The sequence below is a fragment of the Paenibacillus sp. J31P190 genome (assembly GCF_059692075.1).
This window is the reverse complement of sequence record NZ_JCAUAS010000001.1, coordinates 634385-749727: the sequence shown is the minus strand read 5'-3', so window position 1 is coordinate 749727 and position 115343 is coordinate 634385. Positions and strand designations below refer to the sequence as shown.

Genomic DNA, 115343 nt, shown 5'->3' with positions numbered 1-115343 from the left:
AAGAACTTGCGCGTTACTGGGCAGATGAATACGACTGGCGCAAAGTCGAGTCGAGAATTAACTCCTTCCCACATTTCCTTACCGAGATCGATGGTCTGGATATTCACTTCATCCACGTTCGTTCGAAGCATGAGAACGCGATGCCGATCCTCATTGCGCACGGATGGCCGGGTTCGATTATCGAGCAACTGAAGCTGATCGAGCCGCTGACTAATCCGACGGAACACGGCGGAAGCGAGTCTGATGCCTTCCACGTCATCATTCCATCGATGCCTGGTTACGGCTACTCGGGCAAGCCGACCACGAAGGGGTGGGGTCCTAAACGCATCGCACGCGCTTATGGCGAACTGATGACTCGTCTCGGCTATGAGAAGTATGTAGCTCAGGGCGGCGACTGGGGAGCGGTTGTCGTTGACATGATGGGTGTTCAGGAACCTAAGGGATTGATTGCCCTTCACACCAACATGCCTGGCGTGATTCCGGCCGACGCTGATGCGGCGATTTGGTCCGGTAACCCGTTGCCATCCGGCCTTTCTGACGAAGAAAAGAAAACGTGCGAGCAAGTTACCGAAAATAAATTCTATTACGCCTTCATCATGGGAACGCGCCCGCAGACGCTTACCGGACTGGTGGATTCGCCTGTCGGTTTAGCAGCTTTTATGATTGACCACGACTGGAAGAGCCTTGCCCTGATCTCAAGATCTTTTGCCGGAGTCAAAGAAGGCCTAACGCGCGATGACATTCTAGACAACATTTCGCACTTCTGGTTTACGAACTCAGCGATTTCTGCGGCTCGTCTCTACGGGGAGAACGATCTCTCATTCTTTGGCGTCAAAGGCGTCAAACTCCCGGTTGCCGTTAGCGTCTTCCCGGACGAGCTCTATGAAGCACCGAAGAGTTGGACAGAGAAAGCATATCCGAACCTTTTCCACTACAACAGACTTCCTAAAGGCGGACACTTCGCAGCTTGGGAGCAACCGGAGTTCATGACTTCCGAACTTCGTACGGCATTCAAGAAACTGCGCTAATTGGAACAGATACAATGAAGGAGTTTGCCGTGAGGCAGCTCCTTTTTTGACTGTTTGGTAACGCCACACCACTAACGAATACCCGAGAAAGCAACTGTCGTGCCATGTATAAAAGGTGTACATGACACGATTCTAACCAAGAAAGGTGAAAAAAATGGAACAAGCAGAAATTGAGCTTATGGAATTACGACTAACCAAATTTATTAAAAAGTACCCAGGAATTACAACAGAAATGGAAGCTATGTTCTATTGGGCCTATACACGCGGCTTTATTGACGCCAGGTGGATTTACGACAACGAAAAGATTGTAGTGTGAGGTGAATACAAATGATTAACGGTGAGCTTATTTCACTAAATATCAGTAAACCACTCAAAGTTCTTTATAACAACAAAGAGATTTCTACAGGAATTTTCAAGTTACCTGTGCATGAATCATTATATTTATCCTGGGACAATTTCGAACGTGATGGACAGGCGGATCTTGTTCATCACGGTGGGCGAGAGAAGGCAGTATGTGTGTATTCTTATGAACATTATCCCTTTTGGGAGAGAGAATTGCAGACAACATTGGATTATGGAGCTTTTGGAGAAAATCTAACGGTTAGCGGACTTGTAGAAACGGATGTTTGTATCGGTGATATTTTTACATTGGGAGAAGCTATCTTACAAGTTAGTCAGCCACGACAACCTTGCTTTAAACTATCAATTCGATACCAAAACTCTGAAATGCCTCTAAAAGTTCAAGTGTCCGGTTACTCTGGCTTTTATTTCCGTGTTATGAAGGAAGGTAATGTCACCATTAACGACAAGTTGGAACAAATTTTAGCTCACCCGAAATCCATTACAGTTGCCTTTGCAAATCGCATCATGCATGATGATAAGAATAATTGGGAAGCAATAAGACGCATTCTTGAAGTCGACGAGCTTTCGGTGAACTGGAGACAGACTTTTGCTAATCGTTTATTAGGATATGAGACGGATATACGCGATCGATTGCAAGGTCATAACTAATTTTCAAATTATTTGAAACTAACGGAGACGTTTGCTCAATAAAAACTAGGACGAGGCTGCCGGCATCAATCGGCAGCCTCGTTGAAGTATCGGGCAGGTTAATACGTGTGTTTGCATACATTAAGTGCACTCATCAAAAAATACGAAGACGTGGATCAAGATTTTTCAATTGAAGTAGATGTTATAATTGATGATTAAATTGATGATTAAATTGAAGAATCTAATTGAATCTCCCGAAGAGTATTTGATTTCTCTTATACTTCCTTATAGGTCGTAATAAGAAACAAAGAGCGTACTGCTCAAACAATGAGGAGAATTATTCAAAACGCTAAATGTGGAATTTTATTAATACATTAATAGGACTCCGCGCTATGGTTAAGACTATATCAGACAGGGGGAAATTAAGCCCGAATTTTTGAAATGAATATGTCTGTATGGGAATGAATGGTTCACGCGGAGCAGAGGATGCCGACATAAAGGTGACCCGCCTGCAGACACTGGATTACAGCCGCGCAATTACTTGAAGCAGATTTGACATGTTAGTTAAAGAATTACTATCCTCTTTAACATAAAAGGACGGCGGCTAAATATATATCCTTAGAGCCGAAACTTGACCTTCCGATAGTCCCGTTCAAGCTTCGGTATTTTCAACTTTAGTTAACATGGAGTTGCATGATAAGGGAGTAATGGACGATGCTGAAAGTAACTGAAAGCATATGGAAAAATCCTTTTTCATTGAGATGGCTTTTCGGGCTGAAGCTCGTTTTTGATTTAGTCTTGGCCGGGGAGTTTTATTTTGAACATTCGCTTGCGATCTTTAGGACACTAAGTATTGTTGTACTTTCATTGATGGTTTTTCTTTTTGTTAATCTATATTACTCCAGCATGAAAAAGCATTGGCTATTACACTTGCTGATCATCGATTTCTTGGTATCCGCTTCCTATGGCTATGTTTACATCGGCGGCAAATTCCCGAATGATCTATTTAATGGAATTACGGCTTTAGCGATCTTCATGTTTGTAAAGAATACCCGAGCGCTCATCATCTCTTGTATATGTTTACTATCACTCTATATGGTTACGATGGGCAGCATTGATTGGTATATGTATCAACGGTTTGATGAAACAAGCTATTATATTTCCTCTTCGTTCATTGTGTTTGCATGTATTGTGAGTTCTTTGATTAATTTCCATCAAAAGGCACGTATGGATACAATGCAACTGTATGCAAAATTGATGAAATCCCACGACCGGCTGAGGGAGTATGCACTCCAGACGGAGGAGTGGGCAGCCGCGAGGGAAAGAGTGAGAATTGCACGGGATATTCATGATGCGGTTGGTAATAAACTAACGGCATTATTGGTTCAAATGCAAATGGCTCGCAAGTTAAGCAGGTTGGATTCTTTAGGCAGTGAGCAAGCGTACTTGGAAGGAGAGGATTTAATTAGGTCCGCCTTGCAAGAGGTACGTCTTTCCGTAAGGGCTATACGAGAAGAGTCTATTACGTCTCTGTCTTTAAATGAAAACCTTACCTGCTTAGCAGAAGAGTTTAGCAAATTTGCAAGGGTGCATACCGTTTTTGAAGTCGAGGGTATACCCTTTGCCCTCCCTGGAGATCTTCAATTAACGGCTTATCGAATTGTACAGGAATCCCTTACCAATGCTCAGAAGCATGGTCATGCGACCAAAGTGTTTATTTTGTTGGCTTATGCCGAAACCGGATTTTCTCTTAACATACGTAATGATGGAGAGCTGCCTGCTGAACTTAAGCTGGGGTTTGGTTTGATGAATTTGCAAGAAAGGGTGAGGGAGTGGAACGGAGAAGTACATTTTAGGATGGATCAGAAGACAGGCTTTGCAGTTGAAGTTAAGTTTCCTTATACTAAAACGGAAATGGAGCGACAATATTGAAAATCCTGATTGTCGACGATCAGCGGCTTTTGAGAGACGGTCTTGCGACCATCATCGGTATGGAGCCGGGTATGGAAGTGGTTGGAACCGCTGAGGATGGGAGAGATGCCTTTGCCAAAGTAATTGAGTGGCAGCCGGACGTAGTGTTGATGGATATTCGAATGCCGGGAATGGATGGCGTGGAAGGAACAGAATTGATCCTCAAGCACTTTCCAGAGACGAAGGTATTGATTCTGACTACTTTCGACGATGCGGAACTTATTTTGAAAGTATTGGAGAAAGGGGTTCATGGATATTTATTGAAGGATATGCCGTCGGAGGCGATAATTAGTGGAATTCAATCGGTGTACTGTGGAGGGACGGTGTTTCAACACGATATCACGAGGATGCTTCTCAAAGAATTTAAAAAAATGTCAGATATGAGCCTGGGTCAGGAACACCCTTTAAGTAAAAATGAGCCGGATGAGCTGAGACTATTGACTGAACGAGAGAAAGATGTACTCGAATTGTTGGGTCAAGGGCTCAATAATAAAGAAATTGCTAGCTTGCTTTATCTTACGGAAGGTACCGTGAAAAATCACGTTTCCAATCTGATAGCGAAGCTGGGGCTACGCGATAGGACACAAGCTGCCGTATTTTCCGTACGTCATCTTTTATGATCAAGGGGCATGACTTTTGGCATGGAAGCATGAAAATTATCATGCTTTGCGATCAAATGTTTGGCCTCTTTTTTATGCGGTTCATGACTTTTCGCAGATTTGCTTACATTCTATCCTTGTTATAATCGAAGTTACCTCGACGACGCAGAACTATTCCTATTTAACATATGATGAAAAAAACCGTTTTTTTTAAGCGGTTTATTTTTTTCTCGAAAAAGGTATACGAGATTTTCCGAATGGAGGCCAAAAATTCATTGAGTTCATATAGGCAGACCGATAGCCAATGGACTAATTTGCACGACGCAACAGACACATTAAAGGGAGGTGAAAGTATGGAATTAGTCGGGAAAGGAAGGGAATGTATGAAAAAGGGCTGGTTTGAACTGGACAAGTACAAGTACAGGCATGATGATTGCTCTAAAATGTGGGCAATCCATATTTATTCGTATGAAGGTGAAGATGAAGACAATTCATCATCGGATGTAACCTTGATCTTGAATACGGCAAATGAAAACGGCAATGGTTATTACTTGATGGAGTTTTCGATAACATATATAGGCCGCGCCATCATGTTTGATGAAGCAACTGCGCTGGTCAAAAAATTAGATGAGATAGGTAGCAAAAATGATTCAGTTAGCTTGACAGAGCATTTGGTGGCATGCCGCGAGTTTTTTGATTGTGGGAAATTCAGACAAGAGTCAATTGCCCATTCCACTTAAGCACAAACATTTTGGAATTCGAAGTACAAAAAACATATTAACCTTCATCCTTATGATGGTGATATTAGGTTCTGGGGTTCATGGCAATGCGGTTAAAGCCTTTGCTGGTATGGCGATTGGCGCAACTGTTGGATTAATGGTCATGTTTGCCGGACCAATTTGCGGGGGATCAATGAACCCAGTCCGTTCCTTTGGTCCTGCGATTGTATCGGGAACGACGGAAAATCTTTTGGATTTACCTTGTAGCAACAGTTCTTGGAGCTGTAATTGCATCGATCGTATATAATCAGATCCACGAAAAAAATTAATTCGAGAGAGGATAGATTTATCCATGATAAAATTCAAAACACTCGCCTCAGCATATCAAGTCCTCTTCCGGATAACCAACAACGCCACCTACGTTATCATTTGTGATAAGTGAACAAATGGTGCAATACATTTCGACGTTCATTAGGCAAATCTACTAAATGTGGAACCTGCAAGAAGAAAACTGTTTGAACTGAGTGGATTTAATGCTTTTGATAAATCTAGCTTGATGGTGCATTAATGTTTTTCACAATAAAGTGTAATACGGCCTTTATGCCGCACAATGGCGAGAAGGAAATAAACCGTAATTAAATAACTGGAGGATGTATAAAATGAGAGCTGAATTCGTATTTCGCGTATTTGACAAACATATAAATCAATTGATTAATGTATTCAATCAGTGTCCTCCAGATAAACGCAGGGTCATTCCTAATGGGTTTAAAAACAATATTCATTGGCATCTGGGGCACGTTCTTATCATTACGCAGTTCGATGTGTTAGGTCTTTCTGAGCAACCGGTTATCATTCCTGAAAGCTATAAATCTTTTTTCGCTTATGGTTCGAAACCAACGGATTGGAAAGAAGAACCGCCTGAATGGGATGTATTGATTACCAAGCTGAAAGAGCTCCGTTATTTTATCCACGAGACGTTGAAAGATAGATTAAATGAGCCAGTGAAAGAGAACTTCCTGCAAGCCCAAAATATTGGCGAGCTCATCTACTCAACTTCGTTGCATATGTTTTATCACCAAGGAATCGTTTACGGCATGATTAAATCGTTGAAATTGGAAGTCACCGAGGCTCAAGATGTTTTGCCGAAAATTAATGAGAACCCGAATACGCCTTTCAATATCGCTATTTTTGCTGGCGGCTGCTTCTGGCACATGGAAGACAATTTCCAGAAGCTTGACGGCGTCACGAATGTGTATACCGGCTATACAGGTGGACATAAAAAAAGTCCCACATATAAAGAAGTCGTTTCTAAAACTACGGATCATCTCGAATCGGTCGAAGTTCATTTTAATCCGAATGTGATTACGTATGACGAGTTGCTACAAACTTTCTGGAGAAACGTTAATCCTACGGGCAGTGAAAATCAATCGGCCATCTTTTACACGAGCGATCAACAAAAAGAGTTGGCGGAAACATCGCGAAAGGAATTGGATTCATCTAAACGATTCCATAAACCGGTCGTAACGAGGATCGAAGTTGCAACAAAGTTTTACAAAGCCGAGGACGAGCATCAAGACTATTATGAAAAAGCCCGCTTAACTAAAAGGTACAAGGTGAGCGAATTCAACTCTGGACGCGGTTTTTTCTTTGAATAAAATTTGGGGGAGTGATCGCGAAATGAAAAGTAACTCAAACAATTGCTTTAATGGTGAGTTTAATAAAGCAGAAAAGTTGAAAACACTGACTGAACTCCAGTTTAACGTAACGCAGCATGGCGTGGATGAGATGCCGTTTGGTAACGAATACTGGGATAACGAAGATGAGGGTATCTACGTAGATATCGTTTCTGGCGAGCCGCTATTTAGCTCTAAGGACAAATATGATGCACGTACGGGCTGGCCTAGTTTTACAAAGCCGTTGGAGTTAGAAAACGTTGTGCTTAAACGCAAATTATTTTTTGGGAGCGAAGTTAGAAGCCGATATGCGGATTCATTCTTGGGCGACGTGTTCAAAGACGGACCTGAACCAACGGGTTTACGATTTTGCGTGAACTCTGCAGCGATGGAATTCATTCCGAAAGCAGATCTTGTAAAACGAGGATATGGGGCTTATGCTACGCAATTCAGAAGTAAATAAGTTATAACTGTTCTATTACAAAGGCATCACAAGATGTAAAAAGCAGCAGTTCAAAGTTGATTTGTACTGCTGTTTTTAAATGCCAACTAATGCCTATATGAAATGAATAAGTGGTCCGTATATCCTAAAGTGAAATGAAAGCTGAATTAAATATGAACAAGGAATAAAGTAATGCAGCCCATTTAAAAGTTGGGGCTGCATTTTTAATTTCCATTAAACGAATTTGCAGTTTTTTTTACATAAATTAGAAGCTATCCTAACAGGTCATGTTGCAATAACAAGTAATGATGCAGAGTTTGCTTTAGTTATCCCATTACCAAAGCGTGAAGCAGCTGAAAATCAGAAACAGAGCCCTCTATTCAGAGTGGAAATGAAGCGTTTACAACTGACATAAATAAAAACTGTAACTTGTTAAGAATGAGATCGCCTTCCCAAAACTTAATGTTTAGACAGATGGAGTTAGGAAGGACTTCCCATACGAAAGTAAGAATCGTTTGGCTAAAAAACGTAGCCAATCTCCAAATTATTGAAGAGATATGCAGTAGATTAGACCGGATCGACATCGATATCGTCCATTCGATTTCCGTCATAACTGAACTAACCGAAGATAATCCTTTATCGATTTGGCCTCAATATAAGCTGACCGAACGAGTTGATGTAACCGTTGCTAATATGGCTGAGGGACGTGTAGCTATACTATGTGATAACTTCTCATTTGTAATCATTGTACCTTTATTGATTTTACAAGAATTTCAGACACCTGACGATTATGCGCAAAAATGGATATTCAGTTCGGTCATGAGAATTATGCGATATTGCGCTTTTTTTCTTTCTTCAACTTTGTCTTCCCTGTATGTGTCGTTTGTAGCTTATAATCATTCAATTATGCCCCCGGCTCTAGCTATTCGAATATCTGAAGGGAAGAAGTGAGGTTCCTTTCCCTTCCGTCATTGTTCGCGTCCTGCCTTGTCTTTAATTGTTAGCAAGCCCTTCGTTTAGCGTAAGCAATCCACATAGTAGTACAACCGATATAACGATGGATGCAATTGCAAACAAGTATAATTTAATCCAATATTTCCGGATGAGTCCATTGGGAGGGTGTTAGCTTACCAGCGCTAGAGCCAGCATCGATTGTAATTGCTGAACCACTAATATAACGAGCCAAATCAGAGGCTAAAAATAAAGCTAAATTTGCTACTTCTTTTGGATCGCCTAGTCTTCCATTTGGAGATAGTAACTTTGCATATTGTTGAATAACCTCTTCAGGTGCATTCCCCCAAATCGAGGTCTTGATGGTTCCTGGACAAATCGCATTGACTGTGATGTTATAAGGTGCATAATCGAGTGCCGCGCTCTTTGTAAGACCTACAACGCCATGCTTGGCCGAAGTATAAATAGCCATGGAACTATTGCCTAACAAGCCAGCTAAAGATGCAATATTTATTACGAAACCTGCCGATGCTTTAGACTTAAGAATCGCTTCGATTCCAAACTTCATACCCAGAAATACACCCTTTAAGTCAATAGACGTTAACTTATCAAATTCAGATATTGAATATTCATGAGTCGGCCTATTGTCGGCACTAATACCGGCATTATTTACAATACCGTCTAATCGGCCATAGGTTTTAATGGTAAAATCAACCAATCCAATGACATCTTCCTCTTTGCTGACATCCGTTTTAAAGAAAGACGCCTCTCCGCCTGTAGATTTAATTTCTTCAACTACGCTAGAACCCTTTTCGTCATTAATATCAGATATAACGACCTTCATCCCATTTTCTGCATAGCACATTGCAATTGCCTTACCAAGGCCATCAGAAGCGCCAGTAACAATTGCGACTTTGTTTTGTACACTAGTGAAGTCTGTCATGAATAAAATCCTCCTAATGATTAAGTAGATTCTGTAATTGGAGCTTGTCAGGATGACTAGTAGTTACTAATACCTTAAGTCAATTCATGGTTCTTCACTAACGTTTTGCCGACTTTATTCTGGTAATTAAACGACAATTTATTCATTCTTTTTAATGTAGAGACCTAGCCGAATAGGTCTATTTTTGTTTTTACGAAAGTCGTCAAAACGTCAGTGAAGAGTCGTTAGATTGTTAGTTACTTCTAGAGGATCTTTATAAAATGGAAATGCAACTATTATGAATTGAACTTAAGGAGGAGTAGGCATGGCACTTCAATTTCCAGAAGGTTTTTTATGGGGGGCATCCACTGCAGCGCATCAGGTAGAGGGTAATAATACAAATTCTGATTTTTGGCTGATGGAAAACTTGGAGGGATCGGTGTTCAAGGAACCGTCAGGCAGCGCTGTCGATCACTATAACCGGTTTAAAAATGATATTGCTGAGATGGCTAAATTGGGATTGAATTCCTACAGGTTCTCGATTGAATGGGCTCGAATCGAGCCAGAGGAGGGGCGATTCGAAGCTTCAGAAATCGAACATTATCGGGAAGTTATGCGTGCATGTAAAGAAAATAATATAACTCCGATAGTAACTCTCCATCACTTCAGTTCGCCGCAATGGCTCATTCGGGAGGGAGGCTGGGAGTCGGCCGCTACGCCTGCCCGATTTGCCCGCTACTGTACACATGTCATGCGTGAATTAGGCGAATTGATTCCCTATGTATGTACGATTAATGAAGCGAATATCTCCATTGGGATCAAGAAAATTATGAAGAGATACGAAGCCAAATCTGGCTCTCCTGGTGCACAGGTCGGCATGAATATGGAGAAAATGGCGGCGCAAATGCAAAAATACTACGTGGAACTAAGTAAAGCGTTTGGAGTACCTCCTACCGAGGTTCACTCGTTTTTGGCACCACGCTCGGAGCAAGGTCTGGCCGTTATCTTTCAAGCGCATGTGGAAGCGAGAGCAGCCATTCGGCAGATTAGTCCGGAAACCAAAGTCGGAGTTACCTTATCGCTATATGACATACAGAGTACTCCTGGCGGAGAAGAACATGCGAGATATGCATGGCAGGAGGAGTTTGTTCAATTTGTTCCATACTTGCAGGATGATGACTTTTTCGGGTTGCAAAACTATACACGTGCCGTATATGGACCAGATGGCCTTCTCCCCGTGTCAGAAGATGCAGAGACGACACAAATGGGGAACGAATTTTACCCGGAGGCACTTGGGGCAGTTGTCCGATATGTTAGCACACATCTGAAAATGCCGATTATGATTACTGAAAATGGCATAGCAACGGATGATGATACACGTCGTATTGCCTTCATCGATCAGGCCTTGAAAGGTGTCCATGATTGTATTTCGGACGGACTCCAGGTTTTGGGCTATATGCATTGGTCCTTGATGGATAATTTTGAGTGGCAGCTTGGCTTCTCTAAGCGTTTTGGACTCATTGAAGTGGACCGTACCACCCAGGAGCGAACTATTAAACCTAGCGGCGTTCATCTAGGAAACATTGCTAGAGTAAATACGATTTAAGAAGAGGAGATAGGGAAATGGGTATGAGACTACAAAATAAAGTAGCTATTGTGACAGGAGCTGCTTCAGGTGTTGGTAAAGCGATTGCGGAACTGTATGCGGAGGAGGGCGCTAAGGTCGTGGTAGCGGACCTGAATGAGGACGCCATCTTAGCCGTTGTCGACGCGATTAGCGAAAAAGGGGGTACAGCCGTCGGCGTTGTCGCGAATGTCATGAAGGAAGAGGACATCCAGTCCATGGTGGAAAGGGCTTCCGAAGCATTTGGAAGCGTCGACATCCTCGTGAACAATGCAGGAATCATGGATGGCTTCAGATTAATTGAAACCATTGAGGATGATTTGTGGGAGCGGGTATTAGCCATTAATCTGACAGGTCCAATGCGTGCCATTCGCAAAGCGCTGCCGTTCATGTTGAGACAGGGGGAGGGAGTGATTGTAAATATTGCTTCCGCCGCAGGAATAACTGGGGGTAAAGGGGGAGTTGCCTATACTTCCTCCAAGCATGGTTTAGTGGGGCTTACCAAAAACGTTGGTTACATGTACGCGAAATCCGGCATTCGCTGTAATGCCATCGCACCAGGCGGTGTTCGAACCAGCATCATGAATACGATGGGCAATATTGACATGGATGCTTTTCAGGTATTTCAAGAAGGAGCTGGCACTCAACGGCGCGAACCGGTGGACCCGAGTGAAATTGCTACCGTTGCTCTTTTCCTTGCATCCGAGGATTCTAAATTTGTGAATGGGACTGTCATCACGGCTGATGGTGGCTGGACGTCCTATTGAGGCAAATGAAAGGCTGAACGGGCGTTTTCCCCGCTCAGTCTTTTTTTATTTCAGAGAAGAGAAATGTCGTTAAAACGTCAATAGGAAGTCGTTAGATTGTTAGTTGGACGATAGTGTATCCATTATGATCAAGGTAAGACATTTGAGCATAAAACGGAAAGGAAGGAACTTTAAATGGAAAAAGCCGTATCAGCGACTGTACCGCGGGTGGGTATCCAGTACAAGAAAAGAGAAAATCGGTACCGTAAATACTTGCCGCTTCTAACCATGATGGCCCCTGGACTTCTTTACCTGTTGTTTAATAACTATCTCCCGATGTTAGGGATCGTCATTGCCTTCAAAAAAATAAATTTTGCTAAAGGCATTCTTGAGAGTGACTGGGTTGGATTTAAAAACTTTGAATATCTCTTTAAGACATCGGACGCTTTTATCATTACTCGAAATACGATTCTATACAACCTATTATTTATTGTTGTAGGAACCTTTTTGTCCCTTGCTTGTGCGATCTTGTTGAATGAGATTAAAAACAAAATCTTAATTAAATTTTATCAAAGCGTGATTACTTTGCCGCACCTGATTTCCATGGTCATCGTCAGCTATTTGGTATATGCCCTCTTAAGTGCGGATACGGGATTCATGAATCACACTGTTCTTCCTTGGTTTGGTATAAAGGATGGCGTTTCTTGGTACACCGAGGAAAAGTATTGGCCTTGGATTCTAACTTTGGTTCACTTCTGGAAAAGCGTTGGCTATTCGAGCATTGTTTTCTTTGCGGCATTGCTTGGGATTGATGAAGAGTATTATGAAGCTGCGAGACTCGATGGCGCAAGCCGATTGCAGCAGATCCGCCATATTACCTTGCCGATTCTAACACCAGTCATCATCATGTTGACGCTACTCAGCATCGGAAGAATTTTCTACTCTGATTTCGGTTTATTTTATCAGGTTCCTATGAATTCAGGTGCATTATTTAACACAACGGCTACGATCGATACGTACGTATTTAAAGGATTAACGGGCAATGGTGATATTGGCTTGTCCACAGCAGCAGGTGTATATCAATCTATCGTTGGATTTGTACTTGTTATTCTTGCAAACTATATGGTGCGAATGTACAGCAAAGATAGCGCATTGTTCTAAGCGAATGCTTCCGAAGCGAGTTTTCTGCTCGTCAAGATGCATAATCAGGAAGTATCGCAGAAAACTTTGAGGAGGTAGACAGCTCATGAGAAATGAAAGCAGAGGCTTGACGTGGTTCAGCCATATTACGATGTTCTTGTTCACAGTCATATGTATTCTCCCGTTCATATTACTTATTTCAGCTTCGTTTACGGATCAGAATGACATTATAGCTCACGGCTATTCCTTCATCCCTCATACGTTTAGTACGGCAGCTTATGAGTATTTATACGAAAGAGGGGGAGACATTGCTCGCGCTTACGGAGTAACAGTCTTCGTTACGGTAGTTGGAACGGTATTAGGGGTAGCCATAACAGCGCTTCTGGCTTACCCGTTATCTAGAAGTGTGACCCCGCATCGCAATTTGATTATGTTTATCGTCTTCTTCACCATGTTATTCAATGGAGGATTGGTTCCCTCCTACTTGGTGTATACACAAATCTTCCATATTAAGAATACGATCTGGTCCTTGATTGTACCGGGGCTCCTGATGAACGGATTTTATGTGATGTTAATGAGAACCTTTTTTCAAACGACAATTCCAGGTGCCTTAATCGAATCCGCACAAATTGACGGAGCTGGAGAATACAGGACCTTCTGGTCAATTGTACTTCCACTGTCAACCCCCATATTGGCGACGATTGGTCTCTTTGAATGTATTATGTACTGGAATGATTGGCAGCTGGGCATGATTTATATTACCAACCCCAAACTTTTTAGTATACAAAATTTGCTTAATCGTATCATGCAGGATATTCAATTCATAACAACTAATATGACGAACAATACAGGCGATGCTCTACAACAAATGCCTACAGATGCTGTGAAAATGGCCATTGCAGTAATTGGGGTCCTACCGATCTTGGTGGCGTACCCATTCTTCCAAAAATACTTTATCAAAGGAATTATGATTGGTGCTGTAAAAGGATAAGGTGCCGATTGGATTTCCCCATATGCGTTGGCGCCACAACTGACTTATTATGCTTGTGGCGTTGTCAGTTCTTATAAAAGTATGATAGATTTGAAATTTAAATTTATGTAACAAGAGGAGCCGAAACGATCATGTTTACTCCCGTATGGTACTGGAGACGAGCCTCATTGCGAGTCAAGCTAATCGTCAGCGTGCTTATAATGACGATGCCGCTGGTGGGGATGCTTTTATACAACAACTACTATGCTATTCATGTCGTTCGCGGTCAAGTTGCAGATTCCTATAAGAACATGTTGAACCTGTACACGAACCAAAGTGATTCTCAATTAGACGACATCGACTCTTATATGAGAACGGTGGCTGGTTCTGGTTATGATTTGCTTTCGCTTAGCCAGGAGGAAACGGATGGAGATTATTACAGCGCTAAAATATTTTTGTTTAACAAGTTGAATAAAGATATTAACTTGTACGATCCGATAAGTTCTTTTTTTGTATATACGGATCACAGGCAAGATTATTTTAACATTTCAAAGATTAACACTTCAGACATTAAGGAAAATGATATTATACAAAATTATATTATTGATTATATTCATTCTAAGCGATTTTCGACGGGGAGTTCCTCTAAGGTTTGGAAATATGTGCAGATTAACCAAGTTAATTACCTCATTGACATTGTGCGTGCGGGGGACACCTACCTTGGAGCTTTGATTAATACGGACGAATTAGTAAAGCCCCTTCGATCTCTTCAAATTGGAGAAGAGGGAGAGGTTTTATTAGCCAATATGCAAGGCCAGCCTATTTCCGATTCAAAACTAGTAAGCGAATATGGGATTGAACTGCAACAAAAAGTAAACGAATATTATATTTCAGGCGCTAAAAAGAAATTTCTTGTAGTTGGAGCCCCGTCTCATCGAGGAGACTTCAGTTTAAATGCTTTGATACCCGATCATTATATATTGGCTAAGCTTCCTTATCTGCAGTCCATTGTTTGGTTTATCACGATCGCTGCCTTCTTCTTTATCCCTATAGGGTTGTATGCCATGAGGCAATCTGTTTTGGTGCCACTCTATCGTTTACTGCGCACAATGAAGAAGGTTCGAGAAGGAGATTGGAGCAGCCGGGTAGAGCTTAGCCATACTTCGGGGGAATTTCAACTGATGGGTGGGGCGTTTAATGCCATGATGTCCGAGGTTGAACGGCTTCGTATTAACGTCTATGAGGAGCAGTTAAATAAGCAAAAGGAGGAATTACAGCGGCTGCAGCTGCAAGTCAATCCTCACTTTTTCTTGAATACGCTTAATATCGTTTATAATCTGGCCAAGATCAAGAATTATGAGTTGATTTTGGACATGACCATGTCGCTAATCGAATATTTCCGATTTATGTTCCGCAGTAATACTTCTTTCGTACAGCTCAAAGACGAACTTGAACATACTCGTAATTATTTAAAGATCCAGAACTTGCGGTTTCCGGAGAAATTAAAGTGGACGATCCATTCGCCGGATTATTTATCGGATGTCCCTATCCCGCCGCTAGTCATTCAATCCTTTGTCGAGAATTCCATTAAACATGCTGTTACGTTGGATGAACTGCTTACCATTGAGGTTCAGATTGAATTTCTGATTGAAGAGCACGGCTCCAGAATGAAAATAAGCATTAGAGATACAGGACCTGGATTTAAGAACGACGTACTTGAAAAACTGCAGGCAGGTAGAAGTGTGGAAAATGAACGGGGTGAGCATACCGGGATTTGGAATGTGGAACGGCGATTACGACTCTTGTACGGTGAAGCCGCATCCATTCAGTATGATAACGATCAGGATACCCACGGAGCGAAAATAGATATGATTATTCCTACAAATCCAGGAATGGAGGAAACTAGATGAATGTTCATCTGCTCATTGTAGACGACGAAGTTCTCGCCATTGAAGGGGTGAAATCTGATCTTGATCTGAATAAATTAGGCATCAGCAAACTGCTCACAGCCATTAATATCAGACAAGCCAAAGAACTGTTCGTAGAGGAAAGGATCGATATCCTGTTATGTGATATCGAAATGCCTCAAGGCAGCGGTTTTGATTTGCTGACTTGGGTGAGAGAGCATCATCCGAATACAGCGACGATCTTCTTCACAAGTCATGCTGATTTTAAATATGCTAAAGAAGCGCTTCAGCTTGGGAGCGTTGATTATTTACTCAAGCCTGTTCGTGCAGTTGACTTGGAAAATGCCATACGAAAGGCACAGGGCATTATAAATCGAAACAGTGAATTCAATAGAAACAGTCAATCCCATCAATTATGGCTCAAGCATCATTCCTTTATTATTGAAAGGTTCTGGGTGGACTTAATCAACCATTCTATACCCAGCCAGCCGGCCGCGATACGAAATCAAGTGGAATTGCATCACATTCCTATTACGGAAGAATCGGTCTTTCTCCCTATTCTCATTTCGGTCCAAAAGTGGAAAAAAGAGTTGAATCGAAGAGATGAGAAGATTCTAGAGTATGCCCTTAAAAATTCAGCCGAAGAAATTATCATCGGTGACGGTTCCAACGGAATATGTTTTCACTTGGATCGGGGAATGCTCTTGGTGATCATGGTTGCAAACAGGGGAACGAATTGGGAATACGAACAACTCTACCGAGCATGTGGACGATATATCGATTCTTGCAACGATTATTTTTACTGTGACCTCTCCTGTTATTTTGGACAATCTGTAGAAGCATATGAAATGGCCGGAATGGTAGCAGAATTGCGTAGACATGATCGAAACAATGTTGCCTTCGTGAACCAAGTCTATCTTCAGCATCATAACGGCACCTCCATGCCCCATGTAAAGCTGCCAGCATTGGGAGTAGTCGCCTCTCTTATGAAGACAGCTACTAAGGATGCAGTCGTTCATGAAGTGGAAACGATTTTAGGCAGTCTTGTCAACAATCAAGGAATAAATGCTGAAATCTTACACCAATTCAATCAAAATTTCACACAAGTCGTATTCTCCTATCTGAACTTGAAGGGCATTGAAGCCAATCAATTATTTGGTGATGAAGAGTCAAGACGTATTTCGGAATCTGCGGTGCGGTCCACAATGGATATGCTCACCTGGGTCCGTCATTCTGTGAGCAAAGCGATGATCCATGCAGAAGCGATCAAAGAGACAGAAAAAATTGTCCAGATCGTGAAAACCTATATCTCTCTTAACTTGGATCAAGATATGACACGCGAAAACATCGCGGACCAAGTATTTCTCCATCCCGATTATTTAACGAGAATTTTTAAAAAAGAGACGGGTCATGCCTTATCTGATTATATTGTGCTTGAAAAAGTCAAAGTGGCCAAAGAGTTATTGTCGCATACGGAGCGCCCTGTAAGCACTATTGCATCAACTTTGGGGTACACGAATTTCTCCTATTTTACAAAACTATTTAAAAAACATGTCGGATTAGGGCCGATGGAATATAGAAGCCAAAACAACAAAGATCAATAAGTCGTGAAAACGCTATTATGATGTCGTTTGAGTGTTAGTCGCTCACTTCATTGAACGATATGATGAAGGTGTAAAGAATGATAACTTGTGGGGGGGATACGATGAAAAAGAAAGCGAAGTTGGCGACATTGTCGCTTGTCACAGTCATGTTAACGGGAGTGATTGCCGGGTGTTCGGCTTCGAAAAATGAAGGAAGCAGTGGCGCTGCTGCATCTCCGGCTTCCAGCACAAACCCGAGCAGTGCTACGAAAGACTCTTATGAGATTGCAATTGCCATTCCGGCATTCGGAGCAGCACCTAAGGATACCCAAGCGGTACAAGATGAAATTAACAAAATCACAAAGGCCAAAATCAATGCAACAGTGAAAATTATGCCCATCAGTATCGGGGCCTGGTCGCAACAAATGAATTTGATGACTTCTGGCCGTGAGAAACTGGATTTGTTCTTTGAATTTGGTGCGGGGTACAGCCCCGATGTGGCAACAGGAAAAATAGTCGCGATCGACAGTCTGCTGGATAAGTATGGCGACGGTATCAAAAAGCAGATCGATCCCGCCTATCTTTCTAGCGTTAAAATTGAAGGAAAAACCTATGGAGTGCCTGTCTATAAGGATTACACGTCAGGGGTTCCCGGGGTACTTATGCGGAAAGATTTAGTGGATAAGTACAAAATTAATGTAGCATCCATCAAGACGATTGATGACCTGGATCAAGTGTACAAGACAATTAAGGATAATGAGCCAACTATCGTTCCGCTCGGAGCTGGGCTATCTGTGCCGTCGGATTTTTATGTTTGGTATGATAAGCTGGGGGACCGTTTGGGCGTGTTACCCGGATATGACAATGGTCTAAAAGTCGTGAACTTGTTTGAGACCAAAGAGTATGAAAACTATTTGAACAAGGTTCATAGTTGGGCTAAGGCGGGATATATCAATAAGGATGCCGCGACAACGCAAGCTAACGCCTCTGATTTATTGAAAGCAGACAAGGCATTTTCTTATTTCATCGGCCTTAGACCGGGCAACTTGGAATCTGAAATCCGAGCGAATGGCAAAGAGCTCGTTTTTGCACCATTAATGCCTAATATTTATGCGACTACTTCCAGTACGCAATCGGGATTGTGGACCATATCCGCTAATTCTGCCAACCCTGAACGCGTCATGATGCTCATGAATTTGATGTACACGGATAAGGATCTTGCTAATTTGTTTGTATATGGTATTGAAGGGAAGCATTATGTGAAAGTGTCGGATAATGCGATCGATTACCCTGCCGGTATTGATTCGAAGACGGTTGGATATTCGATTCAAAGTTGGATATACGCTAATCCATCCATCGCATATCTGATGAAGTCAGACTTGCAGGAAATGTGGAAATTGACTGCAGAAGCCAATCAAAAAGCGACCAAATCAAAAGCACTCGGCTTCACATTCAATTCGGAGCCTGTCAAAAATGAGGTTATTGCTCTTAAAAACGTAACAGATCAGTATGCGAAGGGGTTGGAGTCAGGAACGCTCGACCCGGTCGAAAAGTTACCCGATTTCAGAGCTAAACTGAAAGCCGCGGGTATCGATAAAGTTATTGCTGAGAAGCAAAAGCAACTTGAGGCTTGGGCGGCTGCAAACAAAAATAAATAAGTTCAAAACCAGGTTTCCATTTTAATGGGCCTGGTTTTTTCATTAGCGCATAGCTTGTAAACAGGATGTCGGTAAAACGTTATGGATAAGTCGTGAGAGTGTTAGTGAGCTTTTTAGATTGACCTTATGATGTTAGTAGATCCTTTTGTTTTCGTGAGGGGATAACTGTGCTTAGAGAAAATCGTGAACTTTACACATGAGGTTGATCGAACAGGTTGTAAACGAGGAAAGGGAGATAAAATGGCTGATTCGACTATTCAATATTCAAACCCGGTGATCCCGGGCTTCCATCCCGACCCGAGTGTTTGTCGGGTAGGTTCAGATTTTTATCTGGTCACAAGTACGTTTGAATATTTTCCGGGTGTCCCGGTCTTCCATAGCCGCGATCTCGTTCACTGGAAGCAGATTGGACATTGCCTAACCCGCCAAAGCCAACTGGACCTGGAAGGTTGCCGAAGCTCGATGGGCATTTACGCGCCAACCATCCGCTTCCATAACGGCCGTTTCTATATGATTACGACGAATGTCAAAATGTTCTGCAATTTCTATGTTTGGGCGGAAAAGCCGGAGGGGCCTTGGTCCGAGCCGATTTGGCCGGAATGGCCGAGTGTAGATCCATCCCTGTTTTTTGATGAAGATGGGCGCGTCTATATTACAGGAACCGGCGGATTCTTTGGGGACGAGCCGAAGGGGATATATCAAGCGGAAATCGACCTGGAGTCCGGAAAATTGTTATCCGAACGACGTCTCATCTGGCAAGGCACGGGCGGGAAATCTGCGGAAGGCCCGCATCTGTATCGGGTTAACGGGAAGTATTTTTTGATGATTGCAGAGGGAGGGACCGAGTATGGTCACATGGTTACGATCGCAAGGAGCGATTCGCCATACGGACCGTTCGAAAGCAATCCTGACAATCCGATCCTGACTCACCGGAGTTCGGGAAGTTCCATCCAGGCAACGGGCCATGCGGATCTCGTCCAACTGGAGGATGGAAGCTGGTGGGCCGTTTGCCTGGGGATTCGTCCTGTATCTGTTCCCTTCAGCGGGCGGCACCACCATTTGGGACGTGAGACCTTCCTAGCCCCGGTTACCTGGTCCGCGGACGGATGGCCGGTGATCGGGGAGGGCGGCAGGATTGCCGAGAAGATGGATGCCGGAACGCTTCCGCTTGTAATCGATGAGACGCCTATGCCTGACGTTGATGATTTTAATTCCAACCGATTGCAACTGGAGTGGAACTTTTTAAGAAATCCGCAGGACGCAGACTGGTCACTGGAAGAAAGACCGGGTTGGCTGACTCTTCGCGGCTCTGCCGTGACCTTGAATGATATCGGTTCTCCGGCGTTTATAGGACGGAGACAGCAGCATTTTCGATGCAACGTTTCTACGCTAATGTCATTTGAACCCGTACATGAAGGCGAAGAAGCTGGGCTTACGGTGTATATGAATGAGAGGTTCCATTATGAGATAGCGCTTACCTGTGGAGCAAATGGAAGACGCCAAGTGATCCTTCGCAGGCGAATTGGGTCACTATGGAAAGTGGAGCTGGAAGAAAAGTTTGAAGGCTCAGACATCATCTTAGGTTTAGAAGCGGAGCCAGCTAAATACTCGTTCTATTACTCTTCGCCGAACGGGGATCGTAAACCCTTTGGGTCAGGTGAGTGCGCGTTGCTCTCGACCGAAGTGGCCGGCGGCTTTACGGGCGTGTACTTTGGGCTGTACGCAACAGGGAACGGCAAAACGTGTACGGTTCCCGCATCGTTCGATTGGTTTCAATACACGCCTACTATGTGACGTGGCACATGAATTGCGTAAAAGATCGATTCCGGACTTTAATTATCAATCTTAGATTTGGGAGGCTACCAACATGTTGAAAGTAGTATCATTGCGAACGGAGTATATGGAAAATCCCTTGGGATTGGATACGAAAAAGCCTCGTCTAGGCTGGAAGCTCCGTTGTGACGGCAGGAACGTCATACAAACCGCATATCAAGTTCAAGCATCGGCAACCGAGAGCTTCACTAACATGATTTGGGACAGCGGCAAGGTTGGAACGGACAAATCGCAGGGCATTCTGTATGAGGGTCCGGTATTAAAATCGCTTGAACGGATCTATTGGAGAGTTAAAGTTTGGAGTAATCTTGAAGTGGAGTCCTCTTTCAGTGATGCTGTTTTCTTTGAAACTGGATTGCTGAATTCTTTGGATTGGAAGGCTCGATGGATTGAACCGGAGAAAGAAGTGGACATTCACGCCTATAAGCCGGCTCCATATATCCGGAAGGAATTCACCGTAAAGAAGGGGCTCAAATCGGCCAGAGCTTGCCTGACATCGAAGGGGTTGTACAGTTTTTATCTGAATGGAATCGAGGGTACGGACCATCTGTTCACTCCAGGCTTCACTTCCTATCATAAACGCCTGCAATACCAAGTTTACGATGTAACTCCATTCTTGCAAGAAGGCGCAAATGTGCTAGGTGTCATTCTTGGGGACGGTTGGTGGAGAGGGGCTACGGGTGGAGCAAGTTTAAAGAACAATTTTGGCTATAAAGTGGCTTTTCTGGGGCAACTTGTGTTGGACTACGAAGATGGAAGCCGCGAGATCATCGGCAGTGACGACTCCTTTAAGACGTCCCTTGGACCATTGCGTAAATCGGACATGAAAGCTGGAGATCTTTATGACGCCCGAATCAACATAGAGGGATGGAATCAACCTTCTTATGACGATTCCTTCTGGGAGTCTGTCCAACTTGCAGCCGATGGATTCGACAACTTGATTGCTACCCGGAGTGTCGCAGTAAGAGAGAAAGAAAGATTTACGCCAAAAGTAATACGAACGCCAAATGGCGAAACGATTCTTGATATGGGTCAAAACATCGCAGGTTGGGTAGAAATGAAGGTTCAAGGCGACGCAGGGACTGAGATTGTTTTAATCCATGGGGAAGCCTTAGATAAGCACGGAAACTTTACTTTACAAAATCTGGCGAGTCATGGAACATTGGAGGATTTCCAAGAGATCCGTTACATTACGGCTGGTCATGGTGAAGAGCGCTACCGTCCGCGGTTTTCGATCTTCGGCTTTCGCTACGTACTCGTTAAGAATTATCCAGGAGAAATCATACCTGAAAATTTTACTGGCGTGGCGGTATATTCCGACTTGGACGAGACGGGGGATTTCACCTGTTCGAATCCATTAATTACCCAGTTGGTATCTAACTCCAAATGGAGCCAGAAGGGAAACTTTATGGAGGTGCCTACCGATTGCCCAACCCGGGAAAGAGCCGGATGGACAGGGGACGCCCAAGTATTCTCTAGAACGGCATCGGATTTCATGAACGTGTACCCCTTCTTTGAAAAGTGGATGGCCGACGTTGCGGCGGAACAATTTGCTGACGGTTCGGTCGGCAGTACAGTGCCAACCGTTATTGGGCATCACAGCATAGAGGAATGGGAAAGATTCATGGAGCAAAATAACAACCCGATGGTGACCATGCGCAGGCCGAAACCTGGTACAGCCAGTATTCTTGACGGTTCAGCAGGCTGGGGCGATGCGGCTGTTATCATTCCATGGACGATGTATCTTTGTTATGGGGACAAGGCTATTGTAGAGAAGCAGTTCGATTCTGCGAAGGCATGGGTCGATTACATGGCTGCCTGTGCGAAGAATGCGAATGAGCTATACCAAGATTCGCCTGCTTATCAACATTATACGGATGGGGAACTTGATGCTGATTACATCTGGGATACGAGGTTCCATTGGGGGGAGTGGCTTGAAACTGACACTGAAATGGGAGATCTCATGGCAGTTTTGACCAAAACCAAAGGAAATCATCCGGATGTATCAACCGCCTACTATGCCTATTCCACCCGATTGTTGGCTGAAATGGCATCTGCGCTGGGGAAGGCAGAGGAAGAAGCCAAGTACCAAGCACTTTATGAGAAAATTAGTCGCGTATATAATCAGTATTTTATTAAAGATGACGGCTCTATATTGGAAGGCAGGCAGGCACCTAATGTCCGTACGTTAGCATTCGACTTAGCGTATGAAGATAAGAAACAAGCTATCGCCGACAGGCTGGCCCAGATGGTTGTAGAACAGGATTATCACTTGAATACAGGTTTCCTATCAACACCTTTCATCCTTCAGGTGCTGGCGGATTACGGACATGCTGATATCGCTTTCCGGTTGTTAGAGCAGGATACGTGCCCTTCGTGGCTGTATGCCGTCAGCAACGGTGCGACGACCATTTGGGAAAGCTGGAAAGGAATTAAGCCGGATGGCGAGTTGTCAGGATCTCTAAATCACTATTCGTATGGAGCTGTTTGCGACTTCCTCTTCGCGGGTGTAACGGGAATTCGTCCCGTTTGGGAGACCCCTGGTTACAAGCACTTTATATTGAAGCCAATCGTTGGAGGTACGCTCACGCAGGCGTCTGCAACGTATGAGTCCCTCTATGGAACCATTAAATCGAGCTGGGAAAAAATGAATCGGGGCGTAACCTATCGTTTTGAGGTGCCGGTGAATACGACGGCGACGATCATGCTTCCAGGCAATCAAGATGATCTTATGGTAGTATCGGGCGAATTTCCGGATGCACGATATGAAGATGGACGAATTGTATTTAATGCGGGAAGCGGCGAATATCAATTTACAATTTTGGTAGGGAGAGTGACTGCACAATGAGAAGATGTATTGAGATAAATGATGCTTGGCGATTTATTCGGCAGAACGAAGAACAAGCTGAAAGTGAATTGTACAATGATGATCATTGGAATACAGTGAATATTCCCCATACATGGAACGCGATCGATGGAGCAAATGGCTATGAATATTATCAAGGTGCGTGTTGGTACAGAAAGGCTTTTACGGTTGAGCCATCATACGAGGGAAGTAAAGTGTTTATCGAGTTCAATGGATCTAACAGTATTACTGATGTATACGTAAATGGTCAGCATATGGGGCAGCACAAAGGCGGGTACTCCATCTTCAGGTTTGACATTACAGATGTCGTTAAACATGGAGCCAAAAATGTACTTGCGGTGAAAGTTGACAATACGGTTGTGGATGACGTTTATCCTCAGAAAGCAGACTTTACCTTCTACGGGGGGATTTACCGCGATGTGAAAATGGTTGTTACGTCTCCTGTTCATTTTGATTTGATGGATTATGGTTCACAGGGCGTATATATTGTTCAGGAAGAGGTATCAAAGGAAAGAGCCCAACTGAGCATTAGAACAAGACTTGTAAATGACAGTAATGAAGAGAAAAAAATTAGACTTTGGGCAGATATTTTTGATGCCGATAATCATAGTGTAACCTATGCTTCTAAGGAAGTTATACTGGCTGCAGGAGAAACCAAAACAGAAGATCTGCCTTGTGTCATTGACAATCCAACACTATGGCATGGTAGAAAAAATCCTTATATGTACAGTGCCAACCTATCAATGAGTAGCTTTAATGACACGATCGATGAATTATCGATTCCTTTTGGAGTAAGATACTTTCATGTTGATCCTGAAAAGGGTTTCTTCTTAAACGGCGAGCATCTGCCTTTGCATGGTGTATCTAGACACCAGGATAGAAAGGATATGGGCTGGGCCATTACGGAACAAGAGCAAGTCGAAGATATGGCATACATTCAAGAAATCGGAGCATCTTCCATTCGGTTAGCCCATTATCAGCACAGCCAATATTTTTATGATTTGTGTGACAAAGAAGGTATGGTGGTATGGGCTGAAATCCCCTTCATTTCAGTTATGTCGCAGAACGAATTGGAAGGGATCAATGCGAAGCAGCAGATGGTAGAATTGATCAGACAGAACTATAATCATCCTTCCATCGTATTCTGGGGGATACAAAACGAAATTCAAATCGGCGGTGAACGACCGGAGGTTAGAAGACTCGTTAGAGAGTTGCATGAATTGACGAAAAAAGAAGACCCAACTAGGCTAACGACGATGGCCAATGTTTTATTCGTCAATGAGGAAGATGAATATAACCGTATGACGGATGTGATTGGTTACAATAAATATTATGGTTGGTATCACGGTAAGACTGAAGATTTTGCGCCTTGGCTTGATAAGTTTCACAGCATTAACCCCGATGTGCCATTGTGTATATCCGAATACGGGGCAGAAGGTATTGTCCAATACCACAGTACGGATCCAAAGGTAAAAGATTACACGGAAGAATATCACGCCCTGTTCCATGAGAAGGTTTGGAAGACCTTCGAAGAGAGACCTTTCCTTTGGGCTACTTATGTATGGAACATGTTTGATTTCGGAGCGAATATCAGAGATGAAGGTGGAGTCAAGGGAAGAAACAACAAGGGTCTTGTCTCCTATGACAGAAAGATCAAGAAGGATGCCTTCTACATGTATAAAGCTCATTGGTCTGAGGATAAATTTGTTCATATCACCAGTAAGCGCCATGTTGATAGAGCAGAGGGAAGCATTCATGTTAAGGTGTATTCAAACTGCAATGAAGTAATGCTATACGTAAATGGAAGTGAAATTCAATCTAAAACCAGTGATGATAAAGTCTTCATCTTTGAAAATGTATCCCTGGCTCAGGGGATGAATGAAATACGTGCAGTAGCCACTGAAAATAATGCTCAATACGTAGATATTGCAAAATTTAATAAGGTGAATGAACCGAATCCAAGTTATGAAGCCCCTGTAGAGGAAAAAGGCGGCGAAGTTACTAACTGGTTCCAAATGCCTGATTTGGATGGAGAGATCGAGGAATTACAGTTTACGGACGATGTTTACTCTAGTCGTTGCACGTTTAAAGAACTTTTTGAGAATAAAGATGCGGAAGCGGTCTTAAATAAATACTTAGGGGAAAGTTTTAGAGAGAGACCAACGTATGGCATGACCCAAGGATTTAAGATCGATACCTTGGCAGAAATGGCGCCTGAACACTTCACTGAAAAGCTGTTATATGCACTAAATAGAGAACTGATAAAAATCAAAAAAAACAAGTAATACTGATTTGCTGATTTAAACTTCCATTAAGTGTAACGAAAAAAGCCGGTAATTCCGGCTTTTTTTCGCATTTTTGCAAAGTAAGGTGCACGTATGCTCACGATGATTAAAACATAACCTGAGCAAAGGATGATAATCGAGTTAAATCTATTTACAGGGAGTCATTAGCGCGTACAATATGGGGAGATGACATTTAGCCGAGGAAGTGCTGCATATGAAGATGAACAACTGGATAGGAAGAATCATCTCAACGATAAGAAATATGAAGCTCCAGAGTAAACTGATGGGAGGGTATCTATTAGGGTGTGTGATTCCAGTTCTTGTTGTAAGTACATTTATCTACACGCAATCCGTTGCAGGGCTCGAGGATTCCTCCCAAGAGTTTGCCACGCTATACACCTCCCAAATTGAGAACTCCTTGGATCAACTTATGCAAGAGTACGACAAAATAACGAAATCTATATTGGTCGATAAAGACTTTATCACAAAGCTACGGGATAGCAAGAAATTGTCCATGGACGAGTTAATTCTCCAAAGAGAAACGGTCAGGAGTACCTTAAGGCGGGTTGCTCTGCTCAAGCTCGAGATCGATACCGTGATGCTTATAAGTCCCGATAACACTGTCTACCAATTTACGAATACAACAAGCACGGTAAATGAAAGCGCGCTATTGTCCAAAGAGTGGTACAAACAGCCTCGAAACTCGGACGAAACGTTTTTTGTAACGGGACTGCACGACCGCTCCTATTACGAGGATAAAGGGATCGGTGCGATTGTTACAGTGGGAAGGGTGCTGTTCACCTCGGATGGAGCATTTGCGGGGTGGCTTCTCCTAGATCTAGATCCGTTTACGCTTCTGGCGCCGAATCCTGATTTTGTGATGGCTCGCGATAAATACGATATGAGTGTGATTATCAGTAAGGCTTCAGGGGAAACCGTCTATCATTCGGATGCGGCTAGCGGCCGGGTATCTTGGAAGCATGTTTTGGATTCAGGGATCAATTATACGGGGGATGTGAGCGACAAAGAACGCATCGTAATCTCGGGAGGTACGAAATTAGGGAAACTGATCATAAAGACAGAGATTCCTCGTCAAAAGCTGTTACTCAGGGTTCGAAAGATTCAAGCCGTAACGGGAATCGTGATCCTGACGGGGTTTATCATTATGGCTTTTGTTTCGCTTGGTCTTAACTATACGATCACCAAGCCGATTAAAAGCTTACGGCGCAGCATGAAGCAAGCCGAAGCCGGACAGTATATGCCGATCGACAGGGTACAGTCGCATGATGAGATTGGTAGTCTAGTTAATAGCTATAACAATATGATCATAACGATCCGGACATTGATCGAGGATGTATATATGGCGGAGATTAAACAGCGGCAAGCCAAGTTCCTTGCGCTTCAGAACCAAATCAACCCCCATATGCTGTATAACACATTGGAATCCATTCGCATGAAAGCATTGGTGAAAGAGGACGACGAAGTAGCCGACATGATCAAAATTCTAGCTCGTATGTTTCGGCTTGTTCTAAACAAAGAAGGCAGGAAGCATTCGATCAAAGATGAACTGGATTATACGATCAATTACGTAAAGCTTCAAAATATCCGATTCGATGATAGGTTCCGGCTGGATATCCGTTTTTCAGACGAAATGCTGGCGTGCAGCATCATTCCCCTTGTTTTCCAACCTATCGTGGAGAACAGTATCAGTCATGGATTCGTAGATTACGAACAATCCATGGATATTGTCATCGAGGGTTCATGGACGGAGGATGACGGAATTCTAATTCGGATTATGGATAATGGTATCGGCATGACGCGAGATAAGCAAGAGGAACTGTACGCTTTGATCGAGGAGGCGGAGTCTGCCAAGTATAAGATGGAGCAGACAGAGGAATCGGCAGGCAAAGGGCTTGGCCTTAAGAACATCGCGGAACGCATTAAATTGCATTACGGCGATTGCTATGATCTAAAGGTTTACTCGGAACAAGGGATAGGGACGAGGATCGAAATCCATATCCCTAAACGTTAATTTAGCAGCGCGGAACGGCATGGAATGGGAGGTATCTTGTATGAAAGTTTTCCTGGTGGATGACGAGAAAGGTATTGTGGACGGGCTGAAAAAAATAATTGGCCGCTATATCCCGGAATGCGAAATTGTAGGTGAAGCTTACAACGGTATACAGGCTATAAATTTGATTCAAGCGTGCAATCCGGATATCGTGATTACGGATATACGGATGCCGCAAGCAGACGGTTTAGAAATGATTGCAACGTTAAAAGATACCGAATGTCAAGCTAAATTCATTCTGCTCAGCGGATACGCAGACTTCGAATACGCGCGCAAAGGCATGCGGCTCGGCGTTCAGTTTTATATGAACAAGCCGGTGGAAGAAGAGGAACTGCGCGATTGCGTCTATAAAGTGATGGAGGCTATTCGGGAAGAGCGAGCCAATATGCAAGAAGTGGACAACCTCAAAAACCGCATGCTGGAAAGCACGCTGTGTGACATCGTCGACGCTGGCAGTGATAACCCCATTTATGTGAGCGAGTTGCTGCGGTTAGCTCGTATTCCGCTGGAACAAACCAGATACGTCTGCGTACTGTTGGAGTTTGACAATAGCCCAAGTGCCTTGAAGGAGTACGAATTGACAGAGATTTTTAGACTGGTGGATCAGTTGTTTAAGAAACAGTATCAAGGCGTGTACCGGTTCCGATATTCCGTTCTTCAAATTGCTATATTAGTGACGGATAGCGGGGCAATAGAGCACAGTGAGCTGGTTCATACCATTCATAGCCTAAAGGATGAGGTATTCCGGGAGCTGCACAAGACGATGACTGCTGGCGTTGGTACCGTTAAGGAACAGGCGGTCGAGATCAGTTTATCCTTCGAAGAAGCCCGTCACGCCTTAAGCTATACAGTCATCCAGGGAAACGGGGCTGTTATTCCATACCCTGATATTATGAACTTGATGGGAGGGCGGCATACCATCCCGGAAGCGTTGATTGAGAAGCTTGAGGTCGCTTTGGACAATACGGATGAAAAGGAATGCGTGAATCTCATTCGAGAGATTTTCAGACGTATGGAAGCAGAGCGTCATTTAAGTCCAACCAACCTCCAGTTGCAGTGCTTGAATATCTTATTGTCGAGTGTACGCAAGATGTCCTTCCAGCAGTTGCAACAGAACGAGCTTCTAGGGCGCCATATCCTTTCGTTGGACGCGATTTCGCGGTTTCGGACACTTGAGCGTCTGGAAGCGTGGATGGTTGAGGTTATTCGAGGAATCCTTACATTTAAATTGGAACATAATTTTACCAAGAAGAAAGATATTATTGCAGAAATCAAGAAATACGTAACGGAACATTACAATGAATCAATAAGCTTATCGGAGCTTTCCGCTCGATTTTTCATCAATCCCTATTACTTAAGCCAGCTGTTCAAACAAAAATCAGGGGACACGTATTTGAATTTTTTGGCGCAAATTCGGATGAATAAGGCGAAAGAACTATTAGAGAAGACTGATCTTAAGGTATATGAAATTTGCGAGACGGTAGGTTACTCGGATACGCAGTATTTTTCCAGGCAGTTTGAGAAACTAACGGGCTTCAAGCCGAGCGAATACCGGAAGAACGTCCTAAAAAATTAAATGCAGGAGGCCCATTCGCCATGTTCCAAAGGCGATTGGGCTTTTATTATTTCTATAAAATGACCTAGTAAATACTTAAAAACGACCCTTTGAGCAAATTCACCCCCAAAGGTATAGTATGTGTAAGCGAATACATGCAACTAGAATTTAGGGGGAATCAAGTTGATTTATCGAATGAAAGTGTTTTGGCCGCTGTATATCATGGCCATACCCGGTATCGTTTTTCTCATTATATTTAAGTACATCCCGCTGGCCGGTTCCGTAATCGCTTTCCAGAACTATTCTGTATTCAAAGGTTTCCTGGATAGCCCTTGGGTTGGCTTCAAAAATTTCGAAACCCTGTTCCATTATCCCGATTTTATCAGGGTGTTCAGTAATACACTGGTGCTTGGATTTCTGCGAATTGTGATCGTTTTCCCTGTACCCATCTTGTTGGCGCTCATGATCAATGAAATCCGCAAATCAGCCCTGAAGAAAGGGATTCAAACGGCTCTGTATGTGCCACATTTCCTTTCATGGGTTATCGTAGCTGGTATTGCGTTTGATTTGTTCTCACTAAGCGGATTGTTTAACGTGGTGATCGGGTGGTTTCATCATGATCCCATCCTGGTTATGCAGGAAAGCTCCTATTTTCGTATTGTTTATGTGTTTACTTCCATTTGGAAAGATGCGGGATGGGGAACTGTCGTTTATATGGCAGCCATCAGTTCGATAGACCCTCAGCTGTACGAATCAGCAATGATCGACGGAGCATCTCGGTTCAAGCAAATACGACACGTTACATTTCCACTGCTGCTGCCTACCGTGTTGGTCCTGCTACTGCTGGAAATCGGCAACTTCTTGGATTTGGGCTTTGACCAAGTGTTCAATCTACAGACGCCAATGACGTATAGCGTAGGGGATATCTTAGATACCTACGTGTTCCGTACGGGCATTCAGCAAGCGCAGTATAGTTTCGCGACAGCCGTCGGTCTATTCCAATCGTTAATCGGATTTATTCTGGTCTTCACTTTTAATAAGTTGTCAAGAAAAGTTTCAGACGGGGGGTTGTGGTAAATGCTTGAATCTAGAGGGGAAAAACTATTCGGGTCAATCGTTACTGTCATCCTCCTGCTTTTATCCTTTATCGCGATTATTCCGCTGCTTTCCTTACTCTCCACTTCATTCAGTTCTAAACGGATGGTGGATTTGAATCTGGTCACCATTTGGCCGAAGGAATTTACGCTGGCGTCCTGGGATTTTATGATGTATCGTCCCGACCTATGGAAGTCTTTCTTCCTGACGTTGGGCTCGACGGTGATTGGCACGATTCTGGCGCTGCTCGTCACGGCCCTTCTTGCTTACCCGCTATCGAAGTCGGAATTTCGCTGGGGCCCTGTCATTATGATCGGTGTCGTGATTGCGATGATCTTCAAGGCGCCGATTGTACCTTATTTTCTGACAGTACGAGGTATTGGGCTTTACAATAATCCATTGGTGTTGATCATACCTCATATTCTAAATCCGTTTAACCTGATCATTATGCGAACCTTCTTCAAGCAGTTTTCCAAGGAGTTAGAGGAAGCTGCCTTTATAGAGGGCTGCGGATATTTCCGAATGCTATTCCAATTCGTACTTCCGCTTTCCAAGGCTGTGCTTGCCACGCTGGCCTTATTCTACGGTGTTGTGTTATGGAACCAGTTCCAGCATCCGCTGATGTTCTTGCAGGATACGAATCTGTTCCCACTGCAGATCAAGATTCGGCAATTCATTACCGATGATAACGTTTTGATTACCGGAGCTGTCTCTACAGCTGGCTTAGCGTATAATGAGCGCACACTCCGGGCTACAACCGTTATCTTTGCGATGATTCCTGTTGTGGCGGTATATCCTTTCTTGCAGAAATACTTCGTTAAAGGAGCTATGCTCGGTTCCGTGAAAGGTTAATCTCACATCGGTTTTACGGCTCTTTTGAGTTTTAGAACATATATTTCAAATCATAGGGGGAAACATCGGATGGTCATCAAAAAGCTTGGTGTACTTGCGGCAGTCAGTGCTATTGCTTTTACGGTAGTGACAGGCTGTAACGGCAAAACGAATTCTTCAGAAGGTGCAGGTTCTTCTTCAACCTCGCCTAACCAAGGGGCATCTTCGAAGGTGGAAGAGAATGTTGATATTGAAGTTTGGGGTACGAACATTGGCTATAAACCAACCACCAAAGGCAGCAAATTGTATGAATTTTATAAAGAAAAACTGGGCGTAGGTGTTATCAGTCCGTATGTGGAATGGAACGGAGGGACTGCCTATTTAAATCAGCTAAATCTCAAGATCGCATCTGGCGAAATGCCCGATTTGTTTTTACCACAACAAGGCATTGAAAATAGCTTGGCTAAAAACGGAGCTATCGCCGATTTGACCGATCTACTGCCGAAATATGCGCCGAATTTATGGGAAGCCATTCCGAAGGATATGTGGGATATTGTGAAAGCTAATGACCCTACTGGTCAGGGCAGAATTTATTATATCCCTGGTATGGTAGACTACGGAAGATATTCTGGCATGATCCGCAAAGATTGGCTTGACAAGCTGGGCTTACAGATGCCGAAGACGCAAGAGGATTACGTAAAAGTTCTGGAGGCATTCCGGGACAAGGATCCCAATGGCAACGGGCAGAAGGATGAGCTTCCGACCGGCGGCCGTGGGGAAGCACGTTGGATGGATCATCTGTTCGCCATGTACGGTGTGGCGATGTTCGAAGGCTATCCGGATTGGGACCTGTACGACGGCAAGCTGACTTATTCCGCGGTAACACCTAATATGAAAGCTGCCTTGGAGTTCATCTCCAAACTGTACAAAGACGGATTAATAGATAAGGAATCACTTCTAAACGACAAGGCTAAGTGGGACGGCAAGGTTGCAGCCAACAAGGCAGGTAACTACTTCCACTGGGCAGAGCAAACCAATCTATATTTGGATAATTTGCAAAAGAACAGTGGCGTAAAGGGCAATTTTGCGGCTCTTCCTATTCCAGAAGTTCAGGGATATAAGGGATTCTATACCTGGAAGAAGTTTACACCTCCGGCATGGGTCGTTAAAAACAACAAGGATCAAAAGAAGTTGATGGCAACTTTAAAATTACTGAACAACATGTATGACAAGAAGAATTGGAACGCTTTGTACCTCGGCGTTGAAGGTATGCACTATACAATGAAGGATGGCAAAGCCATAAAACTTCCAGATGACAAGAGTACACAGGAGAATCTTATTCTTGATCCTTATGCCAAAATTTCGACCCTTGATTTTACAAGCAATCTCTTAAAAAGCACTGCATCGGAAGACAGAATGTGGGAGATTGACCAAACCGTTCAAATTATGCAGGATGCCCAGAAGTATGCGAAGGCCATTGCTGGAGACGGCATGCCGGCCAGCGTCTATGACGGTTTCCCGGATATCAACAATCGCTCTCTCTATATCGAATATGCTAGCAAGATCATTACCGGGCAATACCCGATCAGCAAGTTTGATGAATTTGTAGATAAGTGGAATAAATCAGGCGGCGGAGAGGTTACGAAACGCGCGCAAGAATGGTATGCAAAAGTGAAAAAATAAGTGTTGAACGCTAATATCCGCTCGGCTTCTTCTGGAAGTCGAGCGGATATTTCAATCCAAGCTTAGGTATCGAATGATCGAAACTGAGCTGAAATAGGAGGCTACAATGAGTAATCGCATTAAGGAAGTACTTGAGGGGCAAGAACAAAATTATATCCTGCCATTCCTCTGGCAGCATGGTGAGGAAGAACAGGTGATACGTGAAGAGATTGCCCGCGTTCATGAAGCTGGAATCGGAGCCGTTTGCATCGAAGCTCGTCCTCATCCTGATTTTCTAGGACCGAAATGGTGGACGGATATGGACATTATTATGGATGAAGCTCGGAATCGTGGCATGAAGGTATGGCTGCTGGATGACGATCATTTTCCAACGGGACATGCGGCGGGCAAGGTGAAGGAGGCTCCGGAAGAGCTTCATCGCAAGTTTTTAGGTGAACGCTATATCGATACCATCGGTCCTGCCCAAGGTACATCTCTGCTGCTGGATACCTTGCTGATGCGTGGGCTTCGACCAACCATCTCGCAGCCCGAAAAAGCGAGCGGAAAGAATAAACTGATCTCCGTTGTCGCGGTACGCCGAGATCCTTCCAATGGAGAATTACTTAGTGATTGTATCGACATCACCGATCTTGTGCAAGACGGTATCCTGTATTGGGATATCCCTGAAGGGTACTGGCGAGTATTTATTATTTCAGAAAATAAGGATGGCGGCAGCCAGCAGCAGGAAGATTATCTGAACCCGATAGATAAGGATTCCGTTCGTATTCTGCTCGATACGGTGTATGAGGCTGTGTATGAGCGATACAAGGGCGACTTCGGAAAGACATTTGCCGGATTCTTTTCGGATGAACCCGGATTCTACAATGATAAGACAACCTTTGACTTCAATTCGAAACCCGGAAAACAAGGTGTTCCGCTTCCCTGGAGCAGTGAAATGCCGGCCTTGCTAGAGCAGGCATTGGGTGAGAACTACCGTAAGCACCTCTATCTACTTTGGCATAATGGGGGAGAACAGTCTAATATCATTCGCTACGCCTATATGAATATTGTCAGCAAGCTTTACGCGGACAACTTTTGCAGTCAAATCGGAGAGTGGTGTAGAAACCGCGGGGTAGCATACATCGGACATGTCCTCGAAGACAACAACGTGCACGCAAGGCTTGGCTCCGGAGCCGGACACTTCTTCCGTTCGCTTTGGGGACAAGACATGTCAGGCCTCGATGTAGTGCTGTGGCAGATTGTCCCCGGCTTCGATGAATTGTCTTATAGCAAGCCGGGAGGGGATACAGATAGCGAATTTTTCCACTATGGTCTCGCTAAGCTTGGCGTATCGCTTGGCCACATCGATCCGAAAAAACAAGGCAGGACGATGTGCGAAGTGTATGGGGCATATGGCTGGGCGGAAGGCTTAAAGCTGATGAAATGGCTCACAGATCATATGTTGGTTCGCGGCGTTAATTATTATGTCCCGCATGCCTTTACCCAGAAAGCTTTTCCGGATCCGGATTGTCCGCCGCATATGTATGCGGGCGGGAAAAATCCGCAGTACCGCTACTACAAGCATTTAAATCAATATATGAATCGGATCAGTCACCTGATTTCAGGCGGAAGGCACATGGCGTCTGCGGCCGTCGTGTATCACGCTGAAGCCGAATGGTCCGGGGAAGCGATGTATTTTCATAAGCCCGTGAAGCAATTAATGCAGCATCAGATCGACTGTGATGTTCTTCCCATCGATATTCTTCTGGATGCAGCAAGCGTGAAAGACAACAAGCTGCATGTCAATAACGAGGATTTCGAGTGCCTTATCGTGCCCTATGCAGAAGCGATTCCGGCGGCGATGATTCGGCGTTTGATAGAGTATTCAGAACAAGGACTAGCCGTTCGCTTTGTCGGCGGGCTGCCGACAAGATCGAGCGAGGGCAACGAGGTTCCCGCCGAACTGACTTGCCTTGCCGATCACCGAAATGTGAAGGTTGTTGCATTAGAAGATTTGGCGCAAGAACTTATTGCAGACGGACATTATGAGATTAGCGTCGACGAACACGAACCGTATCTTCGGAACTACCATTATATTCATGACGGTTTGGATGTTTTTATGTTCTTTAACGAACATCCGCATCAAACTATTCGTAGGAAAATTGTTTTGCCTGTCCAAGGTGATGTATATGCCTATGATGCATTCATGAATAAGTTGACTGGTTTACATGTAAATCGGGAGAACGGTGCGAATGCGGTGGTGGAGGTTGTCCTTAGTCCGTATGAATCCATCGTACTACTCTATGGAGCAGACCTTGAAGGTTATGACGAGTCGCCACAGTATACAGTTGGTTCGGAACTTGAGCTAAAAGGCGAATGGGCCGTATCCACTTCTGATGCTGAACATTATCCTCGTTTTAAGGAATGGGGAAAACTGACGGCTTTAACGAATATGAGCGGACCTGATTGCTTGCCTCGATTTACAGGCACCTTCCGTTATGAAACGGAATTTGAGTGGAACGAATCCGGAAACCAGGCTTTTTTAGACTTGGGTGAGGTCTATGAAACGGCACAAGTATGGATAAACGGTGAGGAAGCGGGAGTGCGCATTTGTCCGCCTTACCGCGTTGAGATCCATGGCCTGATCAAGAAGGGCAAAAACAAGCTTGTCATCGAAGTTACGAATACGTTGGTGAAAGAACATCCCGACTTTTTGTCTGCCTATGCGCAACAGGAACCAAGCGGACTTATTGGACCTGTGCGAGTGGTCAGATAATAAAAGTTCAATTTTTTTTGATTTAATCAGCTTTTATGCAGATAGCGGGAGCAGCTTGTACAACGGCTGCTCCCGCTCTTTTCCATGTGTAAATTTATGGTTGCATCAAATGGTCGCAAAAACGAAAAAAAAAAGTCGTCATATTGGATGTGAGCCTCCATATGTTTCCGTTAAAATGAAACAAGGGGGAAATGGCGGGAATCAAACATTTTATCTAAGAAAAAGGAGGATTTTGCTATGGGAAGAAGTTACTACGCAATTATCGAGATAACGGATTATGGTCCTTACGTTACCAAACTGGTACTGCCCATATCGGTGAACGTAAAGGCGGAAGAGGTGAAGCCGGAATGCTTTAGTGTATATGTCGAGAGGAAGGACAAGAAGGGTGAGATCCTGAAGCTTTCGAGGAACTGGTTAGAGAAGACGGAAAAGGAGTTAAGCAAGGGTTACTGCGTGGTGGAAGACGCTTATCCTTCCTGTAGCCAGGGTGTACGGAGAGAGGAAGGGGAATTCGTGACTCTAGAGATGAAGTATGGACCGCTCGATTCCTTATCCGCTGCAATTGCCTGTCCGAACAACTTCAACGAGTTTATCGTCAGCGATTATCGGATTACCCAGATTGCGGAAGTTCCGGCGAAGGAAGAGAGACTGACGGGATTGGTATTCGACCTGTGTGCAGGCAAAACCATGAAACAGGCGGAGAAGTTCCTGCACGGCATTTCCTCTTATGAAGAGGAGCCGCTAAAGTACGGCTACTTCGTGCCGCAGACTGGAAACGGCAGGCGGCCACTCATCATCTGGTTGCACGGAGCTGGAGAGGGTGGACAGGATCCGACCATCGCTTATACGGGCAACAAGGTGGTGAACCTGGCCAGCGATGCAATCCAAGCCAAGTTTGGCGGAGCTTACATGTTGGTACCTCAGACACCGACCTTCTGGATGAACGACGGCAGCGGACAGTACGGCAGATCAGGTAAGTCCAAGTACGGAGAGGCCTTGAAGGCTCTGATTGATGAGTTCATTTTCAGGAATGATGCGGCAATCGACACTAACCGGATCTATATCGGCGGCTGCTCCAATGGGGGATTTATGACCATGCGTATGGTGCTCGACTATCCGGATTTCTTCGCTGCTGCATATCCTGTATGCGAAGCGCTTTTCAATGACGTCATCCGTGATGCGGATATCGAAGCGATTAAGCATGTGCCGATTTGGTTTACCCATTCCAAGGATGATTTGATTGTAAAACCGGAGGAAACTGTAATACCGACTTATAAGCGCTTGATTGAGGCCGGTGCGAAGAATGTGCATTTCTCGTTCTTTGATAAGGTTGTGGACATCCATGGCTTGTTTGCGGATGAAAAGGGAGAACCCTTTAACTATATAGGGCATTTCTCCTGGATATATGCCCTGAACGATGACTGTCACCTGGATTATGACGGGAAGCCGGTCGTAGTGGAGGGGAAGGAAGTATCTTTGATGGATTGGCTTGCTATGCAGAGCAAGTAAGACAAGATCATGTATTCTTAGCCGAAAAAAGTAAGAAAGATGGCCGTCAGGTACTGACAAAATGCTACGCAAGTGAAAGTCGCCATCCAATTGCACTAACGGGAGAATAACGTAATAAAATCCTTGATTTCCTTATATTTTCCAGCTTATACTATAGTAAATATTTGGTATGAGTGACTGGCGAAAACGTAGATCACTACGGGGGAGCGCATATTTCATAAAAGCCGTTCGCCTGGGCAAAGTATTTGGTCAAATGACCGAATACTTTTCTATTTTAAGGGGGAATTGCATTGGTTGATTTATCAGATCGAAAGCCCCGTAAAGGTAAACTTAATAGCCAATGGATTGATATTAGAAAAGCTCTAATTGAAGACTTAGACGAGGTGCAGAAATTATATGTAGAAGCAGCTAAATGGATTCGCTCCTCGCAAGGTATCATTCAGTGGAACGAAGATACGTTTACGATGAATTATTTGGAGCAATTTATTCGTGAGAAAGATGTATTTGTCGCATACCTGGAGGGTGAGCTTGTGGGTTGTTTCTCTATCCAGTGGAAGTACGAGGAAATATGGGGAGAATTATTTCATGATAATGCGGGTTACATTCACAGGTTAGTTGTTTTGCGAAAGTATAAGGGACAGGGGATCGGAAGCCATTTCCTTACTTGGGCGAAAGACTATATAAAGAACGAAGGAAAGAAATGGTTAAGATTAGACTGCATGGCGGATAACCCAGCGTTAAATCAATACTACCTTAGTCAAGGATTGGTTTTCCAGGGGAGATACGACGGTCGTGGGTGGAGCGCAAATTTATACGAGCGTGAAATTATAGATTAGTTGAAGAAGTGGGTAAGGTATCCCATTTGAAATTTCTATGCTGACGCAGAACGATAGTTCAATACAAAAGGGCTGCCGAGGCGCTTGCGCCATCCACCGTTTTTGCAGACAGTCCGGAAATCGCCGCGACCCAAGTTAAGGCCAGTGTAAACAACGCGAGTATGCCTGCTACGGCAAGCCATGGCAGTATTCCTGCTGACGAACGAAAACCCATAATCAACGCTACGAGAATGATGACGACAACCGATAGGGCGTTGGATACCAGTGAGGTCAGCACATGCCCCCACAGTAAGGTGGAACGTGAAATCGGCATGGAGTGAAACCGCTCGAATATGCCACGTTGCTTATCCAAAAACAGGCGGTAAGCCGTATAGGATATACCGCTTGCAATCGCAATCAGCAGGATACCGGACAACAGGTAGTTCACATAGTTATCCGTACCGGTTTGGATTGCGCCGCCAAACACATAGACGAACAGCAGCATCATGGCAATCGGAGTGATGCAGACCGTGAAGATGGTGTCCATACTGCGAAAAATATGGCGCATGGAACGTCCAAGCATAACGCCCAGATTCATCGCCCCAATATCACTCGATATCGCCGTCTGTTTCAAGCCGCCGGACGCTGGAATACATCGTGGCTTCCTTTAATTCATACTCGCCGCCCGAGCGCTCGGCGATCAGTTTGACAATTTCGTACCCATAGCGGTCAGCTTCGGATAAGAGACGTAAAATCATCGTATCGGTATGTCCGCGAAGCAAGTCGGATGTAATTTTGTTCTCGCTCATTTCATCACCTCCGTGTTTTTACAATACGACGATATCTAACGGAATCATTCTATTTTTTCGTGCTTTATCTAATTGAACTTTCCAATCAAGCATAATTTGTCGCTGAAGGAGTAAGGCGTGGAGAAGTTTCAGCGTATAAAGAACATAAATATACCGATGCCCACTCCGACTTATACATCGGTGTAGGCATCGGTATATAGACCAACCACAAATTAGGGGTTTTTCTGCATGTATTGCAGAGAAACGAATTTACGATTCATGATGTGTAATCCTTTCCATGAAGTCCGTCCTATTTACTATTCAATAGTATCCCTAGACCAACTGAAATCATTAACCACCTGTTGGCGAGCACTCATTTTTGGCCCCCCACCCCCAAGCGTCTAATTGTCATCGTACTTGAAATCGGTTATTTATTCCAATACATTTCATGTTATAATCTCATTGACTTGAGGGAATGAATGGAGAGTGTGAAATGGAACTTCTTCAACTGCAATATTTTCTCGCGGTAGCTCGTTTGGAACATGTGACCGAAGCAGCACGAATTCTGCACGTTACTCAATCGTCACTAAGCAAAACGATTCAACGCTTGGAGGAGGATCTAGGGGTCCCTCTATTCGATCGAATAGGTAGGAAGCTGCGATTGAATGAGTTCGGAAGCAGATTCCTTCGCCGTGCAGAAAGGGCTTTGTTTGAATTGGAACAGGGGAAGCTGGAGCTTAGCGATTTATCCAGCCCGGATCATGGCACTCTAGAATTGGGGGTGACCACCGCTAGCATATTACCAAATATCCTTCGAGAGTTTCGGAAAAAGCGGCCAAATATTCAATTTCATGTGCAAATGCTGACCACGCAGGAAATGGTTACGCTTCTTGATAGAGGGGAGGTTGATTTTTGCTTGTCCTCACCTCCTATAGAAGGGGATGACATCGAATGTCAAATCGTGTATATCGACCCAATCCTTGTAGCTGTTCCAAAGGGGCATCGACTGGCAGATCGAAGCAGCGTATCCTTGACAGAGCTAAAGGATGAATGGTTTGTAGGAGTAAAGAAAGGCTACGGTACTCGCGATATAATGGACTCTGTATGCAAATCGGTTGGATTTGTACCTAAATATGTGTATGAGGGGGATGAACCTGCAAGGCTTATCACTCTTGTGGAAGCCGAAATTGGCATAGCCTTCATACCAAGCACGGCAAGGAATTCACGGGAACAAATCAAATATCTCCAAGTAGAGACTCACGAAGTGGTACGGGAGATAGCTTTATTATGGCACAGGAGTCGATATATTTCGCGGGCGGCTCTGGAATTCCGTGAGGTAGTTGTAGAATATTTTGGCGCGATATCCAAACAGACAATTTAATCCCATATATAAGTGAAGTAAAATTTTTGGGCATACTCAGTTTATGGGTCTATTGAAGTAACGGCGAACGCTAGTGGAAGAGGAGCGGCCTTGAGGCGGCTTCTTTTTGGCTTTCATTCAAGTAAAGGGAGGTTAGTATGGAAAAGCCTGCAGGAATTTTTGTTGTAAATACAACAAAAATGATGTACTATTTTTTTACGACGTTTTAAAAATACAATATTAGTGGAGTTGCAATTATGAAGGAAATTCTACGTGAGGTTGGAATGATTGCTAGGGCATTAGATTCTATAAGTAATATCGAATTTAAAAAATATGACCTTACAAAAGGACAGTACTTGTACCTTGTGCGAATATATGAAAATCCAGGAATTATTCAAGAAAAGTTAGCTGAAATGATAAAGGTAGACCGAACAACAGCTGCTCGTGCTATAAAGAAACTGGAGATTAATGGATTCATTGAAAAGAATGATGATCCATATAACCAAAAAATTAAAAAACTATTTCCTACAGAGAAAGGGAAGACTGTTTACCCTTATATAAAAAGGGAAAACGATTATTCCAATATGGTCGCACTCTCTGGATTCTCTGAAAGTGAAGTAGAAACGATTTTTAACCTGCTGCAAAGAGTCAGAAAAAATGTGGAAAAAGACTGGGAGTTTGTAAAAAAGGGAAACAAGAGAAATTATTGATTTAGTAAAAGGAGGACAAATAAAATGACAATACATATAAAAAAGTGCACATTTGAAGATCTAGCATTACTTCAAGAAATTAGTGTTGAGACATTTAATGAGACATTTAAGAATCAAAATTCACCTGAAAATATGAAAGCCTACTTGGAAAAAGCATTTAACTTAAAACAATTAGAAAAAGAATTATCAAATATCTCTTCGGAATTCTATTTTATTTATTCTAATGAGGAAATTGCCGGGTATTTAAAGCTAAACACCATTGATTCTCAAACTGAAAGAATGGGCAATGATTCGCTTGAAATCGAGAGGATTTATATAAGGGGAAAATTTCATAGACAGGGGCTTGGTAAATATCTAATAAATAAAGCTTTAGAAATAGCGATAGAGCGGAATAAAGAGAAGATCTGGCTAGGGGTTTGGGAAAAAAATGAGAGCGCAATTACCTTTTATAACAAATTGGGCTTTGTTCAAACAGGGGCCCACTCTTTCTATATGGGTGATGAAGAACAAATAGACTTTATAATGACCAAAACACTCATCTAACATTTTCCGACAAACGAGGAGGAGAAAACCATGTATATTCCTTCACACTTTCACATGGATGAAATAAAAGTCGCTTACGACATTATCAGAGAACATAGCTTTGCAACACTGTTTTCACAACAAAATGGAGTACCCTTTGCTACTCATTTACCATTAATTTTGGATAAGGAGAACAAATACTTATATGGGCATTTTGCACGTCCGAATCCTCAGTGGAAGGATATTAGCAATCAAATTGTCTTAGCTATTTTTCATGGTCCGCATTGCTATATCTCTCCTTCATGGTATGAAACAAATAAAGCAGTTCCAACATGGAATTATGTAACTGTTCATGTAAACGGTGAAGTCCAACTTATTGATGATGAAAAAGAGTTAATGGATTCCTTGCATGAAATGGTATTGAAGTATGAAGCCCCTGATAGTTCATATAGATTGCAAGAGGTAGATGCAGACTTTATCGCTGGGCTGAGTAAAGGGATTCAAGGATTCAAAATAAGAATCAACAAGATAGAGGGAAAAGCAAAGTTAAGTCAAAACCATTCCGTACAAAGGCAAGAACTTGTCATTAATCAACTGGAACGGATTCAGAATGGAGACGAACAAAAGATTGCCTCTCTTATGAAAGCAAACCTAAAAAAATAACGATGTAAAAGTTTAATAGAAAAGTACAAGAAGACCCGAATGGGCCCTCTAATGTTTAGATGAAGTGAAGAATCACCATTTAATTTCCATGCGGGGGCGTCGATGCCTTCTTTGACCGTAAATGGGGGAATCAAGTTTCGGACGAGCCGTGTATCGAGGAGCCGCTGGTTTTAGCGGCTTTTTGGCGTGCGCGGAACCGTCGGACCTTCATTAGGTTACCGCATGCTTTATCATCGCAGAACCGTTTGGAGCGGTTCCGAGTTTCGTCGTAGTAGACCACCTTGCAATCCGGATTGCCGCAAATACGCAAGCGGGTAGGATCGCTCTCCGCGAGTAAGCGGCCGAAGGAAGCGGCCACTTCCGCTCCGATGCGGGGCCAGCCTTTTTGTAAAGGAGTGGATTCCAAGCGATAATCGGAATCCGAATCCGCTATGCGTAGGATCATGGGTCCGCCCGATAGAGCCCGGTTCAACCCCTCGAGATTTGTAGGGTCTACGGAATCGCGCACCGTCAGCTTTTGGACGATACGAAGTATGTGCCCTCGCAACCGTTTCAGCTCATCCAATTGTTCCGCGGATGGAGCGCCGGGATAGGGAAGGTTGTGGATAGCCAGCCATTGTTCCAACCATCCCGGTTTGTCCAGAAAATCTTCGGAATGACCGCTGCCTCTCCAGTCGTGATAATCGCTTTTCAGAAAATCGTCCCATAACATCGCGTCGCAGCTCCCTTGTATTCATGTGGAATGTCTTTATTGTAACACTCAAATCATTACTTAGCTAGTGACTTGACGGTCATGGTGCTTCATGATAAAGTGTGATTTGTAACTATCTTTAATTAGATAGATAGTTACAATGTGTTATCGATGAAAAAATGCGCTACTTTCCATAACTTATGAAGCTTGTTCAGGAGTACAACTGAAAACTTTGGGGTACGCTAGATCAATTCTTCGACAAGTGATTTTAAAGTGTAGCAAAGCAAATGGTTTAAACCAAATATGGATTTCTTTAATTTCCTTATCCAGATCTGGCTTTGTTAGTTATCCTAAACTATGTAAAAAGGTGATGAATACGATGTTCCCCAATCTCAATCAGAAACGCAAATGTACGGATACCGGCAAAATCCAGCACTTTCTCAAACAGGCCCGGACTGGTTTTCTCGGCTTATCTTCAGAAGACGTCCCCTATGTCATTCCACTCAATTTCGTTTGGCTGAACGACGCCGTCTATTTTCATGGGGCAGAAGAAGGAAGAAAAGTCACTTACATCGACCATAACCCTCTAGCCTGTTTCACAGTCAGTGAGAATTATGGGACTATCACGAGTCCGATCCCGGCCGGAACAGATACCGCCTATATGAGTGTCATCATCGAAGGTTCCTTGCTTCGCGTAACCGATATAAACGAGGCAACGGAAGCCATGCAGGTCATGCTGGACAAATATGTGCCAGGTTATTATGATCGACCGCTGGGGCGGAGTCATTTGGAACGATATGTTTCCTCTTCAGGCAGTAAAACTGCCATCTATAAATTACCCGCAGCCTCCTTGTCGGCCAAAGAGAAAGAAGTGGCCGCGGATCGTTTGTTCTATGAAGGCAAGACCGTTCATACCGACCGGTTGTAACGGAGCGAAGCACAATTCCATGATATCCTTGCATCCGTTTAGGAGGTGACCGAATAACCGAAACGGTTATCTCGGGGAACTCAGGTTTCGGATGCGCCGTGTGTCGAGAAGCTGCCGTTTAGATGCTATTTCAACTTAAACCATAAATCACAACGGCGTCATTAATGACATGAATAATTCGTTGGAATAATAGTAAAAACAGCAGTTCAAAGGTTAATTTGGACTGCTGTTTTTCTAATTTGTTTAGGTTTATAAAGAGCACTCATTAGTCCAAATACAGAATCCCCAACTACTCCATAAATCCGTTTGACATTCCAGAGTTGAAGTTGTTCCAATATAGCCTCTGCAACTGTAAGGAAAGAACGGCTCTTATTGAGCGAATTAGATAACTTTGTTGTCATCCATGTATTACTCCTCACAAATTGGTATTGGATTTATCCATAACTATTCCCATCCCATTGATAGAAAGCAAGCATCTCACTATCAATCTCGAGTCCAATTCCAGTACCGCTTGGTATAGAGATTTCACTATTCGAAGGTTGAATTCCGATTAATTTTGTAAAAGGATTATCCATGACGTCCCATTCAAGAGGTTCGATTGAGTCTTCTCCCATCTTGCCCCAAGGCTCCAAACAAGCATGAGCGAAGATGGCGTATAAGCGTGATAATGCACCGTCATATGAATGTGGAGTTACGCGGGTCCCAAAGCTTCTAGCAAGGCTTAATGTTTCCCTGTAACCGTCAATACCAGCCACATGCAGAGTATCCGGCGTTATAAAATCAAGAGCATATTGGAGAAAAATAGGCATGAAATCTGCTGCTTTTTCGAGGTTCTCACCGCCGGCCAGAGGAGCAGACAAACGACTTCTTAGCCATACGTATTCAGTAATGCGACTAATCTCAAGCGGCTCTTCAAACCATAAAAGATTAGGCCACGTATCAAGCATAGACTGCCAGCGTAAAGCTGCAATTATGTCATAGCTTTGATTGGCGTCCAAAGCTAAACCAATCTTTTCTTGTAACAATGTCTGAACCATCTTTATATGTTGTTGATCCTCGTGGATTGATTTACCGCCTATTTTTACCTTAATTTTATCAAATCCTTGATGGATTGCCTGCTCAATAGCTTTCAGGGAATGTTTTTGCCAATTTGCTTCATCTGAATAGGACTGAAACGAAGCATACACGGGCACATTCTCTCGAAACTTCCCTCCCCAAAAGTCACACACGGATACATTGCATGTCTTGGCCATAATCTCTGTTAATGCCATACTAACGGCCGCAGATGAACGGGAATGCCATTTTTTCAAGGTACGAACCAAGGTAATTCTGTCAGTAACTGACTTACCGATTAGATAGGGAATGATTCGCTCCTGAAAGCCTTTATGCAAGGTTGGCAGCCAATCAACGCATTCTCCCCAACCTTCGACACCTAAATCAGTCGTTATCCGAATCAGATAACAGGTTCGATACGTTTTTAAACCGTTGGCATCTCCGTATGGTTTAGGAAGATGATAAAAGAGTGGAAATGTTTCTATTTTACGAATCAACAAGGAGATATACCCTTTCAAATTATGATGTGTTGTATAAGTAGGATTTATTAAAAAAGGGATAAATATACAATAAATTAAAGTTGCGTCCATAGAGACACAGCCTTTGTTAATATATGTAATAATTTCTCGGGAAGCAGGAAATAATTAGTTGCGACTATATTGTTTATGAAATGAGGTATAGCATGAATTGGCACAATTGGTCCATTGACCGGACTCTCATTCTGTTCGTCGGTTTGGCATTTCTAGCTCTTGGTATCCAAGTAACGATGTTTCATTATCGGCAAAATTTTCACAATAAAGCGATGTGGGTCCCCGTCATTTCAGCTCCCATTTTTTTTATAGCGGGTATTATTTTGACTTGGTATAACGTTTATTGGCTGCGTAATTTATTTCAGGTTCTAATGTGGCTGGGCGTTTTGTTCGGTCTGGTTGGTTTCTATTTCCATTTTCGGGGAGTAGGTGTTCGGGTTGGAGGATGGGCTTTGCGCAACTTTCTCATCGGCCCGCCAATCATACTTCCTTTATTGTTCTCCGCTGTGAGTGTTCTCGGTTTAATTGCCATATATTGGGAGGTGAGGTGATTCTATGCTAACGAGTAGCTGCTACCCCTCTTACGATATCATGAATGAGTTAGATGAGTGGGATGACCATACCCAAAGAGTTCAATCACTTTGTGGTTCTTCTTTTATAGCATTGGATATTGATGGTTATGCAGGTCCGGCTTATCCGCGTGGATACGTACGTACGCAGCTGGGGCAATTGGATCCATGGGAGGCGCAACCGGAACAATGATGAAACGAAAATACGGGAATGAAGAAGTAGATGTAGTTATAGTTGGGGCAGGGGCAGCCGGAGGTGTACTCGCCAAAGAATTGAGCGAAGCAGGAATGAGCGTGGTAGTCCTGGATGCAGGCCCATTCCGTGATACTCAAAAAGATTTAGCTAGTGATGAGCTTACGATGCAAAACTTAGGGTGGCAGGATACTAGAATCGTAGATGGAAGCAACCCGTTAACGATGGGGCACAACAATTCCGGTCGGGGTATCGGTGGAGGGACGGTGCATTTTACGGCTGTCTTTTTACGATTTCATGACGCTGATTTTAAAGCGAGGACAATGGATGGTGTCGCAGAAGATTGGCCGATTAGCTATGAGGATTTAGAGCCTTTCTATGCCAGGGTCGAAAAGGAAATTGCCGTATCTGGGCCTAAGCACTTTCCATGGGGGAATTACCACGGCCCCTATCCTTATCCCGAAAGGGAGCCTCTTAGTCCAAACGCGTATATGTTTATGAACGGTTGTGAAAAGCTTGGGATCCGCTCGTCTGTAGCTCCACTTGCTATCCTATCCGCACCATTCGAAGGCCGTCCTCCATGCATCAATCGAGGCTTTTGCAATCAAGGATGTATGCCCGATGCTAAATTTAGCACCCTCATCGTACATATTCCTAAAGCAATCAAAGCTGGGGCAGAAGTGTTAGCCGATTGCATGGTTACGCAGGTGTTAATGGGAAAAGACGGGGTGGCGAAAGGTATCACCTTCGTACATGACGGAAGAACTTATGAGCAAAAAGCTAAAATTGTGATTTTGTCTGCCTATGTTGTAGAAACGCCGCGATTGCTTCTTAACTCTGCAAATTCTCAGTGTCCGGACGGGCTAGCCAATAGCAGCGGTTGGGTTGGGAAATCTATTATGGTTCACAGCTCTCAAGACGTTTACGCCAGATTTGATGAAGAAATCAGGCTGTATAAGGGTACACCCGTATTAGCTACAACACAAGATTTCTACCGTACTGATTCCAAAAACAACTTTGCTCGTGGATATACCCTTCATTCTCATGGAGCGAGACCGGTCGAGTTTTCGAAAGGCATTTCGCAAGCGGAAGGTGGACCCGTGTGGGGGGAGCGTCTCAGAGAGACGATGTTGAATTATAATTACTACGGAAGAGTTACTTTAGTCGGGGAAGTACTTCCGAGTCCAATGAACCGGGTCACGCTGGCGGATGAAAAAGACGAATATGGATTGCCGCGTGCAAAAGTAACATTCAGCTATGGCGATAACGATCAGAAACTCATTGATCATGCCGTCGACAATATGAGTACAATACTCGAGGCAGCAGGCGGGAAAGTCGAATACGTTGTTCCCGACACCGCTCATATGATGGGGGGCTGCCGTATGGGGAATGACCCCAAATCTTCAGTGGTCAATTCTTTTGGACAAACCCATGACATTCCTAACCTGTTTATATGCGATGCGAGTATTTTTGTAACATCGGGCGCCGGCAATCCAACCAATACGGTCATGTCGCTTGCATTAAGAACTGCGGAATATATAAAGGAGAAAGCAAAAAAGTTTGAATTGTTGGGCTCGAGGTCGGTTTAGCCGACCTCCTTACAGATGCCTAAGTAAATAAGCAGATGGTTCCGAGAATAATTCTTCACTTGCGCGGATGCCTATGTCAAATCCCTTTAAACCTTCATAGTGTGAGTAAATTGGGATAAAGGAGTTAAGGCATGAATAAGATACCTGTATCAGGTTTTGTATTTCACTCAAACGACTCATTATCAGATCATTCGCATGGATTGTACATTACTTCTTGGGATGGCAGGCCATACTTGCATCGGCATATGTTTTCAGGAATTACTTCATTAAATGATGGGCACGTACACGAATACGTTGGCATAACGGAGCCAGCTCCGACAGGCGTCCCTCACTTTCATCGTTATCATACGGTTACTTCTATGAATGACGGTCACACTCATAGTATTGAAGGAACAACAGGTCCAGCAATCGATCTTCCCACTGGAGGGCATGTTCATTATTTTGAAGGATTTACAACTATTAATGGCATGCATCCACATACTCATCATTATAAAGGAACCACAGGAAATGAAGTTGGTTAGGCTATTAAGAGAACTTTCCTATGTATGTAGGGGAAGTTCTTTTTTGATTTTGTTATACATAGCTTCCTATACTAATTATATTAGTTCAAACCAATCAAATTCCAGAATGGCTTCTTATAACAAGTTTAATGAAAATTTTATTTTTAACCCCATTTCTTTTTAAATAGTTTTCCTTATCCTAGTGTAAATGAATGGCTAGGAGGAAACTAAGGATGAAGAAGTGGTTTTTTGGGTTCATTATACTATTACTGCTTGGCTATGGAGTTGCTCAACATAAACTGAAAGTCGTTAACGAGAAATCACTGGAAGAAGCTAATCAAGCTCAAAAGGTGACTCCTCAAATGAAAGAGCTTAAAGTAACAAAAGATCAGATTTATAAAGGCAATTTGTTGTTGGTCAATAAGGATCATCCTGTACCCCCAGGTGGCGAAGAGTCCGAAGCGGTCAATCTGTCTCAGCATAAGGAACTGCTGAATGGATTCATTGTGCTGGATAAAACGATTCGGTTGTCGCCGGACTTGGTGCAAAAATTTACAGAAATGATAGGAGCTGCAGAAAAAGATGGGGTTAGCCGATTTTTAATCAGCAGCGGTTATCGGGACAATAAAGAACAAAATAAACTCTATCAACAAATGGGGGCTAAATATGCGTTGCCAGCAGGCTATAGCGAACACAATTTAGGTTTATCGCTGGATATCGGATCTACACAATCGGAGATGAGTCAAGCGCCTGAAGGAAAGTGGCTGAAAAAAAACGCATCGAGATACGGGTTTATCTTGCGTTATCCGGCTGACAAAACTGCAATTACAGGTATTCAGTTTGAGCCCTGGCATTTCCGCTATGTTGGTTTGCCGCACAGTGCAATTATGCAGGAAAAGAATTTTGTCCTAGAACAATATTTGGATTTCTTGAAAGAAAAGAAGACCATTAGGACTATTGTAGATCGCCAAACCTATGAGATCTCCTACTATCCTGTCTCCAAAAACACAACTATCCCTGTGCCAGCGAATGGTCGCTATCAGATATCAGGCAACAATATGGACGGCATCATTGTGACCGTATATTCATGATCAGGGCTTATGAGTCTCAAGAAGGTGAGAATGGCATATGAAACATAAGATCATGTTGAAAGATATTACAATTCAAGTACTGTTTACCGTTTATGTGTACACGTTATTCAAAATTATTCTATTTAAGTTTGGTTCAGTTGACATGACATTTCTCTGGAAGCAGCTTAAGGTGAGTCTGGGAAACCCTGATTATATCAGCAGGCAATTCCAAAAAGGGAATCTGATTCCCTTTAAAGAAATATCCAGAACGATTCATAGTATAACGAGTCATGGTCTAGTTAACCTGGTTGGGAATTTTGCGATATTCATGCCGTACGGTATTCTTCTTGGTTTAATGTTAAGAAACAAAAAAGTATCATGGATAGACGCGTTCATTCTTTCATTAGGTTTAAGTCTAATCCTGGAATTAGCGCAGGCTTTTTTCTCTATTGGACGTTATGATGTAGATGATCTAATACTAAATTCAAGCGGGGGCTTGCTCGGTTTCATTACTTTCAAATTATTCGCTATGTTAGTTACTACATCAAGTGCTAACCAAGCAAGAGGTAGCTCCATCTGATACAATAAAAGCGATACTAAGGTCATACAGGGGTGGAACGAATGAAGTCGATCACAATTCTGATAGCGGATGATGAGGCAGAAATTGCCGATCTGATTGAGTTGCATTTAAAAAAAGAGGGTTACCGCTGCATTAAAGTTGCTAATGGACAGGAAGCTATTACTGCTGTTCAGACGCATTCCATTGATTTGGCGATTTTAGATATTATGATGCCCAAACTGAACGGCTATGAAGCAACAAGGCAAATTCGAACTCAGCATCATCTGCCTATCATTTTTTTAAGCGCCAAAGCGACCGACCTTGATAAGATTACAGGACTAGTAAATGGAGCGGATGATTATGTAACCAAACCGTTCAACCCGATGGAATTAGTCGCTCGCGTGAATGCTCAGCTGAGGCGTTCCACGCAGTTGAATCAGCCGCCAGCAGCAAACAAGTCTGTTTTGGAAGCGGGTGGAATGATCATTTATCCTGAACAACGCACCGTTAGCCTCTATGGTGAAACGATTGAGATAACTCCGAAAGAGTTTGATATTCTGTATCTGCTGGCCAGTTATCCGAAGAAAGTCTTTAGCGCGGAAAATATTTTTCAGCAGGTGTGGGGCGATACCTATTATGAAGGTAGCAATACGGTTATGGTGCATATTCGTACTTTACGGAAGAAGCTTGGAGAAGACGTTCATAAAAACAAATTGATCAAAACCGTTTGGGGTGTGGGGTATACATTCAATGGCTGAAATGATCCGAAGCTTTCGATTTAAAATGATTCAACTCTTTGGTTTAAGCATGCTTTTTTCCGCTGCCATTACCTATATGATCTATAAAGCCCTCCAACTCTATTATTATACGACCAAGTGGGAAAATCCATTGACTAAAGTCCGGTTTATGATAAGAGAAATTGGGGATATTAACTTCTTTTTGCTTATTTTCATTCCTCTCTCGATTTTGTTTTTCTTTCTTCTCACCAATAGATACGCCGCGTATTTCAATGAAATATCCAACGGAATAAAACAGCTTGCGAATGGCGATTTCAATAATCGTATACTAATTCCATCCAAGGATGAATTCGGGGATATTGCGAGAGATATCAACCTGGCAAGTGAAAAATTGCAGCAAGCTTTGGAGAGAGGAGACTTTGCAGAAAACAGCAAGGAACAATTGGTGTTGAATTTGGCTCATGATTTGCGTACGCCGCTGACATCCGTTTTAGGTTATTTGGATTTCATTCTTCAGGACGATCAGCTGACAGCAGACCAAATCAAGCACTATACGAGCATTGCTTATACCAAGTCTCAACGTTTGGAAAAGCTCATTGACGAGCTATTCGAAATCACTCGAATGAACTATGGCAAGCTTACCATTGAAAAAAAGCAAATCGATCTGAGTGAGCTGCTCATCCAGTTAAACGAGGAGTTATACCCTGCCTTTGAGAAAAATAATGTAACAACCCGTTTGAATGTGACTCCGCATTTGACTGTTTGGGGCGACGGTGAGCTGTTGGCACGCGTATTTGAAAATCTGTTGACGAATGCCATTCGCTATGGAAAAGATGGTCAGTTTATTGATATTCATTGCCATATGGAAGCAGAAGATGTGGTGATTCAAGTGGTTAATTATGGGGATTGCATTCCTCCGGAAGAGCTGCCGCATATCTTCGATATGTTTTTTACCGGCGATCAAGCGCGAACACATCGTGAGGGGAGCACTGGCCTTGGCTTGTCCATAGCAAAGAACATTGTTGCACAGCATCAAGGCACAATTTCTGCCCAGAGCAGTTTAATTCGTACGCTTTTTGAAGTCCGTTTCCCACAAAAAGTGGCATCCGAAGGTCTCGGTTAACTATTGTGCCGACATGCAATGAATGACTGGTTGCCCAAATTTGTGTAAACTAAAAGAAATGTGAACGAAATAAGAGGGGGCTTAGCTTATGAAAGTGGTCATAGCTATCGATTCTTTTAAGGGCAGCGTTTCATCGATGGAAGGAAGCAGAGAGATCGCTTTGGGCATTAAAGAGGTTTACCTTAATGCGGATATTGTGAGTTTTCCTATAGCCGATGGCGGTGAAGGAACGGTAGAAGCGCTTGTACACGCAACGGGCGGACAGCTTCAATCTGTTATGGTTACAGGCCCCCTTCTGGAGCCGGTTCAGGCAACCTATGGAATAACAGGTAACGGAAAAACAGCTGTGATTGAGGTGGCGGCAGCCTGCGGATTGCCGCTAGTGCCTGAGGCATACAGGAATCCGATGCTTACGACAACCTATGGAGTCGGTGAACTCATTGCACATGCGATGAGGCAAGGCTGCCGTGAATTTATCATTGGACTCGGCGGAAGTGCCACGAACGATGCGGGGGTGGGTATGCTTCAGGCTTTAGGCTACCGTTTCAAGGACCAAGAGGGCAATGATGTCGGTCCAGGCGGGAATGCCCTAAGCAAGATCCATCGAATTGATTCGGCCCGCGTCTCTCCGGAATTGAGACAATGTGAGTTTAAGATTGCCTGCGACGTCAACAATCCGCTGTACGGACCTAATGGAGCGGCTTACGTGTTTGCCCCTCAAAAAGGAGCAAATCCCGCCATGGTGGAGGAGCTGGATCGTGGCTTATCCTTGTTTGCCGGAGTCGTAGAGAGGGAACTTGGTGTAAACCTTCAAGACATCCCCGGAGCGGGTGCGGCTGGTGGACTTGGAGCAGCCTTTGCTGCTTTTTTAAAGGCTGAAATGCAATCTGGTGTTGGTCTGATGCTGGACAGGATCGGATTAAAGGAGAGTTTGGAAGGAGCCGATTTCGTGATAACAGGAGAAGGGAAACTGGATGGACAAACGTCGATGGGCAAGGCTCCATTGGGAGTTGCTGCGCTTGCGCGTGCCCAAGGTATCCCAGTTATTGCGTTAGCCGGGGGAGTTACCAAAGAGGCCTCGGTACTGAACGATCTAGGCATTACTTCTTTTCATTCCATTATCAGCGCTCCTATGTCACTTGAACAAGCCATGGATCCTATTGAAACGCGATATCATCTAAGAAGTACAACCAAGCAATTATTCAGATTAATTCAAGCGGTGAAAGCTGCTGGAAAATAGCGAAAGGTAAATTACCGATCACTCCATGATCTGTGGAGGGGTTGGTATATTTGCATGATAGGGAGGGGAGAACCTTTATGGCGAAATATAAGGTAGTATTAACCAAAGAAACATGGCCTGCTGCCATGGAAAGAATTGAACAGCATTGTGAGGTAAAGGTTTGGAAAGAAGCAGAACCGATCCCACGGACATTATTACTCGAATGGTTAAGAGATGCGGAGGGTTTATTCAGCACAGGTGATGTAAAGGTAGACGAAGATTTGTTGGCTAATGCACCTCAACTAAGAGTAGTAGCACAATCATCGGTAGGGTACGATAATATAGATATCGATGCCTGCACAAGGAGGGGAATCCCCTTCGGAAATACACCAGGTGTGCTTGTCGAAACAACGGCAGATTTAACCTTTGCCTTACTACTGAGCGCAGCTCGCCGAATTCATGAATGTTGGGATTTCGTCAAATCAGGCCGTTGGGCAACTAATAACAACATCCCATTCGGTGTAGATTTATTTGGGAAAACTCTCGGTATCGTAGGCATGGGAGATATCGGCTGCGCTGTAGCTAGGAGAGCTAAGGCGTGCGGGCTGAACATTATTTACCATAACCGTACAAGGCGTATGGATGATCAGTTACTCGAAGCGAGATATGTCGACTTTAGAGACTTGCTGCAAGAGTCCGACTTTATCATAACTCTCGTTCCTTTATCGAATAAAAGCCGGGGAATGTTTGGAGCGGAGGAGTTTGCGCAGATGAAGCCCTCAGCTTATTTTATCAATGCGGCACGCGGGCCTATCGTGAATACCGAGGACCTTTACGAAGCATTGAAAAGCAAACAAATTGCATATGCCGCATTGGATGTGACGGACCCAGAACCCATTGCGGGAGACCATCCGTTACTCAGCCTTTCGAATATCTTAATAACCCCGCATGTAGGTAGTGCAACTTACGAAACGAGAAATCGCATGGCACATTTAGCTGTGGATAATTTATTAGCAGGTCTGGGTAGACAACCGCTTCCAACTTGTGTGAATCCAACCGTTAATTATCTGAAGTAAGCCCTTTAAATGTAATTCAATTGGCTTCGCCTTTTATAAAAGGGCGAGGCTGTTTGCATTGTTTCTCATGCATAACTATAGAGAAAAATATGGATACTATGGTTAAAGGTGATATGTATGGAATTACCGGTTTCCGTTGATCTTTTTGAAGAATCATTGAAAAGCCTGCTCCATAATTGTTCGGATCTTATCGTCAAACATGCTAATGATGACCTTAATGTTATTTATTTCTGTAATTTAGTTGACTCCAATCTCATTAACAATCAACTACTCAGCTCCCTACAACAAACCCGTCTAGAACCATTCTCGATGGAGGGACTTGCCGAATTAATTCCTATTGGCCAGACCGACCTTACTTGTGAAATGGAGCAAGTCATTTTCTTGCTGCTGCGGGGATGGACAGTGGTATATAAAGTTGGGCAAACAGACGCCATACTGGTCAACACATCTAAGCAGCCAAGGCGATCTCCATCCATAGCCGAAATCGAAACGAATGTGATCGGGCCTCAGATCGGATTCACTGAATCATTGGAAACGAATCTGGGTATCGTTCGCAGCATTATTGCTCATGAAGACCTGTGTAATGAATCATTTGAGATTGGTGATAAGACAAGAACTCAGGTGCAATTGCTTTACTTGAAAGATGTCGCAGAAGAGCAAACCGTGGGTACGCTGCGTCAGCGTATTTCGGAACTAGAGATAGACGGCGTCATTGGAAGCACCCTGCTGGTGCAGCTTATAGAAGACAATTCTATGTCCATTTTTCCTCAAATGATCGTAACCGAACGACCCGATCGTGTCAGCTTTAGCTTATTGGAAGGTAAAGTCGTTCTGCTTATCAATGGCAGCAATTTTGCAATTGTAGGACCGAGTACCTTCCTTGATTTTTTCAAATCACCGGAAGATCATTACCTGCATTGGAATATTGCGATGTTCATAAGAGGATTGAGGTTCTTGGCCATCTTCATCTCGATCCTTTTAACCCCAGCATATGTAGCAGCATTAACGTTTCATTATGAGATCATTCCTCCTAGTCTGCTTGTTCCGCTATCCCAGTCGCGTTCCAAAGTGCCGTTTCCGCCTTTGTTTGAATCGTTATTTCTAGAAATTACGATCGAGCTTCTTCGTGAAGCCGGGGCTAGACTACCGACCAAGGTTGGACAAACGATGGGCATCGTGGGAGGTATTGTTATCGGACAAGCGGCGGTTCAGGCCGGATTTACGAGCAACATCTTAATTATGATTGTCGCCTTGGCAGCTCTGTCTTCGTTTACCACCCCCATATACTTAATGGGCATTAGTATCCGATTTGTTCGCTTTCCGATGATTATTGCTGCGGGAATTTGGGGTGGGATCGGCATTGTGTTCACGATTTGTTTATTACTCATGCATCTGTTACGTCAAACGAGTCTTGGACATCCGTATATGCATCCGATCTTTCCTCCGCGATGGAGGGACATGGTAGATACGGTCATTCGACTTCCTTTTCCACTTCTCTCCGCTCGTTCTACCTTTACACGCACGCCGAATAAGCAAAGGTTCAATAAGAATAAAGCGAAGCAGAAAAAAGACATCGACGAGTAGACGGGTGATGACAAAAATGGAGATCTCGGATAAACCGAGGCAAGGATTAATGTTTCAAGCGTTCCTACTTGTTTTTGTAATCAGTAAAGCCCAATTGGGGGTGGGTGTGCTCGGATTCCAACGAGTCATTTTTAAATTTGCGGGTCATGATGCTTGGATATCGGTCGTTGTGGCCGGTTTAGCCGCACATCTTTCCATCTGGTTGATGATTCGCACGTTAGCGCATTATGATTCTGCGGACTTGTTCGGTATTCATTATGCACTATTTGGAAAATGGGTAGGGCGGATGCTTAGCCTCCTGTTTATGACGTATTTCGCGTTCTATGTTTTGACGATCTCCCGCACGTATATTGAAACTGTTCAGTCGTGGATATTTCCCGATTTTCCGACGTGGCTCCTAATGCTGCTTTTCATTACGTTAATTGCTTATGGCGTGACTGGCGGAATTCGAGTCATTATTGGCATGTGCCTGTTTGGTTTTGTTTGTTGGATCGTGACCACACTACTTTTTTATGCGGCGATCAAGCATGCCCAGTGGAGTTTTTTGCTCCCAATCATGGAAGCCGCGCCTTCCCAGGTGTTACAAGGAGTGAGTAAAATGCCGCTGACGATTGCTGGGTTCGAGGTCATTTACTTTCTGTACCCGTTCATTCGAGATCAACAAAACGTTAGTCGTTACGCTCAAATAGGTGTTCTTCTTAGCAACCTGTTTTATTTGTTCGTTATGGTCATTTCTATCGTTTATTATAGTCAAAATCAGATGCCAAAAACGATTTGGGCTACTTTTAGTTTTCTGAAAATCATCCGATTTCCGTTTCTGGAACGATTCGAATACATTGCGATTCCGATCTGGATGCTTATCCTAGTTTGCAATCTAATGTTATTTACTTGGGTCATCCTACGTGGAATGAAGCGTGTTTTTCAGCTAAATCAAAAGCGGACGTTAGCCGTATTCTGTGTCATTCTTTTCGCATGCTCCTTTCTGTTCCAAAAACACGGACAAATATATAAGATGAACTCTATCTTGAATTCCGTATCGACCTATGTGATCTTTCTTTATCCGCCCCTTCTTTTTCTGTTGGTGAAAACCGTACATGCCTTTAAAAAAAGAACCGTTCAACGCTAGGATTACTCTCGAGGAGTGAAATGCGTGAGAAGACCGTTTTGTCTATCTCTATTGCTCGGCACAATCGTTTTGTTCTCGGGATGTGTCAAACCATTCATTTTGGAGAATTTGGCACTCAGCATTATTATCGGATATGACTCTCTGGAGAAAGAACGCATTCTTACAACATCGGTCTTGCAAAAAATCGATCCGAGCGCCAGAGAAAAGACGCAGGTCGTCGCCAGCACAGCATATACCAGTAAAGGTTCGCGCGTTTCTTCGAATCGAGAGCTTAGCAAATATTTGGTTGGAGGACAAGTGCGGGTCGTCATGTACGGCAAAAAGCTTGCCGCCAAAGGGATCATCGATCTGGTTGATACCTTGTCCCGTGACCCAACGCTCGGCGATATGATTTACCTTTGCGTTAGCGATGAGGAAGCTTCACATATTCTAACGCATCGCTATCGGGAAATATCGAATATTGGCATGTATCTCTATGAAAACTTAAGACAAAACTCGGAGAGAGAGGAGCTTCCTTCCCCAACGCTTCAAGATTTTCTTCGTGATTATTACAGTGTAGGCAAAGATCCAGTGGTTCCTTTGCTGAAACGAAAGGGCAATGAAGTTTATATCAAAGGACTTGCTTTGTTTCATGATGACCGGATGGTTCATGAAGCTTCACCGCGGCAAGGATTTCTGCTCAAAGTACTACTCGATACGAAAAAGGTGGGAATCTTCGAACTCGTAGCAGACGCCGAACCTTTAGCGAAGTACATGAAGCATCCAGATAAAGAGGTTAAAATTGTGTTCGCCACTGCGAAAAGCAGCAGTAAAATTAAGCTTCTTGACACGAAAGTGCCAGAATTTATAGTGTCAGTGTCGATACACGGGGATCTTCAAGAAATTTCGAATCCTTATTCATTTGATAAGCCCGAGTCTATACCTGCCTTAGAAAAAGAAATCGAAAAAAAGCTGAGGGAGGAAATAGAAACATTCATCGCGAGTTTGCAAGCGAATGAATCTGATGTTGTCGGGTTCGGTGAGGTCTATCGGAGTAAAATAAGAGACTCAAAGCTAACGAAAGCAAAGTGGCACCCCATGTTCAGAGAAGCAAAAATCAACGTTCGCGTAAATTTCACATTGAGACATACCGGTGCTATTGAGTGAAAATGAAAGATCATAATGCAAAAAGCTGCCATTGGCTTAATCCAGGGCAGCTTTTACTTTGTCAGTAGATAAGAAAGTATAAGTTTTAACCCAGAAGGACGACGGAGTCGTTTATCCTTGGTCCACCAGTGTTTCCCCGTGTTTCAGCAGTTTAAGACGGCTTGAGTCGAGCTCCCTTCTCCGCCAATCGGCCAATAACCGGTCAAGTGCTTCCTGCGGCGTATCATCGGCTAGCCGGAAAGCGCCATAATGCATCGGGATGAACGTTTCGGCTCCAACATCGAGGAATGCCTGAATCGCCTCCTCTGGCGAAACGTGCTGCATACCCATAAACCACTCCGGCTCGTATGCGCCGATCGGCATGAGAGCATAGCGAATACCCGGAAATCTCGCTCCGATGTCGCGGAAGCCTTGGAAATATCCGCTGTCTCCGGCAAAATAAATCGCATCGTTCTTCTCCGCGCCATCCTCTAATAACTCTGCTGAGTGATTGATCACCCAGCCTCCCCAAAGCGACTTGTTCGTATCCGTCAGCGTACGCCGAGTCCAATGCTGTGCTGGAACGAAATGAAACTCCAGCGGCCCGACCGTCGTCTTCCCCCACCAAGGCAGCTCGTGGACTGTACTCAGCCCAAGCCGCCTTATCTTCACGCCAAGTCCTTCAGGCACTAGGGCAACAGGCGAGCCTTTCAGCTTGCGCAATGAACCGACGTGCAGGTGATCGTAATGCGAATGAGACAGCAAGACGATATCAACCGGCGGTATTTCATCGAGTGCAAGCCCTGGGGCCTCGAGCCTGCGGGCAAAGCCCATTCGGTTCGCCCATACCGGATCTGTAACGATCGTCAAGCCTGCTATCTGCAGCAGGAAAGTCGAGTGTCCAATCCAGGTGATCGTTGTTTCACCGCGGTTATGCAACAGGAGCTCCTGCTGCTTATGCTCCGCTTGGCCGATGCGTAAGGTGAGATCCTTGACTTTCCCTTTCCGTTCTTGCTGCCATCGGCGAATTTCCTTCCATGTTTTCACCTTCGCAGTTGGATCCGCATTGCTATAACGTTTGCGTGCCATAAATCGCTGCTCCCCTCATAAAGCCGCCATAAGTCCTTTGAAATCATATCTCCATACCTATTAAGATGTGGAATCTTATCACTTTTGTCAACTTTTAGTTGGTGTGATCTATTTCACATACCGGAAAGTTTTTTCAAAATATAATGAAGACAGAAAAGAAAAAAAGGAGATGGTTCAAATGATGAAATGGTTAAGGGGAAATCGTTACGCGGCGATGATATTGACGATTATTCGTTTGTATGTGGGTTGGCAGTGGATGACAGCCGGATGGCATAAAATCGCCGGAGCAAAGCCATTTGACGCAGCGGGTTATTTGAAAGGTGCAATTGCGAAGCCAGTCCTTGAATCGGGAACTACGGATATGGTTTACGCGAATTACGTGGCTTTCTTGAAAAGCTTTGCCCTCCCCAATGTGGGCGTCTTCAATACGCTAGTTCCTTGGGGGGAATTGTTAGTTGGTTTGGGTCTGATTCTTGGCGCACTGACGACTGCAGCGATATTCTTTGGGTTATTAATGAACTTTATGTATATGTTCGCCGGAACGGTTAGCAGCAACCCATGGTTAATCCTTCTTGGATTCTTTATCATCGCCGCAGGCGCTAACGCAGGCAAGTTCGACGTTGACCATCTGATCCTTCCGTATCTTCACAAATGGTTTGATAAAATGATCGATAGACTCCATTTGAAGCCAAAATATAAATAAGTGTGCACAATGGAGCGGGTAATTTTCAAAGGACGTTCATATATGCCAAAAGAACCTACTCTTTGACTCAGTTCGCTGAAGAAGAGTAGGTGTTTTTTTCTCACAATAATACGGATAGAGGGAGTGTGATGGTGATGCTTACAGGCGTCATTTTGGCTGGTGGAGCAAACCGTCGAATGAATGGGAAACTGAAAGCATTACTTCCATTTGGTGGACAGCCTCTCATTGTTCGCCAAGTGGATCGGATGAAGATATTGTGTGATGAAATCATTGTTGTAACCAACGATCCCAAGTCGTTTCTGCCTATTCTGGATCGTTCGGTACGGATCATTACGGATTTTCACACCGGCAATGGACCGCTTGGGGGCATGCATGCCGGATTGTCGTTAGCTAAGCATTCATCGGTCTGGGTTGTTGGTTGTGATATGCCTTTTATTTCTTATAAAGCTGCCGAACTTTTGTGGAACAGAAAACGGGAAGGCATTGAGGCTGTAGTTCCTCTTGTATCGGGTAAATTAGTTCCCCTGCATGGGATTTATGATCGAGAATGCAAGACTAAGATTCTTCCTCTGCTGGGTAAAGGTGAAACTCGGGTTTCAGCTTTACTGGAACATATTTTCTGGAGTGAGTTAGGGGACGAATATTTGCAGAAGAATGGCGTCGATCTGAAATTCATTTCGAGCATCAAGACCATGGAAGATTATGAAGCTTTCCAACACACCGTGAAGACGGGGATGTAAGGAATTGTTCCATTTTTGACCATTTAGGATTTCTCATATACGGAATGTGACATAAATCATAGTGGCCTCTGAAGAATGCTCCTAGAATGAGGATAGCTGGAATTTAACATGGAGGTGGGTCTGAAATGAGTATTAGAAAGTTAAGTAATGAGCAGCCCGAACAAATGAGAATAAACAAGGCGGAACAAGAGCCAGTATTGAAAGGCACATTTGCCTCGGTCATGCTGCTCGGAGCTTTTCTAGCCATAACTTGGGTCGCTGTATTTCTATTATTTCTGTACAGACAGTAGCACATTTCACGATTAGAAAAGGATGGTTTAAACCATGCATATTCATAAACTGGAGAAAATTTGGCTAGCAATTGGCATCAGCATGCTGTTCGTGTTCCTTGGCGTTTTGGGTGTTTCTGCGTTTGCCATGGGGGTGAAACCGCCAAGTGAGCATCATCATCGGATTGATCCTGCGAAAGTAGCAGAGACAGCACCTTTTGACAAACTAGGATTGTATAAGACCGGAGAAAAAGAATACGAAGCGGTAATGACCGCTTTTACATTCGGATATGCCCCAGACAAAATGGAAGTTCCTGTTGGTGCAACGATCAAATTTGTAGTAACGAGTCAAGATGTCGTCCACGGCTTCGAAATTCCAGGAACGAACGTAAATATGATGATTGTTCCAGGCGAAATCAGCCAAGTATGGCATACGTTTACGAAACCAGGTGAGTACCTTATCTTGTGCAACGAATATTGCGGCGGAGCGCATGAATATATGAAATCGACGATTATCGTGAAATAACGGGAAAAAGCATAGAAGGGGGGAAGTCTGCATGAAGAAAGGGCAATTGGAATGGTTTGAAAATAAATTCGATCTCAAAGACGGGAAGCTGGTCGTTGCACACATCATCGTGGCTTTCATTGCACTGCTCATCGGAGGGATCGCGGGACTGCTGCAAACGTTAGTGAAGAGCGGGACGGTTAAGCTGCCATACGGCATCGGTTATTATGAACTGCTGACTGCGCATGGTGTTTTGATGGCGATCGTTTTTACGACCTATTTTATTATTGGCTTTCTATACTCTGGCATTTCATACACGTTAGGCGGAAAGCTGCTTCCAATTGTTAATCGTATGGGATGGCTTGGGTTTGGTTTAATGACTGTGGGAACAGCCCTCGGGGTAGCTATGGTTTTGACAGGAAAAGCGAGTGTGCTGTATACGTTCTACGCACCCATGAAAGCTTCTCCTTACTTTTACATCGGATTAGCCCTGTTGGTGGTTGGAAGCTGGATTAGCGGGTGGGGCATCTTCTATCAATTGAAGTATTGGAAAAAGACGCATCAAGGCAAGCTCTCTCCGTTGTTTGCATTTATGGCGGTTATCACGTTCCTTATGTGGCAAATAGCTACCATCGGGGTTGCTGCCGAGGTACTGATTCAGCTTATTCCATGGTCTTTCGGATGGGTGGAAACGATTAATGTGATGCTCAGCCGTACCCTGTTCTGGTACTTCGGCCATCCGCTCGTCTATTTCTGGTTAATGCCTGCGTATATGTGCTGGTATGTGATTATTCCGAAAATTATCGGAGGCAAAATCTACAGCGACGCGCTCGCCAGATTGTCATTCGTCCTCCTTCTGCTGTTTTCCATTCCGGTTGGCTTTCATCATCAATTGATGGAGCCGGGCATCAGCTCATTCTGGAAGTACCTGCAGGTAGTCTTGACCTTCATGGTTGTCGTTCCGTCGCTGATGACCGCATTTTCGTTATTTGCAACGTTTGAGATCAATGGTCGTGCCAAAGGAGCTAAAGGGCTGTTCGGTTGGATAAAAGTCATGCCTTGGAAAGATGTGCGATTCTTCGCGCCATTCCTGGGTATGCTGATCTTTATTCCAGCCGGCGCAGGCGGTTTAATCAACGCAAGTAATCAAATGAACGCAGTGGTTCATAACACATTATGGGTAACGGGGCACTTTCACTTGACGGTTGCGACTAGTGTAGCGCTTACGTTCTTCGGAATTACGTACTGGCTGCTTCCGGCCGTAACGGGCCGTGTGCTTACTAAGCGCATGAATAAGCTTGGGATTATTCAAACGATCATTTGGTGTGCGGGCATGTTCTTTATGTCAGGTGCGATGCATCTTGTCGGATTATTCGGTGCACCGCGGAGAACGGCATTCACGACCTATGAGGGAAATGCGGATGCGGCAAGTTGGATGCCCTATTATGTATTCATGGCTATTGGCGGCACGATATTATTCATTGGCGTATTGTTGATGGTGTACAATGTCTTCGCCCTGCTTCGGGCACCAAAGGGTGTGACAGAGTATCCAATCGGCGAGCCGATGGAACAAGCGGAAGAGACTCCGGCCTACTTGGATCGTTGGAGTGTGTGGATCAGCTTATCGGTGGCACTGATATTGATTGCTTATACAGTACCGTTAATGGATATGATTATGCATCCAGGCGTCGGTTCCAAAGGGTTTATCACTTGGTAAAAGGAAAGAAGCACCGGACTTTATGTGAATAAAAGCTGGTGCTTTTTCACAATGAAGTGTTACTGGAAAATAGGGACCTGGAGGGGTAACAATGTTTCTAGATGTTCGAGTGTCTGGCGGACAGGTGAATGTAACGCCTAGGGGTAAAATTTATGTGGACGAAGCAACGATCATAAGGGAGAAGCTGTTTCCCTATATGGATAAAGGATATAAGCATTTTGTTTTTAACCTATGCGATGTCGACTATATCGATAGCTCCGGACTTGGCGTATTGGTTGCGATTCAGAAGAGAGCCCATCTCCATGGCGGCGGGGTGGTCATTCAGGGTCTACAGGGGGATGTCAAAGAACTGTTCGAGCTGACTCGTTTAACGAATGTTTTTGAAATTGATCCCTGATTTTTCCATATGTACATGTGAAACAAGTCGCTGACCTGGAGGTGATAATCGGACATGAAAGATAAGCTGCGGCTTTATGCACGTGTATTTAAAAAGGTTATGGAATCCATCATGATTACAGATTCTGGAGGCGTTATCCTATCGGTTAATCCAGCGTTCACAACGACGACCGGATATACGGAGGAGGAAGTGGTGGGTCAAACGCCGCGTATTTTGTACTCCGGTAAACAAAACCCTGAGTTCTATATTCATATGTGGGCAACGATTCATGAAACGGGCGGTTGGCAGGGCGAGATCTGGAACCAACGAAAAAATGGGGAGCTATATCTCGAATGGCTGACGATCAGCACTGTGAGGGATAAGCAGGGTAAAATATCCAATTATGTAGGCATTTTCATGGACATAACGGAGCGCAAGAAGTCCGAGAAAAAATTGCAGCTGCACGCCAGAGTATTCGAAACCGCGAGTGAAGGGATCATGATTACGGATACAAAAGGATCGATATTATCGGTCAATCCGGCGTTTTCCGAAACAACCGGCTATACGGAAGCTGAGGCTTTAGGTCGAACTCCGCGTCTGCTGCATTCCGGCGTGCAGGATGCCGAATTTTATATTCAAATGTGGGCATCGATTCATGAAGCGGGCAGCTGGCAGGGCGAGGTCTGGAATAAGCGAAAGAATGGGGAAATCTATCCAGAATGGTTGACGATTAATACGGTTAGAAATGAGAACGGTAAAATCTCCAATTATGTCGGGGTTTTCACGGATATTACAGAGCGTAAGCTATCGGAAGAAAATTTAAAATATTTGGCCCATTATGATGTATTGACCGGGCTCCCGAATCGATTTCTATTTCATGACCGGCTGAGTCAGGCGATTGTGCAGGCCAATCGTCAAGGCCACTGGGCTGCCCTGATGTTTATTGATCTCGACCATTTCAAACTGATTAATGATACATTGGGACATGCAGTTGGAGATCAACTGCTGCAGAATGCTAGCAAACGGCTGGAGAGCTGCGTTCGAACCGGCGATACAGTATCAAGATTGGGCGGTGATGAATTTACGGTTATTCTCCCCCACATTGATGAAACCGAAGATGCGCTGCTTGTAGCGCAGAAAATACTGGAGGAGCTGGCCCTTCCTTTCTTGGTAGCCGAACAGGAGCTGTTTATAACAGCAAGTATTGGAATTAGCATTTATCCCTTGAATGGAGAAGATAGCGAAACCTTAATCAAACAAGCCGATTCTGCCATGTATCGCGCCAAGGAACAGTCCAATAATTATCAGTTGTACACTTCCAATATGAACTCAACTTTCTACCGGAAAATGAAACTGGAGAATGGGTTGCGAAAAGCATTGGAAAAAGACCAATTAAGAATTGTGTACCAGCCGCAAATGGACATTCGAACGGGCCGGATCAACGGCATAGAAGCCTTGCTTCGCTGGCAGCACCCCGAGATGGGAATGGTGCCACCGAACGAATTTATTCAGATCGTAGAGGAAAATGGTCAAATTGTCGAAATAGGAGAATGGGTGCTGCGGAGTGTTTGTGAGCAGAATAAGGCCTGGCAATTGGCAGGCTATCCTCCCTTGAAATGTGCTATCAATCTGTCGCCTCGACAGTTCAAAAATAAGAATTTGATTGAAACGGTCAAACAGATATTGAAGGAAACGGAGCAAGATCCGAGTTATCTATGCTTCGAAATTACGGAAAGCATCAGCATACACCAAATTGAGTCGGTACTGACGGTTCTGCATGAATTTAAAGAGATCGGGTTGGAGTTAGCTATTGATGATTTTGGCAAGGGACATTCCGCTTTGAGTTATTTGAAAAAGTATCCCATTGATATATTGAAAATTGATAAATGCTTCGTTCAGGGTATTGAAATGGATCGAGGGAATGCCTCGATAGCCAAGGCCGTGATTGATATGGCCCACGGTTTGGGGCTCCGAGTGATTGCCGAGGGCGTGGAAACGGAAGATCAACTGGCTTTTCTCAAGGACCTCCATTGTGATTCTATCCAAGGCTATTGGTTAAGCCGACCGCTGCCTCCCGAAGGGATCGAAGTCTTCTTCTGTGATGAGCCCATTTTTGGATAGGTAGCATTATACCTTGCATTTCAGCCACCGCCACTCTCAACTAAGGATGACATAATCGGTAATTACATGATTACCAAAGGTTGATCAAACGTAAAAGCCTTCCTACATGCTAAAGCAGTGCATGTAGGAAGGCTATTTTCATCCAAGAACAGAGGTCGATTTATCTCACTTTAAAGATTTCAATTTGTTTCTTTAAACTTGCGGATTGATCTCTCAGTACATCGGAGGATGCAGCGATTTCCTCCATCACGGCCGTCTGTTCCTGTGTTGAAGCGAATACGCCCTTTGCGCCCAAAGAGATTTTGGAGGCAATGTCGGTGACATCTCGAGCTTCATGTAAGGTGAGCTGTACTTGATCCGCTTGGCTGGAGACCATGGATGCAATATGATCCACGAGTTGATCGACCTGATTTGCTTCACCAACGATACTTTGAAGCGCTGAAGCGGTTGACTCCCCATTCGCGGCTTCTTTATTGACCATTTCGAATTGCTGGGCAATTTTGAAGACGACATTCTTGACCTCAGACTGAATTTGGTCGATAAGCTGATTAATGTCATGAACGGCCTGCGAACTTTGCTCGGCGAGTTTCTTCACTTCACCCGCCACAACGGCAAAGCCTTTGCCGTGTTCACCGGCTCTCGCAGCCTCAATGGAAGCATTCAAGGCTAATAAATGGGTTTGGTTGGCGAATTCACCCACAACGCTCGAAATCTCGCTGATTTGCTTCGCATTGCTTTCCAAACGTCGAACAGTATGGATGGATTCTTGATTGGAAATCGCAAGACTTTGCATCCCATTAACTAACGACTGAATCACTCTTGCACTATCCTTAATGGTAATAATCATTTGCGTCGTTAAATGCCGGGCCTCATGGGCTTCTTTATTGATATCATCGGTGGTTCTCATGATTTGTTCGACGGACAGGAACATGGCTTCGGAGGATTTCGATTGCTGTTCAGCACCATGGGATATGTCTTCAATCGTCGTTGTTATCAATTCCACATGAGCTGCAGCATGTCCAATCGCTGATCTCAATTCATCCACATGCATATCGGTTCCTATGAAGTTGACTGAAATTCCATCAATGATTTCTCTTAAATTTCCGATCATCATCGAGAAAGAAAGGCTGAGTGCTCTTAATTCATCATCCGATTTACTTGGAGTGATAGTAATTTGCAAATTTCCTGCAGAGGCCTCGTTAGCTGCGTCTGTAAGCTGCAGTAGGGGTTTAATGAACCATTTTGCCGCAATCCATCCCAGAAATCCTGTCCAGAAAATACCCAAAGAAAGGGTGATCCAGATGAACAGCCAATCCGGCATGTAATCTTTAAATAAACCTTGCAGGGTGAAAATAAAAAAAGCACTGGTCCCATAGGTTACGGTGGATACTAACGTGATGCCAAGGACCATTTTCTTGACTATACTCCATTTAAATTTCTTCATCTTCGTCAGTCCCCATTCTGCTTTTTCTGCGATGAATGCTTCCAATAAGCACTTGCGAAAAATATAACAGAATCTTGAAAACGCAGATGTGATGTTTCTCACAGCGATAATCGGCAAAGAATTTATACTAGAGATAGAAGCAAACGACGAATGTTGGAGGGATGAAGATGGCACCACTTTCAATAACCTGCATGTTGGGGATAGCCTCATCCAACCCAGATGAACTTGATTTTGCCACGGATCGTCTGAAGGAAGAGCATAACCAATTAAGACAGCAGTTAAAGGCTCTCGAGCATAGCGCTAAGGAAGTGAGCCTGCTGGATGATCCTGCTGAGGGGGTTCAGGTCTTACGTCAACTAAGGCAGCAAACCGCTCATTTTGTGGAGGCATTGGAACGCCATGCGGAGTGGGAGGATCAGGAGTTGTTTCCCTTTCTGCTTGATTACTTCAACCGACAATCAGCTCCATCGATAACTCCCTCTTTTTGGGTGCTTGAAAAGGATCACCAGCTGGCGATTTCATTTATTCAGACCTTCCATGAAACCATCATTGATTTAACGCCAATTGTCATCAAAAAACAGCTGATTGAGGCAGCGTCGCATCTCATACAGGCCTGTTTAATCTTAAATGATCACTTTACGATGGAAGAACAGCTCGTAATTCCTTTGACGGAGAAAGTGCTAACGGACCTTGAATCCTTCTTCTCTTAGCTTCTTCTCTTAGTTAATTGGACCATTTTAATCGGAATGCTACATGCGGCAAATCTCTTTGGGGCAGTTTTCGCAGTGGCAAACATCGCGGAGATAGGTTAAATCCTTAATCACGATATGGCCATTGTGAATTTCAAGCGCATCTTCCTTCTTCATATCACTCAACATCCGATTGACACTTTCCCGTGTAGCTCCAATCATATCGGCCATTTCTGTATGATTGATCTTGTAATTGATCAGCGTATGCTCACCGTTTGGAACGCCATATGAATTACTGAGTCTGATAAGTAACGAACAGAGTGCACCTGGTTTTCCGTACATCATCAAATCACGGAACTTCGTTTCGGTCATGCGGTGCATAAGCCCCATCCATTTCATAAACTCGATGGCCAAGTCCCCATGCTGCCAAAGCAATACTTCGAGGTCTTTTCGTTGAATGACCCCAATCTCACAATCTGCAGTTACTTCCGCACTATAGCTTTGTACAGAGTTCTGAAAGGGATCGATCTGACCGAATAAATCACCTGCCTGATGCAGCGATATGATAAAGCTCTTGCCTGTTTCCGACAGCTTGGTGATGCGCACCCCGCCTTTTATTACGTAGTACAATTTATCCGCGATATCGCCTTCCCAGAATAGATAATCACCTTTCTCCGCATGTTTCACATACATAATGCTTTGTAATTTATGGAAATTTTCTTCAGAAAAAAAAGCTAGAATACCGTTATCAGCCATCTGTACCAACTCCTCAAGGTTTCTTTGTTATCTCTATCTTAGCGGGTTCAGATGGTTTTGTTTATCGGGAGTTCTGCTGATCTTTGGAGGGAAAAGTCCCTATTTCAGTGTGAGATAAATCACAAGTTAATCCCTATCTTTCCTGATGACTTATGAGGTAATTTACAGGTGAATTCGCATAATTTCCTGATTGTGAAATCAGGGTTTTCCCTGACATACAAGATGAGTGGAAACGTCTACAATGTTAATTAAAATAAATCGGCTCTGGTGCATAAAGAAATGGAGGTGGCCTATATGGCTCATGGGGATGCAATCATCATAGAAGAGATGGAGCGTTTGCGAAGCCTAACGTCAAGTGATTTTATCGCACTGGCGCCATTGCATGACAATGCCCAGCGCATACGTTGGAAATATGCTTCAGGCAGCAGAAATGAACGCTATCGGCAAATGGTGATTAAATCAGGCCAAGGGTTAGCGGGTTCCGTCCTGCGTCTCGGCCGATGGGTGAAGCTCGATGACTCGCATCCTGACTCGGATCAAGTGCGACGCAGTTGTCCTGTCCTGCTTGCTGAGCAGCTGCAGACAGCGGCTGTATTTCCAATTTTGACGGAGTCCAATCATCTCTTGATAAAAGGCTTGCTATTCATCGGAAAAAGAACACAGCCCAGATATACCCAGGCCGAGTTACTAGCCGTTCAGGAGGTTCTTCCTACACTGGCTTGGTATCTGAAGGAGAATACAGGAGAAATGGCAAAATGAGTTCCATTACCGGAATTCATTTTATTTGTTATTATTAATACAATAGAGTGATGATTGGATCGTTTTAGCCGATTTATTGGAGGATGCGTATGCTTAAAATTCTGGTAGTGGATGATCATGCAGTAGTCAGATCGGGATTAATGAGCCTGCTGAATGGAAAGCATAGCATGGAAGTTATCGGAGAAGCTGCCGATGGAAAAGAAGGCATTCAAGCAGCCCAGTTGCTGAAGCCGGATGTCGTATTAATGGATTTAAACATGCCCCATGGCATGGATGGACTTACAGCGACAACAGAATTGAAGCGTCTGATGCCGGATTTGGCGGTGCTAGTTCTGACCATGCATGATGATGACGAATACCTGTTTAGGGCCATTCATGCCGGCGCCTCAGGGTATATATTGAAAAGTGCTCCGCACGAGGAGCTGTTGACGGCCATCCGCTCAGTGGCGTCTGGAAACGCCTATCTGTATCCTACTGCAACTAAACGGCTGATGAGTGAATATATAGAGCGTTTGAAGCATGGAGAAAATATCGGTCCTTACGAATCCCTTTCGGAACGTGAAAAGGAAGTTCTGTCTCTGATCGCCAAAGGATTTTCCAATAAAGAGATAGCTGAACAATTGATTATTAGCGTAAAAACGGTTGAATCGCATAAAAGCAATGTGATGGAGAAGCTAGGACTCAAAACGAGACCAGAGTTGGTCAAGTTTGCGGTGAAGAAAGGATTGTTGAATTTTGAGTAAGGATGTTAACAGGGAGTACCCGGAAGTCATTGGTGAAAATGTAACCGAGCTTATAGCACGCATGGATGATTATATTACGGACTCCATGTTTCAAGCTGATCTCAAACAATCTCTCAAACAGCTGTCCAATGTCAAGTTTGCCCTAGATGAATCTTCTATTGTTGCCGTCACGGATCATAAAGGGAGAATTCAATACGTGAACGATAAATTTTGCGAAATCTCCCAATATTCACGTGCTGAACTTCTCGGTCAAGACCACCGAATTATTAACTCGGGTTATCATCGGAAGGACTTCATGACCCTCTTGTGGCAAACGATCACCTCTGGCAAGGTGTGGCGCGGAGAGATCAAAAATAAAGCGAAAAGTGGTACATTCTATTGGGTGGATACGACGATTGTGCCGTTCGTAGATGAGCAAGGACAACCTTACCAGTATCTTGCGATTCGTAACGAAGTGACGCAATTAAAGCGTGTCGAAGAAGAGCTGCAGCTTATGATGTCGCAGGTCATGCAAATTCAGGAGGAAGAACGAAGGAAATTTTCACGTGAGCTGCATGATGGCATCGGACAGAGTCTGTTCTCACTGTTGATACAGATGGATAGAGTGATCGGTGAAAGTGAGCAGTCTGAAATAGCCGGGCTTCGGCAGGTTGTTTCGGGAATCATTGAAGAAGTTCGTAATTTGGCGTGGGAAATCCGTCCTTCTGTTCTGGATGATTTAGGTGTAGTGCCGGCCATTCGAACCTATATAGAAAATTACACGGGGCATTACGGCATACGTGTCTTACTTGAAAGCAATTTGCGTAAGCGATTGGGAGCTTTGGAGGAAACGACCATATACCGAGTAATACAGGAGGCTCTTACCAACGTAGCCAAATATGCCGATGTATCAGAAGCTAGCGTGTTCGTTCTTGATAAGGACTCGTTTGTTGAAGTGCGCATCGAAGATCGGGGAAAAGGTTTTGTACGCAGTGGCGGCTCCAAAGGAGTGGGGTTGTTCAGTATGGAGGAAAGAGCCAAAAGCATTGGCGGTGGAATCACTATTCATTCTGAATTAGAAAAAGGGACGACAATCACCTTGATTGTTCCGAAAAGGTGAATTATACATCCCTGTGGAGATGCCTTTCGGAATGAATTGTAAAGCGGCAGAGTGAATGCAGAAACGCAGCCCCATCCGCTCAGGTTCGTCATTGAACACATCTCCGTATTAGGTTCTCTAGATTCTTAAGAAGCTAATTCCATACCTTTCTGCATTTTTCTTAGGAAGTAGTAGGAAAGAAGAACAAACAATAAGACTACGACAGACTTAATACTTCCCATAGGATTTCCGACAGCGTTTTCTGACCAAAATGCGGCAATACAATCAATAGTAAAGCCGGCATATGCCCATTCTTTGAGCCTATTGAATTTTGGAACAAGAAGAACAATGATACCTATGAGTTTGGCTACTCCAAGAATAGTCAGAAAGTAGGTTACACTTTGATTTTAGCAAGAACAAAACGTAAGCAAATCTGGGAAAAGTCATGTGTTCACAAAGAAAAAGGCAGAACGTTTGATCGCTAAAGCATGATTAATCTCATACTCTATGCCAAAAGTCATGCCTTGTCATTATATTTGATGACGAACGGAGAATACGGCTGCTTGTGTTCGGTCACGCAATCCTAGCTTTGCTATAAGATTCGAAACGTGATTTTTCACTGTACCTTCCGTGATAATAAGTAAGCCCGCAATCTCTTTATTATTTAATCCTTGACCCAATAAAGCAAGAACCTCTTTCTCGCGCTCGGTCAGTTGGCTGATCTGGGCAGGCTCATTACTATGTAAAGGATGAGCGTTATCCGGGTGCCATTCCGACATTTTTTTCAACTCGTTAAGCAGCGTTGTCGTTATATCTGGTTGAAGTACAGTCCCCCCATTGTATACCGTTTGAATTGCACTTACGATCGCTTCAGAGGGCATATCCTTCAACAAATAGCCATGGACGCCTTTTTCCAAAACTTTCAGAATTAACTCCGCGTCATCGAAGGTGGTCAGAATCAGTACCTTCGTCTCTGGTAAAGCCCTAAGAATCAATTCCGTTCCTTCCACGCCATCCATGCCAGGCATTCGGATATCCATCAACACAACATCTGGCCGCCATTCGAGAGCTTTGGTATAGGCATCTCTCCCATCCACCGCTGTTCCTACGACTTCCATGCCCTGTTCCAACCCGATGATGGTCGCAAGTCCCTCTCTCATGAGCCTCTGGTCGTCTACTATGAGGATTTTCAATGATTTACACGCTCCATTTCCGTGAATGGATAAGGGAATTGCACTTCGACAGCAAAACCCTCTTGCTGATCCAAGCTAAAATGCACCTGTCCGTTCCACTCCTCGACTCTTTCTTGCAAATTGATTAAACCAAACCCCGGCTTCAGGTCAGCAGGGACCTCACCGTCATTACGTATGCACAGAGAAAAATCACTCTCCGAATAGGTTAACAAGATTTTCGCATTCTTCGCATGGCCGTGTTTATGAGCATTCGTCAGTGACTCCTGTACGATTCGATAAGCCGTTAATTGAAGGTCACCTGGCAGTGGGACGGTTATCCCCTTTACTTCAAAAGTGGTTTGAACCTCGGCAAATTTGGTAAACTCCTCCGTAAGCTTCCCAAGACTATCATTTAAGGAAGTGGACGTAACAGGTTCATCTCGAATAGCCCTTACCGAAAGCCGGACCTCGTGCAAAGATGATCTTATTAAATCTTCACATTCTAGATAGGTTTGTTCACTGCGTAAAGGATCCAAACTGCTTAGCTTGCGAGCCGCTTGCATTTGAACCAATAATGCTGTCAGCTTATGGCCTACCGTATCATGAATATCTCGTGCAATGCGCACTCTTTCCCTAGTCGCTGCCCACTCCTCAGCTTTGAGAGCGTAGTCCTGAAGTCGCTCATGGGATTGCATCAATTGTGTATACAACTGCATCGTATTCCGGCGCGCGCGTTGATAAAAGTTGATTAGAGCGCTCACAATACCTGCAAAAATAATGAACGAACAGGTGATAAAGTAGCCAATTTCATCGATTCGTTTAAATAAATACCAATCAATGCTTCCCATTGTAATAATATAAACGACCAGCAGCAGTAAGCATGTGATAATCAGCATTCGGATGTTCTTTAAAAACATTAAAATCGCTAAGGCTGTAATTCCAATGAATAAATGGTTCGGGAAATTCCCACCAATATAGACATAACCATAAGAAGCGGATACCAGGAAATCTAAGATGAGGATGTGAAAAAGCCAAGTGTGTTTTTTTTGCATCTTTAGATTAAATAAATGAACTAAGAGAAAAACCACCAATGAAAAGACAACAAAACTTAGTCCCCAAAAAATCGTAATTGAATTCTTAAAATAAAAAACACCGGTTAAAGCCAAATCAAAAGCAAATTTTACGCCAAAAAACAGCCTCCATGAAAGACTTTTTCTTATTTTATCCGTTTCTTGGATCACTTTCTTCTACTCACCTCATCTTGTGTGGATCTTATTGAAGCGATTATAGCATATGCCTTGCGTGAATAGAAAAGTGTAAGATACCGTTCATAACTATAACTTTACATGATTTCATCATTATATGTTTGCATCATTTAACGTGATATTAGCGCTGTTATAGTGGATACAAACTTTCTATAGACTTGTACGCAAATATAACAAAAAAAATGAGGTGGCAAGGTTATTCTTGCCTTCTCATTTTTTGTTTTCTGTCGATTACAAAAGAAAGCCACCCGACCACTGTTAGCGGAACGTCGATGTCTTATTTCGGGAAATTTGTACATGAAATTGAATGAGAGGAACGTGAGTACTCTATTTGGTCAAAAGGAACGATTCGGAGGCGAAAAACCGCGAATAACGCATCGAGGTTCCTCTTCCTCGTGATTTCGGGGGTTTTGGTCCAAATAGCACATCGATGTTCCCCCTCAGAAAATTCTGGTAGCAAAGTAAAGGGTAGTTCTACCATCTAAGTCTATTAAGTTTGATGCCTACGATAGTCCCCTGGTGTTACGCCTGCGTGCTTCTTGAACGTTCTATTGAAATGACTTATATGATTATAGCCCACACGGGTAGCAATCTCGGTCACATTGAGGTCCGTTCCTCCTAGCAGCTCCATGGATGCCTGAATACGAATGGCAGATAAGAGTTCGATATACGATTTGCCTCGCACCAGCTTCAGCATATTGCTGAAATATGATGGAGCCATCAATGCTTTTGCGGAAACCTCTTCCAAATGGAGATCCTCATTGTAATGCGTTTCCATGTATCTAATAGCTTCATAGAAGGCTTCTCGGTGATGTGCCACCCTGTTGCGCTCATGTTGACTTTGTGTTTGTGAATAGCGTTTATACTGCCTGCCGGTAATGACGAGAAGCTTCAGCAGCTCGGCCTTGATCGCTAACCGGTAGCCTTCTTCTTGTTCATCCCATTCCGTAAGAATGACGTTCAGCAGGTTCTCGACCACGGACTGTGTAGGAGGAGGGAACGCCATTTTGGGCAAAAGATCGGATTCGGAAATAAGGGGTCTGATATAGGCGAAATCGACGAACGTCTGCATATGCGCCAGATCCTGAAAGCTTTCATTAATCGCATGGGGCATGAAATCGACCTGTATCATGACAAAATCCATCGAATCACGGGGTTCCAAGCGATGCTCTTGAAAGGGAGGGATCGAGAAGAGATCGCCTTTTGTCAAAACATACTGTTGGCCTGCCGCCCAATGAAGGCAACTGCCGGACATCATGTAGCATAGCTGTAGGTGCTCGTGAGCATGCTGAAATCGATTCATATTAAGCGGTGTTCGAACTTCGATTTTAAAAGGAAACTTCTCGTCGAGCAACTCTTTGTAAGTATAGATCGGATAATCAGACATACATGACCTCCACTAAATTCGTCCGTAACTCATTAGCTAAAGATAATGGTACACAGATTCGGGGAATTGTGCAAAAGAAACATGGAAAAGGGAAAGCGTTAGCTGAACTTCGCTGCAATAATAGAAGGAAATTAAGTTACCACCCACTAGATCTAGGAGGAAATGGGGGAAAGCAGTATGAAGCAATTGGCATTTAGCACGCTCCCCTGCGAGGGCTGGTCTTTGACCAAAATGATTGCGTTTGCCAAGGAATGCGGTTTTAGCGGAATGGAGCTGAGGGAAGGCTCCATCTGGGGCATATCCGTCGAGATGGCGCAGGATGAGCGGAAAATGGCGCTTCGGAAATTCGAGGAAGCGGGCATTCGAATCACCAATATTGGTTCAAGTGTATGTTTCACAGGCGAAAGAGGGGATGCCGAGCAATTCGATAATTTTAAAAAGGTCGTCACGCTAGCTCGTGATTTGAAGGCTGGCGGCGTGCGGATTTTCCTTGGCTACTTCAATAACCGTAGAGACAACCCGGTTCCTGCTATTCCATATCCTGAAATCGTAACCCAGATTAAGCAAGCTTGCGATCATGCGGCCTCTTATGGTGTGCAGGTATGGATCGAAACGCATAATGAATTCGCCACCGGCCGCTCGCTTCGCAAACTGCTGGATGATGTGGATAGACTGAACTGTGCGGTTATCTATGATATTATCCATCCGCTGGAAGAAGGAGAGACGCCCGTGGAGACCATTGCGTTACTTGGCTCGCAATGCGTCCATGTACATGTCAAAGACGGCGTCCCTTTTGAAGATTCGCTGGAATCGAACTGGATGTACACGAAGATTGGCGAGGGGCAGGTGCCGATTGCTTCAATTGTAGATCAGCTTGAGCAGTCGGGATACACCGGCTATTACTCCCTGGAGTGGGAAACCAAATGGCGCAGAGAGCTGCAAATTCCCGCTATGGATCCAGCGACGATTTTCCCTGAATATGTCGAGTTTATGCGCGAATTATTTCAAAGCCAAATGAAATGAGGATTAAGCCTATGAAAACATTAATTACAATCGCTGACGCTGGATTACGTGAGTTATTTTGGCAGGAGCCCACACTTAATAAGCTATCCAGTTTCTCAGAGGTTGATTTTATTACCTTGAATAAGAAATTTACAAGTGATGACTTGTCGGAACGAATTGGCCTTTATGATGCCTGCATCACTTCATGGGGTTCGCCTCGCTTTACCCCGGAAGTGCTCGCGCGCGCGGAGAGATTGAAGTTTATCGGCCATGGAGCAGGGAGTGTAGCATCAATCGTCAATGAGGATGTGTTCGCCACTTCGATTGCCGTAACATCGGCTAATAAAGTGCTCGCGCTCTCGACTGCGGAGTGTGCATGTTCACTGATGTTTGCCGGTGCGTGGGATTTAGCGGGATACAGCACTCGGCTTAAAGAGGGGCAGTGGAGCAATAACAACCGCGAAACGACTCTTGGCGTGACGCGAAGAGTGATCGGTCTGGTCGGCTACGGGGAAATCTCCAAGCAGGTGATCCGCATGCTGCGGCCTTTTAACACGACAATCTTGCTGCATTCTAGTTACTGTACGCAGGAGGAAGCGGCAACGCAGGGCGTCGAGCTCTGTGGTCTGAATGAACTGTTCGAGCGCAGCGACATCGTCTCGTTGCACAATACGTGGACACCTCGCACACAAGGGATGATCGGCACAGAACAGCTATCGCTGCTGCGTGACGGAGCGCTCTTCATTAATACAGCTCGCGGTCCTATTGTGAAAGAGCAGGCTCTCGTAGAAGAACTAAGCAAAGGCAGGATACATGCAGCCCTTGATGTTTACGATAATGAGCCAATGCCAGCCGATCATAAGTTGCAGGCAATGCCGAACGTGTTATGTTTGCCGCACATTGGCGGATTTCATGGCATATTGAAGCGCGAGCTCTGCGACTTCATCGTCGATGAGCTGTACCGGTTTGTGAAGGGGGAAGAATTGCTCGGCAGAGTGACGTTGGATCAGTACCGCAGGTTGACTCCGTGGTAGAGGCATCTCGTAGAAAAATTGTATAATGAAATGGACAATTTTGAAACGAGGAGTGTAGTGATGAACGCAATAGAAACACGGATTCATTCGTTGAAACAGTATGTGCCGGAGTTAACGGCACCAACCGATCTTGAAGATTTTTGGGATCGTGTCTCCCGGGAAGCAGCTGAATCCGTGAGATATACGATTGACCCGGTCGTCTCCCCCTTCCTACAGGCCGAGGTTTACAAAGTCGTATTGGAGGGTGCAGCAAATACGCTCGTTCACGCTTGGTATATGCTGCCTTCCGTCCAGCTGCGTCATCCACTTCCCTGTATCGTAACCTTTCACGGCTATTCCGGTTCCAAAGGTCAGCCTGAGGATCACGCTGCTTGGCTGCTTATGGGGTATGCCGTTCTCGCCATCGACGTTCGGGGGCAAGGAGGGGAGACCGGCAACGGGCTGCCGCAAGAATACGGTATGACCAAAGGGTGGATTACACAAGGGATTCTTGATCCTGAGGGTTCCTATTATCGGGCGTTAGCTATCGATGGCATGCGTGCTGTACGGTGTGCGATGGCAATGCCGGAGATAGATCCCGAGAGGGTGTTTGTTTTTGGCGGCAGTCAAGGTGGCGGTTTGGCGCTTCTTGTATCCGCCTTACAGCCTAACCTAAGGGCTGTAATCGCACATGTACCGAACATGTGCCACATGGATCTGGGGATACTGCAATCGGCCAGTTCACTCACCGAAGCTGCGGATTTCGTAACTCGCTTCCCGGACCGCCTTGACGAGGTGCTGCGGACGCTTAGTTATTTCGACATCATGAATATGGCGCATCGAATTACGCTGCCCGTGCATGTGACGGTCGGACTGAAGGACACCACCTGCTTACCCGAGGCAATCTTTGCCGCATATAATCGGATCGCATCTGTGGACAAATCGATTGAGGTTCACCCGTTCATGGGGCATGCGATGCCCCCGGGATTTCACGCAGCGGGACATGCCTTTTTCTCGCAGTGGCTTTGAGGACTGGCAAGGGGGAGCCGCAGCTGTTCAAAGTGGATCATGAGCTAAACTGTTAGGTTAGAGGCTCGCTTTTCATAAAGCTTTTAGCTAAGTTCTCGACATTTAAATCTCTTGTATTGGATTCATATTCTCTTAAAATCTGAATCCAATACTGCTCCCCCGGTTTATACGCTCTGAAAATAGCCAGTTCTTTATTTTCAATACGAACATCGTGACCGCAGTCTATTAAACATTGTTGATAATCATATACGGTAGGTTTCTGATCTTCTTCTAAGAAGATAAGCCCTCTTAAAAGTTGTATGCTATCCTTGTGGATAACTTTAAAGTGAATAATGTATTCTTTTTTCATAGATAAACACTTCCCCTAATAGGACTATTCTCAGCTATTCATAGATATATGGTAGCTGTTTTTGTTGTTGGGGGCTGTGATTTTTGTTATAGCTTACCTATGAAAAGTTGGTAAGCATAGCGAGTTGATTTAAGTGAGATGTCTGGATTTATTTGGAATAGTTAATTGACATGCGTATGCCGCCATGCTAAACTGTAACGAAATTGATTATAGATAATTAACTTCAGCATATCGTTTAGCAACCATGGGATAGACGATCTTAAGTGGGAGGAACATTCGTATGTCAACCGATTTACCGCAAGTAGAGCAACCATCCGAACCAGAGGTACCTGGTATTACGCGAGAACGGACGGTCTCCTGGTTACTCTGCATTACCATTATTCTAGTCGTTATGAACACGATGATGTTCAATTTGGCATTGCCCAAAATTGCTGTCCAATTCGCTCTCAACCCGTCGACCGCGTCTTGGGTCGTGACAGGCTACTCCATCGTATTTGCCATCTCATCGATTACTTTCAGCCGATTGTCCGATTTCGTGCCCATTCGAAGACTCTTCACGGCGGCTCTGCTGGCATTGGGCGGGGCATCCGTGATTGGCATGTTCAGCGACGGATTTGGGCTGCTGCTTATCACGAGGCTTATTCAGGCTGCTGGCGCTGGTGCCATTCCTTCGCTCGCGATCGTACTTGTCACTCGTTACATTCCAGTGTCCCGCAGGGGCATGGCCATGTCGTTCATTTTGTCAGCCGCCTCACTGGGCCTCGGGCTTGGTCCTGTCGTCGGCGGATCGATCGTTCAGTATCTGGGGTGGCATTTCCTATTTGTGATCACCGGCCTAACCCTGCTGTTGATCCCGGTTTTCCTGTTCATACTTCCCCGGGAAAAGGCGGAGCGCGGTTCGTTCGATTTCATTGGCGCCGTCCTGATCGGGATGGGGACGACGGGGTTGCTGCTCTTTCTCACATCTAAGAGCATTGCTGCACTCGTTGTGGGCGTGATTGCCCTGGCATTGTTCGCGGTGCGCATCCGCAAAGCAGCGAATCCTTTCGTCCTGCCCGCTCTATTCGGTGACAGACTGTACCTGGCTCTTGGTGCTATCGGCATTAGCGCCTACATGATCAGCTTCGCCTTCTTGTTTCTCGCCCCGCAAATGCTGGCCAGAGTCTTCGGTTTAACTCCGGCCGTATCGGGTCTTGTGCTCTTCCCAGGAGCGCTCCTTGCCATGCTGGTATCCAACCGGGTTGGCCGCCTCATCGATAGATACGGTAACGGGGCGCTCCTCCGCTACACGCCTTGGCTGCTGCTGGTTTCTACCGTATTACTCGCGCTGACGGCCGTCCATTCCTTTTATGGGCTTGCCGCCGTCTATATTCTAACGAGCATTAGCATTACTTCTATCTCCAGTGCGGTCTCCAATGAGCTATCACGGCAGTTGACCAAAGAACGGATTGGCTCTGGTATGGGCTTATTCCAGCTGCTGCAATTTTTCAGCGGGGCTTTCGCCGTAGCTGTCTCGGGAAGTGCACTCGTCTGGCAGAAGTCACTGCCAACAGAGCAGGCTTTCGACAATCTCATCTGGGGCATGGTAGGAATCGCCATATTGACCATCGTCTTTGCCTTTATTTATCGCGGTTATGCCAGAAAGCGAACGAATGCCGCAGCTGTTCTGGCTTAATATAAAAGAGGATCCCACGTGGATCCTCTTTGTGTTTATTACAACTGTTATCATTAAGCCAATGATTTCTTCTGCGGCAGTTTCTCGTCCTTCTTAGGCTTTATCGCGAATAAGCTGATCACACTGGCCAAGACACATATACCTGAAATGGTATAGAACATCGTGGCCGGTGATATTTTCAGAAGGATGGAAGCAAGAGGAGGTCCAATGGCAACCCCGATGAAGCGGGTAGAACTATAAATTGATGTGATTGTACCGCGCTGCTCCTTCTCGATCCCTCTTGTAATCATGACGTCAAGGCACGGCAACGCTGCGCCAATTCCGATTCCAGCCAGGCCAATCAAAGTAATGAGCCAATAAATTGACGTTACCATACCGCATAGAAGAATACTTCCGGATAGTAAGATCAACCCCGCGAAAATAATCCATTTCATGAGCCTCTCGTCCTTGCCAATTCCTTTACCCGTACTAAAAGAAGAGATACATAAGGCAGCAAGAGGAATAGCAAGGATACATCCTTTTATTACACCAAAAACGTTAAAATTTTCTTCTAATAAGTCTGACAAATAATATAAAGTTCCGAATATGACAAGCATACAAATACATCCGATAGCGAATATCGCATACAGCCAGCGGCCATTGTTCTTGAAAATGTATCTGATATGGGAAAGGTAGATTGCAAAAGTCACCTTATCCGCTTGTTCCGATTTCTTTTCTGGGGATTTAACTAAAAAGAATACAAGCAGCATCGAAATCAGACAGAGTATGGGAATGAACATAAAGGGCAAGAACCAGATGACCATCGCAAGAGCGGACCCTAGAATGGGGCTAACCACTTTCCCGAATGTATTCGCTGTCTCTACAAGGCCAAGACCGCTGCTGACATCATTTTCTTCTTTGAAAATATCACCAACCAATGGAATGACGATGGGAAAAGCTCCCGCCGCACCAATGCCTTGAATGAAGCGGCCAACTAAGATGATTGCATAGGATTGATCCATCCACCATGCGGCCAAACCCGCAATCAAACCACCAATACCTGTGATAATTAAGCTGGGTATAATGACAATTTTCCGACCAAATTTGTCGGATAAATAGCCGGCAATAGGGATTAAAATAATGGCCACGGCCGAGTATACCGTAATCAGCAAACTTACTTGTAGAGAAGTGATTCCTAGTTTACTCCGGATGGCTGGTAACACAGGAATTAACATGGAATTCCCCAGAGTCATGATAAGTGGTATGGATGCTATAGAGAAAAGCTGCTTTTTATTCTCGATACTCATAGCTTAGTGTACTCTACACCTCTCAATCCATCATTCATGTACATTAAATTAACCCAAGACGCGGAGCCCTATCCATCCAAGCTTCGAATTCAGAAATGGGAAATCAAGAGTATAGCCTAACCGTTATGTGGAAAAATTAAAGCGTATATGTAAAAATGGGGGGGCTTTTCAGGTGCGCAAGACAGAAAATCAGTTGTCAGTTTTCTCTTTAGGCGGAATTAATGAAATTGGTAAAAATATGTATGTAGTGCAATATGGAGATGATATCATTGTCATTGATTGCGGCTCAAAGTTTCCGGATGAAAGCTTACTCGGCATTGACTTGATCGTTCCGGATATTACTTACTTACTCGAAAATAGTGATAAAGTCCGCGCACTGATTATTACGCATGGACATGAAGATCATATCGGGGGCATTCCGTATATACGAAGACAATTGAACATGCCGATTTATGCAACTCGGCTAACGCTAGGGCTAATTGAGGGTAAGTTGAGAGAGGCTGGACTGCTTGCAGATACGAAATTTATTGAAATTGCTTCTGATTCGAGCATCGAGCTAGGACAAATCACAACGACCTTTTTCAAAACAAATCATAGTATCCCTGATTGCTTAGGCGTTGTTTTCCATACACCTGAAGGAACGGTCGTACATACGGGAGATTTCAAATTTGATTTAACCCCGGTCAACAATCAATATCCCGATATTCATAAGATGGCGGAGATTGGGAAGAATGGTATTCTGCTTCTTTTATCAGAAAGCACGAATGCCGAGCGCCCTGGCTACACACCTTCGGAAAGTCTTGTAGGTAAGCATATTGAGGATGCCTTTCATAAAGCGAAGCAAAAAGTGTTCATAGCTACCTTTGCCTCTAATGTTCATAGGCTTCAGCAAGTCGTTGATGCCGCTCAGGCAACGAATCGGAAATTAGCCTTACTTGGCCGCAGTATGGTCAATGTTGTGAGAATAGCTTCCGAGCTTGGCTATCTAACGGTCCCTGAAGGGATGCTAGTGGAAGCGGGAGAAGTCAATCGTATGGCTCCAGAACACATAGCGATCTTATGTACTGGTAGCCAAGGAGAACCGATGGCTGCACTCTCGCGATTATCCCGTTCCATTTATCGTCAGGTTGAAATTATGCGTGGAGACACCGTTATTCTATCCTCATCCCCGATTCCGGGAAATGAACGCAATGTATCGCGGACTGTCGATAATTTATTCAGCCTAGGGGCTGAAGTCATTTATGGTTCGAGCTCAGCTACAGGTATGCACGTCTCCGGGCACGGGAGCCAGGAAGAGCTGAAGTTAATGCTGACTCTGATGAAGCCGAAGTATTTTATTCCGATTCATGGCGAGTTCAGAATGCTTCATCAGCACCGGATTTTGGCTGAAGGTGTCGGCGTGGACCCGGTTAACATCTACATTTTAAATAATGGCGATGTCGTGGATATCAAGAACGAGGTGGCAACTCAGAGCCGCAAAGTATACGCGGGGAATACCCTTGTCGATGGATTAGGGGATGTTGGCAACATCGTTCTGCGTGACCGTAAACAACTGGCCGAGGATGGTATCTTGATCGTGGTTCTACTGCTTAGTAAAAGTGACGGTAAAATTTTGTCCGGTCCGGATATCATCTCCCGCGGGTTTGTCTATGTTCGAGAGTCGGAAGACCTGATGGAACAAGCCAATATGCTAGCAACAGAAACGATAAACAGACTCCAAAAAGAAAACGTGAATCAATGGAATGTGCTTAAAACGAATGTAAAAGAAGCGCTAGGAAAGCTCTTTTATGAAAAGACGGGCAGGAGACCCGTTATTCTCACCATACTCACGGAAATTTAGAAAAAACAAGGCGCGAATTAACGATGTTTTTCATCGCTATGACTCAGCATTCCCGAGGCCACCGCCTGTTTCACCCCGCCATAAGGATGTTTTTCATCCTTATGGCGGGGTTGCTCGGCCGCGGCGGCGAGATAGCGGTCCGACCTTACATTAGCTAGCGCTGCCAGCCAAGAGAACCGCCGCTAGAAACACGAGCTGCAGCAGCGTTCGAGCGAGCAGCTTAGGCGTAGGTCTTCCGCCGATGGTTAATCGTTCCCGGGCCGCCTTCACATTCGCTGGGAACATGGCTATAAGCAGCAACGCCAAGCAGATGGAAGCCACGCGGGAGGTAGCGGGCAGAAGAATGCCGACGGCTCCGGCAATTTCCAACCAGCCAGTGGCAGTAACCAGCAAATCCTTCCTCGGGAATGCGGGCGGAACCATTCGGATCAGGTCTTGTCGGTTTTTACCCCAGTGGGCGGAAGCGGTAACCAGCAGCATGATGGCCACCGCAATTTGAGTCGGAGTTTGCCAACCGTCGAAATAGGACCAGCCAAACAGACCTAGAACCTTAAATAACGTAAATGAAACAACAAGCACATAAAAAGGTATCATCGATATCCCTCCGTAAAAAGTCTATTGGCTTGAATTGGCTTGTAACATATCTCTCATAAACAACGAATAATCTTGGGTATTAAAAGAAGTCCCAGCCAGTGGAATCGAGGAGCGCAAGCGTAAACCGAGCGAGAGCAGAACGAACATTTCCGCTGTCTTATCCGTATCCACTGATTTCGGAATGACCCCGTGTTCTTGGCCAGTCATTATCCACTGCTTGGATACATGCACAGACCGCTCATAATACTGCTTGAGCACATCTGAGACCATAGGCTGATCCTCTTTTCCTAGTAGATACATCAGCACCTTGTTCGTTACGTCCTGACCATCTTCCAGAGCCGATAAACTTTCTGTGATCTTCTGCATGGGATGATCGAATGTTGGGCGGTCTTGCTCCACTTCGTCCATAAAGCGTTTGTTGGTCTCTTCTAGCCGTTCTTGCAGCACCCAAGCAAAGATCTCGTCTTTACTCTTCACGTAATGAAAGATAGCTCCCTTAGACAATCCTGATTTCTCCATGATGTCTTTCATTGTGATTGAGTGACACCCTTTTTCCCGTATCAGCTCTTTGGTTGAATTAAGCAGCAGCTTCGTTGTTTGCTGCCTGCGTTCCTCTTGTTTCAAAGTCATCCCTCCGAGTATGTTTGTAACCTAATACGTTAAATATCCCAATAAACATATTATATATACCGACCATCGGTTTGTAAATAGGTTTGAATCATTATTAGACGACAAATAAGCGCATGCCGCCCAAATGGCGCATGCGCTTGTTTATGTGCCATATCTAGACAGGCAGCAGAAGCACTTTGCCCGAAGTCATATTTGCCGTATACTGCTTGATGGCATCAACGGTTTGACTCATCGGGAAGTTTTGGCTGATCTCCGTTTGGATATGCGATCCGATTGTTTTTTTCATCGAGCCCTGCAGGGCGAGAAGTTCAAAAATAGATTGCGTTTTCACCCAATCGGATGCCCAGAATCCGGCGATACGTTTCCGGCGAAAAACAAGATCATCGGCGTTGATCGTTGTCGTTTTTCCACCCAGAAGGCCGTATTGGAAAATGATTGCTCCATCAGGGAGTGCCGATAGCACGAGGCCCGTTAAGTCGCCTCCTACGGCATCAAAGCATACGGTAGCTCCTAGCTCATGGGACTTACGCTTTAAGTCCTCCGCGAAGGTAGCTGAGCTGCTGTTGACGATATGCTGTCCGCCTATTTCTCTCAGCAGCTGTTCATGTTCTTCCTTGCGAACAACACTAATTACAGGAATACCATGCTCTTTGCCAAGCTTCACTAGAATTCTGCCAAGTGCGCTGGCACCGGCTGTTTGAACGATGGCTTTGGATTTATGCTGCTTGGCTATCTTCACCATGGCCATGGCACTCGCCGGATTGACGAAGAAGACAGCACCCTGCTCATCGGATACATGATCTGGCAGCACCATGCAGGTCATAGCACTCGCTTTGGTATAGGGGGCCCAGGAGCCGTAAACCTCGGATACGAAGGCGACACGCTTCCCTTTTAACATCCGTGCTACAAGGCTGCTGCCTGTTGCGATAACCGTACCGCATCCTTCCATTCCGCCAACCGAAGGCAGTTCTCGTTGTATGCCATAATGACCGTGCAGAAATAATAAGTCGGCGGGATTAATTGAGGCAGCATGTACTTTAATCAGCACTTCATCGCTGTTTATTTCTGGGATAGCAGTCTCGCCAAATTCAATACCTGAAATCCCTCCATACTCTTTGATCATTACGGCATTCATTATCTTCGTCATGCGAGTAAACCCACCTTATCTATTTGCGTATAATGTTCTCTAATGATTATATATGACGGCTGTAAAAGTGGGAATATTTATAACTGTCTGATAAATCCATGAGCGATATTGAGATCCGAGGGCAAGAATTTGGTAGCGCCTGATTTGATCAAACCAGCAAGAACGACACAATTAGAGGCAATGGCCCCGCGCATCCATTTGGGATCGAAGGGAGAGTTGGCTTCTAAGGTTTGGAGGTCCTGCGCTGCCAATTGTCTAGTTAGTTGGGTGAAATCATTTCGATGGCAATACAGATCATCCTCAAGCTCGATCTGGAAATGACGCAAATATGTTTTCTCACCGCCTGTATACGCAAACTGCTCCAAGGATGCCGGTAATCGGCAGGAGAGCCATTTGATACAAGTGGCAATCTGTCTTTGATCTGGAGGTCCGAGTAAGTTGAATTGTTGGTTAAGATCCGAGATGCCGAATGGAATCAGATAAGGAGCTTCGCTTTCACTCGTGATAATTTGGATGCTCCCTCCCCCGGCATTGATCACATCAAGGTCACTGGGGATATCTGATTCGGCTATAGCTTTCTTCAGCAGGTCAGCCTCCTCTTTCTGGCTGATGGTTCTGTAAGCAATCCTTAAATTCCTACAAACTTCCTGCATATGTTCGGACAAAAGAGGTGATCTTCGCATCGCTTCGGTACCGATAGCTTCGATATCTCCTTGGCCAAGGCCTTTGATAAAGGAGCCCTGCGTAGAAAGCAAAGACTTTAAAGTACCTTCAATAGACGGCAGATCTACCCCGCTCTCCAGAAGCTCCCAGGTTAGAACATCCACTTGTTCAATACGATCGTTTGATTTCCTGAACACTTTGGCACTATGACTGCCCAAATCCAAAATTAATTTATTACTGTGCATAAGATCTCACCCATTTGTTCCATAGTTTGGTTATCCCCTAGCGTGGTCTCAGAAGTCCAATACTAAAGGATCAATGATTTCTATGTCAACCAATTTTTGCTAAAAATTAGTAAAAGTTTGTATGAAGATCTAGTTTCAACAAATTGCCTTGTTTTACGACACAGAAGGAATGAAATCAGAGGGAGTAGGGGTATATGATGCAAGGATTTGCAGCTTAAGTTGAACTCTTGAAAGAAGTTGTTTGTGAAGGTTGACACGAAGCTAGATAAGCACATAATTTAATCTGCTGATAGGTGTACTAAATCGGAATCCGTCGCCCTATATGCTCACTTGAGGTGCCAGATGAATGCGTCCCTATTTGAAATCACGATAGCCCATCTACCTTTACATACCTATTGAACGACTCCAAAATCGAATTTTGGAGGTATGCCTACCCAAGCCTCTCTAATATGTTCATCAAAAAAGATCCGCTCTACTAGCCACTTTCAGCGCAAATAGAAGCTCCCAAAGACTCTTATTTCTCTGAGTAGCTACCTTTTCACCCTATCAACGACCAATAAGAGCCTCTAAAGGCTCTTATTCCGCTCTACTAGCCACTTTCTGCGCAAATAGAAGCTCCCAAAGGCTCTTATTTGCCTAAGTAGCTAGCTTTCCCTTATACGACAAATGAATAAAGGGCTGCCCTCAAGTCAAATTGACCCCTTGGGACAGCCCCTTCTTTACATGACAAATTTATAGCCTACGCCCCACACGGTTTTTATGTATTTCGGTTCTTTGGGATTGACTTCAATTTTTCTGCGCAAATTCGTAATATGAACATCAATGGCGCGGTCGTTTATGTAGGAATCGAAACCACGTAATGCATTTATGAGATCTTCTCGGCGGTAAACGCGTTCGGGATGCTCGTACAGCAGCCGGATAAGCTCGAATTCGGAGAACGTCATTTCGATGGATTCGCCTCGGACGTAAAGCGTTCTTTTTTCCAAATTAATGTTTAAATCCGTGGCTGGTACGGTAACTTCATGATCTTCCTGAAGTTTTGGCGTCTCGGGAGGGTGTCCTAGTTTGAAACGACGTAATAGAGCTTGTATTCTGGCTTTCATCTCATGCATGCTGAATGGTTTGCATAAGTAATCATCAGCACCTACGGTGAATGCTTCAATCTTTTCGCTCACTCTGGATTCGGATGAAATGATAATAATGGGCACAGGAGTTATGTTCCGCAGGGATGTACACAGCTCTGTTCCTTCAAAGTCAGGAAGATTGAGGTCGAGAAGAATGAGATCCGGTTCGAACTCACGCAATGCTGCAAGGCCTTCCTGACCGTTGTGGGACCTTAGGACTAGGAAGTCTTCCTCTTTCAGATACATACAGATCATTTCACCGATAATATCATCGTCCTCAATTAGTAGAACTCTGTCCATTAGAACCCCCCCAAACTAAGCTAAATTTTCCAATTCAAATTCGTTAAATGAACAGAGGGAATGCATGTGCTAACACTTTACTCATTAATTCTATTATACGGTGTCGAAATTTAAGAGTAAACCGCTATCATTGACATTTTAAGAGAAATTGTTAGTAAATTATTAGCGAAATTAGAAGGGAGAATTCGTACCATTTAGGTAAGTAACCTAATAAGTGGAAAGTATAATTATAGATAATGCGTATTTATTGCTTGTAAGGGTGGTGGGGGAATGGGTCTTTTGGACGGGTATGGTGTTCTAATTGTAAGTGAATCAAGTGAATTAAGATCAGAAGTAGAGTCCTTAATCGAGAAGGATACACAGTTTGTAATGACTGGTATGGCGAAGCATGGAAATACCGTACTTGACTGCATCTTGGCTAGTAAACCGGATTTGGTCATCATTGATTTAGATATGGTTAACTCAGATGGGTTACTTGCGCTTCATCTTATTATGAATCATAGTCCTATTCCTGTTGTAGTTCTTACTACGCATACACCCGAAGGTTCTATGAAGACCATTCAAGCGATGCGGTTAGGTGCAGCAGATTATTTTCATAAAGAAATGTTATCCCAGGAATTGAAAAATAAGATTGTGACCTCTTATTTTCTAGAACGATGTAAAATGGCCATTCAAAACGGGATTCAAGGCGTCTATGACTCTCCCTTCTACTCAACAGGAATTGCAGAAGCAGTTCTTTCTGCCCCCCTGACACATAGACAAGATCAGTTCCAAAGGCGCATGGACATCGAGTTTCATTTGCGAAGAGCGATTGATAATAAGGAATTTCATCTTGTGTATCAACCAGTTGTTGATGTACATTCGAATCGTATTGTAGGACTAGAGAGCCTGATTCGTTGGAATAACGCTACTTTGGGTCATGTACCTCCATCTGATTTTATCCCTGTAGCGGAAGAAAGCGGTCTAATTCATGAAATTGGAGAATGGGTACTGAAGGAAGCCTGCATGCAGAACAAGCGGTGGCAGGAGGCGGGCCTTTCCAAGGTGTTTGTAGCGGTTAATCTGTCTAGACGACAGTTCAATGATAGTCGGCTTAGCCGGATGATTCAGACGATTTTGGAGAAAACAGGCTTACAGCCCAAGTACTTGGAGCTTGAGATTACCGAAAGTATGAGTATGGAAGTTGAGCTAGCCGCAGACGCACTTCGTCAGCTGAAGAAGCTGGGTGTTCGCGTCGCTATGGATGATTTTGGGACCGGGTACAGCTCACTCGGGTATCTCAGAGATTTTCCCATTGATAAATTGAAAATTGACCAATCCTTTATTAAGGGATTGATACAAAGCCAAGTGAATGCGGTAATCGTAAACACGATGGTCACAATGGCTAGAAATTTGAATCTACTCGTTGTAGCGGAAGGGGTAGAGACAGAGGAGGAGCTTCAAGTACTGCGGGAGTGCGGCTGCAGGCTGGTCCAAGGCTATTATTTCAGCCAGCCGGTCATGGCGAAGTGTATCGAGGAAATGCTGCATCTAGAAACTAAACAAACAGGATAACGTGATTATCCTACATTCTAAGTCGATATAGGCTGGTGATTACTCTGCTTCACGCTTTGATTACCAATTTTGCTATTATAACGATTTTTGTATTATTCGTGGAACAGCTTTCCATAACGATGAAACTGAATCAGAAGCCTGCTTGGCTCTATAAGGTTTTTATTGGGCTTTCATATGGCATGTTAGTTTTTGTCCTCTTACACTTCAGTGTCCACGTTGATGATCACGTTATTATTAACTTTCGCGGAGTAGCCTTGCTTCTCTCTATGTATCTAGGAGGATTCATCTCCGTAAGTATTACATTCGTATGCTTATGGATAGGGCGCTACATTTTTGAAGGCAACATAGAAATTCCGCAGCTGATATTTGGAACGATAGCTGTCATGGGGACTAGTATTATATTTGCTAGAGCGCGTTCCTATTGGCTTAAATGGTTATATGGAGGGGCCATATTCTACCCATCCTATTATACGATGATATGGTTTGTATATCGAACACCGCTTAATGTTTTTTACAGATATATCTTCCTTCAGATGCTTTGTTTGTTTCTTGTTGCTTGTTTTCTGCGATATTTAGTCCGGGCTCGTGAGTATAAGCAGCAGGTCTATCAAGTGGAGCAGGAACTTATCGATATGCTGCGTTTTCAGGCAGGGTTTACGTTTAAACTCCATAAACATCGCGATCAATACGTTTACATCCTATTTGAAGGACAACTGGTCTATCATCTTGGTCTGAGACCTAGTCAATTCATTGGCAAACATTTGGAAGAAGTCCATGTATTAAGTGAGGAGTTTAAACAATTCGTAAAGCAGCATTATGATAAGGCTTGGGAAGGTGAACGAGTCTCGTATGAATACGATTGCAACGGTTCTACGATCCTAGTCAACCTCCAACCCATTTATAAATATGGTTCCGTCAATGAAGTGATTGGATCTGCCGTGGATGTGACCGAGCACCGTGCCGCGCAAATCAAAGCGAGAGTCAGAGATGAGCAATATCGGACGTTGGTGGAAAATTCGGAGGACTTTATTTTCAAGTTTCGACTGGACGGAAGCATCTCCTCTACGAACTACAAAATGCATCAGACCTTTCAGCTAGAGCCTGAGCAAGCAAAGGGACAGCAATTAACGGACCTGGTCCAGATGGATGATCCGGAGAAGTGGGAGCGGATATTCGTACAAACGATTGAGAGGGGGAAAACGCAGCAATTTGCGATCAATTTCCTTCTTCCGTATGGCAAACAGCATGCGTATAACGTCACTTTGTCCCCTTTATTCAATGAGGATAAAACAGAAATCACCGGCGTCACCGGCACGGTACATGATATAACCGACTTGAAGAAGCGTGAGGAAGCGGATGAGTCCAACAGGGCGAAGAGTAAGTTTCTAGCTAGGATGAGTCATGAAATACGTACGCCCCTGAACGGTATTATTGGACTTTCTTTACTTTTACAACGGACAGAATTGACGGCGATTCAGAAGGATTATTTGGACAAAATGGATTGTTCCTCGAATGTCCTGCTTGCAACGATTAACGATATTCTTGATTTCTCAAAAATCGAGGCAGGCAAAATGATCTTAGAGATGGTGGATTTCTCACTAGAACTATCACTCCAAAAGGTTGCTGATCTAGTCAGCGTATCTATAGGCAAGAAGCGAATCGAGATCATGCTGGATACTCCAGCAGATTTACCGGATATCGTTAGCGGGGATTCCTTTCGTCTAGAACAAGTACTCATTAATTTATCTAATAATGCGATTAAATTTACGAAGCAAGGCTATATCCGATTGAAGGTTCGGGTCGAGAAATATGTGGACGAAGGAGTCGTTGTTTCTTTTACAATGGAAGACTCTGGAATCGGTATTTCTAAGGAACAGCTATCACAGCTATTCTTACCGTTCTCGCAAGCGGATACATCCATTAGCCGCAGGTATGGCGGTACCGGGTTAGGACTTGTCATATGTCAGCATTTGGTGCAGTCTATGGGGGGCGTTTTGCAAGTGGATACAGTCCTCGGGGAAGGCAGCCGTTTTTATTTTAGCCTGATGTTTGGTGCAAAGGGGAATGCAGGGAAAGGGGCAAATCGGCTGCACAAGCACGCTGGGCTGCTGCAGGGGAATAACCGTGCGCTCTTAGCTGAAGATCATCCAGTTGTAGCGCAGCATATATCGGAGCTCCTAGATTCCTTTCTGTTTCATGTGGATACGGTTACTTCCTCATCCGAATTGTTTGCTTCATTGGAACATGATAGCGCGAACAAGTCTGTAAATGACTATTTATTCCTGGATATGCAAATGGATCAAATGCAGCATCCCGCCACTTGGCGTCGTGTCTTAAATTCGATAGATCGCTCAAAGACGAGAGTGATTGCGTTTACAACACTTGAAGGCAGAGAGGAAATGTCCGAATTGCCATCGGAGCTGAAAGCGGATGCAGTTATTGTTAAGCCCGTCAGCAGGCTGACATTGCAGAACAGTTTACAGGTTTTGAATCAACGCGTACTGGAGGCATTTCAAGCCTCTGAAAACAAATCCATTGAAGTAAATTACTGGTCATCTATGTCCAAAGGTAGTATTTTAGTTGCTGAGGATAATGAAATTAATCAATTGGTGATTGTTGGCCTTCTTGAACAATTAGGTTACCAAGCGGTTATTGCGCAGAATGGCTATGAAGTCCTGGAACTTGTTGATCAGCAGGAATGGAAACTGATTCTAATGGATATTCATATGCCTGAGATGGATGGTTATGAGGCAACACAGCGGCTGAGGAAGCTCAAACAGATGAATAGGATCCCGATCATTGCCCTTACGGCAGATGTCATGATGCAGGAACGACCGGAAGTTCTTAAACTGGGGCTGAATGACATCCTGATTAAACCAGTAGATGAAAAGCAGCTTTCCGATATGTTGGAGAAGTGGCTAAATCCGAGTTGGTTATTTGAAATCGAGGGAGTAGACACCACGCAAATCATGAGAAATATCGATCATAAAATACATATTCTTCAATATATGATGGAGAAATTTAAGGAGGATTACCGTAATTTCTCAGAACAATTTTTCCCATTGATCATCAATCAGGAGGATGCGACTGCACGCAGAATGGTTCATACGCTTAAAGGTATTGCAGCCAATTTCTACGCGGAGCCGTTGTTAACGGCGGTTCTGGCTTTGGAAAAAGTGATGGCAGACGGAACGAATCTGGATGTCTGTCATGAGGGGGTTATACGTATTCAGATTGAAATTGAGCGGATACTTGGCATGAAGCAAGATGACCTGCAAGCAAATTACTGGAGTCGTTAGATGACTGGTTCTAACTTTGGAAGCTGCCGCGGCAGCTTTTTCTTTTTTGAGGAGGAAAAGAATCATATAATAGGGACTTGAAGATTTGTAGTGAAAAGGCAGGTGTACGATATGAAAACAATAAAAGTTTATCATTACGATGCATTCAGTCATATTCCTAACAGGGGTAACCCTGCGGGTGTCGTATTGGAAGGTGAAACGCTTTCTGACGATGACATGCAAAAAATAGCAGAACAAGTTGGTTTTAATGAAACGGCTTTCCCGCTTAAGTCCGAAAAAGCTGATCTCCAGATTCGATTCTTTACACCTGGTCATGAAATGAACCTCTGTGGTCATGCTACAATGGCGACCATTTATGCATTGAAAACAAAAGGGTTGCTTGGAGATCAAACCGATTTGACGATTGAAACAAAAGCAGGCGTATTATCGATTAGATTGGACTCACAACTGAATAAAGGGATATACATAACGATGCAGCAAGCCCCTCCGCAATTCCAAGAGTTCAATGGTTCACTGAAAGATTTGGCATCTGTTATGGGGATTCAAGAAGAAGATATAGAAACCAATTTACCAACCGTGTATGGAAGTACGGGCATATGGACGTTGTTAGTCCCGATAAAAACCCTTAGTACTTTCAAGGCAATGAAACCGAATAATAAGCAATTCCCAGAGGTGTTAAAAGAAATGCCAAAGGCATCGGTACATCCTTTCTGCTTAGAAACATACGATGTGAATGCGCACATGCATGCTCGTCATTTTTCATCTCCTTATTCCGGTACGATTGAGGACCCGGTAACTGGCACCGCTTCTGGTGTAATGGGGGCTTATTATGCCCAATATATGAACAAGGAAGCTGACTCTCCACTAAATCTTTTGATTGAGCAAGGCCATGAAATGGGCAAGGATGGCAGAATTCACGTCACGGTAACACCAAACAATGATCAATATGACATAGAGATTAAGGGTACTGCTGTTCATGTTAAAGATTTCGAGGTCTCCATATAATGCGGGCGGCTTACGGATATATCACTGGAATGAAATACGCTCCTTTGAGTAACAATAACGCGAAGCGCATTTAGTGAGATAACGGAGGGATTTCTTTGGATCAAAATGAATTGCATAAGAAGCTTGGACGTCCAGTTAGCTGGGCCATAACCTCGAATCCGGAAGAGAACGAGGATAACGCTATCTCGAATAATGTGGACAAGACCGATGAAGAAGTTCCGTCTAACTATCAGGCGATGGGTGAAAGCTATAGCGATACGACTAATTTTGAAGTTAACAAAGAGCCCGGCAGATTGAATTAAAATGAAAAATAGGTGAGCCATGTTGAGAGTTTTCAATGTGGCTTTTTTTATTGCTAACTATTAATTACGCCTTATAATTAGGGGGAATATGGATGGAATGCACATTTATCCAAACAAGTACTTTTAAGTGAGCTACCGAACAAGAAAGGGACTGCATTGTAAAAAAATATGTTATCTCAACTTGTATACTCCTCCTAATTTTTTCTGGAGTTGCACTGCGTAAAGATTTCACTTTGTTCATTAAAAACATCGAAAAGGAATTTTATTATCACTCGTCAAAATTGACGGAAAATATAAGTGTCATATTAGCCTACAGAGGAGTAACGAGCAATTCGGATAGATATATCAAGTTTATAGAACATGTTCAAGAAGGGAAAAGTGATTCATTCACCAGAATTTGGTTTGATGATATGAAAGATATTAATAATTTCAGCACCTTTCATTTTAACGGCAAAGTGATTACATATGTACAAAATATTACGTATCTTGGTGAAACATCAACAGCCTTATATTCTTGTAAAGGGATAGAAGGTATAAAAGTAGAGCGAAACACGGTTTATTCTTTTACAGGGTGTACCAGTCAGGAGAAAGATAAAGAGATCTTTAATATGGAGATATTTTGGATTCCTAACTAATAATGTAGAACAGTATTCAAGCATGGCGATATGGTTCAGGGTTTTCAATCACCTAAACAACTTGAGCAATTTCCAAAGTGGTATCAGAATCCTCGAAGAATTTACGCTACGATTTCTGTGCTCGTTTTCGCCTCGTTTATCATCTATCAAATTGTCCAAAATATTGTTGCGATAGGGAAAAATGGTAACTTTCATGCAGGACTTACGTCTAATTATCGAAAGGAGATGATTAATTTGACCAAATGGTTAACCTTGCTGCTGGCAGCAGCCATAGTTGTACTATCCGCGCCGCAGCTCTCTAAGGCAGAAAAGGAGCTCGCTGCGCCAAGTGCTATGCCTTATGTAACCTTGTTGGACGAGTTTACGTTATATGCAAGTAAGGAAACAAGATCGGATGAGGTTATCGGCTCACTGAGTGCCTTCCAGTCTGTCCACCTAGCTCCGATCGAGAGCAGTATGCTGCTGGGAATCACTCGTATGGATAAAGTGCCGGTTATGACATGGCTTGGTGAGGCATGGATTAACTTGAAGGAAGGCGCGTACAAATACGGACAAATGGAGCTTCAGGAGCAAACGCTGACTTTACTTGAACAGGAAACTGATCTGTATGACTCAGCGTCAACAATGAAAATCACCGATTACAAACTCTCTCCTCAAACGGTTCAGGCGATTGCCTCAATCTCTGTGTGCGACCCTTACACGCCGTGCTACTCTAATGATAAGTGGTATTTAATCAAAACCTCGTGGCTCGGAGACAAGTGGGTTCGCCCGTATCATTATGCTGAAAAATACAAAGGTTCCCCGGTCGAAGGAATGATATCGATTGAGCAGGAGACTGAGGTTTATATGCTGCCTTTTGAGAAGCCCTTGTCTGACGAGCCAAAACTGACCCCTCAGATAGTAAAGCCTATTGAGAAGTATATGCAGCAAGCGCGAATGGTCCCTCCAAGCGTCTGGTATAAGGTCGATACATCTAAAGGACTAAGATGGATACACGCAGATGATTCCCATGGACTTGGATTTGAGGGTGTAGAGAAGGTCGACCTTAAACTCGACATTCCTGTCCCATTTCACTATTACAGATTACCATTCCCTTATAGCGTCGAGTTACCTGGGCTTCAGAAGCCGCAAACCGTTCATGCAATTGGAAAAATAGAGGGTTGGTACTTTGTCGTAGAGGACGGTTCTGGTAAGTGGATTAACCTGACCAAGGAAATCTCTTCCCGGTTCACCGGTGACTTCGATAACGATGCCAAATTCGGGGTAAAGCTGAGTGATGTTAGTCTTGAACTGACGGCGGCATCCATTGCACTGGATACACCATATATGGATGCTTCATTGACTATGCAGGAGCTCACTTTCACACCACAAACCGTCACCGCTTTACGAGAATGGAAGTCTCCAAACGGGGAGTTGTGGTATTACATTCATACTTGGCAGGGAGCCAAATGGGTGCGTCCGTAACGAGAACGGGTTGGATCATTAAGGAATTAGGATAGTCCTTCCATATTGGCTAGTCTGTACGCAAACTGTACAGTCCATAAAAAAGCAGTACAATTGAACATTTGAGACGCAGATACGAAATAAGCGAAGAAGAGGGGGATTCCTTGATGACTAATGGCAGAATGAATCCTAAGGTTGATGGATTTTTAAGTAAGGCTAAAAAGTGGAAGGAAGAATATGAGAAGTTGAGAAATATCGTTCTTGACTGTGAGCTGACCGAAGAATTTAAGTGGATGCATCCTTGTTACACGTTTCAGAATAAAAACATAGTTTTAATCCACGGATTTAAAGAATACTGTGCAGTTCTGTTTCACAAAGGTGCCTTGTTACAAGATGCCCGTGGTATTCTAATCCAACAAACGGAAAATGTACAGGCGGCGCGCCAGATTCGGTTCACCAATGTTCAAGAAATAGTTGCAATGGAATCCATCTTGAAAGACTATATTGACGAAGCCGTTGAAGTTGAGAAAGCCGGTTTGGAAGTGGATTTTAAAAAGAATACAGAATTTATAATTCCTGAAGAACTTCAAAATAAATTCGATGAAATCCCTGCCTTGAAAACTGCTTTTGAAGCATTGACGCCCGGACGGCAAAGAGCATACATTCTTTATTTCTCTGAACCCAAACAATCCAAAACTCGGGAGTCAAGGGTTGAAAAATATATGCAGCAAATTCTCAATGGAAAGGGATTAAATGATTAAAGTTTTGTACTGCCATTGATTAGCCTTTCGCAACGTAAGTTAATCCATAAGACAACCAGATGAAATGGTATACATTGACGGCTCCGTAGATCAAGACGGTGAGGGTCAAACAGGGCTGGACCCAAACCCTTTTTCGAATACGTGGGTAGATAGCCATTAGGATCAAAGGAAGTATTAGTTTAACAAAATAATATCCACTAATATGCCACTCATAAATGCTTCGGATAATTGGATTTAATTCCTCGATAAATGATAGATGAAGGCCAATATCAGTAAATAACGCGTCACTACAACATAAGAAAAGTAACCAAATAAGTGTTTTACTGATAAAAAATTGACGAACGACATCCATAGGCGTCCTCGCTTTCAACTGCAAGAATGAAGTGAAATGGATAGGGTTATATTCGGATGATACATAATGTAACTTTTGAAAGCAATAGGTCATGCGCAAATAAAAGCAAAAAGACTAAGTTGGTGAGAAGGTATATTTTAGTAGATTAGTCTCATGAATTAAACAGGTCCGGAGAATATAAATGAAACTCCTGTTTTTCCGGACCCTAAAAGTATTATGAGTTTTCTAATACATCCAACTTCTCTAACTCTTGGGTTTGTGGTTAGCGAAAAACATCAGTCCGAATGAGATTATGATTATGGCTCCTGCCCAGCACCATGCCAGGGTTTGATCACCAGATTCCACAGCAATATAGATGGCGGTAGGCAAAGTTTGGGTTTTGTGAGGGATGTTGCCTGCTATCATTAGTGTTGCACCGAATTCCCCCAGCCCTCGAGCAAAGCCAAGAATGTAAGCTGCCGTAACAGAGCGCCATGCCAAAGGTAAGGTGATATATCGTAGAACTTGCCACTCATTTGCTCCCGTTGATCTCCCTGCATCCTCCAAATCCTTATTGACCGAAGAAAATCCGGTTTTCATCGTTTGATAGACTAAAGGAAAAGCCACCACGATCGAAGCGATCACCGCAGCCCCCCATGTAAAGATGATCGATTGATTGAAGAAGCTTTCCATGAGGTACCCAATCCAACTTTTTTTACCCAGTAAGACCAGCAAGATAAAACCTACGACAGTCGGAGGCAGTACCAAAGGCAGAAGAAACGTAGTTTCTAACAATGTCTTTCCGCGAAAGCACCGCCGCGACATTCCCCAAGCTGCTAATCCACCAATCAAAAGAACAAAAATGCTGGATACGACGGCAACCTTTAACGAAAGGATGATAGGATAAGCAAACTCTGTCCAGTTAATCTGTTTCATCATCATTTCAGAATAGAGAATCCGTATTTTACAAACACCTCTTGGGCTTCTTTACTTTGGAGATATGAGTAAAAATCAGCGGTTTCTTTGTTATGTTTGGTAGCTTTGACAATGCCGGCAGGATATTCAATGGGTGTGTACGTTTTTGGATCAACACTAAAAGCTACTTTCACATTTTTTGAAGTCAACGCATCGGTCCTATAAACAAAACCGGCTTCAGCATTCCCAGACTCAACGTAGGTAAGTACTTGGCGTACATCCTTGCCCTGTACGATTTTGGCTTGAAGTGTATTCCAAAGCTTCGCGTTAGTCAATGCCTCTTTGGCATAGCTGCCAGCAGGAACGGTTTGCGGTTCTCCAACTGCTAAGTGCTTGATCGTTTCGTTTGTTAAATCTTCTGCTTTTTGTACAGCCACTTTGCCATCAGCGGGAACAACGAGAACTAATTCATTAATTAGCAAGCTTTTTTGCTGTGTTGGATCAATCAATTGCTTGTCGACTAGGGCTTTCATATTTTTAGTCGCTGCCGAAAAGAACAAATCTGCAGGAGCCCCTTGTTCGATTTGCTGTTGCAGAGCCCCTGAAGCTCCGAAGTTAAAGTTGAGTTTGATTTGTTTGTTTTTGTTCTCATAATTCGTTTGAATCTCTTTGAAGGCATCGGTTAAGCTTGCGGCTGCAGAAATCGTTAATTCTACTTTCTCAGTGGGAACTTGTGTTGAACTTGCAGCAGGTTGCTCCTTTGTGCTCGCACAACCAGTGATGATCATGGCAGTTATAACGAAACATAATAAAACATAACTAAACATTCTTGTTTTTAACATAATGTCCCCTCCAAGTTTAAGTTTATATCTATTTGAATATAAATAAAATAGTATAATTATTGATCATTATATAAAACCATATTTAATTAGTAAACAGTGGGATTGAAATACCCTATTTATCAGCTTATGATAGATGATAATATATCATCAGTTTTGGTGTAGGAGTAAATCTACTCTACTTTATGAAAAAACATGCCTTTGGAGGCTTACAATGACTGCTGACATTTCCTATACAACGGAAGAAATATCTAAACTTTTGAAAATCTCCAAACTAACCGTTTATGATCTAATTAAAAAAGGGGATCTGCCTTCCTATCGTGTCGGAAAGCAAATGCGTGTAGATGCATCGGATCTCGAAGCCTATAAAACACGTGCGAAAGGAGGCATGGCCTCTACTCCCAAAAAGGATCTGGCCGAACCTCCTACACAGCAGCAATCTTATGCTGCCTCATCTTCGAAACAATCTCTAGTTATAACGGGACAAGACGTTAGCTTGGACATTTTAGCCAAACATATCGAGAGACATGTATCCAATTACAGACCGCTTCGTTCTTACGTGGGAAGTCTGGATAGCTTAATATCGATGTATAAGGGTGAATCTGATATTGTCAGCACCCATTTACTGGATGGTGACACGGGTGAATATAACATTCCCTATATCCGAAAATTGCTGACGGGTTCTTCCTATCTTGTTATGAATCTCGTTTCTCGATCGGCTGGCTTATACGTTAAGCAAGGAAATCCTAAACAGATTTACGGCTGGGCTGATCTCAAGAAGCCTGGACTTCAATTGGTCAATCGTGAAAAAGGTTCCGGCGCACGTGTTCTTCTCGATGAGCAGCTCCGTCTTCATGGAATCCCACATCAGCGGCTAAGCGGTTATGAGCAGGAGGAATCGAATCACATGGGCGTAGCTGGTAAAGTCGCCACGGGTGAAGCGGATTTCGGAGTTGGGATTGAAAGAGCAGCCTATATGGTTGGCGGCGTTGAGTTCATTCCGCTTATTCAAGAACGGTATGACCTTGTCATGTTAAAGAAACCGGAGAATCTAGAATGGATTGAGAGAGTGAAGCAAGTCTTGCAATCCGAATCCTTCCATAATGAGCTTCGTCCTATCCAAGGTTATGACTTATCTCAGACAGGGCGCATTATATTCGAGACTTAACGATATTAGAACGATTGCATTTTAAACATGTCAATTCACTTATGGTCTAGTGAATTGGCATGTTTTTTTTATCGCTTTGGTGTCAGAGGAGGAGGAGGAATTCCGTCTAAGGACTGATTTTAATCCTAGGGATCTCATTTACAATAAATTCAAATGAGAAGAACGGTCATGGAAGAGTGGTGAGAATGCTGCATTATTTGCTTGGGATAGTGAGAAAACAGATCATATGGTGCAGTTGTATGCCCATATATGTGCGCTTGGGAGTACGAATGGGATGGTTCATTCGAACGGTTCTCATTCACAAGAAACGAATGCAAATGAGGAAGACGCGGGGGAAAATGCCAGTTTGAAGATCATCATGCAAACTCAACTCATCCATGAATATAAAAAGCTTACCTAATCGCAAGCGATTAGATAAGCTCCTTAGGTACAATTTAAAACACTTTCGTCGTCCAAGATTCACAGTTCCATGTTTCTGTTACGACATCGCGATAAAAGTCCGGTTCATGAGAAATCAGCAGGATGCTGCCTTTGTACGCCTGGAGAGCACGCTTCAGTTCATCCTTCGCATCAACATCCAAGTGGTTCGTCGGCTCATCGAGCACGAGTAAGTTCGTCTCGCGGTTGATCAGCTTGCAAAGCCTAACCTTAGCTTTCTCACCACCGCTGAGTACCACAACTTTACTCTCGATATGCTTGGTTGTGAGACCGCATTTGGCTAACGCCGCGCGTACTTCGAATTGTGAGAACGAGGGAAACTCATTCCACACTTCCTCAATACAGGTATTGTTATTGGAATCCTTGATCTCCTGTTGGAAGTAACCGATTTGGAGGTTATCTCCCTTTTGTACAGACCCGGATAGTGACTTGATTTCACCTAAAATACTGCGCAGCAACGTCGTTTTACCGATTCCGTTCGCCCCTACAAGCGCGATCTTCTGACCTCGTTCCATGCGAAGGTTGAGCGGTCTGGATAAAGGATCCTCGTAACCGATGACGAGATCGGTCGCTTCAAAAATCAGCTTACCAGCCGTTCTCCCCTCCTTGAAATTAAACTGAGGCTTCGGTTTTTCTCTGCCCAGCTCGATGACTTCCATCTTGTCCAGCTTCTTTTGCCGGGACATCGCCATATTCCGCGTCGCGACACTCGCTTTGTTACGGGCTACGAAGTCCTTCAACTCAGAGATTTCCTGCTGTTGACGCTTATACGCGGATTCAAGCTGCGACTTTCTCATTTCGTGAACCTGCTGGAAATGCTCGTAATCGCCAACATAGCGGTTTAAGGCTTGATTTTCCATGTGATAAATCAAGTTGATAACGCTGTTAAGGAATGGAATGTCATGTGAGATAAGAATGAAGGCATTCTCATACTCTTGCAGGTAGCGTTTCAACCATTCGATATGCTGTTCATCGAGATAGTTCGTCGGTTCATCGAGGAGCAGAATATCCGGCTTTTCGAGCAGAAGCTTCGCAAGCAATACCTTCGTCCGCTGCCCGCCGCTTAAATCATTGACGTCCTTATCCAGTCCAATATCCGTAAGGCCTAGTCCACGGGCGGTTTCTTCGATCTTGGCATCGATCATGTAGAAATCTTGATTCGTCAGTGTATCCTGAATCGTTCCAACATCTTCAAGCATTTGCTCAAGCTCTTCTGGCGTTACGTCGCCCATCTTGGCGTACATATCGTTCATTTCCTGTTCCATGTCGAACAGATATTGAAAGGCTCCCTTTAGGATGTCGCGGATCGAAAGTCCTTTGTTCAGTACAGCATGTTGATCAAGGTAACCAACGCGCATACGTTTGGACCATTCGACCTTGCCGTCATCCGGCTGGAGCTTACCTGTAATGATATTCATGAAGGTGGACTTCCCTTCACCGTTAGCGCCGATGAGTCCGATGTGCTCGCCCTTGAGCAGGCGGAAGGATACATCGTTGAAGATGGCGCGGTCTCCAAAGCCGTGACTTAGTCGTTCTACGTTTAATATGCTCATGAATGACACCTTTTCTTTTGATCTATTCTTTCTTTATTTCTATTTTATTATAAACGATAGGTAACGAACAACACCAAAAAAGACCATCCCAATTTAGAGCAGCTAGACATCGCTATATTTGTTGTTATGGTTACATATTCCTTCATAAGTTACCTTACATTGGGGAAAATAACATTGCCCTGTTTCATCTCCTCATTAGGGTGAGGCATTGACATACCTTCACTTTCAAATCGCTTACATATAATACAACTTCAAGATCAGGGAGATAGAAGACAATGACGACATCAACTTGCAAGTGTGGATCGACGATCCAACAAGAGGTGGTATTCCCCGTGAGTCCGAATCGCATCTACGAGGCATTGACCGATGCAACACTGTTTAGTGAGGTGATGGGAGGCTCTCCGACAGAAACGTCGACCGAATCCAGCGGCACCTTCTCCTGCTTCGGAGGGATGGTCGTAGGGAAGAATATAGAGCTAAGGCCAAATAAGCGAATTATTCAAGCATGGCGTATCAAGGATTGGGAAGAGGGCGTATATTCCCTGGTGAAGTTCGAGCTGGAGGAACAAGGGGAGGGAACTCGCTTAACCTTGAGCCATACAGGATTTCCTGAGGATCAAAGTGAACATTTGTCCAAGGGTTGGTATATCAACTACTGGGAACCGCTAAAACAATACTTCGCTTAACACAAAAACGTTATCCGTTCACTTGAACGATAACGTTTTTATTGTTAGGGCTGCTAATCCCTAATGACATAACCTTGTCCAAGTTCAATCTCTGTGAAACCCGCCATGTGGCGCGCTTGAAATCCGATAGGCTTGTTTCTGCCCATGATAAGGATATTTAGGATGTCGGCGGCACCCTCGGATGGCAGGGCAAACGATTTGATATACGCATATTCCTCGCTAAGCGTCGTATGAATGGCGTTTAGAAGCTGATCATTCTCGCTTTTGCCCATCAGATTCATGATGATAGACCCTTGGGAATCGAGTTTCTCCCTAGTCATCCTGAAAAACTCCCTGGATGTTAAATGCAGAGGAGTACCTTTTTCCGTGAAGGCGTCCAAAATAATATAATCGTAGGTCAGCGGTTCCTCACTCCCGAGAATCTGGCGTCCATCACCAACGACCACATTATCCTTGCGGTATCCAAAAAACCTCTTGCTTAACTCCACGATTTTATCATCAAGCTCCGCTACTTTAAATCGTTTCTCCGAATAATGCCCAGCAATCGTTCCAATTCCATGCCCAATGACAAATACATCTTCGAATGACGGGGTATTAAAATCCATTAAATGGATAATTGCCCGCGGGTATTCAAATAGGATTCTTTCCGGATTATTCAAATCCATCGCGCCTTGTATAGCTTGATTGGAAAACTCCAAGACTCGGAAGTTTCCTTTCTCGCCATATAGTTCCGGAGTGTCGTATACAGATATTTCGTGATTATTGCTGACCTCTTTAAACAGGACTTCCAAGTTATTAGCTCCTTCTAAAATTTGTTTGCAACTTAATTCTAGCATTAGTTCGGTATTTATTTATAAATGCTGACAGACTGTTGTCACAGTATGAATGTTATATTTTCTATATTAAAACTAGTAGGAGGAAATATACATGCATGCAGCAGTTACTGAAAAACTTATTTATGGCAAAAGAATAAGAACAAATAATCAACATACAGACAAAATACTTAGTCTATGGGAAGAGTTTCTTCGTTTAAATGTAAAAGGTGATATCTATGCTGTTTATAATAATTATTCAAGTGATTTTACAGGTGATTATGATTTGCATATTGGTTCTGAAGAGAAATTTATTGACGAAAGCAGTGTCCTAATTCTAGCAGGAAACTACCATGTTGTAGAAGTAGATAATACGGATCCACAAGGCGTTTTTCATGCATGGGTGGATATCTGGAAAAGTGATATTAGAAGAGCGTATAAAACTGATTTTGAATACTATTCTCAAGATGGCAGTATAAAGATATTTCTATCCATTTAATCATGAATAGGAAAGAGGGGGTGTCCCAAAAATGATAAATAAATTAGAGGGACAGCCTCTTCATGGATACATGCACCATTCAATCAATGGTAGGCTTCCACGAAGGGGAACCTAGAGACGTTATTTACGTAAAGTATGCTTTAATTCAAGCAAACGAGGAACGTAGCGACGCTATTCCGTTGTTTTTAGCTTCGGATAGCTCAAATCTCATCAAATAAGGGCCTCTCGTTCCACTAATTCAATGTTTAGCTCATTTCAGCCAATTTAGCGGCTTCTCGTTCCGTTAAGAATAACACTGACACCAAAAAGGGCCTCCCCCTATCGGCGGAAGGTCCTTATGGATACTTGTAACCACTTTTATCGATTGCGTTGTAACACTAAATATCCGCTAAAATTTGAAGTTTTTTTCTGGAACACGATTTTAAAACCAATGTCATGGTCTAATAAGCAGTTTAAGGCATTGATAAGCAGTCCATTGGGTACCAATGTAAATCTGCAGGGTTGAGCATTGCCAATAACACGAGCAGCAATAATCCTGCGTGCGGAACCTGGGCGAAGAGGGTTTCTTGTCCAACTGATCAATATTAGATCAGGTTGTAAAACAGCTTTTGCACGAGCCATTCCGATCACCTCGTTTCTATATTAGATTCTCTATATAAAATGCAAAGTAGATTTATAATGTGCTAAACAAAAGGCGGAGTAATGAACACTGGCATACATAACAAAAAAGGAGAGGCTGCCCTCTCCCTACGGATTGCGTTTGCTATTTATGATGTTTGCGCCTATATGGAAAATGCCGCCGAAGTCGTTAATCCTTATGTCACTCGTCGCCCATATTCGGCTTTACGATAGTCCTTCGGCACGATGCCTTTGCTTTCCCGAAAAATGCGGGAGAATGTCTTATAAGAACCGTACCCGACTTCCAAGGCAATCTCCGTCACGCTCATGTCGGTGGATACAAGCAGGCTGCATGCATGGCGAAGTCGAAGGTCGTGCAGGAAATGAACGAACGTTTGGCCGGTTGTTTGTTTAATGACCTCGCTGATGCGGGATACACTCATGGTGAACCGAGTCGCAAGATCAGATAATGCCAGATCCTCTTGATAGTTACGGTGGATGTAGTGAATGATTGGCCACACCGAAGGACTCGTTTTTGCCCCTGAGATCGGCGAGATGGCCGTAGCTTCAGCCTGTCCCGCTTGTTTCCAACGATAACGATCGAACCGAACAAGAATTTCCTTCAGTCTCGCTTTCAGCAGCGTCTGCCTGTAGCGTTCGTTCGCGTTGTACTCTTTGTACATATCTTCAATGAGAGCACTCATTTGCTGTTGATCTTGCCCGCTCAGCTGGACATAGCCCGGCAGGGTATTCGTATCATTAAACAGGCCGGACAAGCCTTGATCGTTCCCTGGTTCCATAAGCAGGTCCATACTGAACGAACAGTTGAATAGGACTAGATGCTCCCCCGGATCTGTGAAAATTTCATGCACCTGATAGGGCAGTACGAACGTAAAAGTGCCTGGTGTCATCGTATGTTTCACATTATTTATGGTTTCTGCTCCTCGGCCATTGACGACATAAGAGAACTCTAAGTAATCATGGCGATGTGCCCGAAAGCCACGGTCGAGCGTATTCCTGCTGAAGTGAAAAGGGAAGGACGACTCCATATTGGGGTATGTTTTTAGATAATCGGGAAAGTACGTCATAGTGAGGCTGATCTCCTTCGAAAAAATGGGACGTTTTCCGAAATAACGGTACGACTTCTTGCTGCACTTATTTTACCATAAAAGGAGATCGAACAGGATGTGCATATGAGGAGGAACGAACAGTGGGAAGCGTTAACAAAATTAGAGTAGGTATTATTGGAGCTGGAAATATTGGCGGGGTTCACATTCGTGAATTTTCAAAGCTAGCCAATTTATGTGAAATTACGGCGATTACGGATGCCTATCTGCCACTCGCAGAAGCACGAGCGCAGGAACACGGTATTCCTTACGTGCCGGCTACCCCTGAAGAACTTATACAAAGTGCGAATGTAGACGCTGTTATTATCGGCGTGCCTAATATGCACCATGCTTCGCTTGCCGTACAAGCGATTGAAGCAGGTAAGCATGTGCTGATTGAGAAGCCAATGGGTATTAATGCGGAAGCGGCCAAACAAATTTACAAGGCCAGTCAAGCATCAGATAAAGTCGTCATGATCGGTCACCAAATGCGCTGGGAATCCGTACCTCTTCAGATCAAGGAGCAGGTCGATGCCGGTGAGCTAGGCAAAATTTATACAGCGAAAACAGGTTGGTTCCGCCGCAAGGGTATTCCTGGTTGGGGCACCTGGTTTACGAAAATGGAGGAGTCAGGCGGGGGCCCGCTGATTGATATTGGCGTTCATATGCTGGATCTTGCCCTCTACTTGATGGGGAATCCGAAACCAGTGTCGGTATCAGGCGCTACGTATGCCGAATTCGGGCCTCGCCGCAAAGGAATTGGAACATGGGGTACGCCGAACTGGAACGGTACGTACGACGTCGAAGATTTGGCTACTGCTTTGATCCGCATGGAAGATGGCAGCACGCTGACGCTCGAAGTAAGCTGGGCCGTGCATATGGATACGGATAATACACCGTTCGTTCACCTGATGGGGACAGAAGGCGGAGCGAGCTATCGCGGAGCTAACGGTAAGCTGTTAACAGAGAAGTTTAACAAAGCGATCGAGACCGATCTGAAGAAACCGGATGATGATGAGGGTGAACGTCTGCGCCTCAGCCTCCATTTCCTAGATTGCATTCGTGAAGGCAAACAACCGATAACATCGGCACTCTCCGGCTATACGAACAATTTAATTCTCGATGCCATTTACGAATCTTCACGAACTGGGAATGAAGTGAAGTTGAACTGGAACGACTAACATCACACTTGGAGGGATGAACATGCTTAGAGGATTAACGGGGGCTGGACTTGGCAAGCTTGAAAGTAATGAACAATTCATAGAGTTAGCGGCAAAATATGGCTTCGAGGCCGTCGATATCGACGCGCTTGGTTTAGTAGAGAGCTACAGTGTAGATGGGGCACGTGAGCTGCTTAATAAACATGGCCTCGTCATTGGTTCCATCGGTTTGCCAGTTGAATGGCGAGGGACGGAAGAGACTTTCCGCGCAGACTTGCCGAAGCTGACACAAGCCGCCGCCGCCGCTGCTGCTCTTGGATGCACGAGCTGCTGCACGTACGTGTTACCTTCAACAGATTTGGGCGCTGCGCATTTCATGGCGTTAGCTACACGCAGACTGCGTACTTGTGCCCAAATCCTAGGGGCCTACGGCATCCGTCTTGGATTAGAGTTCGTTGGTCCGCATCATCTGCGTACCCGCTGGAAGCATCCGTTCATCTGGACGTTGGATGAGACGCTGGATTGGATCGATGCCATTGGCGAGAGCAATGTAGGCTTATTGTTCGACGCGTACCATTGGTACACGAACGGACTAACGGTGGCCGATATTGAGAAGCTTCGTGCTGAGCAGATCGTGCATGTCCACATCAACGACGCACCAGATGTTCCCGTGGAAGAAGTGCTGGATAATGGACGCTTGTATCCAGGCGAGGGTGTAATCGACTTGGCAGGCTTCCTGCAAGGGCTGCAGCGTATTGGTTATAAGGGGGCTATCTCTCAGGAAATATTGACGGCAACGCCGCCGACAGAATCCCCCGAGAGCTTAGTTCAACGTTCCAAAGCCGGCTTTGATAAAGTGTATGCGGCAGCTGGGATTTAATTTTATAACATAAAAGGTAATGGTTAAATAAGATGGGCTCGCCTTGAGTGAGGATGGCATAGACGTGATGAAGAAGCTTGCTGACGCAAGTGTTCACGGCCACCTTCAAGGCGTGCCCTTTCTCTTTTTATACCGCTAAAAATTATTCGACAAAGGTTCCTAAAATCCCACCCTACGGAATGACAACCTTTTTATCCATTTTCTTATAGTATTTTCTTGTCCATAGAACACAACACATCATGAATTTAAAGGAGATATCAAAGGGGAAATGGAACAAGAAGACTATATCGCAGAGGCAACCTTTCATGCTAATATTTCATACCTCATTCAAGCCCAAACGAAGAAGCAAGCCTTAGAACAGGTCGCATACGAATTAAACAAAACCAACATCCAGCTAAGTGAAATTACGCTTGAGAATGAATTAGGGGACCCCAACGTTTTTACGGTTCAAGAAGTTGAAAAAATGGATTGGTATGACGTGGATCATACAGAGTGCAGTAACCAGTTTAAGGTGTTTGGTTGTATGCAGCTGCTTATTAGCCTGCGGAAACAGAATGACACTACGAAAGATGTTGAACAAGCAACCTACCGTTTGTCTCAGTCACTTGTCTACGGTAAACCAGTTTTGACGATATCAGAAGGGTATAAGCACATATTTTTAACCGTTTCACAACATAAAATAGCGTGGAAAACCAAGCTTCAGGAGACAGAAAAGGAAACGGAAACAGTGCTTTTAAGTAAACTTGCCTAACAATAATTGAAAGAGAGGATACGATCATGCAAATCAAAAAGAAAAACGACATTGGTGAGATTTTGGACAATTTTTCATCGTTTGCCAAATGGGACGCCTCAGGAGAGAAACTATACCTTGTGTTTGCCGACAACAAACGCGGAGGGCAATGGACCTTGATGAACTACTCGGATGATCGTTTCAGCGTTCATGGACTTGGCCAAGACTATGTAGATGAGAAAGAATCGTTCTTTGAAGAACGTAACAGCGTTGTATCGTTCTTATGGGATAATCGTGCTGCACTCAAAGCAGCTGTCAAACCAACAACCTAGCTTTTGGTGGCTAGGATTAGGACAAGCAAGGAAGGCAAGGAACCTACCCGCTAGGTGCCGAGCCTTCTTTCTTTTTGTCCCGATACTGGCCGGGGGTTAACCCTTCTTGCTTGCGGAACGAACGGATGAAGTTTTGCGAATTGTTATAGCGCAGCTTGGAAGAGATATCCTTGATCGGCATATCGGTTTCGGACAGCCATTTCTTAGCCATGTTGAACCGGTAGGCCGACAAGTAGTCACTGAAGGAGCAGTTCGTTTCTTTGCGGAAAATACTGCTCAAATAATTCGCGTTATAATGCAGCCGGGAGGCGCACTCCTCAAGCGTCAGGTCGGTATCGTAATAGTGCTGCACGAGATCAATAATCTTCTCGGAAATGTTGTGGTACTGGGCATCCTGCCGGTCGCGGTAAATGCGAATCAGCGGGTGAATGACCTCTGTCCAGAACCAGTCCTCGATTTCGGCTGTCATATGCAAATTCAGGAGCTCCTCGAAGAGGGACCCTTTGTTCGGATGGATCTGATTCAAGCTGATTCCGGATTCCTGCATCACCATGAGCAGGTTGTTAAGCAATCGTGCCAGTGGAATTTGATATTCCTGCGGCGTCAGCGGAGCTGCAAATACGGCTTGCAGCAGCTGCTTCAGAAGCTCCTTGGACTTATCCTTTTCGGCTAGCTTGATCGCATCAATCAATTCATTTTCGATCGGCTTCGGATAGTTTAAATTCAAGTAGTGCTTCCCTGAGTTAATATTTTCATATTGAATGATGATGCCCTCACCCAGCTTGATGCGATGCTTCAAAGCCTCCAGACCTTCCCGATAGGCAATCGACATCTGCGAGAAAGCTTGAATCGGGAGACTCATCCCAATGCTGACGTGGAGATTAAGGAAGCTATAGATATGCTGCTGCATCTGCTCGGTTAGTGCATATACGGTATTGCGAAAAGCAGCTTCTTCGCTATCGGCACTTCCAATCAAGGTGACCACGGTCTGGTCAATAATGATGGGAGCGAGACGCTGCTGGGAAGGAATCAGCTCCTCGATCATATTGTGCACAGCGAAGAGCAGCAGCTCCATATCCCGTTTTTCGTAACGCGTATTGTCGATTGAATCGATCTGCATCGTGATTACAGACATCGTTTTCCACTCTTCAATGTGCTTGTTATAGCCGAACTGTGCCAATTTCTCCAGCAGCTCGCCCTGTTTGATATGCCCTTGAAAAGCCTTGATTAAGAAAAACGTCCGTACCTGGCCGATATGCTGGTGGACTTCTTTTTCCAGTTGGGACTTCGATTGGAACAAGGTATGGACATGCTCGCTGATCATCTGGAACTCGTTGGCCTTCCGCTTCTGATTCACAGTCACAAGCCCTCCGATTTGGTTCAAAAGAAGCTGGATCGGCGAATACATTTTGCGCGAACCTAGCCAAGCTAAGACCATGGAGAGGAGCAGCATCAGGACGCAAACATAGATCGTATAGGTTCCGATTTTACTTGATTCCTTTGTCAAACTGTCGATGGACGTTAAGGATAAATAGGTCCAGTTATTGAGATTTGAACGAAGGAAGCTGACGGAATAAGGTTTCTCGTTAATATCCACTGAGAATTGGCCCATTGGCGCCTCTAACTGCTTCAAATCTGTAAGGCCAGCTTCGGTGATGGATTTGCCGATTAGGCTTGCATCCGGATGCATGAGAATCCGATTCTGTTCATCCATAATCAGGATGTCATCCAGATTCTCGGTATCATTTTTAATCAGATCCTGCAGGCTGCAGGCAGGGATGTTAGCCAGAGCCAAGCCGTATTTCTCCAGACCGGTGGTGGGCAGCTTTTTAACTAGAGAAATACTGTAGTCACAGGTAACGCTCCGTGCATTTTCTTCCGTAAAAAACCACTTAGAGGGATTAAGCGTCCAGACGCTGTTCTCCTGCATGTTCATCAGGGTCATAAGCTTATCGTGATAAAGGTAGCTGTCATAGCGGTACAAGCCCGAATTCTTAATCATCCAGTTTTCCCTGGCATTGATCAAGATGACATCTTCCAGCTTAGTATCAAAAGATTGCATATAGCGAATTTCGCTGCGCAGGTCATCATACATCATGAAATCGTTTACAGTTAGGGGCATATCCATCGCCTTTTTGAGCACGGTAGAGTTGATGACCTGATTAAGTGTATGGTTGACAGTCGTTAATTTCTGCTCTACATTGGAGTTGATTTGGGTGATCAGCTGCATTTTACCTTCGCTGACATTCTTTTGAATTTCGCTCGACGAGGTGACGAAGGCGAAAGCGCCGATGAAGATAACCGGCAGCGTGCTGAGCAGGAACCCGAATATGGTCATTTTGCTAAGGAAACTTAAAGAGCGCATCGCATCCAACACCTATCTATCTTGAGGATGATCATTAGGGCTATCTATGTATTGTAGTCAAGACTTGTGTGAAGAGCAATAATCATCTGAGTGACGGATAATCATTATCTCTGATTTTGACTATAAAAACACAGCTGCTATAAGGGAGGATCTCTCATGAGAACAAGTTTATATGGCAAGGGTTTCAAGCTTTTTGGTCTCCTTTTGATAGGACTGCTGATGGTTGCTTTGATCAGTGCTTGTCAGATAAGCAGCTCGAAAAAGACAGATGATACGAACGGCAATCGTCCTGTTATATCGATCATGGCGCCGCTGCATTTTCCGCATCCGCCTATCCCTGAATTGGTTCAGGAAATCGAGAATCGCACTCAAACGAAGCTTGATCTGAACTGGGTTCCAGACGGCATATATACCGATAAAATGAACACCGCGCTCACCACAAACTCATTGAAAAAAGCAACCTATGTGAAATATACGGACTACATGCTGATGAAAAATTCGATCCGTTCCGGGGCATTCTGGGATATCGGACCTTACTTGGCGGCGTATCCCAATCTGAAACAGCTGAACAAGGAGATTTTGGGGCAGGCAGCTGTCGATGGCAAAATCTATGGCTTGTATACCGAGCGACCCTCCTCTCGGCAGGGCATTATTATTCGTGAGGATTGGCTGAACAATCTGAAGCTGGCAAAGCCGACGAATCTGGATGAGCTGTATCAGGTATTGAAAGCTTTCACGTTCGGTGATCCTGACCTGAATGGGAAAGCAGACACCATCGGTCTGACCGACCGGAATGATTTGGTTTTTGGCGCGTTCAAAACGATCAGTTCTTATTTCGGTACTCCGAATAACTGGGGTACGGATGGCGGTGGGAAGCTAGTGCCTGAGTTCGAAACCCAGGCCTACGTAGACACAATGAACTATATGAAGAAACTATATGACGAGAAGCTGATCAATGCCGATTTCGCAGTCACCAGTAAGGAAGTTCAGCGCGATAAATTCATTCGCGGCATTGCGGGCGTCTATATTGGCAGCATGCAGGACGTGCAGCGTCTTTCGGATGAAGCTCAGCTCATGAACCCGAAGGCGAAGCTCACGCTCGTGAACCATATCGAAGGCCCATTGGGTTTTCGGGTTTGGTCGATCCCTAATTATAGTGCGCTCTATCTTTTTGCGAAAAAGGCAATACGAACCGAGGCGGAACTGAAGCAGATGCTGCAATTTTTTGATAGGTCGATGGATAAAGATGTCGCTAACTTGATGAAATATGGGTTAGAAGGGCGTCATTTCACAACCAAAGGGGATCAAGTTCTGCTGACGGAAGAGACGTCCAAGATCCGTGTGAATGAAGTGAACGCGCTGTATGCCCTCATGATTGCCGATCTGAACAATCCGAAGGTCATGCGCGTCTCGGAGAGCGAGTCTTTGTCGCAGCTTGCAGATCGGTTGAGCCTGGACAACGAGAAAAACGTCGTCAAAGACCCGACCGTTGGACTGGAGTCGAAGACCTACGACGAGCGAGGCGTCGAATTGTACAAAATTGTATCTGACGCTACGTACAATTATATCCTGGGGAAACTGGACAAAGCCGCATTCCAGCAAGAGATTGAGCGCTGGAAGCGGAATGGCGGCGGCCAGATGATAAGAGAGTACAACGAGGCTTATGGTAAGCGAGGTTGAGGTTGGGGACGGGGAATGGACAAGGGGAAGGACACGGGAAAGGACAAGGGAAAGGACAAGGGAAAGGGAGGAAGGTAAGGTAAGGTAAGGTAAGGTAAGGTAAGGTAAGGTAAGGTAAGGTAAGGTAAGGTAAGGTAAGGTAAGGTAAGGTAAGGTAAGGGGAACCGCTGGCGCTGGTGCGCGGCGGTTTTTTTGACTGATATGAGTTTGTTTTGGGGTAAGCGAAGCTTACCCCTTATTTATTTGCGTTGGGAGAAAGGTCGAAATACCTCAACTTGAGGGATTTGATTGGATGATATCCAATGATGTCTCACGACATCGGCGATTGGGGTTAGTTCCATTGGATTTATACAGTGGAATAGGTGGAAATAGCTCAGAAGAGCTGGTTTTGGAGCATTCTGTTGGATTAACTCCAATGAAAGCGGGCAAATAAGGTGAATGAGCCTGATTTGATTGTATTTTATCCAATGGAGCAAATGAGGGGAGATTGTCGGTTATGCATGAACAAGATATTAACCGTAGGGAAATTGAAGGGCGCTTTCTCGTGGACCGGATCGCGGAGTATGTGAAACGCATAGGGTCGTATGCCAAGGTGCAGATGATAGAGGTGCCGGACGATAAGGCACCGGAGAACATGAGCCCTGATGAGGAGCAGTAGGTGCGTATGAAGGAGAGCAATCAGCTGGCCTTCGTGATCTGCGGCTTACTGGAGCTATCCAGCGAGCTGCTGGAGGAGCTGTGTGGCTACGGGGGAAGCCCGCTTTAGGCTGAGACGATGATTTTCATCGTTAAAGTTGCGTATGAGCGCGCACGAGTAACTGTAGCGATGAAAAACATCGCTACATTGGCAGAAAGAGTGCCCAACTGGTTAAAGTACGAGCGGAGTGGATAATCATCTCCCCGACCGATAATCATCATCTCACATCCCATGCCAAACGGGGTCTAAATGAGTAAATGATTATTTCGGCACCTCCCTGCGGGCGTGTAGTGTGGAACTTGTAGCACACAACAATTTCGCGGAGGTCTAACCAATATGAAGAGAAACTTAGTCTCGATTCCACTTAGCGTTCTGCTTGTTTCCAGCTTTGCACTGGCAGCTTGCTCAGACGGGGGGAAGTCAACTCCTGCAGCTACGACTGGTGCGGTGGAGTCGCCTAAAGCAACGGCAGACAACAAACCGACGGCGATTACGATTATGGCACCGCTGAACACAGCGCAAACGCCGCCCGATACGATTATTAAAGAACTCGAAAAGTTGACGAACACGAAGCTAACGTATCAATTTTTCCCGGCGGATACGTATGAGGAGAAGCTGAATACAACATTTGCAACAGGGGCACTGCCGCAAGTTACTTACCTCAAAAACCAGGCGACATTTGTTCAGATGAAATCGGCCATTCGTGACGGACAATTCTGGGAAATTGGTCCTCTACTGAAGGACTTCCCGAACCTGAGTAAATTGAAATCCACAACCAATGATAATACGAAAGTGGATGGCAAGCTTTACACGCTTTATCGCGGTGTAGACATTGCCCGTCAAGGTCTCATCTATCGGAAAGATTGGGCGGATAAGCTAGGACTGAAGCCACCGGCAACAACGGAAGATTTGGTTGCCATGATGAAGGCGTTCACTGAAAATGATCCTGACGGCAATGGCAAAAAGGATACCATCGGCTTAACGGATCGTAACGATCTCATTTACGGATCATTCAAGACCGTTGCCACTTGGTTAGGCGTACCGAACAATTGGGGCCTTAAAGATGGCAAGCTGCAGCCTGAGTTCATGTTCCCCGAATATGTAGCGACGATGGATTACTACAAGAAGCTGCGTGATGGTGGACTGATCAACAAGGACTTCGCGGCTACAAGTAAAACAGATCAACAGAAGCTGTTCACCAATGGTACAGCGGGTATGTACATCGGTGCCATGACGGATGTTTCATCTCTCAATAAAGATTTGATCAAAAACGTGCCTACCGCTGTTGTGGATGTGCACAGTATGGTCGCTGGGCCAAGTGGTAAATTCGCAGCATGGGCTCTTCCTGGTTATGCGAACGTCGTTCTGTTCCCGAAATCCGCTACGAAAACAGAAGCTGAGCTAAGGAAGGTCTTGGCTTTCTTTGACAAAATGATGACGCCTGAAGTTGCCAATGTTGCAAACTGGGGCATTAAAGATACTAACTACAGCGTAATCGACAACAAAGCGAAGAAGCTGGATGAAGAGAAATGGACACGCGAAGTCAAGCCATTCACAGACGCGGCCATTGGTGATGAAGATACGTCCGGCAGATACTTGGGTATTCCTACGATTCCTGCTCAAGGTAAGGCAGATGAACTCAAGATAGCGAACCTGAAGTTCGCTGTGCAGGATCCGGTAGCTGCTCTGGATTCGAAAACGAACCAGGAGAAGGGCGCTCAACTTCAAGATGTGATTAAAGATGCAACGAACAAATATATCTACGGCACGATCGATAAGGCTGGTTTTGATAAGGCTATTGAAGATTGGAAGAGTCGTGGAGGCAGCAAAATTATCGAGGAATACAACGCTGTTTATAAAAAGTAATGTTATTACAGCAAAGTATACAG

The 115343-nt window shown here is 44.3% G+C and carries 104 protein-coding genes, 5 pseudogenes and 1 riboswitch (1 of these 110 cut by a window edge); of the genes and pseudogenes, 79 read left to right on the top strand and 30 right to left on the bottom strand.

Annotated features, from left to right (window positions below; all coding sequences use genetic code 11):
* The 10 genes and pseudogenes from AC58U0_RS03170 to AC58U0_RS03125 form a co-directional block, all read left to right on the top strand.
* On the top strand, positions 1 to 1028 hold the 3' portion of the coding sequence (locus AC58U0_RS03170) for an epoxide hydrolase family protein (RefSeq protein WP_497377609.1). Its footprint begins 160 nt before the window's first position; the window shows 1028 of its 1188 coding nt (coding positions 161-1188); its start codon lies beyond the left edge, outside the window; its stop codon occupies positions 1026 to 1028.
* A gap of 154 nt (positions 1029 to 1182) precedes the next feature.
* Complete coding sequence (locus tag AC58U0_RS03165) at positions 1183 to 1344, top strand: hypothetical protein (RefSeq protein WP_497377608.1); 162 nt, start codon at positions 1183 to 1185, stop codon at positions 1342 to 1344.
* Between the two features lie 11 nt (positions 1345 to 1355).
* On the top strand, positions 1356 to 2039 hold the full coding sequence (locus AC58U0_RS03160) for an MOSC domain-containing protein (RefSeq protein WP_497377607.1): 684 nt from the start codon (positions 1356 to 1358) through the stop codon (positions 2037 to 2039).
* Between the two features lie 693 nt (positions 2040 to 2732).
* Positions 2733 to 3950 carry a sensor histidine kinase gene (locus AC58U0_RS03155; RefSeq protein WP_497377605.1) on the top strand — a complete coding sequence of 406 codons (1218 nt, stop codon included), beginning with the start codon at positions 2733 to 2735 and terminating at the stop codon, positions 3948 to 3950.
* Entirely contained in the window at positions 3944 to 4609 is a 666-nt protein-coding gene (locus AC58U0_RS03150) for a response regulator (RefSeq protein ID WP_497377684.1), read from the top strand. Before AC58U0_RS03155 ends, AC58U0_RS03150 begins: the two co-directional genes overlap by 7 nt.
* Before the next feature lie 332 nt (positions 4610 to 4941).
* A complete protein-coding gene (locus tag AC58U0_RS03145) occupies positions 4942 to 5328 on the top strand; it encodes a hypothetical protein (RefSeq protein ID WP_497377604.1) in 387 nt (128 codons plus the stop codon).
* A 52-nt stretch (positions 5329 to 5380) separates the two neighbouring features.
* Positions 5381 to 5614: an aquaporin gene (locus tag AC58U0_RS03140; RefSeq protein WP_497377683.1), complete on the top strand. Its 234-nt coding sequence runs from the start codon at positions 5381 to 5383 to the stop codon at positions 5612 to 5614.
* Between the two features lie 343 nt (positions 5615 to 5957).
* A pseudogene (locus AC58U0_RS03135) lies at positions 5958 to 6380 on the top strand (DinB family protein); the annotation flags it as partial.
* A gap of 138 nt (positions 6381 to 6518) precedes the next feature.
* A pseudogene (msrB, locus tag AC58U0_RS03130) lies at positions 6519 to 7443 on the top strand (peptide-methionine (R)-S-oxide reductase MsrB).
* 351 nt (positions 7444 to 7794) lie between these two features.
* A pseudogene (locus AC58U0_RS03125) lies at positions 7795 to 8373 on the top strand (spore germination protein); the annotation flags it as partial.
* Positions 8374 to 8506: 133 nt separating this feature from the next.
* On the opposite strand, the gene AC58U0_RS03120 reads toward AC58U0_RS03125, so the two are convergent.
* Positions 8507 to 9316 (bottom strand): SDR family NAD(P)-dependent oxidoreductase, encoded by an 810-nt coding sequence (locus AC58U0_RS03120; protein WP_497377603.1) that lies wholly within the window; start codon positions 9314 to 9316, stop codon positions 8507 to 8509.
* 304 nt (positions 9317 to 9620) lie between these two features.
* Between AC58U0_RS03120 and AC58U0_RS03115 the strand changes: the two genes are divergently transcribed.
* The 18 genes from AC58U0_RS03115 to AC58U0_RS03030 all read left to right on the top strand — a co-directional run bounded on the left by AC58U0_RS03115 (position 9621) and on the right by AC58U0_RS03030 (position 38242).
* The gene (locus tag AC58U0_RS03115; protein ID WP_497377601.1) at positions 9621 to 10901 is read left to right on the top strand and encodes a glycoside hydrolase family 1 protein; all 1281 of its coding nucleotides are present in this window, start codon (positions 9621 to 9623) and stop codon (positions 10899 to 10901) included.
* 23 nt (positions 10902 to 10924) lie between these two features.
* Positions 10925 to 11686 (top strand): glucose 1-dehydrogenase, encoded by a 762-nt coding sequence (locus tag AC58U0_RS03110; RefSeq protein ID WP_497377682.1) that lies wholly within the window; start codon positions 10925 to 10927, stop codon positions 11684 to 11686.
* Between the two features lie 174 nt (positions 11687 to 11860).
* Positions 11861 to 12826, top strand: coding sequence for an ABC transporter permease (locus AC58U0_RS03105; RefSeq protein ID WP_497377600.1), 966 nt, complete (start codon positions 11861 to 11863; stop codon positions 12824 to 12826).
* 85 nt (positions 12827 to 12911) lie between these two features.
* Positions 12912 to 13796: a carbohydrate ABC transporter permease gene (locus AC58U0_RS03100; protein ID WP_497377599.1), complete on the top strand. Its 885-nt coding sequence runs from the start codon at positions 12912 to 12914 to the stop codon at positions 13794 to 13796.
* 131 nt (positions 13797 to 13927) lie between these two features.
* Positions 13928 to 15685 carry a sensor histidine kinase gene (locus AC58U0_RS03095; RefSeq protein WP_497377598.1) on the top strand — a complete coding sequence of 586 codons (1758 nt, stop codon included), beginning with the start codon at positions 13928 to 13930 and terminating at the stop codon, positions 15683 to 15685.
* On the top strand, positions 15682 to 17286 hold the full coding sequence (locus AC58U0_RS03090) for a response regulator transcription factor (RefSeq protein WP_497377596.1): 1605 nt from the start codon (positions 15682 to 15684) through the stop codon (positions 17284 to 17286). Before AC58U0_RS03095 ends, AC58U0_RS03090 begins: the two co-directional genes overlap by 4 nt.
* A 101-nt stretch (positions 17287 to 17387) precedes the next feature.
* On the top strand, positions 17388 to 18923 hold the full coding sequence (locus tag AC58U0_RS03085; protein WP_497377595.1) for an ABC transporter substrate-binding protein: 1536 nt from the start codon (positions 17388 to 17390) through the stop codon (positions 18921 to 18923).
* A gap of 240 nt (positions 18924 to 19163) precedes the next feature.
* Positions 19164 to 20717, top strand: coding sequence for a glycoside hydrolase family 43 protein (locus AC58U0_RS03080; protein ID WP_497377594.1), 1554 nt, complete (start codon positions 19164 to 19166; stop codon positions 20715 to 20717).
* A gap of 73 nt (positions 20718 to 20790) precedes the next feature.
* Positions 20791 to 23604 carry a family 78 glycoside hydrolase catalytic domain gene (locus AC58U0_RS03075; protein ID WP_497377593.1) on the top strand — a complete coding sequence of 938 codons (2814 nt, stop codon included), beginning with the start codon at positions 20791 to 20793 and terminating at the stop codon, positions 23602 to 23604.
* Positions 23601 to 25907 (top strand): glycoside hydrolase family 2 protein, encoded by a 2307-nt coding sequence (locus AC58U0_RS03070; protein ID WP_497377592.1) that lies wholly within the window; start codon positions 23601 to 23603, stop codon positions 25905 to 25907. The genes AC58U0_RS03075 and AC58U0_RS03070 overlap by 4 nt, the downstream gene beginning before the upstream one ends.
* Positions 25908 to 26121: 214 nt before the next feature.
* Complete coding sequence (locus AC58U0_RS03065) at positions 26122 to 27939, top strand: sensor histidine kinase (RefSeq protein ID WP_497377591.1); 1818 nt, start codon at positions 26122 to 26124, stop codon at positions 27937 to 27939.
* Positions 27940 to 27979: 40 nt separating this feature from the next.
* Positions 27980 to 29554, top strand: a complete 1575-nt coding sequence (locus AC58U0_RS03060) for a response regulator (RefSeq protein WP_497377590.1) — start codon at positions 27980 to 27982, stop codon at positions 29552 to 29554.
* A 162-nt stretch (positions 29555 to 29716) separates the two neighbouring features.
* Entirely contained in the window at positions 29717 to 30610 is an 894-nt protein-coding gene (locus AC58U0_RS03055; RefSeq protein ID WP_497377589.1) for an ABC transporter permease, read from the top strand.
* Positions 30611 to 31480 (top strand): carbohydrate ABC transporter permease, encoded by an 870-nt coding sequence (locus tag AC58U0_RS03050; protein WP_497377588.1) that lies wholly within the window; start codon positions 30611 to 30613, stop codon positions 31478 to 31480. It abuts the gene before it with no gap.
* 69 nt (positions 31481 to 31549) lie between these two features.
* Positions 31550 to 33142 carry a type 2 periplasmic-binding domain-containing protein gene (locus AC58U0_RS03045; protein WP_497377587.1) on the top strand — a complete coding sequence of 531 codons (1593 nt, stop codon included), beginning with the start codon at positions 31550 to 31552 and terminating at the stop codon, positions 33140 to 33142.
* Positions 33143 to 33248: 106 nt separating this feature from the next.
* Positions 33249 to 35897 carry a glycosylhydrolase-like jelly roll fold domain-containing protein gene (locus tag AC58U0_RS03040; protein ID WP_497377586.1) on the top strand — a complete coding sequence of 883 codons (2649 nt, stop codon included), beginning with the start codon at positions 33249 to 33251 and terminating at the stop codon, positions 35895 to 35897.
* Positions 35898 to 36134: 237 nt separating this feature from the next.
* Positions 36135 to 37406, top strand: a complete 1272-nt coding sequence (locus tag AC58U0_RS03035) for a prolyl oligopeptidase family serine peptidase (RefSeq protein WP_497377584.1) — start codon at positions 36135 to 36137, stop codon at positions 37404 to 37406.
* A gap of 163 nt (positions 37407 to 37569) precedes the next feature.
* Positions 37570 to 37651: riboswitch (ZMP/ZTP riboswitch) on the top strand.
* Between the two features lie 45 nt (positions 37652 to 37696).
* Positions 37697 to 38242: a GNAT family N-acetyltransferase gene (locus tag AC58U0_RS03030; RefSeq protein ID WP_497377583.1), complete on the top strand. Its 546-nt coding sequence runs from the start codon at positions 37697 to 37699 to the stop codon at positions 38240 to 38242.
* Between the two features lie 79 nt (positions 38243 to 38321).
* Here AC58U0_RS03030 and AC58U0_RS03025 read toward each other — a convergent pair.
* Together AC58U0_RS03025 and AC58U0_RS03020 are read right to left on the bottom strand one after the other, a co-directional pair.
* Positions 38322 to 38819: pseudogene (locus tag AC58U0_RS03025) on the bottom strand (ABC transporter permease); the annotation flags it as partial.
* A gap of 13 nt (positions 38820 to 38832) precedes the next feature.
* Positions 38833 to 39030, bottom strand: a pseudogene (locus AC58U0_RS03020) (PadR family transcriptional regulator); the annotation flags it as partial.
* A gap of 472 nt (positions 39031 to 39502) precedes the next feature.
* Between AC58U0_RS03020 and AC58U0_RS03015 the strand changes: the two are divergent.
* The 4 genes from AC58U0_RS03015 (at position 39503) to AC58U0_RS03000 (ending at position 42264) form a co-directional block, all read left to right on the top strand.
* Positions 39503 to 40390, top strand: a complete 888-nt coding sequence (locus AC58U0_RS03015; protein ID WP_497377581.1) for a LysR family transcriptional regulator — start codon at positions 39503 to 39505, stop codon at positions 40388 to 40390.
* Positions 40391 to 40626: 236 nt separating this feature from the next.
* On the top strand, positions 40627 to 41079 hold the full coding sequence (locus tag AC58U0_RS03010) for a MarR family winged helix-turn-helix transcriptional regulator (RefSeq protein ID WP_497377580.1): 453 nt from the start codon (positions 40627 to 40629) through the stop codon (positions 41077 to 41079).
* 24 nt (positions 41080 to 41103) lie between these two features.
* Positions 41104 to 41622, top strand: coding sequence for a spermidine/spermine N(1)-acetyltransferase (paiA, locus tag AC58U0_RS03005; protein WP_497377578.1), 519 nt, complete (start codon positions 41104 to 41106; stop codon positions 41620 to 41622).
* 30 nt (positions 41623 to 41652) lie between these two features.
* Entirely contained in the window at positions 41653 to 42264 is a 612-nt protein-coding gene (locus AC58U0_RS03000; RefSeq protein ID WP_497377577.1) for an FMN-binding negative transcriptional regulator, read from the top strand.
* Positions 42265 to 42394: 130 nt separating this feature from the next.
* On the opposite strand, the gene AC58U0_RS02995 is transcribed toward AC58U0_RS03000, so the two are convergent.
* Complete coding sequence (locus AC58U0_RS02995; protein WP_497377576.1) at positions 42395 to 42976, bottom strand: CGNR zinc finger domain-containing protein; 582 nt, start codon at positions 42974 to 42976, stop codon at positions 42395 to 42397.
* Positions 42977 to 43334: 358 nt separating this feature from the next.
* Between AC58U0_RS02995 and AC58U0_RS02990 the strand changes: the two genes are divergently transcribed.
* A complete protein-coding gene (locus AC58U0_RS02990) occupies positions 43335 to 43883 on the top strand; it encodes a pyridoxamine 5'-phosphate oxidase family protein (protein WP_497377574.1) in 549 nt (182 codons plus the stop codon).
* Between the two features lie 206 nt (positions 43884 to 44089).
* On the opposite strand, the gene AC58U0_RS02985 is transcribed toward AC58U0_RS02990, so the two are convergent.
* Positions 44090 to 44284 carry a hypothetical protein gene (locus tag AC58U0_RS02985; protein WP_497377572.1) on the bottom strand — a complete coding sequence of 65 codons (195 nt, stop codon included), beginning with the start codon at positions 44282 to 44284 and terminating at the stop codon, positions 44090 to 44092.
* 33 nt (positions 44285 to 44317) lie between these two features.
* Positions 44318 to 45436 (bottom strand): mandelate racemase/muconate lactonizing enzyme family protein, encoded by a 1119-nt coding sequence (locus tag AC58U0_RS02980; RefSeq protein ID WP_497377681.1) that lies wholly within the window; start codon positions 45434 to 45436, stop codon positions 44318 to 44320.
* Between the two features lie 182 nt (positions 45437 to 45618).
* On the opposite strand from AC58U0_RS02980, the gene AC58U0_RS02975 reads away from it, so the two are divergent.
* The 13 genes from AC58U0_RS02975 (at position 45619) to AC58U0_RS02915 (ending at position 57957) form a co-directional block, all read left to right on the top strand.
* A complete protein-coding gene (locus tag AC58U0_RS02975; RefSeq protein ID WP_497377571.1) occupies positions 45619 to 46017 on the top strand; it encodes a hypothetical protein in 399 nt (132 codons plus the stop codon).
* A gap of 4 nt (positions 46018 to 46021) precedes the next feature.
* Positions 46022 to 46228, top strand: coding sequence for a hypothetical protein (locus AC58U0_RS02970; protein ID WP_497377569.1), 207 nt, complete (start codon positions 46022 to 46024; stop codon positions 46226 to 46228).
* Positions 46225 to 47817, top strand: a complete 1593-nt coding sequence (locus AC58U0_RS02965; RefSeq protein WP_497377568.1) for a GMC family oxidoreductase — start codon at positions 46225 to 46227, stop codon at positions 47815 to 47817. Before AC58U0_RS02970 ends, AC58U0_RS02965 begins: the two co-directional genes overlap by 4 nt.
* Positions 47818 to 47948: 131 nt before the next feature.
* The gene (locus AC58U0_RS02960) at positions 47949 to 48338 is read left to right on the top strand and encodes a YmaF family protein (protein WP_057303947.1); all 390 of its coding nucleotides are present in this window, start codon (positions 47949 to 47951) and stop codon (positions 48336 to 48338) included.
* Between the two features lie 212 nt (positions 48339 to 48550).
* Entirely contained in the window at positions 48551 to 49408 is an 858-nt protein-coding gene (locus AC58U0_RS02955) for a M15 family metallopeptidase (protein ID WP_497377567.1), read from the top strand.
* Between the two features lie 37 nt (positions 49409 to 49445).
* Complete coding sequence (locus tag AC58U0_RS02950; protein ID WP_497377565.1) at positions 49446 to 49967, top strand: VanZ family protein; 522 nt, start codon at positions 49446 to 49448, stop codon at positions 49965 to 49967.
* Between the two features lie 41 nt (positions 49968 to 50008).
* Positions 50009 to 50704, top strand: coding sequence for a response regulator transcription factor (locus AC58U0_RS02945; RefSeq protein WP_497377563.1), 696 nt, complete (start codon positions 50009 to 50011; stop codon positions 50702 to 50704).
* Positions 50697 to 51806 carry a sensor histidine kinase gene (locus tag AC58U0_RS02940; protein ID WP_497377562.1) on the top strand — a complete coding sequence of 370 codons (1110 nt, stop codon included), beginning with the start codon at positions 50697 to 50699 and terminating at the stop codon, positions 51804 to 51806. Before AC58U0_RS02945 ends, AC58U0_RS02940 begins: the two co-directional genes overlap by 8 nt.
* Positions 51807 to 51894: 88 nt before the next feature.
* On the top strand, positions 51895 to 53046 hold the full coding sequence (locus tag AC58U0_RS02935) for a glycerate kinase (protein WP_497377561.1): 1152 nt from the start codon (positions 51895 to 51897) through the stop codon (positions 53044 to 53046).
* A gap of 77 nt (positions 53047 to 53123) precedes the next feature.
* Positions 53124 to 54101: a 2-hydroxyacid dehydrogenase gene (locus tag AC58U0_RS02930; protein WP_497377559.1), complete on the top strand. Its 978-nt coding sequence runs from the start codon at positions 53124 to 53126 to the stop codon at positions 54099 to 54101.
* Positions 54102 to 54218: 117 nt separating this feature from the next.
* Positions 54219 to 55685 (top strand): spore germination protein, encoded by a 1467-nt coding sequence (locus AC58U0_RS02925; protein WP_497377558.1) that lies wholly within the window; start codon positions 54219 to 54221, stop codon positions 55683 to 55685.
* Between the two features lie 7 nt (positions 55686 to 55692).
* Complete coding sequence (locus AC58U0_RS02920) at positions 55693 to 56811, top strand: GerAB/ArcD/ProY family transporter (RefSeq protein WP_497377556.1); 1119 nt, start codon at positions 55693 to 55695, stop codon at positions 56809 to 56811.
* A 24-nt stretch (positions 56812 to 56835) separates the two neighbouring features.
* Positions 56836 to 57957 (top strand): Ger(x)C family spore germination protein, encoded by a 1122-nt coding sequence (locus AC58U0_RS02915; protein ID WP_497377555.1) that lies wholly within the window; start codon positions 56836 to 56838, stop codon positions 57955 to 57957.
* Between the two features lie 111 nt (positions 57958 to 58068).
* Here AC58U0_RS02915 and AC58U0_RS02910 read toward each other — a convergent pair whose 3' ends face one another.
* The gene (locus AC58U0_RS02910) at positions 58069 to 59025 is read right to left on the bottom strand and encodes an MBL fold metallo-hydrolase (RefSeq protein WP_497377554.1); all 957 of its coding nucleotides are present in this window, start codon (positions 59023 to 59025) and stop codon (positions 58069 to 58071) included.
* A gap of 178 nt (positions 59026 to 59203) precedes the next feature.
* Between AC58U0_RS02910 and AC58U0_RS02905 the strand changes: the two genes are divergently transcribed.
* The 7 genes from AC58U0_RS02905 (at position 59204) to AC58U0_RS02875 (ending at position 65456) form a co-directional block, all read left to right on the top strand.
* Positions 59204 to 59728, top strand: coding sequence for a DoxX family membrane protein (locus AC58U0_RS02905; RefSeq protein ID WP_497377553.1), 525 nt, complete (start codon positions 59204 to 59206; stop codon positions 59726 to 59728).
* 128 nt (positions 59729 to 59856) lie between these two features.
* Positions 59857 to 60468: a molybdenum cofactor guanylyltransferase gene (gene mobA, locus AC58U0_RS02900; protein WP_497377551.1), complete on the top strand. Its 612-nt coding sequence runs from the start codon at positions 59857 to 59859 to the stop codon at positions 60466 to 60468.
* 125 nt (positions 60469 to 60593) lie between these two features.
* Positions 60594 to 60758 (top strand): cytochrome c oxidase subunit 2A, encoded by a 165-nt coding sequence (locus AC58U0_RS02895; RefSeq protein WP_464648378.1) that lies wholly within the window; start codon positions 60594 to 60596, stop codon positions 60756 to 60758.
* A gap of 34 nt (positions 60759 to 60792) precedes the next feature.
* Positions 60793 to 61263, top strand: coding sequence for a cytochrome c oxidase subunit II (locus tag AC58U0_RS02890; protein ID WP_497377549.1), 471 nt, complete (start codon positions 60793 to 60795; stop codon positions 61261 to 61263).
* A gap of 31 nt (positions 61264 to 61294) precedes the next feature.
* Positions 61295 to 62959, top strand: coding sequence for a b(o/a)3-type cytochrome-c oxidase subunit 1 (locus AC58U0_RS02885; RefSeq protein WP_497377548.1), 1665 nt, complete (start codon positions 61295 to 61297; stop codon positions 62957 to 62959).
* A 91-nt stretch (positions 62960 to 63050) separates the two neighbouring features.
* The gene (locus tag AC58U0_RS02880; protein ID WP_497377547.1) at positions 63051 to 63356 is read left to right on the top strand and encodes an STAS domain-containing protein; all 306 of its coding nucleotides are present in this window, start codon (positions 63051 to 63053) and stop codon (positions 63354 to 63356) included.
* A gap of 54 nt (positions 63357 to 63410) precedes the next feature.
* Positions 63411 to 65456 (top strand): putative bifunctional diguanylate cyclase/phosphodiesterase, encoded by a 2046-nt coding sequence (locus AC58U0_RS02875; RefSeq protein ID WP_497377546.1) that lies wholly within the window; start codon positions 63411 to 63413, stop codon positions 65454 to 65456.
* Between the two features lie 160 nt (positions 65457 to 65616).
* Here the strand turns inward: AC58U0_RS02875 and AC58U0_RS02870 are convergent, their stop codons facing one another.
* A complete protein-coding gene (locus tag AC58U0_RS02870) occupies positions 65617 to 66900 on the bottom strand; it encodes a methyl-accepting chemotaxis protein (RefSeq protein ID WP_497377545.1) in 1284 nt (427 codons plus the stop codon).
* A 167-nt stretch (positions 66901 to 67067) separates the two neighbouring features.
* On the opposite strand from AC58U0_RS02870, the gene AC58U0_RS02865 reads away from it, so the two are divergent.
* Positions 67068 to 67610 carry a hemerythrin domain-containing protein gene (locus tag AC58U0_RS02865; protein WP_057303962.1) on the top strand — a complete coding sequence of 181 codons (543 nt, stop codon included), beginning with the start codon at positions 67068 to 67070 and terminating at the stop codon, positions 67608 to 67610.
* A gap of 39 nt (positions 67611 to 67649) precedes the next feature.
* Here AC58U0_RS02865 and AC58U0_RS02860 read toward each other — a convergent pair whose 3' ends face one another.
* On the bottom strand, positions 67650 to 68345 hold the full coding sequence (locus AC58U0_RS02860; RefSeq protein WP_497377544.1) for a Crp/Fnr family transcriptional regulator: 696 nt from the start codon (positions 68343 to 68345) through the stop codon (positions 67650 to 67652).
* Positions 68346 to 68639: 294 nt separating this feature from the next.
* On the opposite strand from AC58U0_RS02860, the gene AC58U0_RS02855 reads away from it, so the two are divergent.
* The 3 genes from AC58U0_RS02855 (at position 68640) to AC58U0_RS02845 (ending at position 70946) form a co-directional block, all read left to right on the top strand.
* On the top strand, positions 68640 to 69104 hold the full coding sequence (locus AC58U0_RS02855) for a GAF domain-containing protein (RefSeq protein WP_497377543.1): 465 nt from the start codon (positions 68640 to 68642) through the stop codon (positions 69102 to 69104).
* Positions 69105 to 69193: 89 nt separating this feature from the next.
* Positions 69194 to 69847: a response regulator transcription factor gene (locus AC58U0_RS02850; protein ID WP_057303965.1), complete on the top strand. Its 654-nt coding sequence runs from the start codon at positions 69194 to 69196 to the stop codon at positions 69845 to 69847.
* Entirely contained in the window at positions 69840 to 70946 is a 1107-nt protein-coding gene (locus AC58U0_RS02845) for a PAS domain-containing sensor histidine kinase (RefSeq protein ID WP_497377542.1), read from the top strand. The genes AC58U0_RS02850 and AC58U0_RS02845 overlap by 8 nt, the downstream gene beginning before the upstream one ends.
* Here AC58U0_RS02845 and AC58U0_RS02840 read toward each other — a convergent pair.
* The 5 genes from AC58U0_RS02840 to AC58U0_RS02820 form a co-directional block, all read right to left on the bottom strand.
* Positions 70902 to 71045, bottom strand: a complete 144-nt coding sequence (locus AC58U0_RS02840; protein WP_497377540.1) for a hypothetical protein — start codon at positions 71043 to 71045, stop codon at positions 70902 to 70904. The genes AC58U0_RS02845 and AC58U0_RS02840 overlap by 45 nt on opposite strands.
* 26 nt (positions 71046 to 71071) lie before the next feature.
* Positions 71072 to 71305 (bottom strand): DoxX family protein, encoded by a 234-nt coding sequence (locus AC58U0_RS02835; protein WP_497377680.1) that lies wholly within the window; start codon positions 71303 to 71305, stop codon positions 71072 to 71074.
* 150 nt (positions 71306 to 71455) lie between these two features.
* Positions 71456 to 72118, bottom strand: a complete 663-nt coding sequence (locus AC58U0_RS02830) for a response regulator (RefSeq protein WP_497377539.1) — start codon at positions 72116 to 72118, stop codon at positions 71456 to 71458.
* Positions 72115 to 72993, bottom strand: coding sequence for a sensor histidine kinase (locus tag AC58U0_RS02825; protein WP_497377538.1), 879 nt, complete (start codon positions 72991 to 72993; stop codon positions 72115 to 72117). Before AC58U0_RS02825 ends, AC58U0_RS02830 begins: the two co-directional genes overlap by 4 nt.
* 859 nt (positions 72994 to 73852) lie before the next feature.
* Entirely contained in the window at positions 73853 to 74749 is an 897-nt protein-coding gene (locus AC58U0_RS02820) for a helix-turn-helix transcriptional regulator (RefSeq protein ID WP_497377537.1), read from the bottom strand.
* 177 nt (positions 74750 to 74926) lie between these two features.
* Between AC58U0_RS02820 and AC58U0_RS02815 the strand changes: the two genes are divergently transcribed.
* The 3 genes from AC58U0_RS02815 to AC58U0_RS02805 are packed head-to-tail and all read left to right on the top strand — an operon-like array spanning position 74927 to position 77793.
* Positions 74927 to 75772, top strand: a complete 846-nt coding sequence (locus AC58U0_RS02815; RefSeq protein ID WP_497377536.1) for a sugar phosphate isomerase/epimerase family protein — start codon at positions 74927 to 74929, stop codon at positions 75770 to 75772.
* A gap of 11 nt (positions 75773 to 75783) precedes the next feature.
* Entirely contained in the window at positions 75784 to 76785 is a 1002-nt protein-coding gene (locus AC58U0_RS02810; RefSeq protein WP_497377535.1) for a hydroxyacid dehydrogenase, read from the top strand.
* 60 nt (positions 76786 to 76845) lie between these two features.
* Positions 76846 to 77793 carry an acetylxylan esterase gene (locus AC58U0_RS02805; protein ID WP_497377534.1) on the top strand — a complete coding sequence of 316 codons (948 nt, stop codon included), beginning with the start codon at positions 76846 to 76848 and terminating at the stop codon, positions 77791 to 77793.
* Between the two features lie 52 nt (positions 77794 to 77845).
* Here the strand turns inward: AC58U0_RS02805 and AC58U0_RS02800 are convergent, their stop codons facing one another.
* Positions 77846 to 78142, bottom strand: coding sequence for a hypothetical protein (locus tag AC58U0_RS02800; RefSeq protein ID WP_497377532.1), 297 nt, complete (start codon positions 78140 to 78142; stop codon positions 77846 to 77848).
* Positions 78143 to 78422: 280 nt separating this feature from the next.
* Between AC58U0_RS02800 and AC58U0_RS02795 the strand changes: the two genes are divergently transcribed.
* Positions 78423 to 79817, top strand: coding sequence for an MFS transporter (locus AC58U0_RS02795; protein WP_497377531.1), 1395 nt, complete (start codon positions 78423 to 78425; stop codon positions 79815 to 79817).
* 53 nt (positions 79818 to 79870) lie between these two features.
* Here AC58U0_RS02795 and bcbE read toward each other — a convergent pair whose 3' ends face one another.
* Entirely contained in the window at positions 79871 to 81103 is a 1233-nt protein-coding gene (gene bcbE / locus AC58U0_RS02790; protein WP_497377530.1) for a bacillibactin exporter BcbE, read from the bottom strand.
* A gap of 172 nt (positions 81104 to 81275) precedes the next feature.
* Here bcbE and AC58U0_RS02785 point away from each other — a divergent pair, with 172 nt between their 5' ends.
* Positions 81276 to 82943 carry a ribonuclease J gene (locus AC58U0_RS02785; protein WP_497377528.1) on the top strand — a complete coding sequence of 556 codons (1668 nt, stop codon included), beginning with the start codon at positions 81276 to 81278 and terminating at the stop codon, positions 82941 to 82943.
* 150 nt (positions 82944 to 83093) lie between these two features.
* On the opposite strand, the gene AC58U0_RS02780 is transcribed toward AC58U0_RS02785, so the two are convergent.
* The 5 genes from AC58U0_RS02780 to AC58U0_RS02760 form a co-directional block, all read right to left on the bottom strand.
* Entirely contained in the window at positions 83094 to 83537 is a 444-nt protein-coding gene (locus AC58U0_RS02780; protein ID WP_497377527.1) for a DoxX family protein, read from the bottom strand.
* Positions 83538 to 83558: 21 nt separating this feature from the next.
* Positions 83559 to 84161, bottom strand: a complete 603-nt coding sequence (locus AC58U0_RS02775; RefSeq protein ID WP_497377526.1) for a TetR/AcrR family transcriptional regulator — start codon at positions 84159 to 84161, stop codon at positions 83559 to 83561.
* Between the two features lie 160 nt (positions 84162 to 84321).
* Positions 84322 to 85314, bottom strand: a complete 993-nt coding sequence (locus tag AC58U0_RS02770) for a zinc-binding dehydrogenase (RefSeq protein ID WP_497377525.1) — start codon at positions 85312 to 85314, stop codon at positions 84322 to 84324.
* A 77-nt stretch (positions 85315 to 85391) separates the two neighbouring features.
* A complete protein-coding gene (locus tag AC58U0_RS02765; protein WP_497377524.1) occupies positions 85392 to 86222 on the bottom strand; it encodes a Ppx/GppA phosphatase family protein in 831 nt (276 codons plus the stop codon).
* A gap of 719 nt (positions 86223 to 86941) precedes the next feature.
* Positions 86942 to 87646, bottom strand: a complete 705-nt coding sequence (locus AC58U0_RS02760; RefSeq protein WP_497377523.1) for a response regulator transcription factor — start codon at positions 87644 to 87646, stop codon at positions 86942 to 86944.
* A 270-nt stretch (positions 87647 to 87916) separates the two neighbouring features.
* On the opposite strand from AC58U0_RS02760, the gene AC58U0_RS02755 reads away from it, so the two are divergent.
* The 6 genes from AC58U0_RS02755 to AC58U0_RS02730 all read left to right on the top strand — a co-directional run bounded on the left by AC58U0_RS02755 (position 87917) and on the right by AC58U0_RS02730 (position 96645).
* Positions 87917 to 89200, top strand: a complete 1284-nt coding sequence (locus AC58U0_RS02755) for an EAL domain-containing protein (protein WP_497377522.1) — start codon at positions 87917 to 87919, stop codon at positions 89198 to 89200.
* Positions 89201 to 89235: 35 nt separating this feature from the next.
* Positions 89236 to 92499: a response regulator gene (locus tag AC58U0_RS02750; RefSeq protein ID WP_497377521.1), complete on the top strand. Its 3264-nt coding sequence runs from the start codon at positions 89236 to 89238 to the stop codon at positions 92497 to 92499.
* Positions 92500 to 92610: 111 nt separating this feature from the next.
* Positions 92611 to 93504 (top strand): PhzF family phenazine biosynthesis protein, encoded by an 894-nt coding sequence (locus AC58U0_RS02745; RefSeq protein ID WP_497377520.1) that lies wholly within the window; start codon positions 92611 to 92613, stop codon positions 93502 to 93504.
* A gap of 95 nt (positions 93505 to 93599) precedes the next feature.
* On the top strand, positions 93600 to 93806 hold the full coding sequence (locus AC58U0_RS02740) for a hypothetical protein (RefSeq protein ID WP_057303983.1): 207 nt from the start codon (positions 93600 to 93602) through the stop codon (positions 93804 to 93806).
* Between the two features lie 869 nt (positions 93807 to 94675).
* Positions 94676 to 95905 carry a hypothetical protein gene (locus AC58U0_RS02735; RefSeq protein ID WP_497377518.1) on the top strand — a complete coding sequence of 410 codons (1230 nt, stop codon included), beginning with the start codon at positions 94676 to 94678 and terminating at the stop codon, positions 95903 to 95905.
* Positions 95906 to 96051: 146 nt separating this feature from the next.
* Positions 96052 to 96645: a YdeI/OmpD-associated family protein gene (locus tag AC58U0_RS02730; protein ID WP_497377517.1), complete on the top strand. Its 594-nt coding sequence runs from the start codon at positions 96052 to 96054 to the stop codon at positions 96643 to 96645.
* 19 nt (positions 96646 to 96664) lie between these two features.
* Here the strand turns inward: AC58U0_RS02730 and AC58U0_RS02725 are convergent, their stop codons facing one another.
* The 3 genes from AC58U0_RS02725 to modA form a co-directional block, all read right to left on the bottom strand.
* Positions 96665 to 96997 carry a DUF5658 family protein gene (locus AC58U0_RS02725; RefSeq protein WP_497377515.1) on the bottom strand — a complete coding sequence of 111 codons (333 nt, stop codon included), beginning with the start codon at positions 96995 to 96997 and terminating at the stop codon, positions 96665 to 96667.
* Between the two features lie 243 nt (positions 96998 to 97240).
* On the bottom strand, positions 97241 to 97912 hold the full coding sequence (modB, locus tag AC58U0_RS02720) for a molybdate ABC transporter permease subunit (RefSeq protein ID WP_497377679.1): 672 nt from the start codon (positions 97910 to 97912) through the stop codon (positions 97241 to 97243).
* 2 nt (positions 97913 to 97914) lie between these two features.
* Positions 97915 to 98733, bottom strand: coding sequence for a molybdate ABC transporter substrate-binding protein (gene modA, locus AC58U0_RS02715; RefSeq protein WP_497377514.1), 819 nt, complete (start codon positions 98731 to 98733; stop codon positions 97915 to 97917).
* Positions 98734 to 98944: 211 nt separating this feature from the next.
* On the opposite strand from modA, the gene AC58U0_RS02710 reads away from it, so the two are divergent.
* Together AC58U0_RS02710 and AC58U0_RS02705 are read left to right on the top strand one after the other, a co-directional pair.
* Positions 98945 to 99898 carry a substrate-binding domain-containing protein gene (locus AC58U0_RS02710; protein WP_497377513.1) on the top strand — a complete coding sequence of 318 codons (954 nt, stop codon included), beginning with the start codon at positions 98945 to 98947 and terminating at the stop codon, positions 99896 to 99898.
* A 274-nt stretch (positions 99899 to 100172) separates the two neighbouring features.
* Positions 100173 to 100298, top strand: coding sequence for a hypothetical protein (locus AC58U0_RS02705; RefSeq protein ID WP_497377512.1), 126 nt, complete (start codon positions 100173 to 100175; stop codon positions 100296 to 100298).
* 34 nt (positions 100299 to 100332) lie between these two features.
* Here AC58U0_RS02705 and AC58U0_RS02700 read toward each other — a convergent pair whose 3' ends face one another.
* On the bottom strand, positions 100333 to 101889 hold the full coding sequence (locus AC58U0_RS02700; RefSeq protein WP_029195725.1) for an ABC-F family ATP-binding cassette domain-containing protein: 1557 nt from the start codon (positions 101887 to 101889) through the stop codon (positions 100333 to 100335).
* A 275-nt stretch (positions 101890 to 102164) separates the two neighbouring features.
* On the opposite strand from AC58U0_RS02700, the gene AC58U0_RS02695 reads away from it, so the two are divergent.
* Positions 102165 to 102575, top strand: a complete 411-nt coding sequence (locus AC58U0_RS02695; RefSeq protein ID WP_497377510.1) for an SRPBCC family protein — start codon at positions 102165 to 102167, stop codon at positions 102573 to 102575.
* Positions 102576 to 102628: 53 nt separating this feature from the next.
* Here AC58U0_RS02695 and AC58U0_RS02690 read toward each other — a convergent pair whose 3' ends face one another.
* Positions 102629 to 103411, bottom strand: coding sequence for a spermidine synthase (locus AC58U0_RS02690; protein WP_497377508.1), 783 nt, complete (start codon positions 103409 to 103411; stop codon positions 102629 to 102631).
* A gap of 91 nt (positions 103412 to 103502) precedes the next feature.
* On the opposite strand from AC58U0_RS02690, the gene AC58U0_RS02685 reads away from it, so the two are divergent.
* Positions 103503 to 103886 (top strand): GyrI-like domain-containing protein, encoded by a 384-nt coding sequence (locus AC58U0_RS02685; protein WP_497377506.1) that lies wholly within the window; start codon positions 103503 to 103505, stop codon positions 103884 to 103886.
* 357 nt (positions 103887 to 104243) lie between these two features.
* Here AC58U0_RS02685 and AC58U0_RS02680 read toward each other — a convergent pair whose 3' ends face one another.
* Together AC58U0_RS02680 and AC58U0_RS02675 are read right to left on the bottom strand one after the other, a co-directional pair.
* The gene (locus AC58U0_RS02680; RefSeq protein ID WP_497377505.1) at positions 104244 to 104507 is read right to left on the bottom strand and encodes a hypothetical protein; all 264 of its coding nucleotides are present in this window, start codon (positions 104505 to 104507) and stop codon (positions 104244 to 104246) included.
* 194 nt (positions 104508 to 104701) lie between these two features.
* A complete protein-coding gene (locus AC58U0_RS02675) occupies positions 104702 to 105592 on the bottom strand; it encodes a helix-turn-helix domain-containing protein (protein ID WP_497377504.1) in 891 nt (296 codons plus the stop codon).
* A 122-nt stretch (positions 105593 to 105714) separates the two neighbouring features.
* On the opposite strand from AC58U0_RS02675, the gene AC58U0_RS02670 reads away from it, so the two are divergent.
* The 4 genes from AC58U0_RS02670 (at position 105715) to AC58U0_RS02655 (ending at position 108712) form a co-directional block, all read left to right on the top strand.
* Complete coding sequence (locus AC58U0_RS02670; protein WP_497377503.1) at positions 105715 to 106791, top strand: Gfo/Idh/MocA family protein; 1077 nt, start codon at positions 105715 to 105717, stop codon at positions 106789 to 106791.
* A 22-nt stretch (positions 106792 to 106813) separates the two neighbouring features.
* Positions 106814 to 107650 carry a sugar phosphate isomerase/epimerase family protein gene (locus tag AC58U0_RS02665; protein WP_497377502.1) on the top strand — a complete coding sequence of 279 codons (837 nt, stop codon included), beginning with the start codon at positions 106814 to 106816 and terminating at the stop codon, positions 107648 to 107650.
* Positions 107651 to 107918: 268 nt separating this feature from the next.
* Positions 107919 to 108401, top strand: a complete 483-nt coding sequence (locus AC58U0_RS02660; RefSeq protein ID WP_497377501.1) for a hypothetical protein — start codon at positions 107919 to 107921, stop codon at positions 108399 to 108401.
* A 26-nt stretch (positions 108402 to 108427) separates the two neighbouring features.
* Positions 108428 to 108712 (top strand): hypothetical protein, encoded by a 285-nt coding sequence (locus tag AC58U0_RS02655; RefSeq protein ID WP_057303996.1) that lies wholly within the window; start codon positions 108428 to 108430, stop codon positions 108710 to 108712.
* A 43-nt stretch (positions 108713 to 108755) separates the two neighbouring features.
* Here AC58U0_RS02655 and AC58U0_RS02650 read toward each other — a convergent pair whose 3' ends face one another.
* Entirely contained in the window at positions 108756 to 111077 is a 2322-nt protein-coding gene (locus AC58U0_RS02650; protein WP_497377500.1) for a helix-turn-helix domain-containing protein, read from the bottom strand.
* Positions 111078 to 111233: 156 nt separating this feature from the next.
* On the opposite strand from AC58U0_RS02650, the gene AC58U0_RS02645 reads away from it, so the two are divergent.
* Positions 111234 to 112757, top strand: coding sequence for an extracellular solute-binding protein (locus AC58U0_RS02645; RefSeq protein ID WP_497377499.1), 1524 nt, complete (start codon positions 111234 to 111236; stop codon positions 112755 to 112757).
* A gap of 496 nt (positions 112758 to 113253) precedes the next feature.
* Entirely contained in the window at positions 113254 to 113415 is a 162-nt protein-coding gene (locus AC58U0_RS02640; RefSeq protein ID WP_497377498.1) for a hypothetical protein, read from the top strand.
* A gap of 104 nt (positions 113416 to 113519) precedes the next feature.
* On the opposite strand, the gene AC58U0_RS02635 is transcribed toward AC58U0_RS02640, so the two are convergent.
* Entirely contained in the window at positions 113520 to 113672 is a 153-nt protein-coding gene (locus tag AC58U0_RS02635) for a hypothetical protein (RefSeq protein ID WP_497377496.1), read from the bottom strand.
* 118 nt (positions 113673 to 113790) lie between these two features.
* Here AC58U0_RS02635 and AC58U0_RS02630 point away from each other — a divergent pair, with 118 nt between their 5' ends.
* The gene (locus AC58U0_RS02630) at positions 113791 to 115320 is read left to right on the top strand and encodes an extracellular solute-binding protein (protein ID WP_497377494.1); all 1530 of its coding nucleotides are present in this window, start codon (positions 113791 to 113793) and stop codon (positions 115318 to 115320) included.
* Positions 115321 to 115343: the final 23 nt, after the last annotated feature.

Excerpts from the sequence above, each read along its gene's own strand:
- mobA (WP_497377551.1), top strand. The coding sequence starts at position 59,857 with ATGGTGATGCTTACAGGCGTCATTTTGGCTGGTGGAGCAAACCGTCGA.
- AC58U0_RS03085 (WP_497377595.1), top strand. The coding sequence starts at position 17,388 with ATGAAAAAGAAAGCGAAGTTGGCGACATTGTCGCTTGTCACAGTCATG.
- modB (WP_497377679.1), bottom strand. The coding sequence starts at position 97,912 with ATGAAACAGATTAACTGGACAGAGTTTGCTTATCCTATCATCCTTTCG.
- AC58U0_RS02955 (WP_497377567.1), top strand. The coding sequence starts at position 48,551 with ATGAAGAAGTGGTTTTTTGGGTTCATTATACTATTACTGCTTGGCTAT.
- AC58U0_RS03100 (WP_497377599.1), top strand. The coding sequence starts at position 12,912 with ATGAGAAATGAAAGCAGAGGCTTGACGTGGTTCAGCCATATTACGATG.
- AC58U0_RS02865 (WP_057303962.1), top strand. The coding sequence starts at position 67,068 with ATGGCACCACTTTCAATAACCTGCATGTTGGGGATAGCCTCATCCAAC.
- AC58U0_RS02640 (WP_497377498.1), top strand. The coding sequence starts at position 113,254 with ATGCATGAACAAGATATTAACCGTAGGGAAATTGAAGGGCGCTTTCTC.
- AC58U0_RS02650 (WP_497377500.1), bottom strand. The coding sequence starts at position 111,077 with ATGCGCTCTTTAAGTTTCCTTAGCAAAATGACCATATTCGGGTTCCTG.
- AC58U0_RS03045 (WP_497377587.1), top strand. The coding sequence starts at position 31,550 with ATGGTCATCAAAAAGCTTGGTGTACTTGCGGCAGTCAGTGCTATTGCT.
- AC58U0_RS02795 (WP_497377531.1), top strand. The coding sequence starts at position 78,423 with ATGTCAACCGATTTACCGCAAGTAGAGCAACCATCCGAACCAGAGGTA.
- AC58U0_RS02820 (WP_497377537.1), bottom strand. The coding sequence starts at position 74,749 with ATGTCTGATTATCCGATCTATACTTACAAAGAGTTGCTCGACGAGAAG.
- AC58U0_RS02770 (WP_497377525.1), bottom strand. The coding sequence starts at position 85,314 with ATGACGAAGATAATGAATGCCGTAATGATCAAAGAGTATGGAGGGATT.
- AC58U0_RS02890 (WP_497377549.1), top strand. The coding sequence starts at position 60,793 with ATGCATATTCATAAACTGGAGAAAATTTGGCTAGCAATTGGCATCAGC.
- AC58U0_RS02675 (WP_497377504.1), bottom strand. The coding sequence starts at position 105,592 with ATGACGTACTTTCCCGATTATCTAAAAACATACCCCAATATGGAGTCG.
- AC58U0_RS03050 (WP_497377588.1), top strand. The coding sequence starts at position 30,611 with ATGCTTGAATCTAGAGGGGAAAAACTATTCGGGTCAATCGTTACTGTC.
- AC58U0_RS02755 (WP_497377522.1), top strand. The coding sequence starts at position 87,917 with ATGGGTCTTTTGGACGGGTATGGTGTTCTAATTGTAAGTGAATCAAGT.
- AC58U0_RS03110 (WP_497377682.1), top strand. The coding sequence starts at position 10,925 with ATGAGACTACAAAATAAAGTAGCTATTGTGACAGGAGCTGCTTCAGGT.
- AC58U0_RS02745 (WP_497377520.1), top strand. The coding sequence starts at position 92,611 with ATGAAAACAATAAAAGTTTATCATTACGATGCATTCAGTCATATTCCT.
- AC58U0_RS02660 (WP_497377501.1), top strand. The coding sequence starts at position 107,919 with ATGGAACAAGAAGACTATATCGCAGAGGCAACCTTTCATGCTAATATT.
- AC58U0_RS02725 (WP_497377515.1), bottom strand. The coding sequence starts at position 96,997 with ATGGATGTCGTTCGTCAATTTTTTATCAGTAAAACACTTATTTGGTTA.
- AC58U0_RS02945 (WP_497377563.1), top strand. The coding sequence starts at position 50,009 with ATGAAGTCGATCACAATTCTGATAGCGGATGATGAGGCAGAAATTGCC.
- AC58U0_RS02905 (WP_497377553.1), top strand. The coding sequence starts at position 59,204 with ATGATGAAATGGTTAAGGGGAAATCGTTACGCGGCGATGATATTGACG.
- AC58U0_RS02950 (WP_497377565.1), top strand. The coding sequence starts at position 49,446 with ATGAAACATAAGATCATGTTGAAAGATATTACAATTCAAGTACTGTTT.
- AC58U0_RS02975 (WP_497377571.1), top strand. The coding sequence starts at position 45,619 with ATGAATTGGCACAATTGGTCCATTGACCGGACTCTCATTCTGTTCGTC.
- AC58U0_RS02920 (WP_497377556.1), top strand. The coding sequence starts at position 55,693 with ATGACAAAAATGGAGATCTCGGATAAACCGAGGCAAGGATTAATGTTT.
- AC58U0_RS03000 (WP_497377577.1), top strand. The coding sequence starts at position 41,653 with ATGTATATTCCTTCACACTTTCACATGGATGAAATAAAAGTCGCTTAC.
- AC58U0_RS02630 (WP_497377494.1), top strand. The coding sequence starts at position 113,791 with ATGAAGAGAAACTTAGTCTCGATTCCACTTAGCGTTCTGCTTGTTTCC.
- AC58U0_RS02800 (WP_497377532.1), bottom strand. The coding sequence starts at position 78,142 with ATGAAAAAAGAATACATTATTCACTTTAAAGTTATCCACAAGGATAGC.
- AC58U0_RS02935 (WP_497377561.1), top strand. The coding sequence starts at position 51,895 with ATGAAAGTGGTCATAGCTATCGATTCTTTTAAGGGCAGCGTTTCATCG.
- AC58U0_RS03070 (WP_497377592.1), top strand. The coding sequence starts at position 23,601 with ATGAGAAGATGTATTGAGATAAATGATGCTTGGCGATTTATTCGGCAG.
- AC58U0_RS03105 (WP_497377600.1), top strand. The coding sequence starts at position 11,861 with ATGGAAAAAGCCGTATCAGCGACTGTACCGCGGGTGGGTATCCAGTAC.
- AC58U0_RS02680 (WP_497377505.1), bottom strand. The coding sequence starts at position 104,507 with ATGGCTCGTGCAAAAGCTGTTTTACAACCTGATCTAATATTGATCAGT.
- AC58U0_RS02910 (WP_497377554.1), bottom strand. The coding sequence starts at position 59,025 with ATGGCACGCAAACGTTATAGCAATGCGGATCCAACTGCGAAGGTGAAA.
- AC58U0_RS03075 (WP_497377593.1), top strand. The coding sequence starts at position 20,791 with ATGTTGAAAGTAGTATCATTGCGAACGGAGTATATGGAAAATCCCTTG.
- AC58U0_RS02895 (WP_464648378.1), top strand. The coding sequence starts at position 60,594 with ATGAGTATTAGAAAGTTAAGTAATGAGCAGCCCGAACAAATGAGAATA.
- AC58U0_RS02930 (WP_497377559.1), top strand. The coding sequence starts at position 53,124 with ATGGCGAAATATAAGGTAGTATTAACCAAAGAAACATGGCCTGCTGCC.
- AC58U0_RS02705 (WP_497377512.1), top strand. The coding sequence starts at position 100,173 with ATGGTTCATTCGAACGGTTCTCATTCACAAGAAACGAATGCAAATGAG.
- AC58U0_RS02780 (WP_497377527.1), bottom strand. The coding sequence starts at position 83,537 with ATGATACCTTTTTATGTGCTTGTTGTTTCATTTACGTTATTTAAGGTT.
- AC58U0_RS02760 (WP_497377523.1), bottom strand. The coding sequence starts at position 87,646 with ATGGACAGAGTTCTACTAATTGAGGACGATGATATTATCGGTGAAATG.
- AC58U0_RS02855 (WP_497377543.1), top strand. The coding sequence starts at position 68,640 with ATGGCTCATGGGGATGCAATCATCATAGAAGAGATGGAGCGTTTGCGA.
- AC58U0_RS02685 (WP_497377506.1), top strand. The coding sequence starts at position 103,503 with ATGCATGCAGCAGTTACTGAAAAACTTATTTATGGCAAAAGAATAAGA.
- AC58U0_RS03155 (WP_497377605.1), top strand. The coding sequence starts at position 2,733 with ATGCTGAAAGTAACTGAAAGCATATGGAAAAATCCTTTTTCATTGAGA.
- AC58U0_RS02885 (WP_497377548.1), top strand. The coding sequence starts at position 61,295 with ATGAAGAAAGGGCAATTGGAATGGTTTGAAAATAAATTCGATCTCAAA.
- AC58U0_RS03015 (WP_497377581.1), top strand. The coding sequence starts at position 39,503 with ATGGAACTTCTTCAACTGCAATATTTTCTCGCGGTAGCTCGTTTGGAA.
- AC58U0_RS02645 (WP_497377499.1), top strand. The coding sequence starts at position 111,234 with ATGAGAACAAGTTTATATGGCAAGGGTTTCAAGCTTTTTGGTCTCCTT.
- AC58U0_RS03035 (WP_497377584.1), top strand. The coding sequence starts at position 36,135 with ATGGGAAGAAGTTACTACGCAATTATCGAGATAACGGATTATGGTCCT.
- AC58U0_RS03010 (WP_497377580.1), top strand. The coding sequence starts at position 40,627 with ATGAAGGAAATTCTACGTGAGGTTGGAATGATTGCTAGGGCATTAGAT.
- AC58U0_RS02635 (WP_497377496.1), bottom strand. The coding sequence starts at position 113,672 with ATGATTATCGGTCGGGGAGATGATTATCCACTCCGCTCGTACTTTAAC.
- AC58U0_RS02690 (WP_497377508.1), bottom strand. The coding sequence starts at position 103,411 with ATGCTAGAATTAAGTTGCAAACAAATTTTAGAAGGAGCTAATAACTTG.
- AC58U0_RS03040 (WP_497377586.1), top strand. The coding sequence starts at position 33,249 with ATGAGTAATCGCATTAAGGAAGTACTTGAGGGGCAAGAACAAAATTAT.
- bcbE (WP_497377530.1), bottom strand. The coding sequence starts at position 81,103 with ATGAGTATCGAGAATAAAAAGCAGCTTTTCTCTATAGCATCCATACCA.
- AC58U0_RS02695 (WP_497377510.1), top strand. The coding sequence starts at position 102,165 with ATGACGACATCAACTTGCAAGTGTGGATCGACGATCCAACAAGAGGTG.
- AC58U0_RS02940 (WP_497377562.1), top strand. The coding sequence starts at position 50,697 with ATGGCTGAAATGATCCGAAGCTTTCGATTTAAAATGATTCAACTCTTT.
- AC58U0_RS02880 (WP_497377547.1), top strand. The coding sequence starts at position 63,051 with ATGTTTCTAGATGTTCGAGTGTCTGGCGGACAGGTGAATGTAACGCCT.
- AC58U0_RS02875 (WP_497377546.1), top strand. The coding sequence starts at position 63,411 with ATGAAAGATAAGCTGCGGCTTTATGCACGTGTATTTAAAAAGGTTATG.
- AC58U0_RS02810 (WP_497377535.1), top strand. The coding sequence starts at position 75,784 with ATGAAAACATTAATTACAATCGCTGACGCTGGATTACGTGAGTTATTT.
- AC58U0_RS02960 (WP_057303947.1), top strand. The coding sequence starts at position 47,949 with ATGAATAAGATACCTGTATCAGGTTTTGTATTTCACTCAAACGACTCA.
- AC58U0_RS02970 (WP_497377569.1), top strand. The coding sequence starts at position 46,022 with ATGCTAACGAGTAGCTGCTACCCCTCTTACGATATCATGAATGAGTTA.
- AC58U0_RS02850 (WP_057303965.1), top strand. The coding sequence starts at position 69,194 with ATGCTTAAAATTCTGGTAGTGGATGATCATGCAGTAGTCAGATCGGGA.
- AC58U0_RS02730 (WP_497377517.1), top strand. The coding sequence starts at position 96,052 with ATGACTAATGGCAGAATGAATCCTAAGGTTGATGGATTTTTAAGTAAG.
- modA (WP_497377514.1), bottom strand. The coding sequence starts at position 98,733 with ATGTTAAAAACAAGAATGTTTAGTTATGTTTTATTATGTTTCGTTATA.
- AC58U0_RS03095 (WP_497377598.1), top strand. The coding sequence starts at position 13,928 with ATGTTTACTCCCGTATGGTACTGGAGACGAGCCTCATTGCGAGTCAAG.
- AC58U0_RS03090 (WP_497377596.1), top strand. The coding sequence starts at position 15,682 with ATGAATGTTCATCTGCTCATTGTAGACGACGAAGTTCTCGCCATTGAA.
- AC58U0_RS02860 (WP_497377544.1), bottom strand. The coding sequence starts at position 68,345 with ATGGCTGATAACGGTATTCTAGCTTTTTTTTCTGAAGAAAATTTCCAT.
- AC58U0_RS03165 (WP_497377608.1), top strand. The coding sequence starts at position 1,183 with ATGGAACAAGCAGAAATTGAGCTTATGGAATTACGACTAACCAAATTT.
- AC58U0_RS03060 (WP_497377590.1), top strand. The coding sequence starts at position 27,980 with ATGAAAGTTTTCCTGGTGGATGACGAGAAAGGTATTGTGGACGGGCTG.
- AC58U0_RS02665 (WP_497377502.1), top strand. The coding sequence starts at position 106,814 with ATGCTTAGAGGATTAACGGGGGCTGGACTTGGCAAGCTTGAAAGTAAT.
- AC58U0_RS02815 (WP_497377536.1), top strand. The coding sequence starts at position 74,927 with ATGAAGCAATTGGCATTTAGCACGCTCCCCTGCGAGGGCTGGTCTTTG.
- AC58U0_RS02825 (WP_497377538.1), bottom strand. The coding sequence starts at position 72,993 with ATGCTGATTATCACATGCTTACTGCTGCTGGTCGTTTATATTATTACA.
- AC58U0_RS02990 (WP_497377574.1), top strand. The coding sequence starts at position 43,335 with ATGTTCCCCAATCTCAATCAGAAACGCAAATGTACGGATACCGGCAAA.
- AC58U0_RS03120 (WP_497377603.1), bottom strand. The coding sequence starts at position 9,316 with ATGACAGACTTCACTAGTGTACAAAACAAAGTCGCAATTGTTACTGGC.
- AC58U0_RS02805 (WP_497377534.1), top strand. The coding sequence starts at position 76,846 with ATGAACGCAATAGAAACACGGATTCATTCGTTGAAACAGTATGTGCCG.
- AC58U0_RS03145 (WP_497377604.1), top strand. The coding sequence starts at position 4,942 with ATGGAATTAGTCGGGAAAGGAAGGGAATGTATGAAAAAGGGCTGGTTT.
- AC58U0_RS02870 (WP_497377545.1), bottom strand. The coding sequence starts at position 66,900 with ATGAAGAAATTTAAATGGAGTATAGTCAAGAAAATGGTCCTTGGCATC.
- AC58U0_RS02700 (WP_029195725.1), bottom strand. The coding sequence starts at position 101,889 with ATGAGCATATTAAACGTAGAACGACTAAGTCACGGCTTTGGAGACCGC.
- AC58U0_RS03160 (WP_497377607.1), top strand. The coding sequence starts at position 1,356 with ATGATTAACGGTGAGCTTATTTCACTAAATATCAGTAAACCACTCAAA.
- AC58U0_RS03115 (WP_497377601.1), top strand. The coding sequence starts at position 9,621 with ATGGCACTTCAATTTCCAGAAGGTTTTTTATGGGGGGCATCCACTGCA.
- AC58U0_RS02710 (WP_497377513.1), top strand. The coding sequence starts at position 98,945 with ATGACTGCTGACATTTCCTATACAACGGAAGAAATATCTAAACTTTTG.
- AC58U0_RS02995 (WP_497377576.1), bottom strand. The coding sequence starts at position 42,976 with ATGTTATGGGACGATTTTCTGAAAAGCGATTATCACGACTGGAGAGGC.
- AC58U0_RS02655 (WP_057303996.1), top strand. The coding sequence starts at position 108,428 with ATGCAAATCAAAAAGAAAAACGACATTGGTGAGATTTTGGACAATTTT.
- AC58U0_RS02765 (WP_497377524.1), bottom strand. The coding sequence starts at position 86,222 with ATGCACAGTAATAAATTAATTTTGGATTTGGGCAGTCATAGTGCCAAA.
- paiA (WP_497377578.1), top strand. The coding sequence starts at position 41,104 with ATGACAATACATATAAAAAAGTGCACATTTGAAGATCTAGCATTACTT.
- AC58U0_RS02965 (WP_497377568.1), top strand. The coding sequence starts at position 46,225 with ATGATGAAACGAAAATACGGGAATGAAGAAGTAGATGTAGTTATAGTT.
- AC58U0_RS03080 (WP_497377594.1), top strand. The coding sequence starts at position 19,164 with ATGGCTGATTCGACTATTCAATATTCAAACCCGGTGATCCCGGGCTTC.
- AC58U0_RS02925 (WP_497377558.1), top strand. The coding sequence starts at position 54,219 with ATGGAATTACCGGTTTCCGTTGATCTTTTTGAAGAATCATTGAAAAGC.
- AC58U0_RS02985 (WP_497377572.1), bottom strand. The coding sequence starts at position 44,284 with ATGACAACAAAGTTATCTAATTCGCTCAATAAGAGCCGTTCTTTCCTT.
- AC58U0_RS03065 (WP_497377591.1), top strand. The coding sequence starts at position 26,122 with ATGAAGATGAACAACTGGATAGGAAGAATCATCTCAACGATAAGAAAT.
- AC58U0_RS03140 (WP_497377683.1), top strand. The coding sequence starts at position 5,381 with ATGATGGTGATATTAGGTTCTGGGGTTCATGGCAATGCGGTTAAAGCC.